Here is a 114,373-nt window from a genome sequence, read left to right on the forward strand (position 1 = left end):
CAGGGTGATACAACATCAATATATCTTATAAGGTATGACAGTAGATGTTTTTGTTATTAAGTATAATATTTTGTGATTTATTTGAAGAAAATTTAGGGATATAAGCATAGCCACTAATGGGATTTATAATAATGCATATATGCTCATTTTGATTATTAGATAATCTTATAATGCAATCATTATTAAAAGAAGCAAGTTTATCATAAACACGTGTAGCATTTTTTAAAGGTGTATATAAACGACCATAACCATCAAAAACTAAACGCGTACTTCCTTTACAAGCACCTTCAAACAAAACTTTAGATATGCCATAAGTTTTTTCTATATTATATTTTAAATTTGCTTTGAAATCATTTTGATTTATCACTCCACTTTGACCTGAGTTCATTAATATATCTGGATTGATAAGATCAACAGCTATTTCTCTGTCTTTATTGATCATATTTTTACCTATGTTTGCATTGCCATCGCCGTTTTTATCTAAAAAAATGGTATAGGTTTGTTCATTATTAGTGGCAGATTTTGAGCGTATAAAATACAGCTGCCATTTAGCCTTAAACCACTCTCGTTTAGCAATATTAAATTCTTTAACTCTAAAATCATTTTGCATTAAAGCTAAATGTCTTGTGTATTTAATATCATTTAAAACTTGCTCAGCCCCCAAGCGCAAATAATCAGGTTTATAATAAACATAAGCCATAGAAAATAATAAGGATAATACTATACAAACAAAAACCAGTTCTATTAAAGTAAAAGCTTGTTTCATTTTATAAAATAATATACTTTATGCTTACCTAAACTAACATAGATTTTACTAGCTTTTTTACTAGAATGAAGTTCTAGCTTACCTTTGGAAATACCATAAAATTTAAGTCTTAAGGCTAGTTCTTTATCTTGTGTAGCAATATGTGTGAGATTGTGTTGTTTTAAATTTAGAACTAATTCTTTAGCTATGTGATAATCATAGGCAAAATGTTTTTTAGGATCTTTTAATAAATAATAAAAACTTTGATTAAAAATAATACCAAGATAAAAAAATAATAAAAATATCAAAGAACATTCTATAAAAATTTTATGTTTTAGGCGCAATTGTGGCATTCTTGAGCGATAAGAAGACATTAAATAGCGAATCAACAAAGGCGTACAAACCACACAAAAAGGTAAAAAATCTTCTAAAAAAAGTCTTTGTCTTATAGAAAAAATTAAGCAAAAAACAAAAGTACTTGCACTAATAAACCATAAAAGTGGCTTATCATCTTGTAAAAGAATTCTGTAAACAACATAAAAAAAATAAAGAAAAATCAAAGGCGAAAAACAAGCTGCAAAAATACCCAAAGTATCCAAAAAATACCCCTTAGGCTTTCCACTTGCATCAAATCCATAAACACTCATTGCGATAGCAAATAAAATCAAAGAACATATAATAAGTAATTTATCTTTTTTATAAATAGCAAAAAAGAAAAAAGATAAGTATAAAATTGCAAAATTTCCATCTACAAAAAGAACTAAAACCAATAAAATATAAAATAAAAATATTTTCTTATATTCAAATAATACTAAAATCAAAAGTGTAAAAAATATCACAATACTTGATTCATTAATAAGTAAAGCACTAGCTACACTACCAGGGAGCAATATAAAAAGCACCACAGAAATAAAAGCATCAAAAGAAGTTTTGGTGTATCTTAAAGCTAAAATGTATAATAAAACACAGCTTAAAGAGTGCAATAAAACAAAAGGAAGTCTTAATCCAAAGTCATTTTGACCAAAAAGAGTGGTGCCTAATCTAGCGATCATAGCAATTAAGCTATGATCATAAAAATAAATTTGTGCTTCGTTATAGCTTATAGATAAAGTGCTTATGCCATACAATAAAGCACAAAAATCAAAAAATAAAACGGCTAGCAAATACCTTTTCATTTTTGATTAGTCAAGTTTTACAGGTCCATTACTTGCGTGAGATTGTAAAAATCTTAAAATTCTATCTTTTTCTACATCAGTAATTTTTGCAAACCCTTGCATAGCAGATAAGTATGCATCCCATTCTTCCATTAAATGTTCTTTTGGTTTATGTGCTGCATGACAACTTGTACAAGTATCATAATAAGTTAATTCTATCTCATCCCAAGCAAGAATTTCTTGATCGGTTAAATCTTTACTCTTAACTAAAAATTCCATTTCATTGCTTGCATTTTTAGCATTTAAAGTAAGCAAAAGATAAATTCCATCTTTAGTATAAGCAAGACTTTTTGGATTTGTCTCCACAACCTCGCCTTTAACTTTAATCAAAGAATATTCACCCTCTTCTTTTATAAGCTCTACTTTAGAGCCTTCATAAATTTGCCCTACCACTTTTTTACTAGCACTATCTAAAAGATCTACTTTTTCATTAAAAATAAACATATCTTTAGCAAATAAAGCACTAGCTAAAAAAGTCAATACTAATATAATCTTCTTCATTATTAAGCTCCTATAATTTCTGGTGGTGTAGTTGAGTTATAAGGTTTTATAACTTCTTTTAGCTTTTTAATACCCACTAGACAAGTATTAACACTAGTTGCTTGAGCCATAGTTGAAGTTGGTCTTGAACTTGTTAAAACATTTACATGACCTGCATTGCATCTTGGCTTGCTATCGCTTACATCTTCAGGGTCATACCAAGCACCCTCTTGGATACTAATAACCCCTTCCATAATATTATCTGTTACAAAAGCCCCTGCTAAAAGTGATCCACGATAGTTATATACTTCTACAACTTCTCCGTGTGTAATGCCAAGTTTTTTAGCATCATTTGTATTAATCATCACAGGCTCTCTACCTTGAATTTTATACAAATCTCTTACCCAAGTATTATCAAGCTGAGAATGCACTCTATATCTTGGGTGTGGGCTTAACAAATGGAAAGGATATTTTTTAACTAATTTTTCATTACCTAACCACTCAGCTGGTTCAAACCAAGTTGGATGTGCTTTAAAGTCTTCCAAGTTATATTTTTCAAATTTTGATGAATAAATTTGAATTTTTCCACTTTCTGTTGCAAGTTTATTTGCCACAGGATCAGCTCTAAATTCGGAGTGTCTTACAAAGTTATAAGCTTCTTTTGGAGCTTCAAAATGAATAAATCCTTGTTTCCAAAAATCAGCAAATTCCATATAATAAGGACAATCACTTCTGCCATAAAAACCTTCAAGCCATTGTTGTTTTGTTTTATTTCCGGTGAATTTTTTATGCTCTCTTTCACCTATTCTTTTTGCCAATTCTTCAAAAATATCATAATCATTTCTACTTTCAAAATAAGGCTCAATTACTTTTTTCATAGCATAAACATAATCTTGAGAATAAGAACCACCAAAACTAATATCATCTCTTTCTAAAGTTGTAGTTGAAGGCAATACAATATCAGCCATTTTTGCCATAGGCGTCCACCAAGGCTCATGTACGATTAGCGTATCAAGAGTTCTTAAAGCTTTGATAAGCTCATTTGTGTCCGGATGATGACCCAATACAGAAGCACCTACTACATACATAAGTTTGATTTTTGGATAGGTAATTTCTTTACCTTTAAACTTAACTGTTTTGCCTGGATTTAATATTGCTTCTGAAATTCTACTTGCAGGGATATTAGTATCAAGATTATTTTTACCTTGCGGTAAACCTACTGGCAATCTTACACCTGAAAATGCTTGTCCGCCACCTGAATAGTGCATTGAAAAACCAAATCCACCACCAGGTAAACCCACTTGACCTATCATTGAAGCTAAAACCATTAAAGTCCAATCAGCTTGTTCGCCATGGTGCGCTCTTTGCATAGCCCAGTTACCTGCTAAGAAAGTTCTATTTTTTACAAAAGTATCTGCTAATGCGGTAATAACTTTTTCTTCAACACCGGTAATATTTGCAGCCCAAGCTGGAGTTTTATCAATACCATCAGTTTTTCCAAGTAAATAAGGTAAGAATTTGTCAAAACCATCAGTGTATTTTTCAATAAATTTTTTATCATATTTTCCACTTTTATATAAATAATTCATCATACCAAGCATTAAAGCTACATCGGTATTTGGACGAATTTTAATCCACTGAGCATTTAAAATCTCTGCTGTTTGAGTGTATTGAGGATCAATACTAATAAATTTGATATTTGATTTGCTGTATTTTTTATAATACTCATCATTACCACGATTTGCAACTTTAAAGTCAATTTGATTACATTTATAAAGATCAGCTCCCCATAAAACATAAACTTGGGTATTTTCTAAAATAACCTCATGAGAAGTTTGTAAAGAATAAACTTCTAAATCCCCTACTATACTAGCATTAACCTTACCAGCAGCTCCATTACTATACTCTCCATCAGTGCCGATGTGACCACCTAAAGCTGTATTAAAAAATCTTCCTGCTACTGAGTTACAATTGTGCAATAAACCTACATGCCCCCAAGCACCATAACTTGCATTAAATAAATTTTCAATAGGAGTTTCTTTTAATTTTTGCAATACAAGCTCTAAAGCTTTTTCCCAGCTTACTCTTACAAAAGGTTCTTTACCTCTTAATTTAGGTCTTTTTTTACCTTCTAAGAAACTTTTTCTAACACAAGGATACTTTACCCTAGTATCTGAATAAGTTCTATCAATGATAGCATCAGTGATAATAGAAGGATGTTTGTCAGATTGTTGTGGTGTAACTTTTACAAGTTTTCCCTCTGAATTTACTTCAGCCCAAAAAGCACCAAAGTGAGTAGCGTGAGGAATTTTTTTAGTATCATAAAATTTAGTTCCCTCACTTGCAGCTACTAAAGGATTAACCGAAGCAATCGCTGAAGTAGCAGCAAGTCCTTTTAGAAATTTTCTTCTTGTTAAACTCATAAGACATCCTTTCTTAACAAAATAAAGTCAATATATATTATAGCATTTGTATTTGATTTAAAGCTAAATTTTAATACTCCAAAAAAAGTCAATCCACTCTTTAGCTTCTTTTATATAAAACTCAGGGATTAATAATGCTGAAGGTTTATAAAAAACACTTGCTACTTTGAGTTCTAAATGAGGATATTTTTTCATTAAAACTCTTTTGATTTCTATCATAGTTTCACCACTATCTATAATATCATCTATCAAAAGAACTTTTTTATATGAACTAAGATCAGGGATATTAAAAATTTTAATCGTATCTAGTTTTTGAGTGTCTTCATAATGAATGGAATTTAAAGAAAATAAATTTCTATTACCCATACCTTCTGCTAAAAAATGACCCAAAGTCATACCACCTCTTGCAATGGCAAGTAACACATCTGGATTAAATTCTTCCTTAATTTTACGCATAAAAGGGATAATTTCTTTTTGAAATTCTTCATAAGCATAATAATACATAATCACTTCCTATAAAAATTGTAATAAAAATACTAATAATGAAATCGCACTTAATACAATAATACCAAGATTAATTTTATCAAATTCTTTTTGCATAATACGCATAAATAAATATGCAATAAATCCAAAAGCAAAACCTGTGGTAATAGAATAAGTCAGTGGCATCATGATGATAATAAAAAACGCACTTACTGCTATAGCTTTATCTTTAAAATTAATATTTGCAACTTCCATAAACATTAAAACACCAACAAGTACCAAAATAGGATAAATAGAATTTGCAGGAATGGCTTTAAATACTGGCAGTAAAAATAAAGTAAAAACAAAACATATAGCAGTAACTAAAGCTGTAAGTCCTGTCCTACCTCCTGCTTCTACCCCTGCTGAGCTTTCTACAAAAGCAGTTACAGTAGAAGTTCCAACAACCGCCCCCATAGCCGAACTTGCTGCATCAGCGCCCAAGGTTTTACCTAATTTTTTCTCACCTTGCTTTGGATCATCAAATATTTTTCCTCTTGAGCCTACACCTGTGATTGTACCCACGCTATCAAAAAGCTGAGTAACAAAAAAAGTAAGTACTATAGGAATCATACTAAGCTCTAAAGCTCCTTTAATATCAAGCTTACCAAATATAGCACTTAAACCATTATCTCCACTAATAACTGGTAAAGATAAAAGTTGCTCAGGAAATTTAGCTCCATCAATACCAAAAATCCAAGCACACAAAGCACTTACAAAAACAGCTAAAATAAACGCAGCTTTAATCCTCCAAGCCCAAAAAACAAAAACCAAAAACAAACCAAACAATCCAAAAAGCACTTTAGTGCTTGAAAAATCGCCCAAACCCACTAAAGTTGCTTCGCTTTTGGTGATAATCCCCATTTGCACAAGCCCCATAAAAGCTATAAAGGTTCCAATACCTGCTGATATGGCTTTTCTTAAATCATTTGGTATGCTTTTTATCACCCAAATTCTAAAATTAGTAAAAGATAATAAAGTAAAAACAATACCCGATAAAAACACAGCTCCCAAAGCACTTTGCCAAGGAATTTGATAGGTATTACACACGCTAAAAGTAAAATACGCATTTAGCCCCATACCCACACTCATAGCCACAGGAGTATTAGAAAAAAAAGCACTAAAAGTAGTAGCTATAATAGTTACTAAAGCAGTTGCAACAATTAAAGCTTCTAGTGGCATACCTGAATTACTCATAATATTTGCATTAACTGGTATAATATAAATCATTGCTAAAAAAGTAGCAATACCTGCATAAATTTCAGTTTTTACATCACTATTATGTTCTTTAAGTTTAAAAAAATCCATTTTTATCCTTAATAAGTTTTTAATTCATTATACAAACTATCTCGTTCTATTGCTATATAGCCTGAGCTTTGAATCATTTCTATAAAAGTTTTTAAACTCAAGCCATTTGAACTTTTTGCCCCACCTGCACTTTGTATGCTTTCTTTTTCTATAGTACCATCTAAATCATTTGCACCAAAATCTTGAGCTACCATAGCTAAATTTATACCCATGGTTGCCCAATAAGCTTTAATATTTTTAATATTATCAAGCACTATCCTTGCTATAGCTAAGGTTTTTAAAATTTCTACTGAGCCAAGTGGTTTTTTACCTGTAATAAAACTATTATCTTGTTGCCAAACCAAAGGAATAAAAGCATTAAAACCACCAGTTTGATCTTGAAGATTTCTCAATCTTATCATATGATTAATTCTATTTTCTCTACTTTCTATATGCCCAAAAAGCATTGTGGCGTTACTTTGTCTGCCTTTTTCATGCCAAAGTTTGTGAATTTTCAACCAATTTTCACTACTTACTTTACCATGACAAATTTTTTTTCTAATTTCTTCATCAAAAATTTCAGCCCCACCACCTGGCATAGAATCAACACCGTATTCAAGCATTTTTTCTATCACTTCTTCATAGCTCATATTAAAAGCCCTGCTTAAAAAATCAATCTCAGCAGCAGTTAAGGCTTTAATATGTAAAAATGGATATTTTTCTTTAATCATTTTAAAAATTTCCAAATACCACTGCCATGAAGTGTTTTTATTATGTGCTGAAACGATATGAATTTCTTTTGTATCTCTTAAAACTGTTTCATCGACTATTTTCATTATCTCTTCGTGCGACATAGTATAAGGATTAGGATTTTTCCTGTGTGCTGAAAAAGCACAAAATTTACAAGTATCTGCACATATATTTGTAGGATTAATATGGCGATTGATATTAAAATAAACCTTTTTACCATGCAAATTAGTTCGAATTCTTTGTGCGTATTTGCCTAAAGTAAAAAGCTCTAAATCCCAAAGCTTGTTAGCTTCTTCTTCATTTAATCTTTCTTGATTTTCTAGTTTTTCTATAATTGTTTGCATATTCTTACCATTTTTTAAATTTAAATTACAATTATAATTTTAACTTACTTAAAATTTAATACAAAGTATTTTTGGTATGATACTAGTAAAATTAAATAAGGATTATTATCAAGTTATGGATATACAAAAAATTCAAAAATTAAAAAATTCTTTAAAAGATTATGAAGCTTATTGTTCTAGACTTTTTTTAAAACAAGGCTCGTTTAGTTTTTATCACTCTAAAGAAATTGATCGTTTTATAGAAGATGTTTACGAGCTTGTTTTGAATGATTTTTTTGATGATTATTTTCCGCATAATGATAAATTCCCTTTTTGTATTATCGCTATTAAACAATATGCTAAAATGAATTTAAGTATAAAAGAAAATGTTGATTTATTACTTATTTATAAAGATATAAAAGCTTACAATATCAAGCCTTTAATGAAAGCATTTATTACTTCATTAAATGATATTAATTTAAATATCAATTATCAAATTTGTGAAATAAATGGACTTTATAATATAGCTAAAAACGAGCTAAAACAAAATATTTTACAATATCGTTATATTTGCGGATCTAAAATTTTATTCAAACAAATCAAAGAAAAAATTTCTCAAGCTCAAGATGAATTAAAAGAAGAATTTGCTTTAAAAATCTTGCAAGAATTTAACCCTTATCATCAACCTTTAATCAAGCAAGAATTTGATATTAATAAAAATTTTGGTGGTTTAGATGAGCAACTTGATATAGAAAATTTAAGTATATTATTTAAAGATTCTCCTAAAAATTATATGCTTAATTTTATCAACGAAAAAGAATTAAGCGAATTTAAACTTGCAAGTGATTTTTTATTTTCACTTAAATGTGCAATGAATCTTTTAGAAGGTAAAAACACTAATTTATTTTTAATACAAAATTCACAAGAACTTGCTAACTTAATGCAAAAAAAAGAAAAGAAAAATTTAGATCTTAAATCCATACTTATTCAAAAAGCTATGCAATGTATGCAAACTTGTGGAATTTATACGCAATTTTTAGCAAGGTGTATCCAAGAAAAACACTATAAAGATAATGAACTTTATGAAACACAAAATAGCTTTTTTACTTATTCTAGTAAGAGTGAAAACCTAAACTCGATATTAAATCAACTTTTAAAATTAGATGATAAAGATTATAATTTTGATATCAAACTCATTTTTACACTAAGAAGAGCAGAAAATAAAGATGAAAATTTAGAATTATTCAAGAAAATTTTAGAAAGAAAGCATTCTTTTGCTCTTTTAAAACTTCTTGCTGATGCTAATATTTTAAAAGATTTTTGCAAACCTCTTACTCAAAGTAAATTTTTACTCGAAGAAGAAGGTGTTTATAGTGCATTAGATAGAGCATTACTTTGCTTAAAATACTTTGAAGAAAAAGATTATGACTTTGATGAAAATACACTTTTAATAATAAAACTCACCATACTTTTAAGTGCTATTCATGAAGAAAATGAAATTTCTTTAGCAAATATTTACAGAGCTTATGTAGGAAAATTCCAAGTTGATAGTGAGCTTTTAGATTTTGGCTTAAGATTATATAAAAATTTTAATGCTTTTAAAGACATTATAGAAAAAGAAGATATTTATAATTCTACTATTGTTTTAAATTTTATTTCCAAATTAAATGATATAAATACCTTAAAAACCTTACATCTTTTATCTTTTTGCAATGCTAAAGCTTTGGGTATAGAAAATCATTTTTATTATAAAAGTTTAGAAAGATTATTTCAAAATGCATTAGAAGGCTTTGAGGATGAGAATTTAATTGATGAGAGCCAAAGAAGAGTAAAAAAAGAACAAACCCTAAAAAGAAGTAAGGCTTTTTTAGATCTTGATGAACAAACTCAAAATAATATTACTCATATTAAATCCAATTTATTTTTTATAAAAAATAGTTTTGAAAAAATCATTAAAATAACGCAAATTACACAAAAAGAAAATTTTACTTTTTGGCTTGATAATCAAGATAATTTTACCCTAGAGCTTATAATGAATAGAAAAAACAATCTTGAAAATATACTCAATACTTTAAGTTCTTTGAATTTAATCTTTATGAGCTTCTTTGAATTATTTGATGAAAAAGTTTATTTGAAATTTGAATATTCAGATATAGTAAGCGATACTCAAAAACAAAGTTTAGAAAATTTACTAAATTCTAAATTACATTTAAAAGTACAAAAAAAGGCAAAAAAACCAAACATTAAAAAAGATGAATTAAAATTAGATATGAATTATTCCAAAAGCTATGCCAAAATAACCTTAAACACAAAAGATCAAAAAGGTTTAATGGCTTATGTGATGGATGTGCTTGCAAGATATGATATTATCTTAAGCGCAGCAAAAATTCAAACCATAAAAGAAAGAACGCGAAATGTTTTGATTTTGCATAAAAACGAAAGCTTGCAAGATCATAAAGATCAAATTCTTAAATCACTAATAAGCGAGTAAAAGATGTGTGGAATAGTAGGATATATAGGGACCAAAGAAAAGAAAAAAATCATATTAGAAGGCTTAAAAGAGCTTGAGTATAGAGGTTATGATAGCGCTGGCATAGCAGTAATGAAAGATGGAGAGTTAGACTTTTTTAAAGCGGTTGGAAAATTAGAAAATTTAGCTAATAAAACTGCTAATTTTAATAGTGATGGCTTTGGACTTGCTATAGGCCATACGCGTTGGGCAACCCATGGAAAACCAACTGAAATAAATGCTCATCCACATTTAGGACAATACTCTTGCGTAATACATAATGGAATCATAGAAAATTACCAAGAATTAAAAACAAAACTCACACAAGAAGGTATTAATTTTCTAAGTCAAACTGACACTGAAGTTATTGTACATTTATTTGAATACTATGCAAGCAATTTAGAACCATTTGAAGCTTTTAAAAAAACTATAGCTGAACTAAAAGGTGCTTTTGCAATCTTACTTGTGAGTAAAAAAGATCCTAATACAATTTATTTTGCTAAAAATGCTGTGCCACTCATCATCGGAAAAAATGGCGATGAAAATGAATATTATTTTGCATCAAGTGATGCGCCTTTAGTTTCTTTAGTGGATAAAGTAGCTTATCTTGAAGATGGGGATTATGGATATGTGAATTTAAACGAATGCAAAATTTGCCATGATCAAGCTTGCATACAACCTGCTTTTGTAGCTTTAAGTCAAGATAAAAGTTATGCTCAAAAAGATGGTTATAGATTTTTTATGGAAAAAGAAATTTATGAGCAAAGTAGAGTTTTAGGCGAAGTTTTAATGGGACGCTTACAAGGTGAGCAGATTGTTTTTGAAGATATAGATGAAACTCTTTTGCAAAACATAGATGAAATAACACTTTGTGCTTGCGGCACAAGCTATCATGCAGCATTAAGTGGGGCTTATTTGCTTGAAAGACTTGCAAAGATTAAAACTAAAGTTGAAGTAGCAAGTGAATTTAGATACAGAGAAGCCATTATAGGCAAAAATACTCTTTTTATAGTAATCTCTCAAAGCGGTGAAACGGCTGATACACTTGAAGCTTTAAAAATAGCAAAAGCACAAGGAGTTAAAACTTTAGCAATATGTAATGTGGATAATTCTAATATCGTGCGTTTAGCTGATATATCATTACTTACTAGAGCGGGCATTGAAAAAGGTGTGGCTTCAACTAAAGCTTTTGCCACTCAAGTAGCAACTTTATGGATGCTTGCAATCTATCTTGCACAAAAAGCAAATTTAGATATGGGTAAAGAAATCAAAGCTCTAAGAAGCTTGCCAAGTATAGTTAAAGTTGAACAAAACTTGCATGAAAAAGTACACAGAATTTCAAAAAGATACCTACATGGCCATGGCTTTTTCTTTATAGGAAGAGATGTATTTTATCCACTAGCATTAGAAGGGGCTTTAAAATTAAAAGAAATTTCATACTTGCATGCTGAAGGATATCCAGCAGGTGAAATGAAACATGGGCCTATTGCTCTAGCAGATAGCGAGCTTTTTACCGTTGCACTAATGCCGCAAAATTGCCTTTATGAAAAAACCAAATCAAATGTAGAAGAATTAGCTGCAAGGGATTCTACCCTACTTGCTATTTCTCCACTTGATTTTGATTTAAGCGATGATTTTATAAGAACTTCAAAACAAGAACACTATATGTGTGAATTTTTTGAAATGATGGTGATCTTACAGCTTCTTGCCTTAGAAGTTTCTATAAGACTTGGTAATGATGTAGATATGCCAAGAAATTTAGCAAAAAGTGTTACCGTAGAATAAATATTTTGTGTAGTTTTGAAAAAACTACACTTTTTTAAAAAATTTTATAAATACTTCTTAAATTATAAGCAAACTTTAGGGTTTATTTGGTTTAAATATCATATCTTATTTTATTACAAGGAAAAGCCATGGAATATAGAATCGAACACGATACTATGGGAGAGATTAAAGTTCCTAATGATAAATATTGGGGTGCACAAACTGAAAGAAGTTTTGAAAATTTTAAAATTGGTTGTGAAAAAATGCCAAAAGTTTTAATTTATGCTTTTGCAAATCTTAAAAAATCTTTGGCTTTAGTTAATAACAAACTTGGCAAATTAGACGATGCTAAAAAAGATGCTATTGTGCAAGCTTGCGATGAAATCGTAGCAGGAAAATTTGACGATAATTTCCCACTAGCAATATGGCAAACAGGTTCAGGCACTCAAAGTAATATGAATATGAACGAAGTTATAGCAAATCGTGCTACTGAAATTATGGGTGGTGATTTTAGAAAAGAAAAACTTGTTCATCCAAATGATCATGTAAATATGAGCCAAAGCTCAAACGATACCTTTCCAACTGCTATGAGCATAGTTTCAGTAGAACAAGTAGAAAAAAAACTTATCCCTGCTTTAGATGAGCTTATTGCGACTTTTGAAAAGAAAGTAAAAGAATTTGAAGGGATTATTAAAATAGGAAGAACTCACCTTCAAGATGCTACACCACTTACCCTAGCTCAAGAATTTAGTGGATACCTTTCTATGTTACTTCACTCAAAAGAGCAAATCATCGCTTCTTTACCTACATTAAGAGAGCTTGCAATAGGTGGGACAGCTGTTGGCACAGGATTAAATGCTCATCCAGAACTTAGTGAAAAAGTAAGCGAGGAATTAAGCAAGCTTTTAGGCACTAAATTTGTTTCAAGTCCAAATAAATTCCATGCACTAACAAGCCATGATGCAATTAATTTTACCCATGGAGCTATGAAAGGCTTAGCTGCAAATTTAATGAAAATAGCAAATGATATTAGATGGCTAGCAAGTGGCCCTAGATGTGGTCTTGGAGAGTTAAACATACCTGAGAATGAACCAGGAAGTTCCATCATGCCAGGTAAGGTTAATCCTACTCAGTGTGAAGCCTTAACTATGGTTGCAGTACAAGTTATGGGAAATGATGCAGCTATTGGTTTTGCAGCAAGCCAAGGAAATTTCGAGCTTAATGTTTTTAAACCTGTGATTATTTATAATTTTTTACAAAGCCTTGATTTATTAGCTGATGCTATGCATTCATTTAATATCCACTGTGCTGTTGGCATAGAGCCAAATAAAGAAAAAATAGATCATAATTTACATAATTCTTTAATGCTAGTGACTGCATTAAACCCACACATTGGTTATGAAAACGCAGCTAAAGTAGCTAAAAATGCTCACAAAAAAGGTATTTCTTTAAAAGAAAGTGCTATGGAGCTTGGCTTGGTAAGTGAAGAAGACTTTGCTAAATTTGTAGATCCTACAAAAATGATAGGACCAAAAAAATAATCAAAAGACTAGGAATAATCCTAGTCTTTTCTTAAGGGTTAGTATGATTTATGAAAATGATTATTTATTTATAGAAAAAGAAAATTCTCAAATTCCTTGGGTAAAAATTTTTACTAAAGAAAATTACAGAGAATTAAGTGATTGCCCAGCCTTTTTGCAAAATATGCTTTTTCAATATGTTTTAGCTTGTGAATTAAGCCTTAGAGAGCACTATAACCCAGAAAAAATCAACATAGCTTCCTTTGCAAACTATGTACCAAGAGTGCATTTTCATGTTATGGCACGTTTTAAAGAAGATGGGTTTTTTCCTGAATGCATGTGGGGAAAACAGCAAAGAGAAATTAAGGATTTAAATTTACCTGACTTTGAAGGATTTATATCAATTTTACTTGAAAAAATAAAAAATATTCATGTTTAAAAAATTTATTAATTCTAGCTATATAGCTTTATTACATCATCCACTTGGAGTTATTTTTTATTTATGTTTTTGGTTTTTTGTAGCATTTTTTTATAATTCATATCAAACTAGTATTTTTTTACTTTTAACCCTATTTATAATTTTTTGTGAAACATTCACTGAATCAAAAAGCAATTTAATACAAAATTATAAAAGTTTGAAAAATTTATGGGTTGGATTTTTTGGGCTAATTTTTTATATATTTTTAAATTTTATTTTTAAAGATGGTATAGAAAATTATTTAATATTTTTTACTAATAATTCTTTGTATATTTCCTTAACAACAGCTCTTATAGCTTTAGTATGTGCAAGAAAATTATATGATTTTAATTATTTTCATCATTTTTTAGCTGCCATTTCTTTTAGTATAAGCTTTTGGTTCATTTTTGGTATATTTTTGGCTATATTTTATGGTTCATTTGATTTTTTATTTGATATTTCTTCAAGCATGTTAGATTCTTGTGTTTTATCATTATGGCTTTGTAGTGCTGGAATTTTTTCTTTATTTTTACTTGGCAATTTTACTTCATACAATTTTCATAAAATTTTTGTTTTTATACTAAATACTTTTAGTATTTTATATATAATCATGCTTTTTACCTATGGTTTAGGAGCATTATTTAATCTTTTAGAAAATCTTAGTATAGTTCATTTATGTCTTTGGTTTGGTAGTTTTTTATTAATTAATCTTTGGATAAATTTATCTTTTTATAAAATCAAAAAATCATTACTTTATGCCTTTTTTATTGTGGTACTATCACTAAATATTTTCGTATTTTATGCTATTATAATTAGAATTACACAATATGGCTTTACGCCAGAACGCTTAGCAGTATTAGCTTTAAATTTATGGCTTTTGATTGCAAATTATCTAAGCGTGTTTAAACAAAAAATAGCATTAAAATTTTCTTTTTATCTACTTGCACTTATGGCGCTATTTTTAGGATTTTTTGCAAATTACATAAGCTTCTCTTCACAAAAATATCAATTGCAAAAATTAGAAATCTCTATACATTCTTTAAATCTTGACTATATTCAAAGCAGGCAATATTATAATCAAATTAAAAGTATCAAAAACACCTTGCATAATCTTAATAAAAATTATAACAACAATTATAGTTTTGATGATTTTTTAAAAACTTATAATTTAACTCATTTAAAACCACAAAAGATAGAATTTCACAATATGTCCAAAAAATTTCATCCAAAATACTCCAAATTAAAAGAAAATTATGATGAAGTATTATTTGATTTTGTTGCTAATTCAAGCGACTTTAAATATTTTATGAAGATTGATGATAATACCTTATATTTTTTACTTCAGGAAAAAGAACTTTTAAAGCTTGAAAATTTTGACAAAATCTTAAAAAATTATCAGAAAAATTCACAATTAAGCTACAAACTTAGCAATAACTCGTCTTTGATTTTTATCCCTTTGGAGTTTGACATTAATATAAAAGGTCAAATAACTTTTTTTAAAACTCATATTTTCATTAAAAACACCAAATAGACTTTATTTATGCAAATTTTCAAATCTACACAAATAATAAATCATACAAAGCTTAATTCCAAATTTGCCACCATTTTTTATTTTGCTGTTTTAATTTTTGCATTAAAATATTTTGATTTTTTAATGCAAATTCATTTTCTTCATCAAGCTTTAATAATTCTTTAGTACACTCTAAAGCTTGCTTGTATTCTTTTAGCTCTTCTAAACACTGAATTTTTCCCACCAAAGCATCAGTATTTTCTTTTGTTATCTTTAAGCAATCTTCATAACATTGCAATGCATCATGAAAATCACCTAAATTTCTTAAACACTCTGCCTTATAATAATGTGTCCAATTTTGACTTTCATCTAAATTTAAAGCCATATTAAGATATTTTATAGCTTCTTTAAAATCTTGCGAATACACTTTAACTGCACCCATAAAATGATAACACTCATATGATTTTGGTTCAAGCTCACTTGCTTTTTTTGCCGCTTCAAAGCTTTCATCATATTTTCCTAAAAAGCTTAAAATTTGTGCTTTTTCTATCCAATACTCCCCAATATCATCACTTATTTTTAAGCATTCATTGATATCTTTTAAGGCTTCATTATATTTTTCAAGATTTCTTTTACATTTTGCTCTATGAAAATATGATTCATCATCTTCTTCATTACTTAAAATCACACTATCGTAACATTTTATAGCTTCTTCAAACATATAAAGATCTTCATAACAAAGCCCCTTATAATACTTTGCTCCATTATGGTTTTTATCAATTTTTAAAGCCTTATTTAAATCTTCTATAGCTTCTTCTTCTAAGCTTAAATTATATTTAGCAATTCCTCGCCAAAAATAAAGTTTAAAATTATTTTTATCCACCTTATGCGCTGCATTACAATAAGCTATTAATTCTTCATAAGATTCAAGTTCTTTTGCACAATATGCTCTTTCAAACAATACATCTTTTAAATCAATATAATCTTTATATGTTTTTATAAGCTCATTGTATTCATCCATAGCTTCTTGAAATCTTTCAAGCTTGCTTTTGATCCAAGCTCTTTGAGAAAGAGAATTAACATAATCTTGAGTATTATTTTGCTTTTTATAATATTTAACAGCTAATTCGCTATCTTCTAAAGCTTCCTCATATTTTTCAAGATCAGATTTTAAATAAGCCCTATTAAAAAACACATCAGGATATTCTTTTTGATATTTCAAAGCTTTTTCATAACTTATCAAAGCTTCATCATATTTGTCTATTTCATATAAACTATTACCCAAATGATAAAAACCATAAGGAACTGCTTGTTCAAGTTCTGCCAATTCTGATGGAGTAAAATCATGCTTTCTTGCTCTTTCTTGATAATATTTAGCTGCTAAGTCAAAATCTTCTATAGCCTCTTCAATCATTTTTAGGTTAATTTTAGTATTGCCTCTATTAATATATGCTTGAGCGTATTCTTCATAAAGCTCAATTGTTTTATCATAATATTTCAAAGCTTGTTCATAATCTTTTAGATCATACAAAACTCTAGCTAATGCAAAACATGGATATTGTAAATTTTCATCTAATTCAATTGATTTTTTAAAAGCATCTATTGATAATTCTATCTTTTCTAGATCTTTATAAATATGTCCCAAAATCAAATATGCCATTGCGTTTTCATTGTCTAATTCAATAGATTTTAAACAATCTTGCAAAGCTCCTTCTAAATCATCAACCTTGCGTTTATTATTAGCCCTTTTATAATACGCATCAGCAAAACTCTCATCTTGCTCAATCGTCTTAGTAAAAAATTCTATAGCTTTTTGATAATCTTCCAAATTCTCACAAGCTACACCTTGATAATAAAAAATCTGCGAGGATTCAAATCCTAAATCTTGAGACTTTTTAAAATCAATCAAAGCTTGTTTTGGATCAACACTAAGCAAAGTAATGGCTCTAGTATAATAAGCCATATAATATTCTGGAGCCAAATCAATACAAGTTTGCAAATCTTTTAAAGCTTTTGTGTGCTCATCTAAAAGTATATAAACTCTAGCCCTATTAAAATATGCTAAATAATATGCATTATCCAGTGCTATAGTTTTATTAAAAGCCAAAAGTGCTTCTTGTAATAAATCTAATTTAAAATTACATAGACCCAAAAGATTAAATAAAAATACATTACTAGGATCAAATTCTACAGCTATGGTTGCATCTTTAAGTGCTTCTTGAAATTTCAAACAATTAAATCTACAAAGCGCTCTATTATGGTAAGCTTCTAAAAGCAAACGATGTTTGTCCTCATCATCTATAAAAATCATTTTACCATCTTGAGCAAGCGTAACTTCGCCTTTACAAAAAGCTATAAGCTCACTTAAAACCTCATCACATTTTTCAAATTCTGAATTTTCAAAATATTCTTTAGCTAAATCTGATAATTCAGTGATTAGATTATCCAAATCTTAATCCTAATTTTGATTTTCTTTGTTTAAACTTTTTAAAAATTCTTCTATATTATATTTTGCCCTATAAGTTTCACTCATTAAGTGAATCAAAATATCTCCCAAATCAAGTACAGTCCATTCTTCACTACTTTCTATATTTAAAAACTCTTCACCCTTACTTTTAAGATTAGTTTTTAAATCATCAATCAAAGAAAGCGCATGTCTTTCTCCCATAGTAGTAGCAATCACTACAAATTTAACAAAATAATCTTTATCTTGCATATCAAAAGTTTCTATTAAATCTGCTTTTTTATCATCTAAAATCTGTACTATATTATTAATTCTTTCTTGCATTATTTTCCTTTTGTTAAATATTTTTAAATTTAGAATAATAAAGCTTAACTTCTTCTTTGATTTGCTCACAAACTTGTGATGTTTGCAAGGTTTCTCTTATAAAAGAAGAAGAAATATCTACTTTAGTATCTAAGGTTTTAAAATGTTTTGGTATAAAAATACCATCTCTTTTAGCTACAACAAATTCTACCAAATTTTGTAATCTTTCAAATTCATGCCATTTTTCAAGACTTTGTAAATGATCAGCTCCCAAAATAAGATAAAATTTAGAAATTTCATATTGTTTATACAAAAAATCAACACTTTCTATACTAGGCACAGGTCTTTGCTTTTTTATTTCAAAATCACAAATTTCAACTTTTTCCAAACCTCCCCAAATCATCTCACACCATTTTAAGCGTCTTTGCTCATTTGCGGTAAATTCTTGCTTAAAAGGACTAATAAAAGTGGGCATAATAATGAGTTTATCAAGCTCTAAATTTGCTAGTGCATTAAAGACTATAGCATTATGCCCTAAATGAGGTGGATCAAAACTGCCACCAAAAAGTGCGATTTTCATTAAAATTTAACCTTTTTTTAGTAGAATTTTACCTACTTAATCATAAAAAGGAAATGAAAATGGCCGTAAAAGTTGCAATAAATGGTTTTGGACGCATTGGAAGATGCGTTGCAAGAATTATTATGAAACGCGATGATATCGAACTTGTAGCGATTAATGATACTACTGATATAGAGCTTACCAAATATCTTTTCAAATATGACACCGTTCATGGGGTATATGATGGTAGTGTTGAAAATGATGGTGATGATTTAATAATTGATAATAAAAAAATAAAAGTTTTAAAAAGTAGAAATGTAGCTGATTTAGACTTTGCAAAATATGGTGCACAAATTGTTTTAGAATGTACTGGTGCACACTTAACTATGGAAAAATGTCAAGGATTTTTAGATCATGGGGTGCAAAAAGTTATCATGAGTGCACCCGCAAAAGATAAAACTCCAACTTATGTTTTAGGGGTAAATGCTCACGAGTATAAAGGCGAAAACATCATCTCAAACGCAAGTTGTACTACTAACTGCTTGGGTCCAATTTGTAGAGTTTTACAAGATAATTTTGGCATAGAAAAAGGTTTAATGACAACTATTCATGCATATACAAACGGGCAAAGCATTATTGATGCAAAAGCAAGAGATAAAAGAAGATCACGTGCTGCTGCACAAAATATCATCCCTACTTCAACTGGTGCAGCAAAGGCTATGAAGCTTGTTATGCCTGAGCTTGATGGAAAATTACACGGTCAAAGCATGCGTGTACCTGTAGCTGATGTATCAACTGTGGATTTAACTGCAACTTTAAAGAAAAAAGTAAGTAAAGAAGAAATCAACGAAGCCTTTAGAAAAGCAGCTGCTAGCAATTTAAAAGGTATATTATTAGTAGATGATGAAGAAAGAGTTTCAAGTGATTTTATAACTTGCTCTTATGGTGCGATTGTAGCAAGTGATTTAACTCAAGTTATTTGTGATGATTTTGTTAAAGTGGTTGCTTGGTATGATAATGAATGGGGGTATTCTTCTCGTTTGGTAGATATGGCAGTATTTGTAGCAAAGGCTTAAGATGAGTAGTATTTTATCGATTAAAGATATTGATCTTGTAAAGAAAAAAGTATTTATTAGATGTGATTTTAATGTTCCTCAAGATGAGTTTTTAAATATCACTGATGATCGTCGTATTCGCTCGGCTATCCCTACTATAAGATATTGTTTAGACAATGGCTGTGCAGTTATTTTAGCTTCACATTTAGGACGTCCAAAAGAAATAGCTTCAAAATACTCTTTAGAGCCGGTTGCAAAAAGACTTGCACGCTTAATGTCTAAAGAAGTCATTATGGCTAAAGATGTTATAGGTGAAGATGCAAAGAAAAAAGCTAGCGAATTAAAATCAAGTGAAATTTTGCTTTTAGAAAATTTACGTTTTGAAAAGGGTGAAACTAAGAATGATGAAAACTTAGCCAAAGAACTTGCTTCTATGGCTGATGTTTATATTAATGATGCTTTTGGGGTTTGCCATAGAGCCCATGCTAGTGTTGAAGCTATTACAAAATACTTTGATAATGCAAACAAAGGTGCGGGATTTTTACTCCAAAAAGAAATCGAATTTGCAAGCAATCTTATCAAACACCCTGCACGTCCTTTTGTAGCTGTAGTAGGTGGCTCTAAAGTAAGTGGGAAATTGCAAGCTTTGACTAACTTACTTCCAAAAGTAGATAAGCTCATCATAGGTGGAGGTATGGCCTTTACTTTCTTAAAAGCTCAAGGTTATGATATAGGAAATTCTCTCTTGGAAGAAGATTTAATTGAAGAAGCGAATAAAATCTTGCTCAAAGGTAAAAATCTAGGGGTGAAAATTTATCTTCCTGTGGATGTTACAGCAGCACAAACTTGCTCTCAAGAAGCAGTGATGAAATACACTCCTGTGCAAGAAATTCCTGCGGGTTGGATGGGACTTGATATAGGTCCTGCTAGTGTAAGATTGTTTAAAGAAGCACTTTCTGATGCTCAAACTATATGGTGGAATGGGCCTATGGGAGTTTTTGAAATCGATAAATTCTCAAAAGGTAGCATTAAAATGAGCCATTATATTAGCGAATCTCACGCAACAACTGTAATAGGTGGTGGTGATACTGCTGATGTTGTAGCAAGAGCAGGTGATGCTGATGAGATGACTTTCATTTCAACCGGTGGTGGAGCATCATTAGAACTTATAGAAGGAAAAGAACTTCCTGGTGTAAAACCTTTGATCATAAAGGATAATGAATGATTTTTGCAGCAAATTTAAAGTGTAATCATACAAGATCAAGCTTTGAACTTTACGCTCAAAAATTAAACCAAAACTTAAACAAAGAAGATGAAATTTTCATCTTCCCTCCTAGCATAGCTTTCTTAAAAGACAATTTTTCATTTCAACAAGGCGCGCAAAATTTCTACCCTTGCGAAAATGGAGCATATACTGGAGAAATAGGTAAAATTCACTTAGAAGAATTTAATATCAAAAGCGTTTTAATAGGCCATTCTGAAAGAAGAGCTTTAAAGGAAGATGAAAGCTTTTTAAAGGCTAAATTTGACTTTGCAAAAAATCTTGATTTTAATATCATTTATTGCATAGGCGAAAGCTTAGAAACTAAAAAAGCTAACAAAAGCTTGGATTTTTTAAAAAAACAAATTGAAAATATTGATCTATCTTATAAAAAACTTATCATAGCTTATGAGCCTATTTATTCTATAGGTACAGGAGTTAGTGCTAATCTTGATGATATCAACACTATACTTAATTTCTTAAGAGAATTTACTAATGCTAAGCTTTTATATGGCGGAAGTGTTAATCAAAGCAATATTAAAGAAATTTGTGCTTTAAAAAATTGCGATGGAGTATTGATAGGTTCAGCTGCATTAAATGCAAATGATTTTTTAAATATGATACAAATAGCTAAAGGTTAAAAAATGTCTTTGGACAATGAAGAATTAAAAAGCATATTAGAGCATAAAATCGCTCTATTAGAAAACTCTCGCAAAGAAGAAAAAAATATCTCATTAGAGGCTGTAAATTCTATCATTAAAATTTTAGGCTTACCAAATGAATTTAGCCCTTTGGCGCATAGATATTTTCAACTTCACACCCCACCTAGTCTCATATGGCTTCATTTAAGTGAATGCACAGGGTGTAGCGAGAGCTTACTTAGAACTTCATTGCCAGATTTTTTGGATTTAATTTTTGATTTTATTTCCTTAGAGTATCATGAAACCTTTATGAGTGCTAGCGGACATCAAGCAGAATCACATTTAGAGGAAGTTTTAGAAAAAAAAGATTTTCTTTTAGCTGTTGAAGGTGGAGTTTGTGCTATAGATCCTTTTTATCTAACCATAGGAGCACATGGTGAAAATGGATATGAAATTTTACAAAAATGTGCTAAAAATGCTAAAACAATCTTTGCTATGGGAACTTGCTCAAGCTATGGAGGAATTCAAGCTGCACATCCAAATCCTACCAAAAGCATAGGAATTTCTAAAGTCTTAGAAGAAAAAGTAATCAATATACCAGGTTGTCCCCCAAGTGATGTAAATATCATCGCAGCACTTTGTTTTTACATATTATTTGAGCAAGATATGGCCTTAGATGAGCAAAATAGACCTTTAGCCTTTTATGGTAAATGCTTACATGATTTATGCGAAAGAAAAGCTAAATTTGAAGCAGGAAATTTTGCTCAAAGTTTTGATGATGAAAATATAAAACAAGGTTATTGTCTTTTTAAAGTAGGTTGCAAAGGACCTTATGCTTATAATAATTGTCCTAAGGTTAAATTTAACTCCAAAACCTCTTGGCCGGTAGCTGCAGGACATGGATGCATTGCTTGTAGTGAAGAAAATTTTTGGGATGATTTTGGTTTTTATGAAAAACCTATGAGTAATGAATTTGCTTATAATGATTTTTCTATTATATTAGATGATAAAATAGTCCATAATAGTTCTATCAATGAGCTTAATTCAAATAATATTTTACTAGATTTAGAAAGTGATACTAGTGGGATTTTTTATCAAAATGATACAAAGATTAATTTTTTAGATTTTAGTTTTGAAGCCAATCCTAAAGTTTTCTTAAATAATTTTGCAAAAACCAAAATGGCTATGACTTTAGTGCAAAATTATCAAGAGCAATTTAAAACATATTATGATTTTATACAAGAAAATTACGATAATGAAAGCAAAATTAGTAATAATATCTTAGATTTATTTTATTTTATATATCCATTTATTAGTGGAAAAAAATTAAACCATTTAGATGAGTTTTTAGATCTTGCTTTAGCTTATAAGTTTAAACATCCTAGCAAATTTGATTTTAAAATCACAATTAATGAACAAGCAAAACTTGATGTTTCTAAATCAATGCGCATGCCTTTAATTTATATTCTAGGTGGCTTAGATAAAGAAGCCATTGCCTTTGGATTGATTTTTTCTTTAAAAGAACATTTAAAACAAGCTCTAAAAGCATGCAAAAAGACACATAACAAAGAGCAAATTTTAATATGTGCAAAAAACGAAAAATTATTAAAATTATTTTGGGATTTAACGAGCATTTAAAGACTTAATGCTAAAATATTTATCTCCCTAAATATTTGAAATTTGCAAAGTGCAAAACTTTGCAAATTTATTCAAGATTTGGTTATTTTGACGATATAACCTTATCTTTACTTGAAAGGAAAAGCTATGCAAATTTCTAGCTACAATTCTCAAAATTTTTCTATGGATATTAAAACAAAAAATGGCAATCATCTTTCTTTTTCTATGTATGATAAAAAAGAAGCAAAATTAGATAAAGATGGAAATTCAGCATCTTTGAGTTTAAGAAATCAATTTGGTTTTTCATTTTCATATAGTGGAACTAAACTTTCACAAGAAGAAATTGAAGAAATAAAAGAAGCAGTAGCCAAAGTACAACCTCAAATCGATGAGTTTATGAAAAACTCAAGAGTTGGAACCTTAAAACCAAAAGAGCTCATTACCACTGCAATGAAAATTGGCGATGCCTTACCTGAATCAAAAAATGAAGAACATAAAAAGGCTACTTTACATGAGTTATTTAACACCATGGATAAGAGTTTAAACAAAGAAATAAATAAAACTGATCTTGAAGATATTAAAAAACAAATTTTCCAAGATAGCACTAAATTACTAGAAGAAATTTGGGAACAATATAACAAACAAAAAGAACAAAAAGAAGAAGACAATAAAGAATTTGGATTTTATGCTTAAAAAAGGAAATAACATGGAAGTAAAAGATATTTTAAAAAGCATGCTAGAACTCCAGCAAAAACTAAATGATGATACCAATGGTATAGGATGGGAAAATGGCTATACGAAAGAAGGTAAATTGATTAGTTTTAGAAGATGTATTTATATGGAGTGTGCTGAGCTTATTGATTCTTTTGCTTGGAAACATTGGAAAAGCATACACACTCCTGCAAACTGGGACAATGTGCGCATTGAAATAGTGGATATATGGCATTTTATTTTAAGTTTGATTTTAGAAGAATACAAAGAAAAACAAATAGATGATAAAAATTTCATAGCAGAGGAAGTTTCTTCTGTAACTTTTTTTGATGACTTTTGCAAAGAAACTTCTAATCCCAATGAAGCAGATATCTATGGAATTTTAAATGATATTGAGCTTATTATCCACAAATGCAGTGGTTTTGATTATGATTTAGGTGAACTTTTGAGTGCATATTTTGTTTTAGCTAGAAAATGTGGTTTAAATTTCTTTGAGCTTTATAAAACCTATATTGGAAAAAATATATTAAATCAATTTAGACAAGAAAACGGCTACAAAGAAGGCACTTATAAAAAAACTTGGAATAGCACAGAAGATAACGAAGTTTTAAATCAAATTTTAAAAGAAACACTAGATTATAAAGAAATCTATCAAAAACTTCAAGATGCTTATAAGCAAATTAAATGAATATACTATACCTAAGCTTGCAAGATTTTCTTAGCAAGCCTTTTTTAAAATTCTCAACTTTGCCTTTTTTAATCAGCTTGGTTATTTTTGCCCTGCTAGTATATTATAGTTATGATGTATTTTTTTCTTATATTGAAGATGTGGTTAGTGGCTCTTTTATGGCTTGGTTTTTTAGTTTTTCTATAGTGCAATTTTCACTTGCATTTTTAAGCGCTATAGGAGGATTTTTTATAGTAGTATTTGCCTCTGTATTTTTTACTATGTTTATAATTTCCTTTTTAACTCCTTATATAGTCAAAAAAATCAACCAAAAATACTATAACCATTTCAAACAAAGAGAAGTAAATTCTTTAGAAATTTTACTTAAAACATTCAAATTTTTACTCATCTCATGCGTATTATTTGTAGTAGCTACTTTCTTGTTAATTATACCTTTTGTTAGCGTTGTGATTTATTATGGAGTATTTTATTATTTATTTCACAAACTTTTATTGCTAGATGTATTAAGCAATGTCTTAGATAAAAACAATTTTGATGATTTTTATAAAAATTCATCACCATTATACTTTAAAATTATCACCTTAGTCTTTTTTGCTTTATCAAGCATACCTTTGCTTGGTTTATTTTTACAAGTATTTTATGTAATCTTCTTAACTCACTTAAGTTATCAAAAAATTTTAAAACTTAAAGCCAATAACAATGGATGAAAGAATTAAAAAATTTATCCATTCACAAAAACTTTTAAATTTAAGTATGCTTGATGAGGATGGTGGAGTATATTGCGCAAGCTGTTATTATGCTTTTGATGATAAAAATTTAGCTTTAATTTTTGCTAGTGAAGAACATACTAAACATATTCAACTTGCCTATAAATCCCCTAAAGTAGCAGTTAATATAGCGCTAGATACAGATATTATTAATCTTATTAAAGGAGTGCAAATCAAAGCTCTTTTTCAAAAAGCCACCAAAGAGCAAGAAAGAATATACTATAAAAAATTTCCCTTTGCAAAACTTGCACAAGCTTGTATTTTCGCTTTAAATATACAATGGGCAAAATACACTGATAATAAAATTTTACTTTCCAAAAAATTAGAATTTTCTCTTTAAAATACTTTTAAAATATATTGTATTTTTAATAAAACCTAATATTATTTATAAATTTTTAAATATTTTTTTAATAAAATCATATAATTTACCATAGTAGTAAAACTTTAAATTTTTAACTTTTCAAGGAGAAAAAAATGTTCTCATCTACCAAAAAATATTTACTAGGTAATTTTTCCAACAAAATTGCCTTTTTGGTTTGTATTTTTGTTATAGTTTTATTATGTGTTTTAGGTGTTTTTAATTATATTAAATCAAAATCTAATAGCCATACTTTGTTAGTTCAATTTCAACAAAAAGTTGCTTTTGATGTAAGCAAAAGATTTGATTTATATGCAAGTGATAGACGTAATATAATTAATTCTTTAACAAAATATATCAAAGAAAATAAGCATAATCTAAATTCAAAACAATACACTAGCTTGTTAAAATCCATAGGAGATTCTTTAGGTTTTGACTTAACTTATGTAGGATTTGAAGATGGCTCTATGTTTAGATCAAATGGTAACAACCAAACTCCAGAAAGCGGATATGATCCTAGAACTAGAGGATGGTATAAAGAAGCCAAAGAAAAAAAAGAGTTAATTGTCACAGAACCATACATATCTTCTAGCATGAAAAAACCTACTATTTCTTATGCCAATCCTATTATAGAAAATGGTGAAGTTATAGGTGTAGTTGCGGCTGATTATGATTTAAAAAAATTCTCAGAAGAAGTTTTAGCTATAGGTAAAACACCTTATTCGCATGCTGCTGTTTTAGCCCATGATGGAACCTATCTTTTTCACACTGATCCTTCTAAAATTTTAACCTCAACCAATACAAGTAAAGATATTGTTGCATATTATCTTAAAACACCAGAAGGTACAAATAGAAGTCTTTCAAAAGATATTTTTAAAATTCAAACAAAAGAAAATGAAACTAGAGCTTTAATTTGTAATGGTGGAATTAATCCAAAATATGTTATCTGTTCTATAGCTGATTATGATTTTTACAATGATGCAGCTAAACAAACACTAATGGAACAAATTATTATTTCCTTGATTGCTATTTTTTTCACTTTGATTTTTATTAGAATGATTATTTCTTACAATCTTAAACCAATTACAATCATTTCATCAGGATTACATAATTTCTTTAATTATTTAAATCACAAAGATTCTCACTCTCATCCTATTAAGCTTAAAACTCAAGATGAATTTGGAAAAATGGCAGATGAAATTAATGAAAATATCGAAATAATCAAAGAAGCCTTAAGCAAAGACGCAAAAGCTATTGATGAATCTGTAAATGTTGCTAGAAAAATAGAAACAGGTGAGCTTAATTTACATATTAGTTCTCATGCTAATAATCCTCAAATTCAAGAACTTATAGAAGTTTTAAACAAAATGCTTACTACCTTACAAGTAAAAATCGGTAGTGATTTAAATGAAATTCAAGCTGTGTTTGATAGCTACAAACATTTAGATTTTACAGCGGCTATCAACACACCAAAAGGTGATGTTGAAAAAGCAATCAATGCACTTGGAAATGAAATCAAAAACATGCTCTCACAATCACTTAATCAAGGTGAATTATTAAACCAAAAGGCTGAAGCACTCAAACAAAGTATGCAAGAACTTACCAATGATGCCACACATCAAACCTCATCACTACAAGAAAGTGCAAAAGCTTTAGAGCAAATGAACTCAGCCATGAGTGAAATCTCTATTAAAGCGCAAGATGTTGTAAAACAAAGCAATGATATTAAAAGTGTTACTACAGTAATTTCAGATATAGCTGAGCAAATCAACTTGCTTGCATTAAATGCAGCTATTGAAGCAGCGCGTGCAGGAGAACACGGACGTGGCTTTGCTGTTGTTGCTGATGAAGTTAGAAATCTAGCAGAAAGAACTCAAAAGTCTTTAGGTGAAATAGAAGCTAATACTAATATCTTAGTTCAATCTATAAGTGATATGGGTGAATCTATAAAAGAAGAAGCAAACGATATCAGTCAAATTAACGAATCGGTAGCTACTATAGAAAAGCTCACACAACAAAACTCTCAAACAGCCATACAAACTAATGCTATTGCAAATGAAGTAGATTCTTTAGCACAAGATATACTAAGTGAAACTAAAAAAAGAAAATTTTAAATATTAGATGCCTAAAAGGCATCTAATATTTAAGAAAAAGAAGGTTTAATTTGCTCTAACCAAGCATCAATTCTACTTTCAGTTAAATCCTCATGATTATCATTATCTAATGCAAGTCCTACAAATTTATCACCTTCCACTGCATCACTTGCTTCAAAAGTATAACCACCTGTAGAAACAGCACCAACTAAATTTGCGCCTGCTGCTTTTAAAGCTTGAGCAAGTTTGCCCATAGCACTACAATATGTATCTGAGTAGCTTTCACTATCTCCCATACCAAAAACCGCAACAGTTTTACCGCTAAGATTTAAAGCAGAAAAATCAAAACCATCCCAATCATCTTGAAAATCTCCACTTCCCCAAGTAGAAGTACCACAAATTAATTTATCATAAGAATTAATTTTTTCTGCATTAATATCTGCGATATTTAATACATCAGAAATTCCTAATTTTTGAGCAATCATATTTGCCGCACTTTCAGTATTACCCATAGAGCTACCATAAATTACTGCTATTGACATTTAACATCTCCTTAAAATTTGATTATTAATAGTATAGGGAACTAATTTTAGCAAAGTTTTGTTATTTTCACATAAATTATGTCTTATTTCTTCATGTTGAATGAAATTTTTATTTCTTGGATACACAATATAAAATCTTTCAAAAGGATTATTTTTTATAAATTGTAAAGCAAGCTCTATATCTTTATTATTATCTTTATAAAATAAAGGCATAACCGCCATTTTTTCATTGATAATAATAATATTTTTGTAAATTGTTACTTTGGATTTGGTATTGCTTTTGCAAATTTTATCATACACAAAAGCCTCAAAAGCTACTTGTAAAGGTAAAGTAAAACTAGATGATAAAAACACATTTTGTATTAATTTAGCTAAAGCATATTTTGGTTTCTTTGCTTCAAGCTGTATTTTACTTAAATTTCCTTCTTTATAAGCTTTGATGATTTTATGAGAATATGGGCAAAATTGCTTTACTTTATTAAACCTCAAAGCTCTTTCTGCACTCATATTTTGAATTTTTAACTCAAAAATATTTCTCAAACAGCCAGCTTTTTTTGCATAGACATAAGGTATTTTTAGATCATCTTCAACTAAAGAATTATATAAATTTAAAAAAATATGGTTAATACTTTTTTGTTCTAAATCTCTATATATTTTAGGTATAAAATCCTCTTTTTCGTTAAATCCAAACATATTAACCCTTCTTTGTGCACTCATATGTTTGATCAAGACCAAAAACCTTGCAATATTCACAATACACACAACTTACACTGCGTTTAGCACAAACTAAAGGTATATTGCGTTTTTTTGCCTCTGTTTTGATTTTTTTCATAGTATTATGATTTAAAAAACTAGTCAACATAACTATGCATTCAGTATTTTGTGGAATGGGTTTTCTATTTACCCTATTTTCATTTCTAGCATCCCAATGCTCTATATTTTTTGCACCTAGGTTTGTTAAAACTGCCTTAATTGGAGTTATTTCATCTGCTCCGATAACCAAAACTGACATTGAGCTTTCCTTTTTATAAAAATGATAATTGTTATTATAATTTATAAAAGATAAATTTTAACTGATACTCAATATCAATTTTAAAATTATATATTATGTGTTTGTTCAAAGATGTCTGTGTGTAAAATTTCCTCCAAAACCACCGTGGCATACGAGCCTTTTTGCAAGAAAAACTCCAAAGTAAAATGAGCTTTTTCTTCATCATAATAACTTTTACAATCTTGTAAATAAGACCACATAAAGCGCCTTGAACCTTGCATTTTATCTTTAAACTCATATGCAAAAGAAAAAATCTCATCTTCTAATTTTTTAGCTAGACCTTCGTTTGCTTCATAAGCTTTAGAGCCTATTAAAAGACCCATTGCGCTAATATCTTTTTGATTAAATCTTTCTACTTCACTTGATAAATCTTCACATATAAAACATTTACCAAAAGGATAATGTCCTAAAACTTCGCCCTTTAAAAGCTTAAAAAACTGTGTTTGATTTTTTAAACTTTTGACTTCTTCTTTTTCTAAACCATAAATTTGTTTTATTTCTTTTTCACTAAAGTCATTAATAAAATGTGATAATTCTACCCTTTTGCTCAAATATCTATTAAAAAGCTCGCTTTGAAAAGCAGAAATTAAAAATTCTTGCATTTTTTTATTTTTGATTTTTTTGCCTTTTAAAATTTCTAGTCCTTGTGAAAAATTATCTTGAAATTTGCCAAAACGTTGATATCCAAAATAATTAGCAAAACCTTGTTTTTGGATATTTTTAAAAGCTTGTTCTATTTTTAAAGCATCTACTTTTGAAACTTTTTTTAATCTTATAAAAAATGAATTTCCTTTTAAATGCCCTATTCTAAGTTTATTATCATGATAAAAAGTTTCTAAAATTTTCATCTTATCATGTTTAAAATTTCTTAAGCTCTCTTCAAATTTTTTAGGCATAGAAATATATTGAAAAGTTAAACCTTGTTTATCTTTTAAACCGCTATAGCCAAAATCTTTCATTTTAACACCGCTTTGCTCGCTTAAAATTCTCAAAGCCTCGCTAGTGCTAAGATCTTTTTTTTGTATATGCAAAATTAAATGTTCACCTTTGCCACTAAATTCATATAAAGGCTTTTCTCTTACTACAAAATCATTGCTATTTTTTGAAAAATACACATCTATCGGGCTATGTTTTAAAGTATATAAGGGTTTAAAAATGATGTTCTCTTCCATAAAATTTATACCTTCCTGTTGTTGTTTTTGCAAAAATATTTAGTTTAATTCTATGCTTTTTTGCCATATTTTGTATAAATGCTTTATGTTTTTTATCAAAAGCAAATAAAATTTCATATTCTTCTGCACTATTTAAGCTAAATTTATCTAATTTTTTAAAGAATTTTACACTAAGTTGGTTTTGAAACAACATTCTTGATAAGTCTTTATTTAAACCATCTGAAATATCCATACTCACTCTAACTTTTTTTGCTATATCATAAAAAAAATTTTGTCTCAAACTAGGTTTTATAAAACGATGTTTAGAATGCAATTTTCCACCGTGAAATAAAATATTTAAACCTTTTAAACTCTCGCCTAATTTCCCACTAAAAGCAAGCAAATCTCCTTTTTTCAAACCTTTTCTAAAAATAGCCCTTTTATTTACCTTAGAAATAATAGTTATGCTAATATTGATTTTATTATCCGCTATGGTATCTCCGCCTATAATTTGTACTCCAAATTCTTTTGCACTATCTAGCAAGCCTTTTTGCAAGGCTTTAACTTGTTTCATATCTAAACATTTTGGCAAAGAAAGTCCCAAAAGAGCGTATTTTGGTGTAGCATTCATAGCAATTGCATCAGAAATATTAACAAGCATAGCCTTTGCTCCAATTTGTTCTAAACTCATCCAAGAGCGCTTAAAATGCACGTCTTCACAAAATAAATCTTTAGAATAACAATATCCATCGATAATTGCCCCATCGTCTCCATTGATAGAATTAGCAAAGGCGTTGATAATAAATTTTTCTTTATCCATGTGAATATTTTATACAAAAAGCTTTTAATTTTATATAATAATCAAATTTTTATAAGTTTAAAATGTATATAATGAAAAATAATACCAAGGATAAAATATGCAAATAACTTTAAGAATTTTTCGTTTTGATAAAGATAGTGATTATTTAGCTTATTATAAACCTTATGTTTATGATAGTAAAAATTTTAAAAGTGTTTATGATGTTTTAAGTCAAATTAAAAAAGATGACATATATTTTGATTTTGAAGAAAATCCAGAAAGTTGCATTAAAGTCAATCAAGTTACAATCAGACAAAGAAGAGATTTAAATAATATCATAGAAAGATTTGGCAAAGAACTTACCATAGAACCACTTGATACCAAAAGAGCAACCAAAGATTTAATCATGGATAAAAGTGATTTTTTAGAAAAGCTCGAACTTTTTAAAGGACTTATTGATATACACGATATAGAACTTTATAAACAATATGATTTTTTATATTATACAAGTGAAGTTAGGGAATTTTTACCTGAATATCTTGGCGATAGCTTTTTTGTATTTGCTTATAAAATGCTACTTAAATACCCAGAAAAAGCACCCCAATTTTTAAAATTAGTCGCAGATGAAGAAAAAGGAATTTATTATCACACAAAATTTAAAAATTTTATTTCTTCAAATGAGCTTGATTATGAATCTTATATTAAAGAATTAAAAGTTATGCTTGTAAAATCAGGCCTTGCAAGAAGTATTTTTTAAGGAATGAGTAATGTATAAAATCTACACCAATAGCAATAATGATTTATTTTGTTATTTTGATATTATCAAAGGTGCTTTAGATAAAGTTGGAGTTCAAAGCACATTATGCGAAAAGCCTTTGGGTAAAAATTATTTTATTATTGATTATGATCCAAAAGATATCTTAGATGAATATTCTAGAATGATGGATGAGGATAATATTTTAGCTTGTGAATGTAGCTCTTATGAAATTATGAGTAAAATTGAAAAAATCCAATATGCTCCAAAGATTTTTTTAGATCATCTTAAACAAGAACACATTAAGCATTTTTTTGAACAATTTAATATAGGTGTATATCAGGGATTTTCGGATGCAAGCTGCTCTTTAGAACTTGCCAAAGTGCTTAAAGCAAATGTAATAGATTTTGAAAGAAAATACAAAAGTTGTGGCTATAGTTTTTTAAATTTAAACACCCAATTAGCATACAAATGTGCAGCTTCTGTCGTATTAGATGCTTATGATAATGGTTGTGATTTTTTAGTAGTTGAGGATTTTTATTCTTTTTATATGTTTGATAAATGTTATAAAGAATTACAAGTTATTTCAAATAGAAATTTTGAAGATTTTTATATTTTAACTTTTGCAGAGCTTGCAAATTTAGCTCTAGGTATAGTACCATACACTTTAAAAAAACACAAATTAAAAGTGAGTTTAGTCAATGAAAATCGCTCTTGAATGTAAGGATTTAATTTTAGAAAAAACTTTAGAAATCGCTTTGAGGGATTTTTTAGTTTTAAAAAAAGATTGTGATTTTTTAGTCTGTGATGAAAAAGTTAACACGCAAAAACCACAATTTATCATCAATAAAAAATCAAATTTTTTATCTCATCCTTTTAATATAGAGGAATTACTTAATGCTTTAAATGATTTCAATGCAAGTTTACAAAGTATTGCTTATAAAATAGCCATGCGTGAAAAAAAACTTATGAATCAAAAATGTGAAGCCATTTTAGAGCAATTACGTCAAGAAAGTCATGAAAAAATCGATGCAATATTTGATCTTTACAAAACAGAGTTAAAAAATCTTATCAAAGAAGAAAATAATAATGCATAAAATACAAGAATATCAAAGCGTAAAAGATTTTTTAAAAAATTACAAAGAAGATAAAAAAACAAACTCAAAAAAACAAACTCAAAAAATTTACACCACCATAGAAAGTGGAATCTATAAAGGTAAAAAAATTTTACTTCCTAGTCTAGACACCACAAGAAGCACCAAAAGCATAGTAAAATCTTGCGTTTTTAATGTTTTACGTTTTTCTTTACAAGATAAGGTTTTCATAGAAGCCTTTGGAGGAAGTGCTCTAATGGCATTAGAGGCAAGAAGTAATGGCTGCTTAAAAAGTTATGCTATAGAAAAAGATAAAAAAGCTTATGAAATCGCTTTAAAAAATGCTTCCAATATTGATCAAAATACCATTTGCTTTAATGATGATACTTTTAAAAAAACCCCTCAAATTATTCAAAATTCCAAAGAAGATATTATTTTATATCTTGATCCACCCTTTGATATTAGAGAAGGTTTTTTTGATATTTACGAAAAAACTTTAAAATTGATAGAAAATATAAAAAATTCAAATGTTAAAATCATCATCATAGAACATCACAGCACTTTTAAAACTCCAGCTAAAATACAAAATTACAAAAAAACAAAAGAAAAAAAATTCGGTTCAACCACTCTAAGTTTTTACTCCTTTATATAAATTTGGAACCTTTTTTGCTTTAATTTATGAAAATAGCATAGATTAAAGGAAGAATCGATGAGAATATTATTTTTGAGCTTAGTACTAAGTCTAAGCATTTTTGCAGCTACTATTAAAGAACTTACCAATGTAGTAGGTGTTAGAGATAACCAACTTATAGGATATGGTTTGGTTGTTGGTTTAAATGGAAGCGGAGATGGTACAAGTAGCGAATTTACTCTACAATCTATTTCAAATATGCTTCAGGGTATGAATGTAAAAGTTAGCCCAGGTGATATAAAGTCAAAAAATACAGCAGCAGTAATGGTTACAGCAAAACTTCCTGCTTTTGCAAGAAGTGGGGATAAGCTTGATGTAAGTGTGGCTTCTTTAGGTGATGCTAAATCTTTACAAGGTGGAACCTTGCTTATGACAGCTCTAAAAGGGGTTGATGGAGAAATTTATGCAGTAGCTCAAGGCTCTTTAGCTATAGGTGGACTTAGCCCAAGACCAGGTGCAGCAGGAACACACTCAACCTCAGCAAATGTTATTAATGGTGCAGTCGTAGAAAGAGAAATTCCACAAAACTTTAGCCAAAGTGAAGATTTGATTTTAAGTTTAAAAGAAGCGGATTTTAAAACAGCTAATAATATAGAAAGAGTTTTAAATACTATTTTTGATACAGACATAGCAAAAGCTTTAGATTCTAGAACTATAAAATTAACAAAACCTGAAGAATTTTCTCATGTTGAATTTATGGCAAGAGTATTAGAACAAGATATAGCTTACACTCCAGAAAGTAAAGTGATCATCGATGAAAGAACAGGAACTATAGTAGCGGGAGTAAATATAGAAGTTGAGCCTATATTAATTACCCATAAAGATATCACTATAAAAATCGATCCAAACAATACCGTAGCTTTAGGACAAAATGAAATCGATATGAAAGATGGTGGTATTTTAGATCCAGTATCTAATACTTTAAAAATCACAAACAATAAAACAACAGTAGCAAACATAGCTAGAATGCTAAATAAACTTGGAGCAGCGCCAAATGATATCATAGCTATTATGCAAAATTTAAAAAGAGCTGGTGCAATTAGTGCTGAATTAGAGGTGATATGATGAGAGTTGATAATTATTTAGCGAGCAAAAACTATAGTAGCGAACTTTATGAAAGTATTACTAAACACAACAATAGCTACAAGGCTGCTAAAAACTATGCAGATAGTGCTTTTAAAAATGATTTAACTCATATACAAGCATTAAATGATGAAGATAAAGCTTTAAAAGAACAAACTGATGCTTTTGAAGCTTTTTTAATCAAAAGTGTTTTAGATATTTCTTTAAAACAAGAAAATTCTTTATTTGGAAAAGATGCAAGTGATGAAATTTATTCATCTATGTATAATGATACTATGAGTAAAGCATTAAGCGGGGGGTTAGGTTTTTCAAAATTATTATTTGATTATTTAAAAGAAAGGGGTTAAGTTATTTTTTTAAGTGTCGATATAGTTCTTAGAGTTTTTCAATAGAACTGGAGGCTTAAAATGATAAACCCTATACATCAAAGTTATGTAGCTCAGGTTGCTACTAATGATATAAATAAAACAGAAAACAAAGAAAACAACAAGGCAAAAGAAACTCAAAAGGCAGAAGAAAGTAAAGCATCTTTAATTGCTTCTCAAATTAAAAATGGTGAGTACAAAATCAATCTACAAGCCACTTCTAAAGCAATAGCAGATTCTTTATTATAATTTTTATCCTTTTTTGGGTTGCTGCCTAAGAAAGGATAAAAAATGGTTAAACAATATTTAGATGAAACAAATTCTATTTTAGAAAAACTCATCAATCTTACTTTAGAAGATATAGCGCAAATTCAAGCTGCTAATCATAAACATGTAAGTAAAAGTGTTGAAGATAAAACTAAACTTGTAAATGACTTCCAAATTGCTAAAAAAAATCTTGACAAGGCTTTGGTAGAACTTAGTAACCAAGGAAACAATAAAGGCTTAGATGAGCTTTTGGATGACGAAGATAAAGAAAAACTTGCTCTTTTAAAGCAAAATTTAAATACCTTACACCAAAAAAATAAAGAATATGCCAAACTAGCTCTTATTATTAAAAATTTTTACGACAATCTTTTAAATGCAATGTTTGAACAAAATGGAACAAATAATGCTTATGGAGACAATAAAACAATTCCAGATTCATTATTTAAGATTAATGTTTAAAGGCTAAGTCATGGGAATTTTTGATAGCTTATATACCGGAGTTAGTGGCATAAGAGCTGCTGAGCTTCAAATTAACACAACAGGCAATAATATTGCCAATGCAGACGCGGTATTTTACACTAGACAAAGAGCTGTACAAAGCTCGGGTATGTCTCTTGATAGAGGTGGTTTACACTTAGGAACAGGTACACAAATTGACACCATAAAACGATTGCACGATGAGCACTCTTATTATGAGTTAAAAAATGCCACTACTCAACAAAATTATACAAATTATTTAGGACAAATTTTACAAGAAGCAAGCCAAAGATTTCCTGATATGCAAGGAACTGGTATTTTACAAGATTATAAAAATTATTATGATGCATGGAATAATTTTGCTTCTAATCCAAGTGATGGAGCAAGTAAAATAGATCTTGTTAATAGTGCAAATACATTAACTCAAAACATACAAAAAACCCTACAAGATCTTAGCAAAATGCAACAAACTGTCAACGAGCAAATCAGACAAACTGTAGATGAGATCAATAATATTGGTCAAGAAATTGCAAATATCAACAAACAACTTGAAAACGAAGAAGTTTTACCTACTGATAATGCTAATCAATTAAGAGATAGAAGAGATGAACTTGAACTTAGACTTTCAAAATTAGTTGATGCAGTAGCTTGGAAAGGGAAAAGCTCTCAAGATAGCACCCTAGAATCTACTATGACTGATTCTGGAAGATATTATGATTTAAGTATTCAAGGTTTTAGCATAGTCAATGGCTCTAGCTTTCATCCTTTAAAATTAGATGATAATAATCCTAATGGATTTTATCAAATTTATTATGAAGTAAATGATGAAAACCGCTATGATTTAACTAGTAAAATTTCAGGTGGACAACTTGGAGCTCAGCTTGACCTTAGAGGTAGAAACTATGATGGCAATCACGATACTTACAGCGATGGAAAATTGCAAGAGTATAAAGATATGCTCAATACCTTTACAAAAACACTTATAACTCAAACTAATAATGTCTATGCTCAAGCGGCAACTGATAAAGTAAATTCGGATGATTTAAAAGGCTTAAAACCTGATACTTCTTTAATGAGTTATGATAAAAATATCCAAGCAGGAAGCTTTGACATCACAATTTATGATGAAGAAGGCAATGCAGTAGCTACTAGAACTATAAAAATTGATGTTAATACCACCATAGAAGATGTTGTTAAGCAAATCAATGCGGATATAGATGACAACCATGATGGAAAACCTGGTAATGATTTAAATGATTATTTTCAAGCCTTTTATCATTATGATGGACAAAGTGATAGCGGAAATTTCCAAATCAATGGCTTAAAAAAGGGTTATAAAATAGCTTTTAAAGACAATGGTACAAATTTCCCAGGTGCTTTAAATGTATCTTCGTTTTTTAATGGTCAAGATGCAAGCAATATCAATGTAAATTCAAGCATTAGAAATGATCCAAATAGCTTAAAAGCAAGCTCAAATGGAGTTGATGGAAACAATGATGTAGCCAATGCTATGTTGCAACTTCAAAATCAAAAAGTAAATTTTTATAATAAAGATGGTACAGTTGATACTATGTCTTTAGATGGATATTATAGAAAATTTACAGGTCAAATTGCTTCAGATGCTGAAAGCAATGGTTTTGCGCATGCAACTAATATGACAGTATTTAATACAGCCTATGCAGAATATCAATCAAAAAGTGGCGTAAATACTAACGAAGAATTAGCAGCGCTTATACAATATCAAGCAAGTTATGGCGCTGCAGCTAAAATCGTAACTACTGTTGATCAAATGCTTGAAACCTTACTTGGTTTAAAATCTTAATGCAAATTAAAGCTCTTTTAGATGAGGCTATTTTAAGTAAAAATACTCAAAAAGAGCTTTTCTCTCATCCTGATCCTTTGCAAATTGCAAGTGTTTATAAAGATGAAACCATAGCTTTGCTTTGCGCTTTATTTGCTTATGGAAATGCTAAAAATATTGTAAATTTTTTAAAAAAACTTGATTTTTCCTTGCTTGAAAGAAATGATGAGATTATTAAAAAAGAATGCAAAGATCTAAAATACCGCTTTCAAAACTCTCAAGATATAGCTCAAATTTTTATCACACTTAAACGCTTAAAAAATGAAGATAGTATAGAAAATATTTTCACTAAAACTTATCAAAAAGAGCAAAACATCACACATGCAATAAAAGCTTTTATAGAAACAATTTATAAACTTAATCCTTATAAAAGCTATGGTTATGAGTTTTTCTTTTCAAAAGAATTTAAAACTCCAAAAGGTCCTTTAAAAAGATACAATATGTATCTTAGGTGGATGGTAAGAAAAGATGAGCTTGATTTGGGTTTGTTTAAAAATATCGATAAAAAAGATTTACTTATACCCTTAGACACCCATACTCATAAAGTTTCATTAAAACTTAAGCTTTTAAAGCGTAAGATTTATGATTTTAAAAGTGTTTTAGAGCTTACTCAAAGTCTTAAAAAATTTGATCCACAAGATCCTATAAAATATGATTTTGCTCTATATAGAATCGGACAAAACAAGGAAAGCTTATGGAGCTTGAATTAACTTATTATGTGATTTTATTTTTTGTTGCTGCTTTTGCAGGCTGTGTTGATGCGATTGTAGGTGGTGGTGGACTTATTACTATACCTGCTTTATTTGCTTGCGGGATCCCTCCTCATTTAGCCCTAGCTACCAATAAACTTCAAAGCACTTTTGGCTCACTTACTGCGGTTTTATCTTATAGAAAACATATGAATATAGAAAAAATTGCCTTAGGTATTTTATTTACCGCAATTGGAGCTGTTATTGGTACTTATGCAGTTTTACTAATAGATCAAAACGCTGTTAAAATCATTGTGCTAATATGCCTAGCTTTAGTTTTTCTTTATACTATTTTTAAACCTAATTTAGGAAATGTTCATAATGAAGCAAAAATGAGCGCCACAAGCTTTCAAGTCACTTTTGGTTTATTGCTTGGCTTTTATGATGGCTTTTTAGGGCCTGGAACTGGGTCTTTTTGGATTTTTGCTTGTGTAATATTTCTTGGTTTTAGTATGAAAAATGCAAGCATTAATACTAAAATCTTAAATTTCACTAGCAATGTAGTGGCTTTAGGGGTGTTTTTATACTCTTATGAAGTACTTTGGAAAGTTGGTATTTTAATGGGTATAGGCCAAGTCTTAGGTGCCTTTGTAGGCTCAAAACTAGTCTTAAAAACACAAGGAACTTTTATCAAAAAACTCTTTTTAACTATGGTTGCTTTAACTATAGCTAAGGTTGCTTATGATTATCTTGTTTAAATTCCTTGACTAATTTGCCACATAGGTAAAAATACACCCAAGGCTAAAACTAAAATCAAACTCGCCATAAAAATTGTCATCAAAGGCTCTAAAACACTTAAAAGTCTTTGAGTGTAATTTTCTTTTTTATGTTCATAAAATAAAGCAAGCTCATAAGTACTCTCATCTAGTTTAGAACTTTTTAAAGCTAAATTTAACATTCTTATCGCAAAAGATTCAAAAAGCTTTATTTTGAAAAAAGCTTGATCTAAATCAAGTCCTGATTCAAATGAAGTCTTTATAATAAACATTTTGTTTTTAAAAAATTGATTTTCTATACCTTCACAAGCAAGCTCAAAAGCTCTTTTTATATCCACCCCTGCTTTCAATAAATAAGAAAAAATCAAGAAAAAACAAAATTTATCTTGATAAAATATTATCTTTCCAAAAATGGGAGAATAAAAAAGAATTTTATGAAAAAACAAAGACTTTCTAAAAGAGTAAGCAAGCATTATAAAAAATCCCATACCTAATAAAATAAATACATAAAAATGTTTAAAAAAATCTCCTAAAACAAAAAGAATTTGAGTGATTTTTGGCAAATCTAGTTCAAGTTGCAAAAATAAAGTTTTAAATTCAGGCAAAACCAAAATCATCAGTACAAAAAAAGCTAAAATAATACATGTAAAAACAAAAAGTGGATAAGTTATAGACTTTTTAAACTGCTTAAAACTATGAAGGTTTTTCTCTTTTAGATTAATGATAATCTCAAAAGCCTTATATAAATCCTCCTTACCGTCACAAATTTTTAAAACAGCACATTCTCTAGAATTTAAAACACCTCTAAAAGCTTCATTATAAGAGCTTCCATTTTTGAGTTTATTATAAATCATACTAAATATTGTAGCTATATGCACATCATGATTTGATCTTGCAAATTCTAAAATAGCTTCTTGTAAGCTTAATCCTGCTTTTAAAATCATACTTAAATCTTTAAGGATAAAAATAAGCTCTTCTTCTTTAATTTTATGTTTTGTTGTCCCAAAGTATTCTTCAACACTAATTATATTTTCAAATGATTTTTGTGCAAGATTTCTGGCTTCATATAGATTTTTGGCTTTAATTATACTTTGCTTTTGCTCTTTGTTTAAAGCATAAAAAATAATAAATTTTTTCAAAAACCAATCTTTCTTAGCTCATCTACACTTGTTAAACCAAGCTTAACTTTTTCCAAAGCATCCATACCTAAAGTTAAAAAGCCTTTTTTTAAAGCATATGTTAAAATATTTTCATAATTTGCATTATTTTCTATCATACTTTTTAAATTATGGTCTAAAAACAAAAACTCAGCCACCATTAAGCGCCCTTTATATCCACTATACATACACTTAGCACAACCCTTTGCTTTATAAAATTTTCCTTCAAAAACTTGATTTTGAAAATGAAATTTTTCATCGCTAAGTTCTTTACATTTACATAATTTTCTTACCAAACGTTGGGCTATGATCAAATTAAGCGCATAAGCTATTAAATACTCTTTTGCACCCATGTGTTTCATTCTAAAAATAGCTTCTATAGCACCATTAGTATGCAAGGTGCTTAAAACTAAATGTCCACTTAAAGAAGCTTTTAAAACTATATCCAAACTCTCCTCATCTCTGATTTCACCCACCATAATCACATCAGGATCTTGCCTTAAAACCGCTCTTAAAGCTTTGTGAAAATCAAAACCAGTTTTAGAATTTAACAAAATTTGCTGAGCATGTTTAAGTTTATATTCTATAGGATCTTCTAGAGTAATGATTTTTTTATTTTGATCAAGCTCGTTTAAAATAGCATGCATAAAAGTGCTTTTACCACCCCCCGTTGGCCCGCAAAATAAAATCAAACCATAAGGTGCATTCATGTATTTTTTCAAATAGATTAAATTTTCTTCTTTAATAAAAAGTCTATCAAGTTTTAAAACATGCTCATCTTGTTTTAAAATCCTAACCACCACACTTTGCCCAAATAACAAAGGCATAATTGAAATTCTAAAGTCATACTTTTGCTCTAAGACTATCTTAGAAAAACTCCCATCTTGAGCTTGTCTTTGTTCGGCTACATTAAGCAAGGCAATGATTTTTATATGCATTAATAAAGCCTGATAAGAATCCACATCAAGACTATGGATATATTTTAATTCTCCATCTATTCTAAATCTTATCAAAACTTCATTTTCCAAAGGCTCTAAGTGAATATCACTTGCTCTTAAAAAACAAGCATAAGTTAAAATTAAATTCAAAAACTGCTCTAATAAAAACTCATCTTTATTTTCATCACTTTTTAAATTAAGCTCTAATTTATCAAGATAGTTTTGAAAGCAAATTAAAAATTTAATCCTTTCTAGTAAGAATTTAAATTGTGTAAAATCACAAAGAAAAATTTTAATAACCTTTAAGCGGTATAAATTTTGTATTTTTTCTAAAATACTCTCATCTAAAGGTTTTAAAGAAGCTATATGAATATTTTCACCATCTTCATAAAAACAAAAAATATTATATTGTTCTATTAAAGAAAAAGGCAGAACATGGAGATATTTTTCTATTTTAAGAGTTTGATTTAAGTCTAAAATTTCCAATTTATACTCTAAAGCCAATTCTTGCAAAGAAAGTTCATTTAAAGCTTTTATTGTTTTTGCGTCATTCAAAATAATTTCCTAAAAGTTTTTCATACTCTTCTTTAGCTCTTAAAGCATCTTCATGCTTTCCAAGTTTTAATTTAGCATTGATAAAAACTAGCCATGCTTCTTTTTCCAACAACTCAAATTCATTTGCCTCAATAGCCCAAAAGATAGCTTTTTGATAATCTTTTATTTGATAAAAATATTTAGCCAAATTTAAAGCATTTTCATAACTTGGGTGATTAATAAATTTTTCATAGAATGTATTTTGCTCAAAACTTTCATTTTGAATATTCATTGCATTTAAAAAAGACAAACAAATTAAAAAATTAAAACATATCATCTTCATGTTCAAAACCTAATTCTTTCAAACTTAATACTTTTTTATCAGCTCTTATTAAACTTGGCTTGATGATAAAAACTATTTCACTAATATCTTCTAAATTTTGCTTTCCTTGAAATAAAGCACCAAAAAGTGGTATTTTAGATAAAGCACTTATTTCATTATGGTTACTAATCGTATTTTTACTAATCAATCCACCCAAAATTAAAGTTTGTCCATCGTCAACTTCAACTACAGTAGAAAGCTTTTTTTGTATAGTATCTGGTGCTATATTTCTTGGTTTATTTTGTCTATGATTATCAACACTATATTTAAAATCACTCAAACTAGGATTAATCCTAAGCATGATTTTATGATCATCCGAAATTTCTGGCAAAATATTTAGTAAAATTCCTACAAAAATAGAATAATTATTATAAGTTTCACTAATAGTTGTACCATTTTCAGTACCCTTAGAGCTTTCTTTTACTTGATAATTAATCGTATCACCTATGGAAATAATAGCTTGCTGATTATTAAGTGCCATAAGTTTTGGGTTAGAAAGTACAGTAGTTTTGCCATTTTCTTGTAATAAATTTAAAATAGCCTTAGTTTCAACATTAGCTTTAAGATTAATATTTTTAACACCGCCTTTATTGATTATAAAATCATTATCATCTCCATTAAGTTTAAAAGCAAGCTCTTGCCAATTAATTCCACTTGAATGACTTTTATTTAAATGTACTGCAACTATACTTACATCAATTAAAACTTGTTTTTTAAGTCTTTTATTTAAATCTTTTAAATATTTTTCAACCCTTGTAAGCTCATACAAAGTAGCATTTAAAGTGATAATCCCTGCATTAGTATTAATAATAGGCTTAGTTGTATTTTCATCTAATAAAGCTTGTATTTCTTCTGAAATTTTTTCCCAAAAATCAAATTTATCCGTGCTAATGACCAAATTATCTGCTTCTTTAGCACTATCATAATCGCCCTGTTTAGGTCTTGAATCCACTGAAGCTTTGGTAATACTTTGCCCTTCTCTAATAGAGCTTATATAATGCACTTTAAAAGTTTTAACTTGTCTTCCATAAATTTTTAAAATATTTTTTTCATACTCATAAGCAAGATTATTTGTAAGGGGTATTTTAAAAAGAATATGTAACTATCTCTAAATAATTTTAGCAAAAATGCTAAATAATAGGCTTTTAAAGCTCATAGAAATACATTTTTATCTTTCTCAATTCAAAGCATAAAATATCCCAAATATCCCAAAATATCCGTTTTATCCCAAGAAAGCGATTAAATGCTGTTTAAAAGGCAGATAAAGGCGAAGTTTAGTTTTAAATTTTAAATCCTAAAAATGTTTTACTTTCTAAAGATAGTTACATTTTTACTTAAAATAAACTTATGTTTTATTTTTAATGTAACTATCTTTATGAAACGCTATATAATTATAGTTTAACCACTTTTTACACAAGAATAATATGTAACTATCTATAACTTTAAGGTTTGGAGGATAGTTACATATAAAACTTAAATATTTTTGTAAAATTATATAAATAATATTTTATAGGAATATATAATGAATAAGATTGATAATATTGCAAATTTTTTAGATAGCAACTCTAAAAAATGTTTAGCTATAAATGGATCTTGGGGCATAGGTAAAACTTATTTATGGAAACAAGTTGAAAAGAAACTTTCTAAAGATAAAAAAGTTGTTTATATAGATCTTTTTGGCAAAGAAAGTTATAAGCAAATATTAGAAGAAATAGTTGTAAGCCTACATGGAGATTATAATAAAATTACCAAAACAACTTTTAAAGGTTTAGAAGGTTTGGTTAAAAGTATAAGTGGCGGCTTAATAGATATAGATAGTGATGCTATTTTTTCCTTTTTAAAAAAGGAAGACTTTGATAATATTATTGTATGTTTCGATAATATAGAAAGAAGATCTGATAATCTTTCTTTGAAAGAAATTTTAGGACTTGTAAATTTACTTAAAGAAGAAAAAGAATGTAATGTTGTTGTGATTTTTCATGAGGAAGAATTAAAAGAACAAGATAACAATCTGGCTAAAAACAATAAAGAAAAACAGACTAAACAATACAATAGTAAAAACTGGTATCGAATATACAAAGAAAAGGTTATTGATTGTGAAATAACCATAAAAAACAATGATGAAGTAGCAAAAGCAATTATAAAAGATAAAGTAAATAAATATACTAAAATTACAGATGAGATAAGAAATATTATTGAAAATATTATTTTCGAAAGATATAAAGAACAATGCAATGGAAATCTAAGATTGTTATATCATGTGTTAGAGCATATAGATTATTTTAACAAGCATTGTTTTTTATTGTTTTGCAAGTATGACAATAAAAAAACATTTTCAGATGCTCTAAAATTAAGTTATAAATCATTAATATCTAAAACTAAAAAATATCTTTCTATTAAAATAGAAAAAAATGACTTATCTTCAGATTATCATCTTTATGAAAAATACCTAAAAAATATGTTTTATTTAAGTAAAGAAGAAAAATATCAACTAAGACGCGATTTTTATCAAACTTTAAAAATTGATCTTTATTATAAACTTCAAAACTGCAAGATAGAATATTTAGTAGGTAATTTAAGTGATGAACAATTTGTAAAAGATATTGAGAATTCACTCCTAAAAATAGACTTTTATTCAAAAAATGGAATGACACACTATCCTTATGGTTTTTATCAAATTTTACTTTCAACCTACACACAAATTACAAATAAAAAATTAAGCAACATAGAAGAAAAAATCAATCAGCACTATATAGAAGCTCTTGTTATGGAAGAATTAGAATTTGATTTTCGCGATGATTATAAATCAGATAAAGATTTTTTAAAATTATTAAAAGATGAAAAATGGAAGCGTTGTTATGAAGATACCAAAGAAAAATATAAAACAAGCAAGTATGAAAGTATTAATGCTTTTATTAATAGCTATGAGAATATAGAAAGTAGTTTTTATCCCGAAGCGATCAAGCAATATAATTTTTTTAAAAAAGAAGAATTAGTACAGATATTTAAAAATAATAACAATTTTTGTAGGAAATTTTTTAATTATTTTTCTATGAATATGGTTGCAAGTCATAAATTTGATGATGATTTAAATAATAATTTATTTCAAGCTTATTTAGATTTTTTAGATTTAGATGAAAATAAAATAAAAAAAAGTATTGTTTTAGAATATATAAATTCACAAAATAGTGTATTAAGAAAGTTACTAATAGAAAATAATCACTAGCTTTCAAAATAAAATCTTTTCATTGCTTTTTGCAATTTTTTGTTAAATTCTTTTAAATTAAAATAAAAGGATTGATCATGCAAATGCAAGAAGTAATTGAGAAGTTAAAAGACATACTTGCAAGTGAAGGTAAATGCGAATTAAAAACAAAAGATATAGCCAAAGAATTAGGTATCCATCCAGACACTTTTAATTCTATGAAATTTAGAAACTCCATTCCTTATGCGCATATTTTAAACTTCTTAGAAAAAAGAAATATCAGTATTAATTACTTCTTTTATGGAAGCTCTCCAAAAGATCAATTAGAATGTGAATACAAATATAAAATTTTAAAACTATATAAAACCAATGCTAGCTTAGGTGGAGGTGGTATTAATGATATTTTAGACTTTGAAAACATATTAATAGATCAAAAGATATTAGATTTTTTTAAAACAAAAGATTGTGAGTTTATTACTTGCTATGGTGAGAGTATGGAGCCAATTATCAAAGATAGAAGTATTTGCGTAATAGATAGAAATAAAACTTTTAAAAACAAAAGCATTTGTGTGGTCAATACTAAAGATGGACTTTTTATCAAACAAGTTTTAAAACAAGATAATGGAGTAATTTTACACTCTTTAAACCCTTTATATAAAGACATATTTTATAAAAATGGAGATTTTTTATTAGTTGGTGTTGTAGTTGGAGAGCTTTCTAAGATCTAACAGCACACAATAAGCTAAGCCAAGCTATTGTGCATTTAATCAACAAAAGGAGAAAAAATGAAAGAGATTAAAAACTATACTGATGAAGAATTAAAAGAAAAAATTATGCAGGATTTAGAAGATGAATTTAAATTTTTGTATAAAAGACTTTTAAAAGAAAAAGATTATCTAGCAAGAGATAATATCTTAGAGCTTATGACTATTTATAATATGGGTATAAACTCTTATTCTATTGCAAAAATACTTGAAATAAATGAAGATAAAACCATTATACAAGTGCCTTTATTTGAAAGATATATTATAGGTAGGAAATTTGTAGTTCAATACAATAGCAAAAAACAAAGATATGAATTAAAAAGCACTTTTTGTGAATTTTAAGGGGTTAAAAATGAGTATAAAATATCCAAATATAAAAGTTAAATTAATCGGAGAAGATGGTAATGCTTTTTCAATTTTAGCTAGAGTTGATAGTGCTTTAAAAAAAGCTAAAATACACAAAGATATTAGAGATGAGTTTTTTAAAGAAGCTACAAGTAAAGACTATAATCACTTATTAAATGTCGTATCAAGCTGGGTTAAAACAATATAATTTATAACAGCACACATTCAGCTAAGCCAAGCTAATGTTGTCTTATCAAAACAAAGGGAGATAAGATGAATAGAGCAATATTAGATATAAGACAAGGTATTGGCAAAAGATTTGTAAATGCAATTTGCAATCAAAACAATGAACTTGTTTTTGAATATCTTAAAAATGGCATGAGTGCTACTAAAGAATGTATGGGCGAACAACCTATGTTTTATGCTATTAATCATAATAATTTTGGAGCTATTTTACTCTTATTAAAATACGGAGCTATTTTAGAAAAAGATTATCTAGAAGAATGCAAAGAAAATTTTAGAAAAGAAGCTTTAGATTTTTTAGCTTCTTTGTTTAAATAAAAGAGAATATTAAAAAAATATTCTTTTAACTTTTTTTAAAAGTTCATTATTAAAACCTCCTTGCTCTCTTTTCTTTTTAAAACATTATTATTTAAAGAATATCTTACTTTTAACTCCTTAAAATTAAAATCTTTATAAAGTTCTCTTACAAGCTCACAATCATTATAAGAAAGCATAAATTTACCCTTGATGTTTTTTAATAACTCATTTAATAGTTTATGCTCTTTTATTCCAAAACCATTAGTGTTTTTATAATAATTTTCAGTCCCCACATAAGGCGGATCTAAATAGAACAAAGCTTCATTATAATCATATTCTTTTAAAATATATTCAAAGCTTTTATTCTCAATACTAGCATGTTTAAGCCTTTGTGTATGTAAGCTAAAATCTCTAAGCAATCTTTTTGGCGCTCTTTGTTTGCTCATAGCAAATTGACCCATGCTTGATCCAAAAGAAGTGCTAATAAGATAAAAATAAAAAGCAGCTCTTTCTATATCATTCCTTGGCTTTAATTCTTTATTTTTTATCATCGCAAATATCTTTCTACTTACAAATAAAGAATTTAATACATTATTTAAACTTTGCGGTTTGTTTCTTATGCAAAGGTGTAAATTGATAAGTTCGTTATTTATATCATTAATAACTTCTATTTTTGAAGGACTTTTTTGATAAAAAACACTCAAAGCTCCACCAAAAACTTCTATATAAGTTTTATGCTCTGGCATTAAAGCAATGATTTCTTTAGCTAAATAGTTTTTACCACCCACCCAAGCAAAGGCAGCTTTTAATTTAGTTTGTGTAGGTTTAGTTTGTGTGCTAGTTTTTAGAAATTTGTTTATAGTGTTCATGACAAATTCCTTTTAAAATAAAATTTAATTAGCTAGCTTCTAAAAAGAAGGTTATAATGCTTTTGCTAGTTTTTAGAAAGGAGAGCTTATGGCTTTCCTATTTTAGTTTTTGCTAATTTTTTTAATAAAATCTTTAGTATCTTCATAAATTGTTTCTCTTACGCTTTTATGTAAAACATTGTTATTATCTATTGGTAAAAAAGCTCTTGCTGGTATATTTTTCTTCTTGCTACCATATTGATGAGTAAGTCCATATTTAAAACCTTTCTTGTTTTGTATATTATTAAAAACTTCTACACTATTTTTACTAACTTTACTTTGCCAATTCGTTTCTTTGCTTAACTCACCATCTCTTTTTAAAATACCATTGTTTTTTCCTTCTTTAATTTTTTGTTTTATTGTTGCTGGTTTTAAACCTTGCCATTTTTGCCCAAAAATACTACGCTCGTTTTTAAAAGAATCTATGATAGCATTTCTCATACTTTCTCCAGCACCTGCTAAAATGCTTTGCCCATGTTTATCCATATCTATTAATTTATCACAAGCTTTGAAAAAGTTTTCAAGTCCTTTAATCTCTATATAATCGCTCATAAATTACCCATAAATTGTAGTATTGATTTTATTTTGCTCTTGTTTTCTTAAAGCATCAAATATGTTTTTTTGTATAGCAGTAGCAAACTCTTTCATATTAAAATTACCATCTTTTGTGGCTATATTAAAAGTACCATTGACCGTTACATTGATACTGCCATTGTTAAAGCTTGGAGTAGAATTAATTGGCATTTGTTTGATACTTTTTGTTTCTAAAATTTCATTTGTTTGTGGTAATTCATCCCTATAAGTATTAATAATCTTTTCTTCACTTTGTTTATTGGTACTTACTTTAACTTCATCATCATTTAAACCAAAAAATCCTAAAACATCATTTATGAAATTTCCTACAGAAGCTATTGCTTCACTAATCCAAGAAAGTTTATCTCCAAACCACTCAAACATGCCACCAAAAATAGCATAAAAGAAGTCGCTTATTCCCTGCCAAATAGAATTAAAAATATTTACTATTGGATTAAATATTGGCTTTAACCATTCTATAAAAGAGGCAAACCAAATCTTAACTTTGTCCCAGTTAGCTATAATAACTCCTGCAGCAATGCCAATTGCAGCTAATGCAATACCAAGTGGACTAGTAAGCATTGTTATGGTTAAAATTTTAATACATCTTGCTACATATATAAAAGCTTTAGAAAGATTTGCTAGTACAAGATTTAATCCTATAACAGCTTTTTTATAAATAATCGCTGCAATCACACTAGCCATTAATCTAATTCTTACTAGTTTTAATGCAAGAGCTTTACCGATAAGTGATATTTTTGAAATATTACAAGAATTGGCAAAAGCTAAAAGATGAATTCTTGCTGCTATTAAGACATTCTTAAATAAAAGAGTGGAATCTTTAACATAGTTTTTAGCAAATGCATATGCTAATATTGCTGGTTTTGCAAGTAAAAAAGTAACGGTAGCTGTAGCTATAATTGTACTAAGTACTGGGAAATTTGAAAGTAAGATATCTATGATATTAGTAACAAAGCTAAAGCCTAAAGCTACTGATTTAACTACAGGGAGCAAAGCATCTGAAAATTTAATTGCAATAGCAGTAATGTTATTGCCAAGTATTTTTAAAGCAGCAGCTGTTGTATCACACTTGTTAATTAATTCTTTATCCATAGACCCTTTTTTCTCTTCAGAATTTGCCATTTTTAAAAGTTCTTGATAGCGATCATAACCATTTACTAAAGTAGTCATAGCTCTGATTGTACCACTATCATTGCCAAAAATATTAGTTATTACTCCTATTTGGGATTCTTTGTTGAGTGTTTTTATGCGCGAAAGTAAAAGATTGATAGCTTCTTGAGAGTTTTCATTTAAAGCTTTTTTCATAAATTCACCACTAAGCCCTAATTGCATAAAAGCTTCTTCTGCTTTTTCTCCTAATGCATCTGCTGTAGAAAGTTTAGTAAGCATACTTGAAATTGCTGTTCCTGCAACTTCAGCAGGAATTTTCACTTCATCAAGGGTGGCCGCAAGTGCAGCCATATTTTCTCTTTGAAGTCCTACAAGATTGCCCATTCCACCAATTCTACTTATAATATCTACTATATTCTTAGCATCACTAGAACCTTTATCTGCTAAATAATTAATACTATCACCTAAATCTTTTATACCTTTTACATCAGTTTGCAAATTTGCCATAAGACCACCTATGGCCTCACCAGCCTCATCTGCCCCCATCTCGAAAGCAACTCCCATTGCAGTAGCTGTTTTTCCAAACTCAAGAGCTTCTTTACTAGCTAAACCTAACTTTCCTCCTTCGCTTACTATTTTTGCAATCTCTTCAGCACTCATTGGCAGTTTTTTGCTTAAATCTATAATATCTTGCTTGAAATCTTTTAAACTATGTCCCTCGCTAAGCTCTGTTACTTTTTTTACATCAGCCATTGCGCTTTCAAAATCAATTCCAACTTTTATACTTTTGCCAACAATCCCACTGCTTATTAAATTTCCTAAGGTAAAAATTTCATCTTGCAATCCTTTTCTTTGAGCTTTTAATTCTTCTCTTAGATTGCTATTTAATTTAAGGGTATCTAGTTGTTTTTGTAAGCCACTAATGCCGAGTTTGGTTTTTGCTGCTACTTTTTCTAAATTGCTAAAATCTTTAACTATTTTACCAACAGCACTTGCATTTTTAATCGCTAAACCTAAAACAACACCAATTCCAATACTTCCAGCATTTTCCATATTCAACCCTTTTTAAGTGTTTGTATTTTAAAATCTTTGCTATGAAAGTTTTAAAATTTATTAACGATGATATGATTTCACACATTGCTTTATTACTAACAACACTTATACCTGCTTTTTTAATAAGTTATCAAAGTGCAAATGATGGTTTTTTTAATACAATAGCTATTTTTATCTTTTCTTATTTTATAGGCATTATTATAACTGCTATTTTAATGATGATTGTGCCACCTATTACACTTTTAATTGTTTTACCAACTTGGTGTTTAATTGCAGTTTTAGACTTTGTTTTATATGTAGCTTTAAAATTTTGTTCTTTTAAAAATAAAACAATCAAAAACTCTTAGTTTTTAACAACTCTTTTGCTATTTCTAAAGCTTTTTCAAATTCTTCCAAATCTAAATCTAGCACCTCATTTAAACCCCAATTTAAACTATGGCTTATAAGAGCTACAGCTTCTAAGCTATAACTCCTGCTTCTTGCAAAAAATCTTTAAGAGCATTTTGCAAAACCATAAAATCTTTAAGATTTAATTCTTCTATGTCGCTTTCTTGTTTATTTGTAAGCGTAGCTATCATATAAATAGTTTGATCCATTTCTTTATCACTTTTATTGGTAGCATTTTTTAAAACACGCACATTAGGTGCTTTCATTTTTAACTCTTCGCCATTTTCAAGTTTAATTAGTTTTTCTTTCATCTTTTACTCCTTATTTTTTTATTTGATTACTGGTTAATTAGAGATTAAATAGTTAATTTACTTCTTACATTGCTCATAAGATCTACGCCATTTATCATTAAAATAGTATTTTTGTGATCATAGGTAATAATTGGTATATTGTTTCTTCTTTGCATATAAAAATGAACAGCCATTTTTACTTCAACTTCAACTTCTTTTCCGCTTTCATGATCACTTTCATTTAAACTTATAAACTCACCCATAATTTCAGCGCTAATTCCATGATTATCACCTCCTTGATGCACACTTTCTCTAAAAAGAATGGGTGCTTTAATAGTGCTATAAGTTGTATGAAAAAATGCAGCATAAAGTACTGGATCAACTACAGAAAGTTTAAAAGAGATTTCTAATGGTTTTAACACGCCACTACCATAATTTGCACTTAAAACTCCTTTTGTTTCTATCACTTCTTGCTCTATATCAGGAAGTTTTAGATTTCTAACTACTCCTAAGTAACCCTGACCATCTATATAAACATTACATTCTTGTATAACTTCCCCGATTCTTCTTTTCATTTTTACTCTCCTTGCATAGTTTTAATCAAATCATCACTCCACTCATCTGAGTATTTGAAGTTAATGGTTAGTTGTTTTACAATTGGGTTATTCATGATTTTTACTTTTAAGTAAAATTTACCAGCACTAACATTGCTTGGAGTGTTTTGCTCCTCATCCCACTCTACATCATAGCCAATTAAAACATTAGCACCTTTTAAATTTCTTAGCATTTCTTCAACACTAATCTTCACAAAATAAAGCTCACTAGCTTTTTTATCAATTGCTTTAAAAGAAGCCTTTTGGGCTGCTATGGCTATACGATCAAAAGTTCTTACTCTTGCTAAATCTTGCCATATGGTATCTTCATCACTGCTTTCACCACCCCAAGTTCTAAAGCCCTCATAAAGAATACAAGTTGAAATATGATTTTTTCTTAATCTATCTGCATCACAATCTTCACCCATAATAAATTCCACAAAATGCTCACTCCCAGTTACTCCATTCATAACTCTATTGGAGTAAGAATCACTAAAGCCATATTCTTTATCTCCATCAGTATGGGCTATCATTGCTGCTATGATTGGGCTTTGAGGAACATAGGTGTATTTTCCTTGTGTATTTAAAATTTGCACCCAAGGCCAAGTGGCAACCAATCTTTTTGAGCTAAAACTTTCCATAGCATTAATAGCTTCTCCAGTATTGTTTGCATATAAATCTACTATAGCTGTAATATTCATAGCCTCTGCTACGCTTTGAAGTTTAGCTTTTATGCCTGCTTCATGAGAATAATAAGGAGCAATGATTAAATCAGGAGCAAAGCCTGTGCGATGCTTTGCTTTTTTAAACATTTCTATCGCTTCACTTGCATTTGCTAAAGTGTTTTCATCCTCTGTATCTTTTTCAAAAAAACTAATGATAATCACATTAGAAACATTTTGTAAATTAATGCATTCTAAAGTATCTAAGAGTCTAAAATCTTGCAAATTATGCTCTTTAATCAAATCACTTACAAACTCTTTTGCCTTACTTACATTAGAAAAAGCAAAAATTGGCATAGTTTGAACACTCTCATATCCAGCCTTAGTATAAATCATATCTTTACTTGCACCCTCAATCACTCCAGCTATACCTATAGGCGTATCACTTTGTATAGCTATAGGACTTGCTGCACCATTTTCTATAGTAAAATTAACTCCATAATTAGCTGCCATTATTTAACTCCTTTTTTTAATTCTTTTGATTTTGTGCTTAAAGTGTTAGCTGTATTATTAAAATCATATAATTCTTGAAAATCTGAGTTTAAATCTTCTTGTAAGAATGTATAAGAAATAACGCATTTTGATATGACTTGCTCATTTTCATCAATTAAATCTAAAGTGATAAAAATCTTATCAATATATAAAGCTTGCTCAATAGAACTTAGAATGTTTTCTTTTAAAATTTTATAATCTAATTCTGCTTTAAACATTGCACTTTTTTCATTGATTAGCACAATACTTGCTTCTTTTGGATTTAATTTTCCAAGATACTCATAAGATCCTTGAGTATTAGCACTAATGCTAAAATTTTTTCCATTATCTGCAAAAATAGTAACTAAAGATATTTTTGCTTTTTTTGCATTATTTGGAAAGCTTTTAATTGTAAATTTTTCAAAATAAGCCAAAGAGCTTGCTTGAAACTCTATTTTTTCTTTAAAAGTAAAAATAGGATTTTCTTTCAAAGAATGTCTATAAAAAAGCTTTTTATCTTCTACTTTAAGCTCTATGTTTAAAGCATTTTTGCCATTTAAACCATCTTTAGTATGACTTAGTTTTTCATTTATAAGTTTTTCTATAAATTCTTTATCAATTACTTCTGGTTTTTGAGTTGGAGGTTTTATTAAGCCACCTTGCCCATCTTCTGGTATATAAGAAATGCCATAATCCATTTTAAACTCCTTTAAATACCTTTTAAAAAGCATTTAATTGCATGAAAGCTATTGCATGCATGATAAAAAATAAAAGTTTTAACACTAGAACATCCTAAGGCTTGCATAGCTTCTTTTAAAGCCAAATCTGCTAATTTATAATCATTTCTAGTATTAGCTCTTTCACATAAATAATCATGCACAACAACCGCACTTAAATATTCAGGTGAGTTTGGTGGAAAAATACTCCAAAAAATTCTAGGAATATTTGCTCCATTGCTTGTAAAATTAGCAGGGATTTTTCCTTTAAAGCTTTTTAAACTAAACTCATAATCTTGCACAAGTATAAATCTATCTTTGCTAAATGGTTTTAAAATTACTTTTTTCATCATTCCTCCCAAACAATAGCTTCTAGATCTTGCTCAGATTTAGCTTGCTCTATACTTTCCTTTAAAATATTTGCTTTAAAGGTAATTTCTTGGGTATGATAAGCCACCATTGAAGCAAATTTTAAAAAATCTTGTGGTGTAAAAGTCACTTTTTCATCATTGATATCAATCCAAATGATTTCAGAGATCGAGTTGGCTTTACTTTGTATATCAAGCATTAAATTAGTTACAGCTCCATTGATGTTGAGTTTATCTTTTTCTCTTGTTTGGAAAATATGCTCATTATAAACAAGTCCGCTTTCTAAAGCTTCATCTCTTTTAGTTTGAATTTCATGTTTTTTCTTTTCTTTTAAAGCATTTAATTTTTCATCTTCTTGTGAAATTGCTAGTAGGTACTCAAAATATAAATTCATATTATCATTTGCTAGACAGTGTTCTTTAACCGCTTTAGTACCATTTTCAATTTCTTGTGGTGTAATGTCATCGATAAACTCACCGTTTTCATCTTTGTTTAAATCATTTTCTCTAAACGCTAATTTGTGTCTTCTTTGTATATGAGAATTAATATTATCCATTGTTAAATCTTTATATCTTCCAAGCGTTTCTTTTGTTATATACATTATTAACTCCTTAATTATCTAAATTAGTCGTGGCGGACCCGTAGATAAATCCATCTAGCGAGCTTCTATCGTTTGGTGTTATATTTGATATTTTTGCAGAGTCAGACCCTCTTCTATATATACCTCTATCTACTTGTATTTTTCCATTATCAATAGCTCTTAACAAAGTTGCACTCGAAGGACAATCTCTCATTGTAGGACTTGATAATTGAACTATACTATCTATACCGCTATAAATACCATATTGAGTAGAACCACTAAAATCACAACCTTTCAAAGATACTCTACAGCCTACATTAGCTCCCAATCCTGTTTTGCAATTTTTAAAACCACCATTTTGCATATAGCATACAGAACCATTTACAAAAGCAAATCCTGTAGGGCATTTTTCTTTTCCAGCAATACTCATTTTAAAAATACAATTAAATTCAGCAGAGCTGGCACAATTTACAGTATAAATCATTGCTATACCTATACCAAAAGTGTTTTTAGCATTCTCTCCTTTTGCTTCAACTTCAGCATCTTCGGATTTAATTTGAATAAAACTATAATTTTTATCTTTCATAACAATCTGCTCTTCTAAAATAAAACCTCTTTTTAAAGTTATAATCACCCTAATATTACCTTTAGGTTTTAATGTAACTGCATAGTCTAATGCTTTTTGCAAAGAATTAAAATGCGTTGTAGTTTCAGGTCCAGTTCCAACTGTTAAATCTAATTGAGATGTTAAAATAGTAGATTTTTTACTTAATTGGTTTTGAATACCAGCAATATCACCTTCATTTTTTTCAAATTTATCCATCAATGCATTAGCTCTATTTATGACTTCTCCTATATTGTGAGCTAATTCATCTATTTTTGAACTCATATCAACACTCATTTATTCTCCTTTGATTTTGTCTATTTTTTCATTAAAAATTTTTAAGATAGCATTAGAGTTACTTGTTATAGGTAATAAGAGATTTATTTTCATATTATCAACATAATCTTTACTTGCCAAAGCCATGCTCTTATCAAGTTCTAAGATCACATCTTTAGTATTAGAAAGCTCCATTATGATTTTAAAGATAATCTCTTTAGCAGCACCTTCTTCTAAAAGTGGCTTATAGGTTCTTGGGACATTTCCTATAGCGATTAAATCATTTTCATCATCATATATACCTATAGCATTAATCTCAAATCCACCTTCTTTTGCACCTATAATGCATTCTAAAATCAAATGATGATCATTTTTTTCATCCACATATTTAGAATTAATATTTGCTTCATACACAATCTCTTCTAGACTTTGCATCTCTTCTTTAGGAATGATAACTTTTGAAGAGGCTTTAAATTTAGAAAGAACTATAGCTTTTCCACTAGCTCTTGCATCAATGATTTTTGCTATACCTATTTTTGTGAGTATGGTGTAAAATTCACTATTCATAAAACAACTCCACTTTGTATATTTTTCTCACTAATAAAAACAGCTATTGCATTAAAAGAAGAAAGCTTTGCTTGTCTTTGTCTTACTCTAAGCGGTAAAACACTTATATTTTCTATTGTAAAATTGGCACTAGCATTGTATTTATCACAATTACTTTGCACTTTTAACTCAATACTTTCTAAAACACTACGCACATTTTTATACTCATAAATAAGTTTTTCAAGCTGTTTAAAAGTGTTTTCATCAAAAGGTTTAGAAGAACTAGTTACTTTTACTTTAAAATGATAAGGCTTACCATCATAATTAAACCATTCTTCTACTAAAGCTGTATCAAATACTGCTTTTAAGCTTTCTTTTATGGCATAGGTAGTTCCTGCATGTCTTTTAAGCATTAAAGCTTTACTTAAAAGCACTCTTGCTTCTTTTTGGCTTAAACCATCAATACTTACATCATAAGCATTTGCTAAAATTGGCAACAATCTTTCATCACAATGCTGTGCTAAATTTGTGATACTAGCTAAATTTAAATCTTCAAATCTTGCCTTTGCACTTAAATCAATGGCTTTGCTTTGTTTTGGGTGGTGGTTTAAAACTAAGTTACTCATAATATAGCCTTTTCATAGCTAAGTTCAAAGCTAATTTTTGCAAACTCATCATCAGCTATTAATATATTTTCCAAAGGTAAGTCTTTTAATTCTTGCTCTTCTTCATTTGTAATTTTTTCTTTAATGCTTAAAATTTCACTCTTATAAACCCCATCTTGATGTAAGCATTTGTAAATAAATCCCAGTGCTAAATCTACACTTAAATCAAAATCACTTTGTAAGGCATTGATTTTTTCGCTAATTTCATTAGCACGACTTAATTCTAAAAGCAAAAGTTTAGCTTCTATAATAAACTCTCTTTTCTTAGCTAACTCCACGCTTACTTCATCAGTTAAAGGTCTTCTTTCATCTGCACTTAAATACTCTTTAACCACATCAACACTTGCTTTATCTTCACTTTTAATAATAACTCTTACTTTTCCTGCTCCATTATTTAAAGCTTTAATTGAAGCTACCTTAGCACTTGCACTTAGGGCATGATAGATATATCCTTTTTCACTTCCTGCTGTTGAAAATCTATGCACACTCATTACAGCTCTTTCTCTTAAGGCTTCATCACTTTCTTCACTTGCTCCACCACTAAAACTTTCAAGTTGTTTTATTTTAGTTACAAAAGGCAGTGGGGTTTGTAAAAACTCGGTTTTACTTTCTTTACTTTGCACAAACTCATCAAGTTCTAAAATACCTTGTGCTTTGTTTTGTCCTTTTTTGATTATCACTTCTTCTTTTAAGGTGGCAATATCAGCATTTTCATTGGAAAAAATCGCACCCTTTGGAATGATTACATCATAAGTAAGTAAAGTATTTAATTCAAACTCTACTTTGGCTGTTGGTTTAACTCCTTTAAGCCTTTGTATCAAATAGCCATTTGCTACTACATTATCCAAATCACTTCCACTAGCATAGTGCAAATATGTAGCTTTTATTGCCTCATTAATTCTTGCTCTAATTATCATTTCTCTATAAGCAAGTGCTTCTAATACAGCCTTAAAAGGATCTGATTCTAAAAGCTCTACATTTTCATTTAAAAAGCTTTTAAAAAGCTCTTCAAGATCTTTTAAAATATTTTCAAAATCAAGCTCTTCTATGATTTTTGGATAAGGAATATCTTTTAAAAAGCTTTGTTTAAAGTATGCATTATTAGCGTTTAAAATTTCACTCATTTACTAAGCTCCACTTTTAAATCCTGATAATTTTCAAAAAGCAAGGTAATGTTTAATTTATTATCTTTGCATTCATTCAAACGCACACCTTTTAACCTTACTCTTTTTTCCCACTTTGAAATAGCCTCTGCTGTATATCTAGTAAGTTTGATTTTAAAATCATCATCAATTTTTCTATCTATTAGTGTATAAAGCAAAGAACCATACTCAGGTCTCATTACTCTTGAACCCAAAGGAGTGATTAAAATGTCTTTAACACTTTCTTCAATGCTAACCATAAATTTCATTCTATACTCCACTTACCACCATCTGCTGTGTCAATTGCTTTGGCATTTTCTTTAATTTCTTCTACAATAGCTGCAGCTAAGGCTCTTAAAAACGGCATAGAATATCTTCTATATCCCCTGCCATTATCTTCATCTTCTACTCTTAAGTAACCTTGATCTTGTAAATGTTTTTCCATTTTTAAAACTAAAGAGCCTTGTGAAATTGCCATTAGATTTTACTCCTTGTATTGCTTGAGCCATGTGGATGTGGGCTTCCCGTAAAAGCACAAATGCATTCAGTAGTTACCACACCTTTACCACCAAGTCCTAAATCAATACTAGGACTATCAACTAAAACTTTTTCTGCTTTAATATGTGCATTAATACAAGTAATATTTATATCTTTAGTTACATCAAGCTTTAAAGTGCTACTCTTAGAGTTATATTCTAGGTGTGTTCCATCTTCAAAGTCTATATTAAAAGTATTAGTATCTGTGTTTTTTGCTTTGTGTTTTTCTTGATAAAGCCCACGCAAAATTACACCTGAATTTAAATCCCCGCGCACAGGCATTACTAAAACTTGTTCTCCTATTCTTAAAGGTGAAAAGCTCACTGCGTAAGAATTTGAAAAAGCTTGAAAAACACTTAAAAAATCAGTTACCATTTCTCCAATAGCAACTTTTGCTTTGTTGTCTTTAATGTCGCAAATGATGCCAAGCTCATTCATAGTTTTTCTACTTTCTTGCTTATTATTTTTTCTACAAGCTGTTCTATTTTAAGTAATGCATCTGTTCCCATATAAGCTGCAAATCCACCCATAGCAACGCTAAGTTTTATGCCAAAATTCAAATAACTTACAATTTCAAAAACCAAGTAAGCTACAAACATAGACCCAAGCATACCTTTTAAAAAGAGTATAAACTTGCCTTTTATGTTAAGCTCTTTGCTGAGCTTATTTTTTGTTACTATTCCTACAAGTCCTGCTATAAAGCTTACTATCATTAAAACTATATATACAAAAATATCTTCTAACTTCATGTGCTAGTTCCTTGTAAGAATTTCAATCAAATAAAATAAAGCTAAAGCAAAGCTAGAAAACAAAGAAGCAATGCTAAGTTCAATAACTAGTTTCATTTTCATCCCATCCTGTGCAAGTTTTAGCAATACTTTCAATTTCTAAATAATATTTACTAAGTTCTTTTGCACTAGCTAAATCACCTTTGTTTAAAGGTTTTAAAGGAAGCTTTAAAGGGCATTTAACAGGTATTTTAACCTCGCTAAATTCAGTTTTAATCAAAATATCCTTGTTAGCACAAGCACTTAAAACAAAAGGAAGGATTAATAGTTTTATATAAAGAATTCTCATTGCTTGCTACCTAAGATATTAAAAAGCTCCTTATAAGCATTAAGCTCACTTTGACAGCTTTCATCCTTGATAAAAACCTTATCAACCTTTAAAACTTCTTTTAAAACCTCTTCGGGTTTTAACTCTATTTTTAATTTTTCAATAGCATTATTTTGCTCTTTTAACTTATCTTTAAATACATTTATTTCACTACTTAAATGCAAAGACTTAAGCTTTAAATTTTCATTTTCTAAAGTTAGAGTATGGTTTTTAAAAAACAAAAAAGAACTTAAAACAACTAAGGTAAAAATAGCTATTTTTTCAAAGCCAAATAATTTAGATATATCAAACATTTTAAACCTTTAAGCATAAGTCCATCTTGCTTTTTTACCACGCGTATCAATATGGACAAAACCTGCATAAGGATTATCAAAATTATGTTTTATAGCAATCCCTAAACCTCTTTTGCTAAAATTATCTAAAACATATTGATGAACTTCCTCTGTTTTAACACCCTTAACTACAAAATCTACTGCACTCCCTAAGGTGTGTTGAGATTTAGGGGAACCGCCAACTTTAGCATTATGAGAAGCACATCTATAAGCACTATTTATAATTATAGATGAGTTAAAATGCTCCCTTATTTGACAAAGAATATCCACAAGCTCATCACTTGGTACACCTTTTGGCAATTCACATTTTCCACATCTGCATTTAAACTCATCAAGTTTAAAATAAGGGTTTGCTTTCATTTTCTTCTCCTTTGAATTGCTGCAAGTTTAATAAAAAAGGTTCTTTAAAAAATAGAAAAAAATTGTGCTAAAACCTTTGTGCAAAAATCATTATTTGAAAGTAAAAAACTCTCATTCTAAAATGCCATCAATTTTTTATAAGGAAACAAATGCTTAAAGAATTTGAAGTTGAGCTTTTAAAATTACTTGAAGATTTTAATATCAGAGCATATTTAGGGGAATTTGAAAATACTCAAAATATAGCAACTTGTATCAATGGTTTAGAAGCTTCGCTTTTGCTTGATTTTGAAGGAGAAAGCTATAAAGATTTAGAAAATAAAATAGGTACTTGGAAACTTTATATTTTAACTCACACCAAATCAAAAACACCTAAACATAGAATAGATGCAAAACACAAATTATTTGACACCATAGAAAGCGTTGATAAGGTGCTTTCAAATGCAGAGCTTAATAATGGCTTTAGGGTAGAGTTAAAAGATCTTAAAAAGATTTATGAAGGAGTTAGTGATCATGGTTATTTAAGTATTTATGCAAGAACTTTGCAAAGTGGTTTTTTGCCAAAAAATGATTTTTTAAGGATTTAAAATGTTTTTTATCAATAAAGAAAACCTAGTTGAAGCTAGCAATGATAAGCCAATAAAAGTAGCCATAAAAGGAGAATGGAAAGGTCATGCTAATGGTGTTTTTAAGATAGATGATAAAGATTTAGAGTCTATGATTGATAATTTTAATCAAAAAAAGATTGACATAGTTATAGATTATGAACATCAAACTCTTAAAAATGAAAAAGCTCCAGCTGCAGGTTGGATTAAAGAGCTTTTCTTAGAAAATGATGCACTAATGGCAAAAGCTGAGTTTAATGAGGAAGCTAAAAAATATATAGCAAATAAACAATACCGCTATTTATCTCCTGTCTTTGAATTTAATGCAAAAGACAATAAAAGTGGAAAATTAATAAGAGCAAAATTACACTCTGTTGCTCTAACAAACACACCGTTTATAGATGAGCTTGATGAGCTTATTGCTAATAAAAATAATCAAAATAAAGGAGAAAAAATGGATGAAAAAATTAAAGAGTTAGAATCTCAAATTATAGCTTTAAAAGATGAGAACGGATTGCTAAAAAAAGAAAATGAGGACTTAAAAAAACAAAACGAAGAAAGTACTAAAGATTTGGCTAATTCTTTAGTAGAGAATGCTTTAAGTAGTGGAAAAATTGCAAATTCTCAAAAAGAATGGGCATTAACTTATGCATGTAAAGACCTTGAAGGATTTACTGCTTTTATTAATAGTGCTCCAGAAATTAACAATATGCAAAATAATAAATTTGCAAACAAAAATACCCCAAGCAACAATGAAGAATTAGATGTTGTTAAAATGATGTTAGAGGCTTAAAATGGCAAGAAAAAACGAAAATCAAAACAAACCAAATACAAAAAATCTTGATGAAAATACACAAAATGAAGCTTTAAAATTGCAAGATGATGTAAAAGCAGTAGATGAAAATATTGAGTTAGTAAGCCAAAGCATTGAAGAAAAAACTACTCTCATAAAAGAACAAGGAGAACAAATGCCACCAAAAAATATACAAAAAAGTTTAAGCAATGAACCTTTAGTTGCTATGCCAAAAGGACTAGAAAGTCTTATTGTTAAAGATTTGTTTTCAATTAATGCAAAGGTTGATATGGAATTAAATCCAAGTTTAGCAAGAGGAACTTTGCTTATTAGTGAAGATTATGGGGAAAATTTTAAAAAATGCCCAAATGAAGATATTAGCGCTAAGGAAAATATCAAATTAGCAGTGCTTAAAGATGATGTATTTAATAATGGTTATTATGGAGTTTTGCTTATGGGCGAAGTAATTCTTTCAGATATTCATCAAAGTGCAATCAAAAAAGCTTTTTTGCAAAATTTAATTATTAATACTAAGGAGTAACAATGGATTTAGAAAAACTTTTAGAGATTTTTTCAAGCACAAAAGTTAGCGAAGTTATTAATCAAACCAAAGCTTCGCCACATTTTGTAAGTGATACTTTTTTTAAAGAAAAAGTTCCTTCTTTAGAAAGTACAGCAAGAGTTGAAATTATAAAAGGAGCTGGTGTTGTTTTAAATAGTGTGAGTGAAAACGGGGAACACCTTTTAGAAGAAACCAGAAATTCTTATATTTTAAATATTCCATTACCACGCTTTGCATTAGCTGAAAGAATTTCAGCTAGCGAAATCAATAATTTAAGATCACTAGCTTTAAGAGAAGCTCAAATTAAAACTTTAAGCGGGGCTATTGGTGTTTGTATTAAGAGAATGAGGGAAAGCTTTGCTACCACACTTGAATACATGGCAAATGGAGCTTTGTTTGGCAAGATTTTAGATGGTAAAGGAAATGTGCTTTTTGATTTTGGTAGTACAAATAAAACTACTATTGAAGTTAAAAAAGATGGAAGTGCAACACTAGCTAATATATGCGATAGTATAGATGCTGCAATAGTTGATGAATTTGGCACTAATATAGATTATGAAGTGCTTTGTGGAAATGAACTTTTTGCGAGCATTTCTAATCTTGCATTGAGTGAAGATCTTTATAAAAATAATCTTGCAAGTAGAGATGAAAAAGATAAATCTTTAATTCTTTATGGAATTAAATTCCGCCGTTATAGTGCAAAATATAAAAATACAAAAGGTAAAAATGTAGAATTTTTAGCAAGCAATGAAGGTATTGTTGTTCCAAAAGATAATTCTAATCGCATTTACTTCACAAGAGCTAATCATACAGAAGCTTTAGGAAAAGCACCAAGTTTAATGTTTGTTTCTAAGCCTGAGATTTTATCTCGTGGAGCTGGAATTGAAATTGTAGGTGAAATGAGAGCAATGCCAGTTTGTACTAGACCAAATGGACTTATTAAGCTTGTTTTAAAATAAACGCATAAATTTAGCTTTAAAAGTATTTTTTACCTTTAAAGCTAAAAAGATATTGGAAAATTATTTTAAACGATTTTAACCATATTTTAACCAGCTTAAAAGGCAAATAATGAAAGAAGTAAAATCATTTTTAATCAACGAGTATGATTTAACCAAAGAATTAAGTTTTGATGATATTGCACAACTTAGCGATTTAAATGCCAATGGCGTGTGCGATAAAGAAGTAATTGATGATGCCATTAATGATGCACAAAGTTATATTGCAAGTTTTATAAAGATACCTAATAAACCAACTCCTCTTTTAAAAGATATTTGTGTAAAGCTTACAATTATGGAGCTAAAACGCCGTAATGATTTTCCAAAGGAAAGTTTGAATGAAATTATAGAATGGGCAAATGATTTGCTTTTAAAAATGGCTAATAAAAAAATTCCAACTGAAATTGATGAAGATGATTTTATTCCACAAAACAAAGCTAGGGCGTTTAAACACAAAAGAAGAAGAATGGATTTAAGGAGTATAAATGGCTAGCAATGAGATTAAAGAACTTGCAAAAGAACTATACATTGCAGGTTTTGATATTTTCAAAATTGCAAAAATTTTAAACCGTAATGAAAAAACTATAAGAAATTACAAAGCAAAAGATGGAGATTGGGATAAGGTTAAAACTAGTCTTTTAACTTCAAAAATTAAAGATAAGGAAAGTGCATCTTTATATGAAAGCTTTACAGATCAAATGTTTCGCGCGATTGAAAATATCAATTCTGATGAAAAAATGAATGCTGAGAAAAAAACTGAAGCTATTGCAAGAATAGGAGATAGTTTTTCAAAAATGAGAAAAGTAGCAAGACTTGAAGATCCAAGTACTTATCGTTTAAATGTCGCTAAAAAGGTAGTTGAAATCATAATAAGCCATTTGAAAAATGATAAAGATTGTGTGAGCAAACTAGTATTGCTTTTAGAAAGTGGCGTGATAGAAAAAGAAATCTTAGCAATGGATGAATAATGCTTTTTACTAAAGAAGAATTAGATGAGTTTTTAATCTCGAATGAGCAAAAACATGAGAGCACCCCAAACGAGTTAAAAAGTGCTATGCAAAGAAAAGACTTTTTAGAATGGATGGATGAGTTAAAAAATGAATTAAAAACTCAATTTTTGCATGAAAGTCATTTAGATCCTGCCTTAAAAGAAGAAAGAATTAAAAGAGCAAGTGTGGATTTTGATTATTTTGCAAGAACTTACTTTCCGCATTATTTTACCATTAAAGGTGAGTGTGCTTTACATTTGCATTTAAATAAAGTTTTTGAAAAATTGGCACTTAAAAAAGAGAGTAAAGGAGAAAAACATGCTATAGCTGCCCCAAGAGCACATGGTAAATCAACTTATACCTCACAGCTTTTTCCTTTATGGTGTTTGGTTTTTAATTACAAAAGCTTTATAGTAGAAATCTCAGATGCAGTAGAGCTTATGGAAGGAATGCTTGAAGCTATAAAAGCAGAACTTGAAGATAATCCCCATTTAAAACTTGATTTTCCTGAAGTAGTAGGAATTGGCAAGACTTGGCGTGTTGGAGAATTTGTTAGTAATAACGGTGTTAAGGTTAAAGCTTTTGGAAGTGGAAAAAGATTGCGTGGTGTTAGATATGGGGTTAAAAGACCTGATTTGGTTATTTTGGATGATTTAGAAAATGACACCAATGTTAGAAGTAAAGATCAAAGAGATAAACTAGAAGATTGGGTAGATGAGGCTGTTTTAAACTTAGGAAGTGCTGATGGAAAGCTTGATGTGCTTTATATTGGTACAATTTTGCATAATGATAGCGTTCTAGCAAGAAAATTAAAACTTGGTTTTTGGAATCCAAAAGTATTTCGTTCTATTGAAGAATTTCCACAAAGACTTGATTTATGGGATGAGTATGCTACACTTTATAGAAATAGTGATTTTAAAAGCGCTCATAATTTTTACATAAAAAATAAAACCTTAATGGATAAGGGAGCTAAAGTTCTTTGGAGCGAGGCTAAAAGTTTAGAAGATTTAATGAAATTAAGAGCTGAAAACCTAAAAGCTTTCAATAAAGAGCAACTTAATAATCCAAGAAGTGAAAATCAAATATTTAATCTTGAAACAATTAATTTTTATAATCACTTACCACCCATTAGCCAATATTACATGTATATTGATCCAGCAGGAGAGAAAGCAAAAAGCGATTATACAGCAATTACAGTTATTGGTAAAGCTGCAAAGGGCTTTTATGTAATAGAAAGCATTGTTAAAATTTTAAAAGCACAAAGTATTATAAAAACTATTTTTAACCTACAAAAAATTTATAAGTGCCGTTTAATTGAAATTGAAACTAATGGCGGTCAATTTTTCTTAAAAAAATGGATACAAGAAAAAAGTTTAGAGAGCGGAGTGTTCTTACCATTAAGAGGTAAAAATAACAGTACTAGCAAGTTTGAACGTATTGAGAGTTTAAGTATTGCCTTTGAAAATGAAGAACTTTTTTTACATAAAAGCCAAACTATGCTCATAAATCAGCTTTTAGAATTTCCAGAGGGTAAAAATGATGATGCGCCTGATAGCTTAGCAGGTGCTTTTTTATTAGCAAGAACAAAATCAAGTATCAAAAGAAGAAGTCATAGTTTTACATCAAAGATAAGACATTTTTAAGGAAAATCTATGGAAAAAGTAAAAAAACCAAAAAGAGAAGTGTTGTTTAAAAATAATTCTTTGGTTGATATATTAATAAATTCAAATTATCTAAACATATCGCAAATTAATGAAAACGATCAAAGAGAGATATTTAAAGACCTAAGCTTTACTCAAGCTGTTCAAAGTAGAAAGGGTGTAATTCTTTCAAAACAAATTCAAATTATTTGCAAAAATGAAGCTATTAAAGAAACTTTTGAGTATTTATTCAACCCTGACTTAGTTGGTCAAATTTTAGAAACTCATCTTTATGGACTTAATGTTTTTGAAGTTAATTATAAACTTAAAAATGGTTTTTATTATCCTATTTTAAAGCAAAGAGATTTTAGAAATTTTACTCTTAATGAAAATGATGAGCTTATTTATAATGGCAATGGATATGATGAATTAGTTGAAGATAAAAAAGCAATTTATGGGCTTTTTGGATCTAATTTTTTATTTAAAAATGGTGATGCTTTACTCTCAAAGTTATATTTTCCTATAAAACTTAAAAATGCAAGTTTAAAATTTTGGATGGAGTTTCTAGAAAGGTTTGGCTCTCCTTGGGCTGTTGCGAAAACCGATAGTGATCCTGATGCACTTGCTAATGAAATACATCAAATGTTAAATGGGGATAGTGCTGTTATTGATAAAGAAGAAGAACTTAATTTAATTCAACCAAACACAAAAGCAAATTATGAAGAAATAATTAATTATTTAGATAATCAAATAAGAAGTGTTATTTTAGGTGCAAATTTAACATCACAAGTTAGTAGTGGTTCTTTGGCAGCTGCGCAATCTCACAATCAAATTAGAAACGAAATAGCTGAGCAGGATGGACAAATAGTACTTTTTGTACTAAATCGTGCGCTTAAATTTTTTAAGGAAATTAATCATTTTAATGATGAATTATATATGCAATTTTTTAATGAATTTGATCCGAAAAACGAACTTTGTGAAAGAGATTTGAAACTTTTTAACATGGGATTTAACTTTGATGAAACTTATATTAAAAACACTTATAATGTAGATGGAAAGCTTGTTAAAGAAATTTTAACAACTAACGCTAAAAATAAAGAAATTTTTGAAAATAAAGCAACTTTAAAAGAAGACTTTGAAGAAGATTTTATAGATAAGGCTTTAGAACAAAAAGAATATTTACAAGTTGATGAGGCTATGGCAAAATTTTTCAAAGAACAATTTGAAAAAACTATTAAAGAAAGCAAAAATTATGATGAAGTATTTGAAAAACTTCAAGGGAGTTTTTCTAGTCTCAAGCAAGCTGATTTTGAAAAATATCTTTATATGTCTTTAGTTAATTCTAATATCTTGGGATATTTGGAGGATTAAAATGCCAAACGTTAAAATAGGTTTTTTCCAAGAACCAAGTGAAGCTGTTTTATTTTTAAAAAATAAAAAGCCACAAGTTAGCTTTGATTATGATGAGCTTTCACATTCTTCTCATAAAAAAGTTTTTACTATTGCCAAGCTTATAGATGAAAGCTTATTGAAAGATATACAAGATTCTTTAGTAAATGCTATAAAAAATGGAGATAAATTTAGCACTTGGAGTAAGATTGCTGAAGAAAAATTAAAAGCTAAAGGTTGGTGGGGTTCAAAGGAAGTTATAAATACTAAAACAGGTGAAGTTAAAAAAACTCATTTTAATAGTGCAAGATTAAAAAAGATTTTTGAAGAAAACTCAAGAAAAGCTAAAGCAAAAGCTATCTATGAAAATCAAATGAAAAGCACTAAGCCTTATCTTAAATATTGCACAAAACAAGATTCGCATGTTAGAGATAAGCATAGAGCATTTGATGGCATAGTTTTACATAAAGATGACCCTTTTTGGGATACGCACTATCCACATGTAAACATGCATGATTATGGCTGTAGATGTAAAGTTATAAATCTAGGAGAAAGTGAAGTTAAAGGCTTAAAAACACCACCATCAAGTACTAAAGAAAGTAATTTTAATGGTTTAAATGATGAAGAGCTTTTAGATGAGCTTTATAAGCAAAAAAACACCGAAGTAATTCAAAATTTCATAAAACTTAACATGCTAAGTATTGCAGCCAAAAAAACAAAAGAAGCTAAGAGTTTTACTCACGAAAAAGAACTTTATACTTGGCAAAAAAGTTTAGATGAAATGATAGATGAAATTATTGTTAATGACAATCAAAAATATCCTATTAATTTCATTCAAGTGGGTAAAATGGATAAAAACACTAAGGAATTTTTAGAAAAGCTTAACAAAAAAGACTTAGAAGACTTATACTTTACACTTAGCAAAAACAATCTTTTATACGCAAGTCCTAAAAGAAAAGCAAACTACAATCAAGCCTTAAGTGTGGATGAAATCAAGCAAATTGTTAAGGTTTTAGATGAAGCAAAAGAGGTTTATTGGGACAAGAAAGAAGAAAGTTTAGTTTATTTTTTTGATGATATAAAAAATAGTAAAAAAGTGAATAAAATCATTATAAGACCTGATTACAAACTAAAAAAATTTGGAAAAACTAATGCGGTTATTACACTTGGGAAAGTGGATAAAGATAGAAAAGGTCTTAAGCACTTAGAAAAAATTAGATAGAGCGGTGGGACTTGCACCCACAATACGATGTGTTCTCGGACTGGTTACCGCACATCCTCAACTACTACATTGCAACCATCAACCCTATCTAACTAAGATAATTTTAGCTTTGCAAAACTAAAAAGGAGTTTAAATGGTTTTAGCTTTAGGAGAATTCGAGTTTAAAGCTTTAAATTTTGATAATTTAGAAAGAAGCTTAGAATATAACATACAAAGTCAAAATAGACTTAATAATCATAATGCTTTATTTGCAAGTTCTAAAGAAAGTGAAAAGATTAAAATACAAGGCAAAACCTTACCTTTAAAAGGGGATAGAAACACTTACTTAGATAAACTTGAGAATATGGCAAAAGAACAAAAATCTTACAACTTAACAGGAGCTAATGGAAGGTATTATGGAAAATTTGTCATTTTATCTTTAAATGAGAACCAAAATTCTTTTGTTGATGGGAGTGGTTTTGCAATGCAAGATTTTAGCTTAGAATTAGAAAGGGATTTTGATGAATAATATTTATATAGCTAAAAATAATGAAAGACTTGATAGTATAGTTTATAAACATTATAAAAATTTACAATGCTTTGAACAGGTATTAATAGCTAATCCAAAATTAGAACCTATTTTAAAAGTAGGAGATAAGATTATTCTACCACAACTTGAAATCAAAGAGGATAAGGAAAAAGCCTTATGGTAAGAAAACCAAGATTTAAACTTATTGCCAAAGGAAAAGATGTTACACAAAAGCTTTCTAAAAATATTATCAGTATTTCTTATGAAGATAAAGAAGGTAATGAAAGCGATGAGATTAGCTTAAGCTTTTTTGGACTTTATTCTAAGCCATTGTTTGGGGATAGTTTAGAACTTTGGCTTGGTTTTGAAAAGCTTTTTAAATGTGGAACTTTTAATGTAAATGTTGTGAGCAAAAACTACACTTTAAATACTACCGAAGTAAGAGCTAGTGCTGTTAATTTTAGTGGAAAAAATGACACAAATATAAAAGATAAAAAAACAAGAAGTTTTGAAAATACTACACTTTTTACTATAGCAAGTAAATTAGCGAGTGAAAATAGTTTAAAGATAAAAACAAGCGGAGATGATCAAAATATCGTAAGTGTATTACAAAACAATCAAAACAACTTAGAATTTTTATATAAGATTTGTTTTGAATATGGATTTATTTGCATGATTAAAGAAAATACCTTAATCATAACACCAAAAGATGGAAAAATAGGAGATAATGCTGCAAACATTACAAGTAAAAATGAAAAATTACCTTGTTTTGAGATAGCTTTATGTGAATGTAGCTCGTTAGAAATTTCAGAAAGTGGTAGAAATGAATACTCTGCTGTGATAGTAGAGTGGCAAGATATAGATGAAGCAAAGATAAAAAGTATAAAAGTAGGAAGTGGGGAAAATATTTATAAAATGCACATATCACAACCAAAAAGCGATAATGAAGCTTTTAAAAAGGCACAAAGCAAGCTAAATGAGCTTCAAAAAGGTGGAGTAAATGGAAGATGCGAGCTTATAGGAAGAGAAATAAGAGCTGGTGCCAAACTTAAGATAAAAGATATTAATATGGATCATTATGAATTTAGTATCAAAAGCGTGAGTCATAATTTTAATGACTCAGCTTATGTGGTTAGTGTTGAGTTTGAGAGCTGATTAGTAAATTCTCAAACTTATTTATTAAAAATATTTACGCCATAAATCTAAAAATTCAAAAGATACATTTCCGAAAGCATCATTATTTGTTTTAAGATAATGTTGAATTACATTATTGTATTTTTCGCTTTGTCCAAAAGCTATTATTATAGATTTTAGAACAACTCGATTGATATTTATTTCATTAAATGTTTTTTCTATATCAGCATAGGTAAAATTATAATCTCCAGAATTAATTTTTTCGGAATAAAAATTAAAAATACTATATATAGATTCTAGTGTTTGCAAATTGAATTGATTTTCTAATGCCATCCTACTTATAAAACAATTATGAATAACAATTTGTTCTAAATAATGAACTTTTTCTGCTAAAGATAACTCCATAATATCCTCCTTTTATGCTTTTTATGATTAGAATTAGGAATTATAAATTTTAAAATATAAAAATTTATTAAAATTAAAAAAATAAATTAATTTTTAAAACTAAAATAAACCTGGCTCTAAATTTTCTCTTAATTCTTTAGTGATTAAATATACAGCATTTAAGCTTAACTCATATTTTTTGGCACATTCTACACTTGCATTTTTGGTGGTTAAACCTTGTTTTATAAGTGTTTTAAAATCTTGTTTTAATTCTTCATCTCTCATTAAAGTCTTATAGCTTGGGATATAAATATTTCCACCACCAAATTCTTTTAAAATCTCACGCTTATCATTATTTTTCACAAAATCAATAAAATAATCAAAATATTCACTATTAGAGAGCATATTAAGCCTTAAATAAAGATTTTTAAAATTTTATCTAAAAAAATAAAATTTGGTAAATTGAGATTATAATTACATTTTTACATAAAGGAAAAACAATGAAAAAACTCTTATCTATTCTATTATTTTCATCTTTATCTTTATTAGCTAGTGATAATTTTAATGAAAGTAAGAAAGAATTAGTAAAACTTTATGAGAACTTAGGTAGTGCTTATCAATATGATTTTTATTGTAATGCTCCATTTAAAGCAAATAAAAAAGGAAAATACACTAAGTTTGAAGTAGTTAAAAGTGATTTATACACTCCACGTAAGGAATATACTAAAAAAGGTAAAATCAATCAAAGAGCAAAACGCATAGAATGGGAACATATTATGCCTGCACAAAACTTTGGAAAACATTTGCCTTGCTGGAGAGAAGGTGGTAGAAAAGCTTGTCAAAAAGATCCACTTTTTGCAAAAATGGAAGCTGATAAACAAAACCTAGTTCCTGCTATAGGCGAGGTTAATGGCGATAGAAGTAATTTTAGATATGCTGAGGCTCCTTTGAATTTAGAATATACTCAATATGGAAATTGCAAAGTATATACAGACTTTAAAGCAAAAAGATTTTATCCTGCTAATTATTCTAAAGGATATATTGCAAGAAGCTATTTATATATGAGTAAAACATATAATATTAGATTATCAGATCAAGAAAGAAAACTTATGGAATCTTGGGACAAACAATATCCTATGAGTGAAAAAGAAAAAAGAATTAGGAAATTAACTAGATAGCTCAAGCTAGATTCATTCTAAATCTAGCTTAATATCATGAATGAGAGAATCAAGGTTTATATGGCAGCAATCTTGTTTTTCACGCATTGCATCATTAGCTTCTTCTCTAATGCTACCCACAAGATTAATTAAAACATCAAACTTTTCATTAAATTTGATTTGAGTTTCAAAACCTTTATAAAATACGACAATATTTTCTTTGTCAACTTTTAAAACAAGCTCTGATTGCTTTTCTATTACCAAAGATAAAAAAGTTCCATTTTTAGTATAAAGCTCTAAAATCATTTTAATATCCTTTTGTTTTGATGAGACAACATTAGCTTCGCTTAGCTGAATGTGTGCTGTTGTTTTCTAAATTTTTAAGTCCTAAAATGACTTTATTAGCATCTTCTATACTTAAATACCAAAGATGTAAAGGTCGCTTTTTAATAATATTATTAATAAATTCTCTTAAAGCCCATTGTGTAGGATTTTTAGCATTTTTACTCCAAATAGCTTGTATCATATTAAGCTGTTTTTTTGTAGCCCTTCCACTTTTGGTATTTTCATTTTTAAAATATCTTGCTTTTTTAGTATTTTTTAAAAACTTTTCATCATACCCCAAAGCTATAGCAAAATCTCTAAGTTCCTCAATGCTTAAATCTTTGGATGAGCTTTTACCATATCTTTCGTTTAATACCCAGCGATAGCTTTCATCATCGCTTAAATGAGTGTCTTTTCTTAGTGTATGAATTATTTTTATAAGTTGTTTTTTAAGATTTTGCATTCAAATCCTTTTTAATATTGTTTTTTATAATAATTTGAAGTTCTAAAAATTTTTCTTTTAAAACATTATCGTGAATATGAAAGTTTCCCGTGCTTTTTTCAATAAAGATTTCTTTTTTAAAAACTTCTTTTTCTTGCGTGTTTTTTAAAATTATAAGCTCTGCTTTTATATCCTTAAAAATAAGCATATAATTCTTATAAAAAAGTTCAAAATTTTGTTTATAAATCACTCTTAATTCAGCCTTTATCCATTCTTTTTTGGCATTAAATTCCATTAAAGCAGTGGTATTTGTAAAATAAAAAACCAAAATTTTATTTTTTATCACAGCTTGTTTAAAGAATTTTTGTATTAAAAATTTTTCTAAACTTTGTCTAGACATATTTTGTAAGGCTTGATAAGCTCTTAATTTTACAAAAAACACACTTTCATCATTAAAAGACTTTGAAGTAAGAAATTTCACAAACCATCCTTTAAAAACTTAATCAAGCCCATTAAATCAATGGACTTTGTTAAATTTTTGGCTTTTTTAACATATTTCATTTTTATGTTAAAATTTTTAATATTTTTTAACATTTTAAAAGCTCAGGATTTTCGTGGATATTGCCGATTATTTCGGTATCATATCCTTCATCTTTAACTAAATAAATTAAAGAGCCTATGTAATCTCTACTTTTACTTTCAAGATAAAAAGTCCCTTCTTTATGAATGCTAACTTTTGCCAAAAAGCAATCGTATGGACTTTTAGTTTTAACAATATCCCCTTCATAAATCTTTTTGCCATTTTTATCATAAATCCCAGTCCATGGCTCGATTTCTAAATCATTGCCATTTCCTATAAACATATCTGTAATATCCGCAGTATTTGCGTAAAATCTTGAAATTCGCCCAGCAATCACTCTTTCGTTATCTATTTTAATTAAAGTCGGCTCTTTCTTTAGAAACTCTTCTTTAGTTTTATCCCAAATCCTAAAATCAAATTCACTTAATTTCATTTGCTATCCCCATTTATACTTTTTATAGTTTCTTGCCATTCTTTATCATTTTTAAACTCACTACGAAGCTCTTTTAAAATTTTTATTGCTTCATAGCTTGGTAAGCTTTGTAAAATATTTCTTATCCTTTGTAAAGGGTTTATATTTATATTTTCATCAAGCCTTCTTAAAAAATCTTCTTGTTCTACTTCATTTAATCGATCATTAAAAAGATATAAAACATCATTTACATCTACATAATCTAAATCACTTACATCTATATCTAAATTCATTCTCATCCTTTTGTTTTAAATTAAGTTTTAAAAACTTAATCAAGCCCATTAAATCAATGGACTTTGTTAAATTTTTCTTTTTTTAAATCTAATTTTTTGCTTTGCACTCATTCTCTTTTTTCTTTTAAATCTTTGTTTTTTTAGTTTGGGTTTGTTTTTAGAATTAATGGCTAAAAAGCCATTAAAATGAGCTGTTTTTGCTTTGAAAACACTATTTAAAAGTCCAAAAGCCACTAAAGAAAGTTTTCTCATTTTTCAATCTCCAAACTTTCAATACGAGGTTCTATTCTAAAATTATCTTTTACCACTCTTTTAAGACCAAGCTTTACTAAAGTACTATCTTCAAGCCCTACAATAGCATCTTTATTAAGCTCTTCTTTGTAGCTAATACAATCATTAAGCCCATAGCTTTTAAAAGCTTTTACAAGAGCTTCTAGCTTTTCTTTTACTCTTGGTAAAGGCACACTCTCGCTTATGCGATAGCCAATTTTTCCAAAGGTAAATTCTTTAGATCTTTTTTCAGCAAATTCATGCTTGTTGTTTTCACAAAAGGTGCTAATACATTGTTCCATATATTTAAGCTCATCGTTTAAAACTTTAATTTTACCTGCATGAGCTTCTTTAATCTCATTACAAGCTAAAGTTACATCACCATTAATCTTTTCTATCTTTACACTAAGTTCAGCTATTTTTTTAAGTGCTAAATTGACATCTTCAAAACTTTTTATTTCCATTTGTTCTCCTTTAAATTGTATTTTCTAATTTGGTAATCCCAAAGAACCACGCCATACCTTAAAAGTATCGCGTGTTTAATTCTTTTTCTAACTATTCTCAAACCCTTTTTATAAGGGCAAATCCAATGTTAATTCTTTAATGCCAAGCTTTTTAGCTAATGCTAATTCTTCTTGCATCCCTTGCGAATACTTAGCATCTTCATGAGTACTCATATAAATGTAATCACTTGCTTTTAAAAGATCTAATCCCATTTTTAAAGCTATTTCCCTGTGTTTTTCTTCATCTAAATAGCTAAATTGTAAAATAGGTGAAACAGGTGTAAAGCCTTCACATTCACGCATGATTTTTAAGCATTCTTGCGTTGCTATGCTAATAGCTTGTGCTTTTCTTTGACTTTCTCTTACAGCTAAAGCTTTATAAGGGGAAGCTATATAAACTATCGCCATGAATTTTCCTTTCTAATAAATTTAAGTTTTAAAAAACTTAATCAAAGTGCTTTAATTAAGCACCTTTGTTAAGCTTTTTGCTCTTTTCATGATTGATTATTTTTAAGGCAATATGATCAGGATAGATTCCTTTTAAAATATCTATAAATGCACCACTTTCTTTGTAAACAATACTTGCACCTTTTACCTCATATAAAGAAGCACTATAATCAGCTCTTTCGCCTCTAATCATTCTTCTCATTTTCTTTCTCCTTGCATTAAATTTTCTTTTTTTACTCTTTGCTCTTCTAAAGCTTCTAAGGTATCCATAATCTCTCTCCATTTTTCTTTGTTTTTTGGATGAGCTAGCTTTTTTAAGGCGGATTTATATATTTGCCCAACTCTAACTCTTGAGATATTTAATTCCCTAGCTATTTCTTCAAAATTCATTCTTAACCTAATAGCAAATATCCAGCTGCAGCTTCAATATGCTTTATTTCTATACTTTTACCATCAGCAAAATCACTAGCTCTTTTTAAAAGCTTTTCGCTTTTTCTAAAATTACCTCTAGCTAGATTAAAAACCAAATCTATTGCTTTTTTATCTACTAAGGAAAAATAATCACAAAGAGCTTTTAAATCATCATTTTTTAAACCCTCTTTGCTTTGATAGCAAAGTCCTTTTAATTCCCATTTTGCACCAATTCTAGAGCTAAGCTGTCCATATTCGTTATAATCATTTCTACCAACACCTGTAAGATTGTTTTTAAGTTTTTTAGTTCCTACTAAAATCAAAGCAGTGTTTGAAAAATCATATATACGTCTTAAGCACTCAAGTGCTCTAAAAGGTAAGTGTTCGCTCTCATCTATAATTAAAACTTTTGAAGTTCTTGATAACTCACTAGCTATGCCTCTAATCTTATCATCAAGTGAGCCTTTAAAACACACATTAAGTTTGTTTTCAAGACCGCTTAAAAGCATTCTTTTGCTAGTTTCAGTAGTAGCTTCAAACAAAACTACCCTTGTGCCATTTTTATTAGCATATTCTTTAATAGCTCGGCTTTTACCAGTTCCTGCTTCACCTATGATAACCCCCATTTCACGATTACACATAGCATTTTCTATAGTTACATTAATTGCTTTTACATCTTTTGTAACTATAAAAGGTGTTTGTAGTTCTTTAATGCTCTTTTCTTCTACGAAGCTTTTTATATACTTTTCAAGCAATGGTTCTACTTTAGTAGCATATTTATAAGCACTACCTTCTTTCATGTATCCAACCATATAACTTTTATTAATACCTAAGCGATCAGCTAAGTTGTTTTGAGAGATGTTTTGTGTATTTAAAAATCTCTTTGTTTGTTGGGCTAAATCCATTTTTCATCCTTTTGTTTTTTTGCTAAGTTTTTAGATTTTAAAAACTCTTTAAAACTTGAATTAATCAAGCTTTAAACAATTTTTAACCAGCAAAATACTTTCTATCCATAAAAGCTTCCATGTCAAATTCGCTTTCATTATTTGTAGTTTCTTTTTTAGAGTTTAAAATAAGCTCATCAGCACTGGTATCATTTTTAATTTTTTCAAGTTTTCTTTGTGTTGCTAAATTTTCTTTAGCAAGTGATTTTTGTTGTACTTCTTTAGCTTTTATAAGTGAGTTTTCAAAAGCAACTTGTAGATCTTGTAAGTCTTGTTTAATATTAAGTTTAGTAAAGGCCGCAATTTCATCTTTTTTAAGCACCTCTTTGATAGCTTTAACTTCGCTTTCATAGCCTTTTTTAAGTATTTTAAAGCTTTCTTTGCTAAGTTTAGCGATACTTTCATCAAGTGCTAAGCAAATAAAATTTCCCATCATATCATAGATAAAAAGCTCTTTGATATTATCGATATTTTGTACACATTTAACCTTTGTTCCAACACTTGGCATTAAGGCACTTTTATAAACTCTACCTTCAAAGTTAATACCTTTTTTGCCAACAACTCTAAGCTCCTTATTGCCTGCATTAAATAAAAATTCTTCATAAGATATTTTTACTATAGCTCTATCACATGAGTTCCAAAGTTCAAGTGGTGTTTTAACGCCTTTTTTACGACGTACTTTAGACATATTCCATTTAATTACTTCAGCTTCTAAAAATTCACAAGCCTCATTAAAGGTATGAAGTAGTTTTTGATTAGTCTTTTTAGTAAAACCGTATTCATCTTTAGCATGTCGTTCTTTTTTAGGAGTTTTTTGCTCAATAGCTTCTCTTTTAGCTAAATTTGATCCTATTGCTCCATGAAATAAAGAAATACCAGCATGTTGAAGTGTTCCAAATCTTCTTTCAACTAAAGCCTTTTGTTCTCCCGCATAAGCAATAGCTGCATCATAAGTTATATTAAGACCATCAAGTAAGCTTTGAAAATCTTTTGAAAGATAATCTTTACCATTATCCCCTTTAATCATATCAGGCTTACCAAACTTATCTATAGCTTTCCATAAAAGGCGTATTAAGCTTAATGAATTAGATTTTTTTACTAAAGTAGCTACTCCCATACCACTAAAGACATCAACGACACTTAAAATATGAGGGCGGAAAGGCTCTAAAGTTTCATCATCTCTAACTATAAAATCAGCTGGAGAGCTATCGATTTGCCAACACATATTTTTCATATCATAAAGCTCTCTTTGATTGCCAAGTGCAGGTAAAAACTTACTTTTTGCTTTATCTAAGCCCTGAGTGATAATACAATGTTCTAATGGTTTATCTTTATAGTAGTTTTTAATAAAGTTTTGCAAGGTTTTTACGCTAAAAAGCGGTTTTACCTCTCCTAAATCAAAACCTATAAAATCATAGTTTTCTTTTTGTGCTGCCTCTTTGTGAATTTGCCACCAAAGCTCAGTGAAATTAAATCCACCCGCTGCAAAGGAGCGATACTCTCTTAAAGCATACTCTTGTATCCAAGTGCTAAGTTTTGTTTTATCTTTGCGGTGAAGTCCGCGAGTGTCAACTAATGATTTAATGCAATTTGTTTTGTATTTAGCTCTCCAGCGACTATAGGTTCGCCAAGGTATATTGCAAAGTACTAAAGCTCTTTTTACACTTAATCCACCTTCAACATATTTTTCAACTTGTTTTAGAATTTTAAGCTTTTCTCTGGCGTTGTTTTTTATTTCATCACTTAAATTTTCAAACTTTATATTTAAAACAGCCAAATCACTATTTTTTGGCTCTGTTAAACACAAACTATTTTCTTTAATAATGTTGTTTTCAGTATTATTACTTATAACATTATTTAAGTCTACCTTTTGCATTTTTTCATTAAAAATCAAAATGTCATTAGTGATTAATTCTTGATTAAAAGCGGTTAAAAGCTGTTCTTTGCTTATTTTAAATAGTAATTTTTTGCCACCTCTGCCACCATTAGTATTATCTACTTTCAACCACTCATATTTATTTGATTTTCTAGTTACTGCAAGTCTTAAGGCACCTTCACTTACATTAAAAATTTGCGAAGCTTCTTTGGTTTCTAAAAAATACATTTTACTTTAAACCTTGCGGAAGCTCGTTAATAATACCAAGCTCTAATAGTTTTTCAAATACAACTTTTGTGCTACCTTTGGTATTTCTTTGACCTGTAATTTCGCCTTTAATAACTCTATGTAAAATATCATAACTGATATTATGTGTTCTAGCAAAGGCTTTTACATTAATAGCGTTGTTTTCAAAATATGCTTTAATCATATTTTTCCTTTAATACTTCAATTTTAATTGAAGTTTATTTTTGATTGTGATAAAATTTCAATTTTAATTGAAGTATTATAGTAAAAAATTTTACATTAGTCAATAAACTATGTTAAATATTTTACTTTTTATAAGGGTAATATATGACCGCAAATGATTTTAAACAAATAAGAGAAAAATTAGGACTTACACAAGAGCAATTAGGTAGTGAGCTTAATTTAACAAGACAGCAAATTATTAATATAGAAAAAGGCAAAACACCTATTAGCAAAAAGTATTTTGATAATATAAGCAAATTAAGTAAAAAATTTTACATTGATAAAGAGAAAAATACACAAACTAAAGATATAAATAAACAAGAAATTAATTTTTATTCTATACCAAAACTCGATATTTCAGCTTCTGCTGGCGGTGGCAATGAATTAATAGGATTAGAAGAATATGAAACTGGTGAAATGCTTGAGCTTAGTAAAGCTTTTTTTAAAACAATACCAAAGAATTTAAAAGCTATTAAAGTTGATGGATATTCTATGGTTCCGATGCTTCTACCTGATAGCTGGGTAGTATTTGAAGAAACACATGAGTATCAAGGAGATGGATTATATATTTTAAATTTTGATAATCAACTTATGGTCAAGCTTTTGCAATTAAATCCAATAAGTAAAATTTTGGATATCATTAGTGTTAATAAGGATTACAAAAGCTACAGCATAGACCTAAAAGACTCACAAATTGAGTTAATTATACAAGGAAAGGTTCTGCGTTCTATTATATAGTTTAAGGATTTAAAATGAATGTTGTATTATTAATATTAATAATTATTTTTATTATTCTTTTATGTAATTATTTATATAGAAGAATAAAAGGAATGCCAGATAAATCACTGAAAGAAACTTGGAGCGATCTTAAACTTGAATGGTGTAAATACAAGCAAGAAAGTAAAGAAGATTGGGATAAGTATGAGCAAAAATGTAAAAAAATTGATGAAGAATATAGACAGAAAATACAAAAAATAAATGAAAAATTTAAAAAAGAAAAAAAGAGCAAAAAAATGGAGTTTAAAAAATTCCAAGCGACTTCAAAAGAAACTTTTATCATAGAAACTCCTGACAACAAAGATGTTGAGGTTGAATTAACTTGTACGGCTGGATTAATTCAAACTAGCCAAATTAATTATGAAGAAATTGTTAGGAAAGAATTTTTATATCAATGTTTTCCAGTAACTTGGGATGATTTTTTAAAACTCAACAAATATGAAAAAATATTAGCCTATGCAGTTAAAGATTGCAATGATATAGGATTGTTAAAAGAAGTTCATATGCAAATGTTCAAATACTTAAAATGGCAAAGTGAACTTCCAGAAGAACTTAAAAAAGATATACGATCTAGAAAAAGATATCTGTATGAATTTTCAGAACCTGTTAATGTAAAAAATAAATTAAGTTTAGCAACTTATTACTATTATAGAGATTTCTTTTTAAATGAAATACCAAAAGGAAGCTGTTTTATTATAAAAACAATGCATCGAGGTGATGAATTAAGCGAAGCTTTGTATAATGCTTATTTTTTAAAAGATGATGAAAGTATAGATATATATTATCCGCCAAATTTTTATGGAGATACATCAGGTTTTAGTATAGTAGAGCCTAGATTTTTTTATAATAGAGAGTATTATAAAAACTGCAAACCTTTCAATCGTTTTGATTTAAAACCACATCCTGATTATGATTTTAATATTCCAAAATATATAGTAAAGCATTATTTAGATATGAAAACTATTGTTAAAGAAGATGAATATCATAAACGAATTTTTTGTTAATTTTATTAAATAAGATCATATTTTAAGTTTAAGGTTTGTAGAAAAATAAAATGGCCACTTTTATGGACTTTTTATTTTTCCGTATGGACTTTTTATTTTTCCGCCGACATTATTTTCCATCAATAAAAGTTTAAAAATTTCTCTTAAAGACATTTTTCTTATGTGCAAATAATTTTGAGTATGATTTAACTTTTCTCTGGCTAATGAATCTTTTATTATAATACTAAAACCACATTCTCTACCAAGTTCATTTAAAATTTCAATCAAAGAAGTTTTATTTTCTACACTTATATCAAAAAAGCGTTGATGACACTGTGAAGCAAAAACATTTGTAAAAGTTAAGATGCTAATAAATAAAAATATTATTTTTTTCATACAATTTTAAAACCATGATTTTTTCTTCCTTTATCAATACAACTTGAGAATTTTTAATCTCAACAATCTTAAAACCTTCAATATCATCATTTAAAGCATACCATTTATCATTAATCTTAACTTTATTAGAAATGATAGCTTGCAAAGAAAAATCAGATTTTATATTTGTAGTCTTTTGAAAAAAAGGATCTTGAATCAAAGAAAAATCAATATTACTGCAATCTTGATTCAAAAATGGGTACTTAGCACCAAAAGCACTAAGCACCCATAAACTCACAAGTAAAAATCGAAGCAAATTTTAATTTTCATTACTAAAATCAGCACTTGCTAGACGTTTAAGTTGTCTATAACGGCGTTGTGCTTCTGCTTTATTTTTTTCAAATAATTCTTTTGCTTGCTCAGGATTTGATTTTTTCAAAGAATTATAACGCACTTCATTCATTAAAAAGCTTTCATACAAATCCCAATCAGGCTCTTTAGAAGAAATTGTTAAAGGATTTTTACCTTCAGCTTCTAAACGTGGATCATAAATATAAGTTGGCCAATATCCACATTTTGTGGCAAGTTCTGCTTGATTTCCTGAATTTCCAAGCCCACCTTTAATACCGTGAGCTATACAAGGAGAATAAGCAATAATCAAAGAAGGTCCATCATAAGCTTCTGCTGCTATTATTGCTTTTAACAATTGCGCATAATTTGCATTAGAATTTACTTGAGCTACAAAAATATAACCATAAGTCATAGCAATTTGACCTAGATCTTTTTTCTGCACTGGCTTACCTGCTGCAGCAAATTGAGCTACTGAACCTGTTCTTGAAGATTTTGAGCTTTGGCCTCCAGTATTAGAATACACTTCAGTATCAAGCACTAAAATATTTACATTTTCACCACTTGCTAAAACATGATCAAGCCCACCATAACCTATATCATAAGCCCAACCATCACCACCAAAAATCCAATGTGATTTTTTACTTAAATAGCTTTTCAGTTCTAAAATATCATTTACAGTTTTAATCTGTTTATTTTCTTCTAGCAATGGCACTAACTTATCTCTTAGCTCTAAAGAAGCTTTAGAATCTTCTTTATTTGCAATCCATTCTTTATACAATGCAGAAAGCGCATTAGGAACTTCTTGCATACTTTCATTCATGATTTGCTCAATTTTATGTCTTGTTGTTTCAGTTGCTATTTTCATACCAAGACCAAATTCAGCATTATCTTCAAATAAAGAATTACCCCAAGCTGGTCCATGACCATTTTTATTACTTTTTCTATATGGAGTTGAAGGAGCTGAACCACCATAAATAGAACTACAACCTGTTGCATTAGCAATAATCATTCTTTCACCAAACAATCTAGTGATTAAAGTGATATAAGGAGTTTCTCCACACCCTGGACATGCTCCATGGAATTCAAATAAAGGTTGAGCAAATTGAATACCTTTTGCATTTTCTCTATTTAAGATATTATCTTTATAGCTTACTTTTTTGAATAAATAATCTGCATTTTCTTGCTCACCATGATCAAGCTCTTCACCTAGTGGAACCATTACTAAAGATTTTTCTTTAGTTGGACACTCATGCACACAAAGCTCACAACCTGTACAATCAAGTGGCGAAACTTGAATTTTGAAATTTAATTTTTGCTCTTTTACGCCTTTTGCATTTAAGCTATGTTCTTTTACACCTGCTGGAGCATTGTTTAATTCTTCTTCATCAATCAAGAAAGGTCTAATAACCGCATGCGGACACACTGAAGCACATTGATTACACTGAATACAATTAGTTTCTATCCATCTTGGCACCATAACACCAACGCCTCTTTTTTCATACTCAGTAGTACCATGCTCAAAACTACCATCTTCATAACCCAAAAATGCTGAAACTGGTAAATCATCTCCCTTAGCTGCATTCATAGGTTTTGCGATTTTTTCAACAAACTCAGTACCTTTATAGGCTATAGTTTCTTCTTTAACTTCATCAGCTAAATTTGCCCAAGAAGGATCAATATCAACTTTTACAAGTCCATCTGCACCCACATCAATAGCTTTGTAATTCATCTCAACTATAGCATCACCTTTTTTACTATATGATTTATAAGCTAATTCTTTCATATATTTTTGCGCATCTTCAAAAGGAATGATATTAGCAAGCTTGAAAAACGCTGATTGCATAATTGTATTTGTTCTACTACCTAGTCCTATTTCTCTAGCAAGTTTTGTAGCATTAATAATATAAAAATTAATTTCTTTTTGCGCTAAAACCCTTTTTACTGCATTTGGAATCTTCTTAATAGTCTCTTGCGCACTCCAAATACTATTTAAAAGGAAAGTTCCGCCTTTTCTAATGCCTGCTAAAACATCATAAATTTCTAAATAAGCAGCCACTGAACACGCTACAAAATGCGGTGTAGAAACTAGATAAGTTGAAGTGATAGGTTTTTTAGAAAATCTTAAATGGCTTCTTGTATAACCACCTGATTTTTTAGAATCATAAGCAAAATAAGCTTGTGCATAAAAGTCTGTTTTATCCCCTATAATTTTAATAGAGTTTTTATTCGCCCCTACAGTACCATCAGCACCAAGTCCATAGAATAGGCACTCTATAGTACTCTCATCACCCAAAGAAATTTTTTCTCCCACAGGCAATGAAGTAAAGGTCACATCATCATTAATTCCTATGGTAAAACCATCTTTTGGATTTGCTTGATTTAAATTTTCAAAAACCGCTAGAAGTTGAGCAGGATCAACATCTTTTGAAGAAAGCCCATATCTACCACCAACGATTAAAGGTGCTTTTTCTTTTCCATAATATGCACTTTTCAAATCTAAATAAAGTGGCTCACCTAAACTACCTGGCTCTTTAGTTCTATCTAATACAGCAATTTTTTCAACACTTTGAGGCATTACATCAAATAAATATTTTAAACTAAATGGTCTATATAAATGAACTTTTAAAACCCCTACTTTTTCGCCTTTACTATTTAGATGATCTACAACTTCTTTTAAAGCTTCAGTCACTGAACCCATTGCTACTACAATGCGTGTTGCGTTTTTATCCCCATAATATACAAAAGGTTTGTATTCTCTTCCTGTAATTTTTGAAATTTCTTGCATATATTCATTAACAATGTCAGAAATAGCTTCATAATATTTATTTGCTAACTCTCTTGTTTGAAAATAAATATCATCATTTTGAGCTGTACCTCTTGTTTTTGGATTTTCTGGATTTAGACAGGAATTTCTAAATTCTAATAAAGCTTCACGGTCAAGCAAACGATCAAAATGTGCATAATCCATCACTTCGATTTTTTGAATTTCATGGCTTGTTCTAAAACCATCAAAAAAATGCATAAAAGGCACTCTACCTTTAATAGCTGCTAGGTGCGCAACACCTGCTAAATCCATACTTTCTTGCACAGAATGCGAGCAAAGCATAGCAAAGCCTGTTTGTCTTGCTGCATAAATATCTTGATGATCGCCAAAGATAGATAGTGCTTGAGAAGCCAAAGCTCTAGCTGCCACATGAATAACCCCAGGTAAAAGCTGACCTGCGATTTTATACATATTTGGTATTTTTAGCAAAAGTCCTTGAGAGGCAGTATAAGTAGTAGTTAAAGCGCCAGCTTGCAAAGAACCATGAACCGTCCCTGCCGCTCCTGCTTCACTTTGCATCTCTACAACTTTAACCGGTACTCCAAAAAGGTTTTTTTTACCTTGAGAAGCCCATATATCAGTATAATCTGCCATTGGTGAACTTGGGGTAATAGGATAAATTCCAGCAACTTCTGTAAATGCATAAGCTGCATAAGCTGCTGCTTCATTACCATCCATTGTTTTCATTATTTTACTCATCTAATTATCCTTATAATTAAAATAATTACTTAAAATCAATAGCTACTTTATCTTGAATTGTCTTAAACAATGATAAAAAATTTTTATTATTTATAAGTATGGAGTTTGAGTGTGAAATTATCGGATATTTTTTATATACTCTATTGCCTCATAAGTATTTTTAAAAAGTGGAATTTTAAATTTAGCTAAACTTTCCTTGCTTTCATAACCACTACTTACTGCTATGGGTTTAACGCCAGCATTACAAGCTGCTTGGATATCTAAATGAGTATCTCCGATCATAAATGCATTTTCTTTACCTTTAGATAATTTTTCTAAAGCTAATAAAATAGGCTCAGCATTTGGTTTTGGGTGAGTTACATCATCTCTACCTATAATAACTTTAAAGTATTTTCCTATCCCTAAATAATCTAGCAAAGGTTTGGAAAATTTAGAACTTTTAGTCGTTACAACAGCTAAATCAGCAAACAAACTAGCCTCATATACACTTTCTTTTGCCAAAGAGAGCAAAGAAGTTTGCTCTATATAGATTTTTTGATATACGCTTCTATAAGCATTAATATACTCACTTGTTTTTTCCTTTGGCACTCCAAGTTTTTCAAAAGCTACATCTAAAGGAAAGCCTATTAAAGCTTTAATGGCCTCATGATCTCTTAAAGGCTCGCCAAAAGCTTTAAAAGCAGCATCAAATCCATCTAAAATGGCACTTGTAGAGTCTATCAAAGTGCCATCTAAGTCAAACAAAATTGTCTTTTTTAACAAAGTTTATTCTTTAATGAAAAATTTTGCTTCCACGCGTCTATTTTGCGCGCGACCTTCTTTAGTATCATTGCTTACTTTTGGCTTATCAAAACCATAGCCTTTAGTTGCAATTTTTTCTTTAGCAACACCTGATTTTTCAAGTTCTTTCGCAACTGCCTTAGCACGCTCTAATGATAATTTTTGATTATAAGCTTTAGTTCCTGTACTATCTGTGTGACCTTCTAAAATAGTATAATATTGTGGGTTTTCTTCTAAAACCTTACCTACTTCTTGGATTTTTTGTGCAAATTCAGGGTTTATAGTGATTTGATCAAAACCAAAATGACCTTCAAGCGCTATTGTTTTTTCACAACCTATATGATCAAGTAAAGCACCTTTTCTTGGTTCTGGACATGATTTATCAATTTGTTTTGTTTGCGGTTTTTCTTCGATTTGTTTAGTTGCAGTTTGAGGAGTTTTTGGAGCTTTATTACCAAAATAAAAACTCAAGCCAACACTAGAAATCAAATTATGTTCACCATTATTGAATTTAATTTGATCTCTTGCTTCAAGTCTTAAAGCCAAATCTTCGCCAAGTGCAAATTTAAAACCTGCACCATATTGAGCAAACATACCACTTTTATTTTCATAAGCTCCATGGCTTAAATACTCATAACCCGTTCCTAACAAACCATATAAATATACATGATTAGCTAGATCAATTCCTTTAATAGCATTTACATAAAATCTTGAAACACTAGTATCTGTATGTGTATTATCGTTTGGATTGTTATATTTTGCATTATCATAATACTCTAAGCCAAGCTCAGCTTGATCTATCCATAAATCATCATAATGATAACCAAATCTTAAACCCACTCCGCCATAATTTTTAAGATCTAAATTTCCTTCTGGGGTTGTATAATTAAAGGTTGGAGTGATTTCTATTTTACTAGCATCAAAAGCAAACAAAACACTAGCTAAACTAACTAATCCTATAATTTTTTTCATAAACTATCCTTAAATAATGAAAATAAATGAGATATTATATAAAAAGAAGATTAAAATAAAATAAGCCCCTTTTTGGGAAAGGGGCTTAAATTTACTACAAAAAGGAGGTTTCCCTGATCGGACCTTGAAATTATAAAAGTTTATTCTAAACAAAAAATCCTTTGATTTTAAACAAAACAAAAATATATGAAAAAATGTGATTTTAAAAATAAAAGAGAGAGTGGATCCAAAAAAATGGATCCAAAAAAAGATTAACGTTTAGAGAACTGTGGACTTCTTCTTGCTTTTCTGCGACCGTACTTTTTACGCTCAACAGTTCTACTATCTCTAGTAAGAAGTCCTTTTGGTTTTAATAATGCTCTAAAATCTGCATCCATAGCAGCTAAAGCTCTTGAAATACCATGTCTTAAAGCTTCAGCTTGAGCGCTGTATCCACCGCCTAAAGTTGTTGCTTTAATATCCATAGAAGTTTCTTGCTTAGTTACTAATAAAGGCTGAACTACTTTTAACTTTATAGCTTCATGTCCGCCAAGCCAAGTGTTTAAATCCATACCATTAACGATGATTTTACCACTACCAGCTTTTACCCAAACTTTAGCTACAGCGGTTTTTCTTTTACCTGTTGCGTATGTTGTTGCCATGATTATTTTCCTTTATTAGCAATTTGAGCAGTATGAGGATGTTCGCTACCTGCATAAATTTTTAATTTTTTTAGCATAGCTCTACCTAGGTTTGTTTTAGGTAGCATACCACGAACTGCTAATTTATATAATTTAACTGGATTTTTTTCTAATAAATCACCAAATTTTTCACTTTTTACACTTCCAAAATACCCTGAATGTCTGTGGTATAGTTTATCTTCTGCTTTATTTGCGCCTGTGAAAACTGCTTTAGAAGCATTGATAATGATTACATAATCTCCACAATCAACATTTGGAGTATAGCAAGGTTTATTCTTACCTCTTAAAATAGTCGCTACTTCTGTTAAAAGACGACCAAAACGCTTTCCTTCAGCGTCTAAAACGATCCATTCGCGTTTTACTTCGTTTGGCTTTGTTATCTTTGTCATCATCTTACCTTTGCCAAAAATTTTTTTAAAAATGAGATTATAATTATTTTAGCTTAATTAATACTTAATTTAAGAATATTTAAAGCTTAAATATTCTTACCACTATATAAAAAATACATAACTTGATAAAAATAAATTTCACAAATAAAACAATACAAATAACAAAATTTATTTTTAATACAATGTTAAACCTCCACTATCTCCACTTTATCCTTTAAAACATATATCAAAAAAGCCTTAGTAGAAGTCTTGGCCAAGATTTTTTCTATAGCTTCTTTGTAAAGTAAAACTTGCTTTTTATGCTCGTTTAAATTTAAACCCGTTTTATAGTCTATAATGATAGCTTCATTATCATCAAATGCAAGCATATCAAGTTGTTTTTGCTCACCTTTATAAGTGATGATTTGCTCTTTTAGTAGCTTTTTACCCACCAAAAGTGCGTTAAAGCTCTCATCTTTTAAAAGCATAGTAAGTCTTTTAAAAAGCTCATTAAAACCTTCATCATCTAAGTAAAAACGATATTTTTTATACACCATTTGCTTGCAAAATTCAAAATTACTCTTGGTATTAAAATCAAAATATTGCAAATACTCATGCAAAGCCAAACCAAAATGTATTTGTGCGCTTGAAAGATGACTTTTTACTTTAACTTCTTGCAAATTTACTTTTTGAAATTCTTCAAAGCTTTCTATTTGCTCTAAATTTTCTAAAGGCTCTTTTGTTTTAACAAGCTGTTCTTCTATAATGCCTATTTGTTTTTCTTTATAGTCTTGAAAATAGCTCTTAAAGGTTTTGAAACTCTCATCATTTTTTATGATAAAAAGAGAATTTTTAGCTCTAGTAAGGGCTACATATAGACAATTTATCTCATCTTCTGCTTGAAGTTTTTCTCTTTTAGCTAAAAAGGCATTGTAATTTTGATCTTCAAGATATTTTCTAGCACTGTGTCGGTATTTTACTTCCCAACCCTGCTCTAAATCATACTCAAACATTAAAGTTTCATTATCCGGAGCTTTTTTACTAAGTCTATCAAGTACGATTAAATTTTCAAATTCAAGCCCCTTAGATTTATGCACGGTCATAATACTTACTCCATCATCTTGAGCTTGCAAAGACTTTAGCTCACATGGAGCAAATAAAAAATCAAAGAAATTATCAAAAGCACTTGCATACTCTAAATATGCGATGAGATTCACATCACTTAAGTCAAGTTTTAAAACATGTACCAAGTATTTTAAAATCTCACCTACACTACGGTTTAAATCAAGCGTTGCAAACTCAAGTTCTTTTTCTAAAATACTACTTGCAAAGTACAAACTAAACTCATCTTTAAGCACACAAGCCTTTGCATACTCAAAAAGCACTCTTACACTAATACAATCCATCAAAGCTACATTGCTTTGCGTATAAGCTTTAATGTCATTTTCTTCAAGAAATTCTTTCATTAAAGTAGCGTCTTTGTTAATCCATACCAAAATGCAAATTTCACTGAGCTTTACGCCTTTTTCTAAAAGCTTTTGGATGATCTTTAAAACTTCTTTGCCACTTGCTTCATGCAAAGAACTTTTTGGCGGGATATGATTTTGCAAAACTTCCACATATCCACCTTCTTTAATGCTTTTTTGCAAAGTAAAGCTAGGATTTAAAAAGCTATCAAAAAATTTATCTTTAAAGACTTCATTTACATAATCAACAATGATCTTTTTACTACGATAATTAGTATCTAAATGCTCTAATTTAATTTGTGGAAAGTCTTTTAAAAGCTTATCAAAAAGCTCTTTTTTACCCCCTCTAAAACCATATATGCTTTGCTTTTTATCCCCCACATAAAAAAAGCTTCTATTTTTTTTCACTCCCTCGCCTGAAACAAGCTCAGCAATGATGGGTTTTAAAATTTGATACTGCAAAACATTAGTATCTTGAAATTCATCGATTAATAAATGCGAAATATAACCATCAAGCCTAAAATAAATCAAATCTTTATTAGTTTCATCACTAATTAACTCATGAGTTTTTAAAGCTATATCTGAAAAAGTTAATGCATTTTGCTTGGCATTATTTTCATTTCTTGCTTCTTTAAAATGCTTCAAAAGCTTTGCAAGCATACTAATGCGATAATTTTCCATTTGAGTAAAATACTCTTTTGCGCTTTGTAAAAACTCCGCTCTTTTTTGTAAAAATTCACTATCAATGACTTTTATAAAATATTTTTTATCTAAATCACAAATAATAGGTTTAGTAAAGAAATCTTCTATGTTTTCAAATTCGAAATTTTTTTGATAGTTTTTATCTGTGCTTAAATTTCTTGCATAAGTTATAAACTCACTTAAGCTTTTTTCTAAAAAAGTTTTATTTGGAAAATGTGCATTTTGTATAGATTTTATCTCACAAGATCTTTCATACAAGCTTTCAAGATTTTGCAAAAAATCACTTTTACTTTTTGTTTGGACAATATAATAAGCTAAAGCTCTTAATTCTTCTTCGTCTAATTTAGAAATGAAATTTTTATAACTATCTTGACTTTCTATAATGTCAAAATCACCCATAAGACCTAAATTTAAAGCAAAAGAACGAATGATTTGTGAAAAAAAGCTGTCAAAAGTGTAGATATTAAGCTTAGATCTTAAAAACTCATCTTTGTATTTTTCTCTTAAAGCTATAAGCTCATCCTTGCTTTTACCTAGCATTTTCATAAGCTCATTACACTCTGCTTTATTCTCTCCATTTTCAAGCACATCAAATTCTAAAAAGGTTTTAAAAACTCTTTCTTTCATTTCACTTGTAGCTTTATTAGTAAAAGTAAGGGCTAAAATTTCATTAATCTTAGCTCCCATTAAAACCAAAGCTACAAAACGCACACTTAATGCAAAAGTTTTTCCACTTCCTGCACTAGCTTCTAAAGCTAAAAAAGGCTCAAAATGATAACTCAAAGTTTAAACTCCTTTTTATAAAGCATGGTATAAGGGCTGTAAGTATTGTCGTTTTTTTGATTAAAAAATTCTTTTTCCAAAGGTTCTTTAGCAAGCTCATTAAGTAAATCTTTCAGTTCTTGTACGCTCTTACTTTTAGCATTTTCATGTATGATTTTGATATTTTTTAGATCATAAAAACAAGCTTTTGTATTTAATAAGGCATTTTGACTTTCTAATAAAAACTTATAAAAAGCAAGTTGATAAGACTTTTCATCAGCCTTGCCACTTTTATAATCTATAATCAATCTTTCATTGCCATTATTATCTACTCTATCTAAAAAGCCTATGACGTGAATTTTCACTCCATTTTCTGCAATAAATTCTTTTCTTGGTGGATTAAATTCGCATTTTTCTACCACATAACCTTGCTTAAAATGCTCATTTTCAAGTGTTTGAAATTCTTTAAATATAGTTTGTATTAAAGCTAAATTTAGTACATCAACTCGGTATTGCTTAATGCTTTTTACCACTTGCATAAAAACTTCATAATCAAAATGATTTTTAGATTTTTGTGTATAATAAAGCTCTAAAGCCTTATGGATAAAACTCCCCAACTCATTTGCTCTAAGTGTATCATCTAAAGTCTTTGGCTCTTTTAATTTTAAAACATACTTATAATAATAATCCAAACCATAATGCACAAGAAGATGAAATCTTGAAAAAGAAAGATCGCTTTGAAAATAATCGTGTTTTGCTTTAATACTTACAATAGGTTCAAGATTAAAAGTACAAGGATAAGTTTGAAAATATTTCACATAAGCATTATTACTATAAGTTTTATCTTCATAAAGTGGAAGTTCAAGTTCATTTAAAAATCTTGATTTGATTTTTTCTTCATTTTCCACATAAGAAATTCCAACTAATTTTGCCTTGGCTATTAAAGTATTATAATAATGTCTTTGTAAATTTTCTCTTTGAGCATGAGTGATAAGTCCTGCTTTTTTACGAATTTCATTATTTAAAAATAACTCGCTTGAAACTCTTTTTGGAATAAACTCATCATTAAAATCAACTATAATTACCCCATCATATCTAAGTCCCCTACTTTCTAAAAGTCCCATTACAGTAACTTCACCACCACCAACACTGCTTAATTTTATACCATCAATTTGCATAAAAAATAATTCTAAAATTTGCACAAAGCTTAACTTGTGTGTTTTTATAAGCTCTTTGATAAAAATAAGCTCTTGATGTATACAATTTTTTAATTCCTCTTCACTATCTTCTAGCAAATTAAAAATAAAATTCTCAAAAAAATCATAAGAAATATTTTCATCAAAAAGCTTTTTAAACTCTGCAAAATCAACGTTAGAAGAAAAAAAATGTAAATTGCACAAATGTTTATTTAAATTACACCTTTCATAAAAATCTTCATTTTCTTCATACTCAAACTCATCATCTTTAGCACTTTCATACAAAGACTTTAGTCTATGATAAAAAAGTGTGTTTTTAATACTCTCTCCACTTGCATAGTTTAAAACATTGTTTTTATCATAAAGTCTTAAAATATCTACAAAATTCTCATCGGGAGTAATCACTACAATATCTTTTGCACAAATACCCGCTTTTAAAAAAGAATTAATTTTTTCAAAAACAAAAGCAGCTTGTAAAGATCTTAAGTGAAAACTTTTATAACTAATCTTACTTTCTTTAAAAAAGCACTCTTCTTTTAAAATTGTTTTTTGATTTACATCAAACAAATAAGCATGATTTTCTTTAAGAGAAAGTCCTTGTAAAAAGCTAAGAGTATTTAAAAAATCTTTATTAAATTTAGTGCAATTAAACTGTACTTTAAGAGGAAGTATTTCCTTAACTTTTAACAAAAGCTCTACTTCAAAAGCATTTAAAAAACCTTGAAAATCAAAAATAATCTCATCATAATTTTTTAAAAAATCATTATTAATTTCATAATCTAGTGGCAAAGAAATATCATCATATAGATTTTGCTCTTTTAATAAAGCAAGATAATTTTTAAAAAGCTCTTCTAAAATTTGCAAATGCTCATCATACTGAGCATAAGCATCATGAAATTTTAGCGAGTTGATATCTTTTTTTTCTAAACTAAGCTCTTTAAAGAAACTAAATAAATAAGCATTATTCTTTAAGAAAGCAAAAAAATTACTCGGTATTTTTAAACTTTGCTCTAAATTTTTAGTTTGCTCGCAAGCCTTTTTCATCAAAAGCAAGCATTCATAATGAGTTGCTTGAAAATGTGGAGAAAAAACTAATTTTTGCATAAATTCAGCTATACCCATAGCCGGTTCTACTAAACTATCATTCTGTAGTTTTTTCTCATAATACTTTCTTAAAGCTCTTAGTGAGCTAAATACAAAAAGTTTCATTATTTAGTTTGTAAAAAGAATTTAAAAAATCCTACACTATTTTCATCTTGAGTGATTTTTAAAAGTATTTGCCAAACACCTTTTTCTTTGATATTGAAATCAAATACCAAATCACTTCCTTCTAATCTTGCTTGTAAATTTTCATCATTTTCATTTGTATGTGGGCGTGAAAGTAAAGTTTGAATTTGAAGCTTACTTAAGTCATAATCTTTTAAATTTTCAATAGCAATTCTCAGTTCATTTTGCCCTTCATTGATATAATAAACTTTATTTTTCTTATGCACAAAGCTTTCTTTATCTTTAATGCTTAGCTTAAAATTTTCATCAAAAGTCTTTTGTCTGTTTTGAATTTCATTATAATTTAACTCAACATTTTGATAAGAATCAAAATAAAAATTATCTTCATACACAGGGGCTTTGCTTGCAATAAAAATCGTAACAATACAAGCTGTAACAATAAGCCCCAAAGAAATCAAAATACCATAAGGCCAAAATGTTTTCTTATTTTGCATTTATCTTCTCCTTTTGATTTTTCTTTGAACTAGCATTAAAATTGCAACACATAAAAAACCATAAATTAAAATTCTCATGATATTTAAAGTATCACGGTTTGAGTTTCCATAAAAAGGTTTTATATTAAAATGATTTGCCACTTGATCAGCAATATCTGCATAACCATTTAAAATAGCAGCGTTGTAAATATCTTTTTGTTTAGGATTTGCAAGTATAGGTAAAATCGTTCCTTTTTCAGGATAAGGACTTAAAACACCTTCTTTATCAAAATACTTCATAGCATCATCACTTGCAAGTATATCTACCTTATGCGAAGCTTTAGAAAAAACAAGTAAAATATATGGTTTACTCAAATTAGCTTCATAGCTTTTTAAACTTTCAAAATCTTTCTTATCACTTAAGGCTAAAGCAATATTCACACCAGTTAACTCATGAATTTGTTTCGAACTTAAAGTGATGTTTTGTTCTATTGCAGTGTTTAAGATGTTATCATTTAATAATATTTCAGCATGCAAGAAATTAGTAAAACAAATAAAGATGGCGGTTAAAAAACCGCCTTTAAATATATTTTTCATCCTATAAAAAGATGATTTACAGTTAAAACCGACCAAGCAGTAATTCCTGCTGCTACAACTAAGCCAGCTATGATTAAGTATTCAAGAACTTTTGCCATAATCATTCCTTTATGATGATATGTTCTTCTCTTTTAGAGTCAAACATTTTAATTTGCTCTGCATTTTCTATTTTATAAGGTTTTTGCATAACATCTTGCTGAGTTTTAAGACCCCAAACAGTAAGTCCAGCTAAAATCGATAACAATAAAACAGTTGCTATTAACATTCCACTAACGCCTGAAAGTGAAAATACACATCTATTTGAATTTTCCATTATTCACCCCTTGAAAGAGAAATCACATATTCACTAACTGCTTCTTTTTGAAGCTCATTTAACAACCCATTGTTAAAATGAGGCATTACCCCTATACTTCCTGCTTTACCACGATTTAAAACATCTACTACAAATTCAGCACTGCCATATTTTGTTAAATCTGGAGCTACTAACTGACCATCAATAGTTCCTTTTCCATCTTCACCATGACATACTGTACAAGTTACAAAAAGTTCTTTTCCTTTTGCTATAAGTTGAGGATTTTCAGTTTTTTTAATCGCTGAAATTTCAGAAGCAACATAAGCTGCAATTGCAGGAATATCAGCTTCATCTATACCATTATCCGCTGCGCTTAACATCTCGCCCATAGGATAATTCATACCTTTAGAACCTTTAGTAATTACTTCTATAAGTCCTTCTTCTGAGCCCCAAATATTAAGATTTTGTGCTTTTCCATTAATACCATCACCGGTAATTCCATGACAAGAAGAACATTGAACCAAGAAAATATTTTTACCCATTTCTTGTTTATCTTGTGCACTTAAATTTGCAAATTTCTGCGCAAATTTCTCATTATGTGCTTGCACTTCTTTGTTATACTCACCAATTTGAGAATAGCTATTTAAAGGATATCCCCAAAGAAAATACCATATACACCACACTATAGCCAAGAAAAATACAACAGCCCAGCCAAGTGGTATAGGATTTTTAAACTCGCCTATACCATCCCAACTATGCTCACTTAGTTCGCCTTGGCTTTTTTCTTCTTTCATACTTTTAAACAATTTTCCTACCACAACAAGCGTAATTAGTATGATAAGAATTGCTCCGATAAAAGATAATAAATTAACATTATCTTGTAAATTCAACCATTGCATTAAGCACTCCTTTTATTTTGCTCTAAAACACGATCGCTGATTTCATCATGCAATGCCAAATCAGCGTATTTTTCATAGTTTCTTCTACCTGTTTTTTCAGATCTATACAAATGAAACCAATAAGAATACAAAACTACCACTAAAAATACTACAAGAGCAAAAAAACCATAAGCTTGTAGCTCTCTTATTAGTTCTAAATCCATAGTTTTTCCTATTTTAAGCTGTTAAGATACGCAATCAAAGCTACAATCTCTCTAATTTCACCTCTAGCAAACGCATCTTTAACATCTTGATTTTTCATTTGATCTACTATAGCTTGAGCTTCTGCTTTAACTTCTGCTTGAGCCTCTTCCCAAGTACCTAGTTTTGTACCATTTTCAGTATCATAAGGCACATTGAAAACTTTTTTTACAGTTAGTGCTTCTGCATAAGCTGTTTCTATATTTGCATTATTGCTAAACATATGTTTATAAGCTGGCATAATAGAACCAGGGACAACTGAAACTGGATCCCACATGTGATTTTCATGCCAATCTGTTGTTCTAAAATTACCTATACGCAATAAATCAGGTCCTGTTCTTTTTGAACCCCATAAAAATGGTCTATCATAAGCATATTCACCACTAACTGAGTACATACCATAACGATCTGTTTCTGATTTAAAAGGACGAATAAGTTGTGAATGACATGCATTACAACTTTCTTTAATATAAGCATGACGTCCTGCAAGTTGTAAAACTGTATAAGGTTTTTTACCTTCAATTGGTCTTGCATTCTGAGCAAAATCAGGTAAAACTTCTACAATACCTGCATATGCAATCACTATAAATACTGCCACAGCAAAAAAGAATGGATTTTTTTCTAACCAACTAAACATATTTTTCCTCCTTATGCTGCCATAGGTGAAGCACTTTTTGGCTCTTTATCAAGCACTCTACCCACTGAAATTGATTTATAAATATTATAAACAAACATGAAAAATCCTACTAAGTATAACAAGCCACCCACAGCTCTAATCCAATAATAAGGAACAATAGCTTCAACAGTATCAATAAAAGTATAAAGTAAGTTACCATACTCATCAGTAGCTCTCCACATCATACCTTGAGTAATACCTGCTATCCACATAGAACTAAAGTACAATACTATACCTGTAGTTTGAATCCAAAATTGAGCTTCCATTAATGATTTGCTATATAGTTCTCTTTTAAACATTCTAGGCACCATATGATAAAGTGCAGCCATAGTCATAAAGCCAACCCAACCTAAAGTACCATCATGAACATGTCCTGGAATCCAATCTGTAAAGTGTGCTAATGCATTAACTGATTTAATAGAAAGAATAGGACCTTCTAAAGTTGAGAACATATAGAAAGTTGAAGCTAAAATCATAAATTTAATCAACGGACTTTCTCTTAATTGACTCCACTCACCTTTCATAGTAAGTAAGATATTAATTGCTGAACCCCAAGAAGGTAAAATAAGTACAATTGAAAAAACTGAACCCATAGTTTGCATCCAATCAGGCACAGTAGAATAAATCAAGTGGTGTCCACCCGCCCATAGATAAACAAACATTAAGCCCCAAAACGCAAATAAAGATAACTTATATGAGAAAATTGGCTGACCACTTTCTTTTGGTAAGAAATAATAAATTTGAGCAATAATACCAACAGTAAATACAAATGCAACAGCATTATGTCCATACCACCATTGAACTAATGCATCATTAGTTCCTGCATACATAGAAACACTATGCCACCAATCGCCCATTCCACTTACAAAATAAGTTGGAACTGCCATATTATTAAACAAATAAAGCATTGCTATACCTAAGAAGGTAGCTATATAATACCAAAGTGAAACGTATAAAGTTTTTTCACGGCGAATTCCAATAAGCCCAAAAATACTTACACCCCATAAAACCCAAACTAAAACTACCAATATATCAAGTGGCCATTCAAGCTCTGCGTATTCTTTTGAAGTACTAATACCTGCAAACAAAGTAATAACAGCTATAATCATAGTGATCATATAAAGCCAAAAATGTAGTTTACCAACAAACATTAAAAAGCTTGATTCTGCCATACTAACTTTTAGCACACGCTGACCAATATAATACCAAGTAGCCCAAATTCCTGAGAGCATAAAACCAAAAATTACACCTGAAGTGTGCAATGGTCTAAGTCTTGAAAAAGTGCCATACTCACCAGCTAAATAGTTTAAATCCGGATAAGCCATTTGAAAGGCAATAAGCGTTCCAATAGCCATACCAATAACACCAAACAATAAGGTAGCAAACATAAAATATTTAGCAACCGTATAGTCATAGTTTAATGCATTTCCTGGGTGCATTTCCTCTCCTTAAGTTTTTTTCTGCAATATGCAATCGCTATATTATATGATAATTATCATCTTTTTTAGCTTAAAATCACAATGATTAATCATCTATTAAGAATTATAAGTAAATAATAAAATTTATCGAGTTAAAGAAAAACCTATATAAGAAAAATACAAGCCATAAAAAAATATTAAAATATAAGAAATCAAACTAGCTGTTTTTTGAAATTTTTCACTCAGTGTTTTAGAAAAATAAGCAAAAAATACCAAAGCAGGCAGTGTTGAAAGTCCAAAAACAAGCATAATTAACGCTGACAAGTATACATTTTGTACACTCATTCCAAAAGCTATATAAAAATACACCAAGCCACAAGGTACAAAACCATTTAAAAAGCCTAAAAAAATAGTACTTTTTAAAGACTTATTTTGAATTAATCTTGAAATGTTTTTTTTAATGACACAGTCAAAAATTAAAGAGCTTTCAAAAAAAGCTAATAATTTTCCTTTAAAAATTAAAGCAAAAGCTAAAACCACCATAAAAATCCCGATAATAAAAAGCATTATACCTTTTGCAAATTCGCTAAAAGAAAATAAATTTCCAAAAAATCCAAAAAATATGCCCAAACAGACATAGGCAAAAATTCTAGATAAATGATAAGAGAAAATCAAAAGAGAAAAAGGGAGTTTGATCTGCTTTGAAAGCTGAGTATAAGCTAAAATAAAACCTCCGCACATTCCATAACAATGTCCAAAGCTAGAAAGAAAAGCTATACTCGCTAAAGCAATAAAATCTAAATTCACAAAAGCTCTAAAAATTCTTTAAAGATGTATTTGCTCTCATGTGGTCCTGAGGAACTTTCTGGGTGATGTTGCACTGAAATGATAGGATAATTTTTGTATTTTACACCCTCTACATTATCACCAAATAAATTTCTATGAGTAATTATTGCAACCTCTGCTATTTCTTCAGGAACATTATAGTTGTGATTTTGCGCTGTGATTTCTACTGTATTATTTATAAGATTAATTACTGGATGATTTGCTCCATGTTGACCAAATTTCATCTTATAAGTTTCATAACCAAATGCATTACTTAAAAGCTGGTGTCCTAAACAAATACCTAGCATAGGAATTTTTGCTTCTGCTAATTTTTTAATCTCTGCAATTTCATCTTTTAAAATTTTTGGCTCACCTGGTCCATTGGATAAAAATACCCCATGAATTACACCTTTTTGGTATAAATCAATCAAATCTTTTGCCTTGGTATTATAAGGAAAAACCTCTACTTCAAGTCCTACACTCACAAGTTCATTTAAAATATTTTCTTTTACACCATAATCAATCACAGCTACTTTTTTACCATTTGCTTTTACATTCTCATAAGTTTTGTTGCTATGATCCCAAGCACCTTTATTATGCTTATAAGAGCTTTTAGTGCTAACTTGTGCTACATAATTTACCTCATCAATTTTAGCACTAGAAAGAAGCATTTTCTTAAGCTCTTCTTTGTCTTTAATTTCAGTAGATATTACAGCTCTTAAATTTCCTTGATCTCTAATCATTTTAACTAAAAATCTAGTATCAATTTCGCAAAGTCCTATTTTGCCATGGTTTTTCAAATAAGCACTCAAAGAATCATTGGCTCTAAAATTAGAATAATCTTCATTTAATTCCCTTATGATCATACCGCTAGCAAAAACTTCTTTGCTTTCATTATCTTCATCATTAACGCCAACTATACCAATTTCTGGCATTGAAAAAACCACAAATTGACCCGCATATGAAGGATCAGAAATAATCTCTTGATAGCCCGTTAAAGAAGTATTAAAAACAAGCTCACCAAAAAAAGTTCCACTTTCTCCAAAAGCCTTTGCACTTAAAAAAACATCATTTTCTACATAAATATATGCTTTCATAAAAGTCCCTTTTTTCTAAGCTCTTCTTGGTAAAGCTTTTCAAACACCAATTCATATTCTTCAGAACCTGGGATAAGCTTTCTTTTATAATTTGAAATTTTTTCATAAACCAAATCTTCTAAATTTTCATACTCTTTTAAATAAGACATAATACTTGAGAAAATGAGATTTTTCACACGATTTTCTGATACATTATAGTTTATCAAATCCTCTTCTACTAAATTTTCTAAAATTTTGTGAGAAAGGTTATTGTATCTATCTTCACTATCAAGCATAAATTTAAACTCATTTGCCAATTTTTTCTTAATCATCCAAAACATACTTTTTCTATCTATTTGCATAAACTCAATTTCATCTTCTTGACTTTCTAAAAGCTCTTTTGCCTTTTCATCAAGCTTACGTTCATTTAAAACATCTATTTCTATAATTTCTTTTGCTATTTTTAAAAGCTTTTGACTATCATCTTTAATTTTTACAAAAGAAGAGTGCATTAAATCAAGTATTATTTTATTTGCTATATAAGGTATGTGAGCTGGTTTGATACGCATTTATTCACCTTTTTATTTTTATTGAAATAATACTAAAAAAAAGGTAAAAACTGCTTAAAACTTACTGCGAACTTGCATTTTGATCTAAATTTTTCAAAAGTAGTGTTAAATCCGAAGCTTTTTTAGGTTCCATTTTTGCCATAATAGATGAAATTTTTCTAGGATCTAATGAAAGTAGAATTTTTGAAGCTTCATCAGGTTCCATTTCACTTAATATACCTGCAACAGCCACATCTTTCATTTTTGCATAGATTTCTGTAATACGCCCCATAGTTTTATCATTAATCGCTTGAAGATTTTGCCTAGTCGCTTCTAATATACGCTCATTTTGTTCTTTTAGGCTTTTAATTTGTTCTAAACTTGCATTAACATCAGCTTCTTTTTGCACCAGTGCTTGCATTTTTTCTTTTTGTAAAGCTTCAAAAGAAGCTCTATATGCCTCTAAACTTTGCCTTGCCTCATCATATTCTCTAATTTGTTCTTGCATTTGCTCTTTTCTTGCTTCAAAATATTGTTCACAATTTTGCTGTGCATTTACAAAATTTAAAAAAATTAATAAAAATATTATTTTTTTCATTATTTATCCTTATTAAAATGCCTTGTTATAGCAAGCTCGTCTATAAATTTTTCCTCTTCTTTTTGTAAAGCCTTTTGAATCTTTTTTAATTCTTCATTTTCTAAAACTTTGATTTTTTCAAATTCCAAATGAGCTTTTTTATATAAATGCTGATGGTGCGCTAATTCTTTTTTGGTTAAATCTAATTTTTGTTTAACTCTTTGCTTGCCCTCTCTTGCGATTTCTTGCATTTTTAAAGACGATCTTAACAAAGCTATCGAACCCTTTTCGGCCAAAGCTAAGCTTTCGCAAGTTTTTGAGGCTTCTTTAAGCTCTTCTTCACACTGCAAAAGCTTTTGTCTTGTTTTGGTTAAATTTGCTTCCGCTTTATCAAGCTGTTGTTTTCTAAGCTTAATCACAGAAGAATATTTGCTTTTCATAAAATGATAGTATCTTCTCTTTCAGGGCTTGTAGAGATATAGCCCACTTTAACACCACTTAATTCTTCTAAACGTTTAATGTATTTTTTGGCATTTTCAGGTAACAAATCATAATCCCTAATCCCTGCAACTTTGTCCCAACCCTCCATTACTTCATAAATAGGTTTAGCATTTTCTAAATCACAAGGTACATAATCTATTTCTTGTCCCTTATACTCATAAGCTTTACAAATTTTAACACTTTCAAAACCATCTAATACATCAAGTTTCATTAATGATAAAGTATCTAAGCCATTTAACCTTGCGGTATATCTTACCGCAATCGCATCAAACCAACCACATCTTCTTTTTCTACCTGTACTTACACCGATTTCTTTACCAATAAGCCCTATTTTTTCACCATCTTCGCCTAAATCTTCACTTGGAAAAGCTCCATTTCCCACTCTTGTTGTATAAGCTTTTACTATACCTATAACTTTTCCAATTTCTTTTGGATTTAACCCCAAACCACTTAAAGCTCCAGCTGAGATAGTTGTTGAACTAGTAACATAAGGATAAGTTCCATGGTCAATATCAAGCATTGATCCTTGCGCGCCTTCTAATAATACTTTTTTATCCTCATCTAAAGCTTTCCAAAGCATTCTTGTAGTATCTGTAATATATGGCGCCAATACTTCTTTAAAGCGTTTTAAATCTTTTAAGATTTCATCATAACTAGGCATTGCGATACCTAAAGCATCAAAATAAGTTTTTTTAAGTTCAAAATCTTTCATTAAATTTTCACAAAGTTTTTCAGGCTCTAGCAACTCCCCTACTCTATGTCCATTACGACTTATTTTATCTTCATAACTTGGTCCTATACCTTTGCCTGTTGTACCTATAGCTTTATCGCCTTTAAGTCTTTCTCTTGCTTGATCAATCAAAGCATGGTGGTTTAAATTTAAATGAGCCCTATCACTTATAAATAATCTTCCTTCTAAATTTTCAAATTGAGCCATTTCACTAATTAATACATCAGGATTAACTACAACCCCATTTCCTATAACATTAATACATTGCTTATTTAAAACACCTGATGGCATTAAATGTAAAGCATATCTTATACCATCAACCCATATAGTGTGACCTGCATTATGTCCACCTGCACTCCTGCAAACATAATCATAATTTTCGCATAGTTTATCAACTATCTTACCTTTACCCTCATCACCCCATTGGATACCAACGACAATATCTGCTTTACTCATAAAAACTCCATTTTGACTTAAATTTGGCGAGAAGGTGAGAGAATCGAACTCCCCAAAAAGTAGTCAACTACCCTTTCATCTGATTTGAAGTCAGTGGCCATCACCAGATAAGCTAACCTTCCAAAAAATATATTATATCTTAATATTTTTAATTAAAACAAAAATTAAATACTTAAAGTTATAAGTGGTTTTGTTTTATTTTATTATCAAAATTCTTAGTTATAATAGTAGTTTTTATTTTAGTGTCAAGTTTTGACAATCACAATTTTTGGATACAACAATGCATTCTTTCAAACAATCTTTTTTTATAAATTTTTGGGATAATTCCAAAGGCATGATTATGCTTGGAATTTTAAGTGCTATTTATTTTGGAATTTTTGGTAGTGTTTGGGCAGTCACTGGCGAAATGACACGCTGGGGTGGAGAGTTTTTAGAATTTTTTGGTATGGACTTAAGCTCTTATTCTTATTATCAAAAGCAAAATTTAAACGGTACTCCCTTAACAAGAATTGATGGTATTATGCTTATAGGTATGTTTATAGGGTGTTTAAGCGCTGTATTTTTAGCAAATAAATTCAAATGGCGCTTACCTGCTAGCAAAATTCGAATTTTTCAAGCTATTATAGGTGGAATTTTATCTGGTTTTGGCGCAAGACTTGCCTTTGGATGTAACTTGGCAAATTTTTTTACAGGCTTGCCTTATTTTTCTTTACATACTTGGGTTTTTACTTTATTTATGATTTTAGGGATTTATTTAGCTGTTAAAGTTTGCAATCTATCACCTTTTAAACCAAAAGCCAAATTACAACGTGTTTGTAAAGAAAACCAGCCATTAAAAACGCACAATAAAACCGCAAAGATATATTTTTATATAGGACTTGGTGTATTTATAATTTTTATAACTTATGTTGTACTTATACTACAAAAACAACCTTTAAATATTAACAACAAAGAAAGCATTCTTCCTTTAGCGTTAATATTTGGCTTTGTTTTTGGTTTTATCATATCTAGAGCTCAAATTTGCTTTACTTCTTGCTTTAGAGATTTATTTTTATTTGGTAGAGATAATGCCATAAAGGGAGCTTTAATAGGTATGATTATAGCTTGTTTAATAGCTTTTGCATTTATCTTACAAGGACACACTAGCAAAATAATAGAAATATCACCAAATATTGCTTTAGGTGCTTTTTTATTTGGCTTTGGGATAGTTTTTGCCGGAGGATGCGAGTGTGGCTGGATGTATCGAGCTTGTGAAGGACAAAGTCATTTTATTATAGTGGGTATTGCAAATATTATTGGCACTATGATATTAGCTTTAAGCTACGATTATTTTCCAAATTTCTTAACAGATGGAGTAAAGATTCATCTTTTAAATGAATTTGGTTATTTTAATGGTTTAGTAATCAATTTAACTTTATTTGCAATTTTATTTTTATTTATATTAAAGTTTAAAAAATCATTCTTTTTCAAACAAAATAAAAAAGGGAAAATATGATTATTCATTATAGTTTAAATTTAGAAGGTGAAGCTTGTCCATACCCTGCTATAGCTACTATTGATGCCTTAAAAGAACTAAAATCAGGTGAAGTTTTAGAAATTTTATGCGACTGTCCGCAAAGTATAAATTCTATACCTCAAGATGCTAAAAATCGTGGTTTTGAAATTCTAGAAATAAATCAAGATGGCCCAACGCTTAGATTTTTAATTCAAAAGCCTTAGAATGCTAGAAACAAATAGACTAATAATAAGAAAATTTACTATTGAAGATACTGAACATTTATTTTCTATATTAAGTGATGAGGAAGTTAATAAATATTTACCCTGGTTTCCTTTTACAAGTATAGAACAAACTAAAAAACATTTAGATGAATTTTATATAAGAACAAATAACCAGAATAATTTTTATAGATATGCTGTTTGTTTAAAAGAAAATAATATTCCTATAGGCTATATTCATTTTGAAAACAATAATACCTCTAATGATTTCGGGTACGGATTAAAAAAAGAATATTGGTCTAAAGGCATTATAACAGAAGCTTGTAAAAAAGTTATAGAAAAATTAAAAAACGATAACATAAAATATATTACAGCTACACATGATATTAGTAATATTGCAAGCGGCAAAGTAATGAAAAAATTAAGTATGACTTATAAATATAGTTATGAAGAATTATGGCAGCCTAAAAATATAAAAGTAATATTTAGAATGTATCAATTAAATTTAGATGGAAATAACGATAGAGTTTATAAAGAATATTGGAATAAATACTCTAATCATTTCATAGAATTTAATACCTCTTCTATACCATAAAATATAGAAGAGATGTGTTAGTTTTATAGATGTTTTAACATTGTTTCATAAGCTGCTTTAGTTCCTGGGCGCACTTTTGTAACCAAGCTTACTAAAACAATCACAACAGAAGCAGCTAAAAATCCTGGAATGATTTCATAAATAGGAAAATTAAGCCACTCGGCTAAGAAATTTTTATATGCTACAACCACAACTGCACCGGTAATCATACCTGCAATAGCAGCGTATCTTGTCATTTTTGACCAAAATAACGAAAAGAGCATTACAGAACCAAAACTTGCTCCAAATCCCGCCCAAGCATAAGCTACTATACTTAATACACTTGAGTTTTTATCAGTAGAAATAACAAAAGCTATCACAGCTACTGCTAAAACACCAAATCTACCTAAAGTCATCACTGTTTTATTAGATGCTTCTTTATTAAAAATTCTTTTATAAAAATCTTCTGCTATAGTTGAACTTGAAACAAGTAATTGCGAACTTGCTGTACTCATAATAGCTGCTAAAATAGCACTAAGTAAAATGCCTGCTATCCAAGGATTAAAAAGTAATTGCGACATTACGATAAAAATCTTTTCAGGATCTTGCAAACTAAGCTCAAATTTACTCACATAAGCTATACCTAAAATACCTATCAAACAAGCACCTATTAAAGATATAACCATCCAAGAAATTCCTACAAAAGTAGCAGTTGGAATATCTTTAGTTGATCTTATAGACATAAAACGCACCAAAATATGTGGCTGACCAAAATATCCAAGTCCCCATGAAAGCGCTGAAACTATACCTAAAAAGCTTAATCCTTCTCCCATAGAAAAAGTATTTGGCTTAATTTCTTTGACTATATTAACAGCTTCACTAAAGCCACCTAAATGATAAATCATCACTATAGGCACAACAATCAAAGCACTCATCATTAATAAACCTTGAATCAAATCCGTCCAACAAACTGCCTTATATCCACCTAAAAATGTATAAGCAACTATAATAACAGTTCCTGTAGTTAAAGCATAATCATATTGAATTCCAAAAGTTGCTTCAAAAAGTTTTGCTCCACCTACAAGCCCCGATGAAACATAAAAAGTAAAGAAAATTAAAATAACAATAGCACAAACCACTCTTAATATATGCTTATCATCATCAAACCTTGTTTCAAAATAATCTGGAATTGTAATAGAATTTGCAATCACACTAGTATAAATTCTAAGTCTTTTTGCTACAAAAGCCCAGTTTAAAAACGCTCCTATACTAAGACCTATTGCAATATAACTTTCAGCCAAACCACTTACATATAACGCTCCTGGTAAACCCATTAAAAGCCAACCGCTCATATCAGAAGCTCCAGCACTAAGTGCTGAAACCACTGGTCCCATAGAACGACCACCTAAAAAATAGTCCTCTGAATTTTTATTTTGTTTATAAAAATAAAATCCGATAAAAAGCATTAATGCTGAATATGCGACAAACATTATCGCAATTTGAGTATTAATTTGAACAACCTCCATTTTATCTCCTTTATATTATTTTAAAGCACGAATGCCTAGATTTCCATAACGATGGAAAGATATACTTAAAGCTTTTTCATTATGATATAAAAGCAACTCAAAACGCCCATTTATTAAAGGCTTAGCATTAGCGATGATTTTTGCACAACTTGCTGCTTTTATGAAAATTTCATCATTAACATCTAATGGAGCAAAATAACGAATTCTCTCATAATCAGCTATTTTGCTAATGAAATTTTCTTTACTTTCTTTAAGGAATAAAGTTTTTGAACTAATTTTTTGATTAATCTTTTGCACAAGATCTATTTTCTCATGCTCATCATAACTTAAAACAAGATCAATATTTAATACACTAGCTGCTAAAATAACTCCTAAAATATCTTTTAAACTATCATCTTTATGCACTCTATAAGCGATATTTTTAACCTTTGTATAAGAAAAAAGATTATCCTCGCCTCTTATATTGACATAATCTTTCGCACTTGCAAATTCATGTTTTGCATGGTAAGCATAGCTTCTTGCCATAGCTTTAATGACTTCAAAATCGGCTTTATCTTTTTCATTTAAATCTAAGCTTAAAGCATTTAAATTTGATACCAATTCATTGTCCAAAACATTTTGATCAGCTTGACTTTGCTCTATATCTAAAAATTGGGTAATGTAATTATAAATTCCAACTTTTCTACCAAAACCAATGGCTGATTTTTTAATACCACCAAAAGGCTGTCTAAGAACTATAGCTCCTGTTGTTGGTTTATTAATATAAATATTTCCTGCCTCTATGTGAGTGTGAAAATACTCCCATTCTCTCTCATCTAAACTTTCAAATCCTGCTGTAAGTCCATAGCCTGTTGAATTTACTATATCAATAGCTTCTTTTAAATCTTTTGCTTTCATTACAGTTAAGATTGGTGCAAAAAGCTCATTCATGTGCGTAAAGTCACCTTTTTTAGTACCATACTTAATCCCTGGAGTTAAAAGATAAGGATTATCATCTACAAATTTAGGTTTTAAAGCCCAACTTTCATACGGAGCTAGCTCATCTAAAGCTTTTTGTAATTTCACATCTGGTTTATCTGCTAAAGCTCCAAGTTTATTTTTAAACACAAATGGATTTCCAACCGCCATAGAACTAGCAGCATCTACCAAAGTCTTTTTAAACTCTTCATCATTATAAACTTCTTCTTCTAAAACTAGTAAAGAAGTAGCAGAGCATTTTTGACCTGAATTTGAAAAAGCTGAATGAATGATATTTTTAATCGCACTATCACGATCAGCAAATTTAGAAACAATAGTTGCGTTTTTACCGCCTGTTTCAGCGCTTAAAAGTAAGGTTGGATTAGCTTTGAGCATTGCATAAGCAGTTTCTTCCCCACCGGTTAATACTGAAAATTTCACACTTTGATCAACAAGTAAGTATTTTGATATATCACTACCTTTAGCAGGTAAGAAAATCAAAGCATCTTTAGGAATTCCTGCATCCCAAAAACATTTACAAAGCATATAACCTGTTAACATCGATAAAGATGAAGGTTTATATATCACTTTATTTCCTGCGGCCAAAGGTGCTGCTATAGTTCCTACTGAAATACCCACTGGGAAATTCCATGGCGCAATCACCACGCCTATACCTTTTGCTTTAAAAGTAGTATTTGGATTTTGCTCTTTTAGTTTTTCCAAAGAATGTGGGTAAAATTCTAAAAAGTCTATAGCCTCACTAACTTCAGGATCAATTTCTAAGAAAGTTTTTCCTACTTCTAAAGCTGCTATACCTATTAAATCTCCTCTACGATCTCTAACAAGTTGAGCAGTTTTTGCTAAAATTTTATAAATTTCATCATGACTTAAATCACTAAAATTTGAGCTCTTAGCTACATCTAAAGCGTATTTGATCTCTGCTTGGCCTGCTAAGTGTGCTTTACCTATAGTGCGATTTTTGATTTTATCTTTAACTTCTACTACTTGTAAATTTTCGTTTTTAATTTCTTCTTTTGCAACCGGATAGACATCATAATTTTCTAAATTTTCATACTTAGCTCTTATACCCTTAGCCCATTCTCTATTTGCTTTTAAGATAAAGTCTGTGTCAGGTTCGTTTTTAAATTCTTTACTCTCATAAGAACTAATAGCCTTTGTTTCATTATTTCTATCTTGAGTTCTATGGGTAGAATTATCCAAACTAGCAACACCTTCTAAAGATTTTAGAAATAATTCTTTTTGTATTTGCCAATTTTTATCATTAATTTTAAGATTGAAAAAATATCTCATGAAATTATCTTCACTAGTATTTTCATCAAGTCTTCTTACTAAGTATGCAATAGCATTGTTAAAATGTGCTTCATCACAAACTGGTGCATAAAGTATAAGATCATGCATTTTAGAAAGCTCATAAGAGCATTGTAAACTCATACCCTCAAGCATTTCAAAAGTAAAAGATGATAAAGCTCCAGCTTGTGAAATTCTAGTATAAGCATAAGCAATTTCAAATAAATTATGACTTGCAATACCTACATTAATATATTTATGATTATCTCCCTCTAAGACAAAATCAAGCATTTTTTTATAGTTACTATCAGTGTCAATTTTTTTATAAAAAGTAGGTAGAGCCCAACCTCTTTGTGAAGCTATAGTTTCTTCACTTTCCATATTCGCTCCTTTAACAAAGCGAATTTTTATAGGCTTCATACCTTTTAAAACTCTTTCTTTAGAAAAGGCAAAAAGTTTTTTCAAATACTCATAAGAATCAGGCAAATAAGCTTGCAAAACAATACCTGCTTTAATATCGTATTTTGCAACACTTTCCATAAAAGCTTCAACGGTTAATTCTAAATCTCTAAATTCTTCCATGTCAAGATTGATAAATTTAGACACACCTTGCTTTTTTTCTTCCTCTAAAGCAAGAGCATATAATTTATCCAATCTTTTTACCACCTCATCTTTAGAGTATTCAAAATCAATGATATTGATTTGGGAAAAAATGGTAGTAATTTTAATAGAAATATAAGTAATATAGCTTGTTTTTAATGCTTCTTCGTATTTTTTCATCCTATAAGCACTCTCAGCTTCACCCAAAACCTCTTCACCAATTAAATTTACATTTAAAGTGATTTTATCTTCATCTTTTCTTTTACACATATGAGGCTCTAAAACACTAGGATTTGCATCTAAAACCATAGCTTTAGTATCTTCTCTTAAATGCTTAATGAAAAATGGCACACTAAGAGTTGGTGCAAATTTTCCAAAATTTAAAAATGAAAAAAGTAAAAATTTTTCAAAAGCACTAAAAAAATCAGCTATACCATATTTGTTTAAAGTATGTTCTATAAGCTCAAAACTCGCACTTTTATCTTTACATCTAAAAGAGCGATCTAAAAGCTCAATTAACATTACTTTATTTTTAGGATTGTTTAAAAGTTTTTGCATTTTGGCATGAAATTCTTTTTCGCTTTGAGAGATATTACTTTCTATCTTTCTTTGTAATTCTTCAGCTAATTGCAAAGCTTTTTGTATCATTTTTTCCTCCACTTTAATAGTTAATATGTATTTATGATACAAAAATTGCAACGAAAATCAACATATATTTATTTGTAATTTATTTTTTTATGTAAAAAAGTAACAAATATAAACATATATTTTTGATTGTAAATAAAATATTAGCGCAATAATAAATAATTATGAGTATTTCTTACACATCTAGCAATAATCTTTGCCTCTATATTGTGATCTTTCAAAATTTTTAAAGCTTCATTTGCTTCATTTTCACTCATACTAGCTAAAAGTCCACCTGAAGTTTGAGGATCAAAATACACTATATCCTCATCTTTTTCATTTAAATTTTCAACCCAAATTTTTAGACTATCTTTGTTTTTATAAGCTCCGGCTGGGATAATCCCTATATTAGCCATTGACAAAACTCCATCCATTAAAGGAATTTCATTTTTATATACTTCTATCATAATTTCTTTATTTAGCATTTCTTTTAAATGCCCCAAAAGACCAAAACCGGTAACATCACTTAAAGCACTAAGACTTTTAAACCTCTTTAAAATACGACTTGCATAAAGATTTAAAAAACTCATTTGTTCTACTGCTTTTAAAATCTTTGCTTTTTCTAGCAAACCAGCCTTGATAGCAGTACTAATAATACCACTACCTATAGGTTTAGTAAGTAAAATCACATCACCATCTTTTGCGCTATTATTAGCTATAAATTTCTTAGGATGAACTACACCTGTTACACTAAGACCAAAAATAAATTCATCATTTTCTATAGTATGCCCACCTACTAGCACAGCACCAGCTTCTTCAACCTTAACTCTAGCACCTTCTAACACTTCAAGTAAAATTTCATTATTAAAATGACAAGTATCAAAGCCTACAATATTTAAAGCATTAATCGCCTCAGCACCCATAGCAAATACATCACTTAAAGCATTTGCAGCAGCTATAGCGCCAAAATGATACGCGCTATCAACCACAGGTGTAATAAAATCAAGAGTTTGCACTAAAGCTAAATCTTCATTTAGCTTATAAACACTTGCATCTTCATTATTATCAATACCACTTAAAATGTTTTCATGCGGTTTTAAAATGCCAAGAATTTTGTCAAGACCCACCGAGTCTAATTTGGCAGCTCAACCCGCAGCTTTTACATATTGGGTTAGTTTTTGATCTTTATATATCATAAAGAGATAATCTTTGCCTTTCCAAAAAGTTCATTTAAAATTTCATAAGCATTACCTATTTTACCTATTTTAAGCTCTTTGCTTTTGCCAAAAAATTCCAAACACGCCCCGCAACTATAAATTTCAACTCCTAAATTTTCAAGTTCTTTCATGGCTTCAAATGCCATATGAGAGCAATCAGTATTCATCAAAACACTATCATTAACACAAAGGATTTTTGCAGGTTTATTAGGTAAATCTTTTAAAGTTTTTAAAAAACCTAGCATTAGATTTTTTCCAAGTTCTCCCTCGCCTACTCTATCACTTTTTAAAAATAACACATTGTATTCTTGTAATTTTTTTTCTTGAGTTTGAGCTATATTGCTATCTTTTACAATGCTAATAATACTCTCATCATCTAAATCTTTAACATTAAATTCCAAATTTAAAGATTTTAAAAATCTCATTACATTTTCTTTAGAAGCTTGAGAATTTAAAAGAATTTCTAAATTTTCATTTTCTTTTAGCTCTTCTAAAGCTTTTTTTGTTTCTATCACAGGACGTGGACAAGCTAAATCTCTACAATCAACTTTCATCTTTTACCTTTTTTATTTAATGATATATTGTTATAACTTGTATTCAAATTAAGTTTTATCTTTTTCTTGATTTTTCTTAAAAAATAATTCTTTAAAGCGTTTATTGGTGTATTCTTCTACATCTTGTTGTAAAATTTTAAAATTTTGAATTAACTCATAAGCTCTTGGAGTAAGTTTGCTACCTGACTCACTTCCTCTTCCTTTTTTAGCAATAAGTAATTCTTCTTTCATATTTTTTTCTAAATCTTGTATATAAAGCCATGCTTTTTTATAATTAATCCCTAGTTGTTTAGCCGCTTGGGAAATACTTCCACATTCTCCTACTAATTCTAAAATATCTGTTTTACCTTTACCAAAAAGCAATTCTCCTTCAGAATTTTCTATCCAAATTTTACTTTTTACATGAAATTTTTTACCTTTTTTTTCTTCAAAACAACCAAGTTCACAGTATTTAACATCAATTTTATAAGTTTTAAGTGTAGCTCTCATATCAGCCATGTTAAAGTCTTTAGCACATTCTAAAGCATCTTTACATGTTATACGACGCTTAGAATCTAATTTTGTTTCTAATTTTTCTAAAATTTCACTTTTTGCTATATTTTTATTTAACTTGCCAAATTGACCTAGCTCACAATCTGAAATTTTTACGCCTAATTCTTCTATAGCAATTTGAAAATCTTCTTTAGAATATTGTTTTAAAAGTTCTAGTGCTTTTTTACAAGTAAGTTTATTATTTTCATCAAGATTTTTTTGAATTTGTAAAATTAGCTCTTCCATGAATTAACCTTGGATTATAAGTAGTAAAAAAGGGTGCTTGTAAACACCCTTTGAATTATTTTACATCAAGTCCTAAATTTTGACCCTTGAGTAAAACTCTTTTTCTATACATTGCACTAACTTCAGCTGCATCGCCAACCAAAAGTGCATTTGTAGAACAAACCGCAGCACACATAGGCACTTTACCTTCTGCGATACGATTTTGTCCATAAAGTTCTCTTTCTTCATGAGAGTTAGTAGGCTCAGGACCACCTGCGCACATAGTACATTTATCCATTTCGCCCTTAATGCCAAAAGCACCATCTCTTGGAAATTGTGGAGCGCCAAAAGGACATGCATAAAGACAATATCCACAACCTATACAAGTTTTTTTATCATGTAAAACAATACCATCAGCTCTAATATAAAAGCATTTTACAGGACAAACTTGCTCACACGGAGCATCTGTGCAGTGTTGGCAAGCAAGAGTTGTTGAAAACTCTTTGCCTTCTATACCTTCATTTAGAGTGATTACTTTTCTCCTATTAATTCCCACTGGCACTTCATGCGCACTTGAACAAGCTACTTGACAAGCAAAGCAAGAAATACAGCGATTATTATCTACATAAAATTTCATTCTAGCCATAACTTACCCCTTAAGCCTTTTCAAGTCTGCAAAGTCCTGCGTTAAACTCAGAAATTTGCGTATTTATATCAAAACCATAGTTAGTAACCGTGTTAGAACTTTCCCCTATAGTATAAGGTTTAGTACCTTCAGGATAATTATAACTTAAATCCACTCCTTGCATAATACCTGCAAAATTATAAGGCAAGCAAATTCTATCTGGTGTAACTGAATGATTATGTACACATTTTACTTTAATCTTAGTACCTTGTGGCGAGTGAATCCACATCATATCACCATCATTTATACCATATTTTAAAGCAAGTTCAGGGTGTACATTAGCAAACATCTCAGGTGTGATTGCAGCAAGATATTTACTAGTTCTCTCAAGCATACCTGCACCACTTAAATTTACTAAGCGCATACTTGAAATAATAGTTGGAAACTCTTTACTCCAATCTGTTTTTTGTTGCTCGCTAATAAATTTACTCTCAACCCTAAAGTTTTTCTCTTGATCACCCCAAGTAGGATATTTTTTAACCAAATCCCAACGAGGTGAGTGAATAGGCTCTCTATGTAGTGGAATAGGATCTGCAAATTCCCAAACTTTCATTCTCGCTCTTGCATTACCTAAACAACAAGCACTTTTTTCTCTACATTTTTCTAAGATTATACCTGAAATATCTGTGCTCCAGCTAGCACCCATTAATTCTTTTTCTTTATCGCTTAGTTTGATATTAAATACTTTTTCGATATTTTCTTTAGTAATTTGTGGGTAGCCACCTTTAACTTTACATCCTTTTGGAGTAAAGGCTTCATCTGCTAATTGAGAATGCCCATCATGCTCTAAACCAAAGCGATTTCTAAAGCCCATACCACCTTCTTCATAAGGAATATCTGTGTTCCACATGATAGAAGTGCCTGGGTGTTGTTTATCCCAACAAGGCCAAGGTAAGCCATAATATTCACCTTTAACTTCACCACCAATACCCCTTTGAGTATCAGGATCAAAATGTTCCCAATTTTGCTGGTGTTTTCTTAGACGTTCAGCTGAAATACCTCTTAAACCTATACTTAAAAGACCATTACTCATTTCTCTTGTGGCATCATCAGGCCATATGAAATTATCATCATTGTCATCTCTTGTTTGTACAAGTTTATGGTCTTTTAATTCCATTTTCATGCCACGAGTGTACTCTTTATAAAAACCAAATTTTTTAGCAAAAGCAAACATAATCTCTTGG

General features: G+C 29.2%; 130 protein-coding genes, 1 tRNA gene and 4 pseudogenes (1 of these 135 cut by a window edge). 50 read left to right on the forward strand and 85 right to left on the reverse strand.

Annotated elements, in window-relative coordinates; all coding sequences use genetic code 11:
• Positions 1-25 precede the first annotated feature (25 nt).
• From CAMP5082_RS00965 to mqnE, 7 genes are all read right to left on the reverse strand, one after another.
• A complete protein-coding gene (locus CAMP5082_RS00965; RefSeq protein ID WP_337205653.1) occupies positions 26-766 on the reverse strand; it encodes a pilus assembly FimT family protein in 741 nt (246 codons plus the stop codon).
• The gene (locus tag CAMP5082_RS00970) at positions 763-1,920 is read right to left on the reverse strand and encodes a hypothetical protein (protein ID WP_337205654.1); all 1,158 of its coding nucleotides are present in this window, start codon (positions 1,918-1,920) and stop codon (positions 763-765) included. Before CAMP5082_RS00970 ends, CAMP5082_RS00965 begins: the two co-directional genes overlap by 4 nt.
• A gap of 6 nt (positions 1,921-1,926) precedes the next feature.
• Positions 1,927-2,460, reverse strand: coding sequence for a hypothetical protein (locus CAMP5082_RS00975; RefSeq protein ID WP_337205655.1), 534 nt, complete (start codon positions 2,458-2,460; stop codon positions 1,927-1,929).
• A gap of 2 nt (positions 2,461-2,462) precedes the next feature.
• Complete coding sequence (locus CAMP5082_RS00980) at positions 2,463-4,862, reverse strand: molybdopterin guanine dinucleotide-containing S/N-oxide reductase (protein ID WP_337205656.1); 2,400 nt, start codon at positions 4,860-4,862, stop codon at positions 2,463-2,465.
• A gap of 63 nt (positions 4,863-4,925) precedes the next feature.
• A complete protein-coding gene (locus CAMP5082_RS00985; protein ID WP_337205657.1) occupies positions 4,926-5,366 on the reverse strand; it encodes a phosphoribosyltransferase in 441 nt (146 codons plus the stop codon).
• A 9-nt stretch (positions 5,367-5,375) separates the two neighbouring features.
• Positions 5,376-6,692 (reverse strand): NCS2 family permease, encoded by a 1,317-nt coding sequence (locus CAMP5082_RS00990; protein WP_263678593.1) that lies wholly within the window; start codon positions 6,690-6,692, stop codon positions 5,376-5,378.
• A gap of 8 nt (positions 6,693-6,700) precedes the next feature.
• Positions 6,701-7,765 carry an aminofutalosine synthase MqnE gene (gene mqnE, locus CAMP5082_RS00995; RefSeq protein WP_337205658.1) on the reverse strand — a complete coding sequence of 355 codons (1,065 nt, stop codon included), beginning with the start codon at positions 7,763-7,765 and terminating at the stop codon, positions 6,701-6,703.
• A 115-nt stretch (positions 7,766-7,880) separates the two neighbouring features.
• On the opposite strand from mqnE, the gene CAMP5082_RS01000 reads away from it, so the two are divergent.
• The 5 genes from CAMP5082_RS01000 to CAMP5082_RS01020 all read left to right on the forward strand — a co-directional run bounded on the left by CAMP5082_RS01000 (position 7,881) and on the right by CAMP5082_RS01020 (position 15,525).
• A complete protein-coding gene (locus CAMP5082_RS01000) occupies positions 7,881-10,235 on the forward strand; it encodes a nucleotidyltransferase (protein ID WP_337205746.1) in 2,355 nt (784 codons plus the stop codon).
• 3 nt (positions 10,236-10,238) lie between these two features.
• Entirely contained in the window at positions 10,239-12,038 is a 1,800-nt protein-coding gene (gene glmS, locus CAMP5082_RS01005; protein ID WP_263702465.1) for a glutamine--fructose-6-phosphate transaminase (isomerizing), read from the forward strand.
• Positions 12,039-12,166: 128 nt separating this feature from the next.
• Positions 12,167-13,558 (forward strand): class II fumarate hydratase, encoded by a 1,392-nt coding sequence (gene fumC, locus CAMP5082_RS01010; protein ID WP_139453887.1) that lies wholly within the window; start codon positions 12,167-12,169, stop codon positions 13,556-13,558.
• 43 nt (positions 13,559-13,601) lie between these two features.
• A complete protein-coding gene (locus CAMP5082_RS01015; RefSeq protein ID WP_337205659.1) occupies positions 13,602-13,976 on the forward strand; it encodes an HIT family protein in 375 nt (124 codons plus the stop codon).
• 196 nt (positions 13,977-14,172) lie between these two features.
• A complete protein-coding gene (locus tag CAMP5082_RS01020; protein WP_337205660.1) occupies positions 14,173-15,525 on the forward strand; it encodes a hypothetical protein in 1,353 nt (450 codons plus the stop codon).
• A 52-nt stretch (positions 15,526-15,577) separates the two neighbouring features.
• On the opposite strand, the gene CAMP5082_RS01025 is transcribed toward CAMP5082_RS01020, so the two are convergent.
• From CAMP5082_RS01025 to nadD, 3 genes are read right to left on the reverse strand one after another with little or no spacing between them, the layout of a single operon-like run.
• Positions 15,578-17,953, reverse strand: a complete 2,376-nt coding sequence (locus tag CAMP5082_RS01025; RefSeq protein ID WP_337205661.1) for a tetratricopeptide repeat protein — start codon at positions 17,951-17,953, stop codon at positions 15,578-15,580.
• Positions 17,954-17,962: 9 nt separating this feature from the next.
• The gene (rsfS, locus tag CAMP5082_RS01030) at positions 17,963-18,292 is read right to left on the reverse strand and encodes a ribosome silencing factor (RefSeq protein WP_012661160.1); all 330 of its coding nucleotides are present in this window, start codon (positions 18,290-18,292) and stop codon (positions 17,963-17,965) included.
• 13 nt (positions 18,293-18,305) lie between these two features.
• Positions 18,306-18,851, reverse strand: coding sequence for a nicotinate (nicotinamide) nucleotide adenylyltransferase (nadD, locus tag CAMP5082_RS01035; protein ID WP_039628047.1), 546 nt, complete (start codon positions 18,849-18,851; stop codon positions 18,306-18,308).
• A 59-nt stretch (positions 18,852-18,910) separates the two neighbouring features.
• Here nadD and gap point away from each other — a divergent pair, with 59 nt between their 5' ends.
• The 10 genes and pseudogenes from gap (at position 18,911) to CAMP5082_RS08460 (ending at position 28,042) form a co-directional block, all read left to right on the forward strand.
• A complete protein-coding gene (gap, locus tag CAMP5082_RS01040) occupies positions 18,911-19,906 on the forward strand; it encodes a type I glyceraldehyde-3-phosphate dehydrogenase (RefSeq protein ID WP_039628046.1) in 996 nt (331 codons plus the stop codon).
• Between the two features lies 1 nt (position 19,907).
• On the forward strand, positions 19,908-21,110 hold the full coding sequence (locus CAMP5082_RS01045; RefSeq protein WP_337205662.1) for a phosphoglycerate kinase: 1,203 nt from the start codon (positions 19,908-19,910) through the stop codon (positions 21,108-21,110).
• Entirely contained in the window at positions 21,107-21,787 is a 681-nt protein-coding gene (locus tag CAMP5082_RS01050) for a triose-phosphate isomerase (protein ID WP_263663837.1), read from the forward strand. Before CAMP5082_RS01045 ends, CAMP5082_RS01050 begins: the two co-directional genes overlap by 4 nt.
• Positions 21,788-21,790: 3 nt before the next feature.
• Positions 21,791-23,425: a hydrogenase small subunit gene (locus tag CAMP5082_RS01055; RefSeq protein WP_337205663.1), complete on the forward strand. Its 1,635-nt coding sequence runs from the start codon at positions 21,791-21,793 to the stop codon at positions 23,423-23,425.
• Between the two features lie 126 nt (positions 23,426-23,551).
• Positions 23,552-24,097: an ATP-binding protein gene (locus tag CAMP5082_RS01060; RefSeq protein WP_337205664.1), complete on the forward strand. Its 546-nt coding sequence runs from the start codon at positions 23,552-23,554 to the stop codon at positions 24,095-24,097.
• 13 nt (positions 24,098-24,110) lie between these two features.
• A complete protein-coding gene (gene dut / locus CAMP5082_RS01065; protein ID WP_337205665.1) occupies positions 24,111-24,803 on the forward strand; it encodes a dUTPase in 693 nt (230 codons plus the stop codon).
• Positions 24,800-25,510, forward strand: coding sequence for an EI24 domain-containing protein (locus tag CAMP5082_RS01070; RefSeq protein ID WP_337205666.1), 711 nt, complete (start codon positions 24,800-24,802; stop codon positions 25,508-25,510). The genes dut and CAMP5082_RS01070 overlap by 4 nt, the downstream gene beginning before the upstream one ends.
• Positions 25,503-25,910 (forward strand): pyridoxamine 5'-phosphate oxidase family protein, encoded by a 408-nt coding sequence (locus CAMP5082_RS01075; protein ID WP_263663833.1) that lies wholly within the window; start codon positions 25,503-25,505, stop codon positions 25,908-25,910. The genes CAMP5082_RS01070 and CAMP5082_RS01075 overlap by 8 nt, the downstream gene beginning before the upstream one ends.
• 134 nt (positions 25,911-26,044) lie before the next feature.
• Positions 26,045-26,695, forward strand: a pseudogene (locus CAMP5082_RS08455) (cache domain-containing protein); the annotation flags it as partial.
• Between the two features lie 822 nt (positions 26,696-27,517).
• Entirely contained in the window at positions 27,518-28,042 is a 525-nt protein-coding gene (locus CAMP5082_RS08460; RefSeq protein ID WP_442863316.1) for a methyl-accepting chemotaxis protein, read from the forward strand.
• A 29-nt stretch (positions 28,043-28,071) separates the two neighbouring features.
• On the opposite strand, the gene fldA is transcribed toward CAMP5082_RS08460, so the two are convergent.
• The 5 genes from fldA to CAMP5082_RS01105 form a co-directional block, all read right to left on the reverse strand.
• Entirely contained in the window at positions 28,072-28,563 is a 492-nt protein-coding gene (fldA, locus tag CAMP5082_RS01085; protein ID WP_337205668.1) for a flavodoxin FldA, read from the reverse strand.
• Positions 28,564-29,256 (reverse strand): hypothetical protein, encoded by a 693-nt coding sequence (locus CAMP5082_RS01090; protein WP_337205669.1) that lies wholly within the window; start codon positions 29,254-29,256, stop codon positions 28,564-28,566. It lies immediately after the preceding gene.
• A gap of 1 nt (position 29,257) precedes the next feature.
• Positions 29,258-29,575 carry a DUF2325 domain-containing protein gene (locus CAMP5082_RS01095; RefSeq protein ID WP_337205670.1) on the reverse strand — a complete coding sequence of 106 codons (318 nt, stop codon included), beginning with the start codon at positions 29,573-29,575 and terminating at the stop codon, positions 29,258-29,260.
• Between the two features lie 86 nt (positions 29,576-29,661).
• Positions 29,662-30,795, reverse strand: a complete 1,134-nt coding sequence (gene truD, locus CAMP5082_RS01100; protein ID WP_337205747.1) for a tRNA pseudouridine(13) synthase TruD — start codon at positions 30,793-30,795, stop codon at positions 29,662-29,664.
• Positions 30,764-31,585 (reverse strand): thiamine-phosphate kinase, encoded by an 822-nt coding sequence (locus tag CAMP5082_RS01105; protein ID WP_337205671.1) that lies wholly within the window; start codon positions 31,583-31,585, stop codon positions 30,764-30,766. The genes truD and CAMP5082_RS01105 overlap by 32 nt, the downstream gene beginning before the upstream one ends.
• A 97-nt stretch (positions 31,586-31,682) precedes the next feature.
• Here CAMP5082_RS01105 and CAMP5082_RS01110 point away from each other — a divergent pair, with 97 nt between their 5' ends.
• The 11 genes from CAMP5082_RS01110 to CAMP5082_RS01160 are packed head-to-tail and all read left to right on the forward strand — an operon-like array spanning position 31,683 to position 39,603.
• Complete coding sequence (locus CAMP5082_RS01110; RefSeq protein ID WP_257396275.1) at positions 31,683-32,321, forward strand: DUF5644 domain-containing protein; 639 nt, start codon at positions 31,683-31,685, stop codon at positions 32,319-32,321.
• 10 nt (positions 32,322-32,331) lie between these two features.
• Entirely contained in the window at positions 32,332-33,036 is a 705-nt protein-coding gene (locus tag CAMP5082_RS01115) for an HdrB C-terminal domain-containing protein (protein WP_337205672.1), read from the forward strand.
• Entirely contained in the window at positions 33,020-33,415 is a 396-nt protein-coding gene (locus tag CAMP5082_RS01120) for a hypothetical protein (RefSeq protein WP_263663828.1), read from the forward strand. The genes CAMP5082_RS01115 and CAMP5082_RS01120 overlap by 17 nt, the downstream gene beginning before the upstream one ends.
• Positions 33,408-34,064: an RsmD family RNA methyltransferase gene (locus CAMP5082_RS01125; protein WP_263702479.1), complete on the forward strand. Its 657-nt coding sequence runs from the start codon at positions 33,408-33,410 to the stop codon at positions 34,062-34,064. The genes CAMP5082_RS01120 and CAMP5082_RS01125 overlap by 8 nt, the downstream gene beginning before the upstream one ends.
• Before the next feature lie 57 nt (positions 34,065-34,121).
• On the forward strand, positions 34,122-35,168 hold the full coding sequence (locus CAMP5082_RS01130; protein ID WP_337205673.1) for a flagellar basal body P-ring protein FlgI: 1,047 nt from the start codon (positions 34,122-34,124) through the stop codon (positions 35,166-35,168).
• Complete coding sequence (locus tag CAMP5082_RS01135; RefSeq protein ID WP_039617679.1) at positions 35,168-35,533, forward strand: rod-binding protein; 366 nt, start codon at positions 35,168-35,170, stop codon at positions 35,531-35,533. The genes CAMP5082_RS01130 and CAMP5082_RS01135 overlap by 1 nt, the downstream gene beginning before the upstream one ends.
• Positions 35,534-35,593: 60 nt before the next feature.
• The gene (locus tag CAMP5082_RS01140; protein WP_012661139.1) at positions 35,594-35,800 is read left to right on the forward strand and encodes a hypothetical protein; all 207 of its coding nucleotides are present in this window, start codon (positions 35,594-35,596) and stop codon (positions 35,798-35,800) included.
• Positions 35,801-35,842: 42 nt separating this feature from the next.
• Positions 35,843-36,277, forward strand: a complete 435-nt coding sequence (locus CAMP5082_RS01145) for a flagellar protein FlgN (protein WP_263663826.1) — start codon at positions 35,843-35,845, stop codon at positions 36,275-36,277.
• Positions 36,278-36,287: 10 nt separating this feature from the next.
• Positions 36,288-38,117: a flagellar hook-associated protein FlgK gene (gene flgK / locus CAMP5082_RS01150; protein WP_337205674.1), complete on the forward strand. Its 1,830-nt coding sequence runs from the start codon at positions 36,288-36,290 to the stop codon at positions 38,115-38,117.
• Entirely contained in the window at positions 38,117-38,866 is a 750-nt protein-coding gene (locus CAMP5082_RS01155) for a TIGR02757 family protein (RefSeq protein ID WP_257403646.1), read from the forward strand. The genes flgK and CAMP5082_RS01155 overlap by 1 nt, the downstream gene beginning before the upstream one ends.
• Positions 38,851-39,603 (forward strand): TSUP family transporter, encoded by a 753-nt coding sequence (locus tag CAMP5082_RS01160; protein WP_263702484.1) that lies wholly within the window; start codon positions 38,851-38,853, stop codon positions 39,601-39,603. Before CAMP5082_RS01155 ends, CAMP5082_RS01160 begins: the two co-directional genes overlap by 16 nt.
• Here CAMP5082_RS01160 and CAMP5082_RS01165 read toward each other — a convergent pair.
• The 4 genes and pseudogenes from CAMP5082_RS01165 to mshL form a co-directional block, all read right to left on the reverse strand.
• Positions 39,600-40,760 carry a type II secretion system F family protein gene (locus tag CAMP5082_RS01165; RefSeq protein WP_263663822.1) on the reverse strand — a complete coding sequence of 387 codons (1,161 nt, stop codon included), beginning with the start codon at positions 40,758-40,760 and terminating at the stop codon, positions 39,600-39,602. The genes CAMP5082_RS01160 and CAMP5082_RS01165 overlap by 4 nt on opposite strands.
• Positions 40,757-42,271: a GspE/PulE family protein gene (locus tag CAMP5082_RS01170; protein ID WP_337205675.1), complete on the reverse strand. Its 1,515-nt coding sequence runs from the start codon at positions 42,269-42,271 to the stop codon at positions 40,757-40,759. Before CAMP5082_RS01170 ends, CAMP5082_RS01165 begins: the two co-directional genes overlap by 4 nt.
• Positions 42,264-42,593, reverse strand: coding sequence for a hypothetical protein (locus tag CAMP5082_RS01175; RefSeq protein WP_337205676.1), 330 nt, complete (start codon positions 42,591-42,593; stop codon positions 42,264-42,266). The genes CAMP5082_RS01170 and CAMP5082_RS01175 overlap by 8 nt, the downstream gene beginning before the upstream one ends.
• A pseudogene (gene mshL / locus CAMP5082_RS01180) lies at positions 42,574-43,704 on the reverse strand (pilus (MSHA type) biogenesis protein MshL); the annotation flags it as partial. The gene CAMP5082_RS01175 and the pseudogene mshL, both read right to left, overlap by 20 nt.
• Positions 43,705-44,154: 450 nt before the next feature.
• Between mshL and CAMP5082_RS01185 the strand changes: the two are divergent.
• The 5 genes from CAMP5082_RS01185 (at position 44,155) to CAMP5082_RS01205 (ending at position 47,507) form a co-directional block, all read left to right on the forward strand.
• On the forward strand, positions 44,155-45,858 hold the full coding sequence (locus CAMP5082_RS01185) for a P-loop NTPase fold protein (RefSeq protein WP_337205677.1): 1,704 nt from the start codon (positions 44,155-44,157) through the stop codon (positions 45,856-45,858).
• A gap of 77 nt (positions 45,859-45,935) precedes the next feature.
• Positions 45,936-46,565: a S24 family peptidase gene (locus CAMP5082_RS01190; protein WP_263726941.1), complete on the forward strand. Its 630-nt coding sequence runs from the start codon at positions 45,936-45,938 to the stop codon at positions 46,563-46,565.
• 57 nt (positions 46,566-46,622) lie between these two features.
• Positions 46,623-46,943 carry a hypothetical protein gene (locus tag CAMP5082_RS01195; RefSeq protein ID WP_263663253.1) on the forward strand — a complete coding sequence of 107 codons (321 nt, stop codon included), beginning with the start codon at positions 46,623-46,625 and terminating at the stop codon, positions 46,941-46,943.
• 16 nt (positions 46,944-46,959) lie between these two features.
• A complete protein-coding gene (locus CAMP5082_RS01200; protein WP_318529555.1) occupies positions 46,960-47,154 on the forward strand; it encodes a hypothetical protein in 195 nt (64 codons plus the stop codon).
• A 65-nt stretch (positions 47,155-47,219) separates the two neighbouring features.
• A complete protein-coding gene (locus CAMP5082_RS01205) occupies positions 47,220-47,507 on the forward strand; it encodes a hypothetical protein (protein ID WP_337205678.1) in 288 nt (95 codons plus the stop codon).
• Positions 47,508-47,542: 35 nt separating this feature from the next.
• Here CAMP5082_RS01205 and CAMP5082_RS01210 read toward each other — a convergent pair whose 3' ends face one another.
• From CAMP5082_RS01210 to CAMP5082_RS01220, 3 genes are all read right to left on the reverse strand, one after another.
• Complete coding sequence (locus CAMP5082_RS01210; protein WP_337205679.1) at positions 47,543-48,355, reverse strand: DNA adenine methylase; 813 nt, start codon at positions 48,353-48,355, stop codon at positions 47,543-47,545.
• A gap of 102 nt (positions 48,356-48,457) precedes the next feature.
• Positions 48,458-48,946 carry a phage virion morphogenesis protein gene (locus CAMP5082_RS01215; protein ID WP_257905941.1) on the reverse strand — a complete coding sequence of 163 codons (489 nt, stop codon included), beginning with the start codon at positions 48,944-48,946 and terminating at the stop codon, positions 48,458-48,460.
• A 3-nt stretch (positions 48,947-48,949) separates the two neighbouring features.
• Entirely contained in the window at positions 48,950-51,151 is a 2,202-nt protein-coding gene (locus CAMP5082_RS01220; RefSeq protein WP_337205680.1) for a phage tail tape measure protein, read from the reverse strand.
• A 41-nt stretch (positions 51,152-51,192) separates the two neighbouring features.
• Here CAMP5082_RS01220 and CAMP5082_RS01225 point away from each other — a divergent pair, with 41 nt between their 5' ends.
• On the forward strand, positions 51,193-51,498 hold the full coding sequence (locus CAMP5082_RS01225) for a hypothetical protein (protein WP_043019805.1): 306 nt from the start codon (positions 51,193-51,195) through the stop codon (positions 51,496-51,498).
• Positions 51,499-51,609: 111 nt separating this feature from the next.
• On the opposite strand, the gene CAMP5082_RS01230 is transcribed toward CAMP5082_RS01225, so the two are convergent.
• The 17 genes and pseudogenes from CAMP5082_RS01230 to CAMP5082_RS01310 form a co-directional block, all read right to left on the reverse strand.
• On the reverse strand, positions 51,610-51,849 hold the full coding sequence (locus tag CAMP5082_RS01230) for a phage tail assembly protein (RefSeq protein ID WP_337205681.1): 240 nt from the start codon (positions 51,847-51,849) through the stop codon (positions 51,610-51,612).
• 44 nt (positions 51,850-51,893) lie between these two features.
• A complete protein-coding gene (locus tag CAMP5082_RS01235; RefSeq protein ID WP_337205682.1) occupies positions 51,894-52,403 on the reverse strand; it encodes a phage major tail tube protein in 510 nt (169 codons plus the stop codon).
• A gap of 2 nt (positions 52,404-52,405) precedes the next feature.
• On the reverse strand, positions 52,406-53,596 hold the full coding sequence (locus CAMP5082_RS01240) for a phage tail sheath family protein (protein ID WP_337205683.1): 1,191 nt from the start codon (positions 53,594-53,596) through the stop codon (positions 52,406-52,408).
• Complete coding sequence (locus CAMP5082_RS01245; RefSeq protein ID WP_337205684.1) at positions 53,596-54,312, reverse strand: hypothetical protein; 717 nt, start codon at positions 54,310-54,312, stop codon at positions 53,596-53,598. The genes CAMP5082_RS01240 and CAMP5082_RS01245 overlap by 1 nt, the downstream gene beginning before the upstream one ends.
• An 11-nt stretch (positions 54,313-54,323) precedes the next feature.
• The gene (locus CAMP5082_RS01250; protein WP_337205685.1) at positions 54,324-54,680 is read right to left on the reverse strand and encodes a DUF1353 domain-containing protein; all 357 of its coding nucleotides are present in this window, start codon (positions 54,678-54,680) and stop codon (positions 54,324-54,326) included.
• On the reverse strand, positions 54,680-55,300 hold the full coding sequence (locus tag CAMP5082_RS01255; protein WP_337205686.1) for a DUF4376 domain-containing protein: 621 nt from the start codon (positions 55,298-55,300) through the stop codon (positions 54,680-54,682). The genes CAMP5082_RS01250 and CAMP5082_RS01255 overlap by 1 nt, the downstream gene beginning before the upstream one ends.
• A gap of 10 nt (positions 55,301-55,310) precedes the next feature.
• On the reverse strand, positions 55,311-56,180 hold the full coding sequence (locus CAMP5082_RS01260) for a hypothetical protein (protein ID WP_337205687.1): 870 nt from the start codon (positions 56,178-56,180) through the stop codon (positions 55,311-55,313).
• A gap of 15 nt (positions 56,181-56,195) precedes the next feature.
• Positions 56,196-56,726: pseudogene (locus CAMP5082_RS01265) on the reverse strand (phage tail protein); the annotation flags it as partial.
• The gene (locus CAMP5082_RS01270) at positions 56,723-57,331 is read right to left on the reverse strand and encodes a phage tail protein I (RefSeq protein ID WP_214114817.1); all 609 of its coding nucleotides are present in this window, start codon (positions 57,329-57,331) and stop codon (positions 56,723-56,725) included. The gene CAMP5082_RS01270 and the pseudogene CAMP5082_RS01265, both read right to left, overlap by 4 nt.
• Entirely contained in the window at positions 57,328-58,494 is a 1,167-nt protein-coding gene (locus tag CAMP5082_RS01275; protein WP_337205688.1) for a baseplate J/gp47 family protein, read from the reverse strand. The genes CAMP5082_RS01270 and CAMP5082_RS01275 overlap by 4 nt, the downstream gene beginning before the upstream one ends.
• Positions 58,491-58,781 (reverse strand): baseplate assembly protein W, encoded by a 291-nt coding sequence (locus CAMP5082_RS01280; protein ID WP_039663898.1) that lies wholly within the window; start codon positions 58,779-58,781, stop codon positions 58,491-58,493. Before CAMP5082_RS01280 ends, CAMP5082_RS01275 begins: the two co-directional genes overlap by 4 nt.
• Positions 58,778-58,990, reverse strand: a complete 213-nt coding sequence (locus CAMP5082_RS01285; protein WP_240386814.1) for a hypothetical protein — start codon at positions 58,988-58,990, stop codon at positions 58,778-58,780. The genes CAMP5082_RS01280 and CAMP5082_RS01285 overlap by 4 nt, the downstream gene beginning before the upstream one ends.
• Positions 58,991-59,088: 98 nt before the next feature.
• Positions 59,089-59,487, reverse strand: a pseudogene (locus tag CAMP5082_RS01290) (phage baseplate assembly protein V); the annotation flags it as partial.
• Positions 59,484-59,798, reverse strand: a complete 315-nt coding sequence (locus CAMP5082_RS01295) for a phage holin family protein (protein WP_039663905.1) — start codon at positions 59,796-59,798, stop codon at positions 59,484-59,486. The gene CAMP5082_RS01295 and the pseudogene CAMP5082_RS01290, both read right to left, overlap by 4 nt.
• A gap of 79 nt (positions 59,799-59,877) precedes the next feature.
• Positions 59,878-60,126 (reverse strand): hypothetical protein, encoded by a 249-nt coding sequence (locus CAMP5082_RS01300; RefSeq protein ID WP_039663907.1) that lies wholly within the window; start codon positions 60,124-60,126, stop codon positions 59,878-59,880.
• Positions 60,123-60,458: a hypothetical protein gene (locus CAMP5082_RS01305; protein ID WP_337205690.1), complete on the reverse strand. Its 336-nt coding sequence runs from the start codon at positions 60,456-60,458 to the stop codon at positions 60,123-60,125. Before CAMP5082_RS01305 ends, CAMP5082_RS01300 begins: the two co-directional genes overlap by 4 nt.
• 9 nt (positions 60,459-60,467) lie before the next feature.
• Positions 60,468-60,857 carry a YcbK family protein gene (locus CAMP5082_RS01310; RefSeq protein WP_337205691.1) on the reverse strand — a complete coding sequence of 130 codons (390 nt, stop codon included), beginning with the start codon at positions 60,855-60,857 and terminating at the stop codon, positions 60,468-60,470.
• A 149-nt stretch (positions 60,858-61,006) separates the two neighbouring features.
• Here CAMP5082_RS01310 and CAMP5082_RS01315 point away from each other — a divergent pair, with 149 nt between their 5' ends.
• The 12 genes from CAMP5082_RS01315 to CAMP5082_RS01370 all read left to right on the forward strand — a co-directional run bounded on the left by CAMP5082_RS01315 (position 61,007) and on the right by CAMP5082_RS01370 (position 70,712).
• Complete coding sequence (locus CAMP5082_RS01315; RefSeq protein ID WP_039663912.1) at positions 61,007-61,441, forward strand: hypothetical protein; 435 nt, start codon at positions 61,007-61,009, stop codon at positions 61,439-61,441.
• A gap of 1 nt (position 61,442) precedes the next feature.
• On the forward strand, positions 61,443-62,252 hold the full coding sequence (locus CAMP5082_RS01320; RefSeq protein WP_337205692.1) for a phage protease: 810 nt from the start codon (positions 61,443-61,445) through the stop codon (positions 62,250-62,252).
• 1 nt (position 62,253) lies between these two features.
• Positions 62,254-62,793 (forward strand): hypothetical protein, encoded by a 540-nt coding sequence (locus tag CAMP5082_RS01325; protein ID WP_214136119.1) that lies wholly within the window; start codon positions 62,254-62,256, stop codon positions 62,791-62,793.
• A 2-nt stretch (positions 62,794-62,795) separates the two neighbouring features.
• The gene (locus tag CAMP5082_RS01330) at positions 62,796-63,773 is read left to right on the forward strand and encodes a major capsid protein (protein WP_214136118.1); all 978 of its coding nucleotides are present in this window, start codon (positions 62,796-62,798) and stop codon (positions 63,771-63,773) included.
• A gap of 109 nt (positions 63,774-63,882) precedes the next feature.
• Positions 63,883-64,302 (forward strand): phage protein Gp36 family protein, encoded by a 420-nt coding sequence (locus tag CAMP5082_RS01335; RefSeq protein WP_214136116.1) that lies wholly within the window; start codon positions 63,883-63,885, stop codon positions 64,300-64,302.
• The gene (locus tag CAMP5082_RS01340) at positions 64,295-64,777 is read left to right on the forward strand and encodes a DUF1804 family protein (protein WP_039663924.1); all 483 of its coding nucleotides are present in this window, start codon (positions 64,295-64,297) and stop codon (positions 64,775-64,777) included. Before CAMP5082_RS01335 ends, CAMP5082_RS01340 begins: the two co-directional genes overlap by 8 nt.
• Positions 64,777-66,441: a phage terminase large subunit gene (gene terL / locus CAMP5082_RS01345; RefSeq protein WP_337205693.1), complete on the forward strand. Its 1,665-nt coding sequence runs from the start codon at positions 64,777-64,779 to the stop codon at positions 66,439-66,441. The genes CAMP5082_RS01340 and terL overlap by 1 nt, the downstream gene beginning before the upstream one ends.
• Before the next feature lie 9 nt (positions 66,442-66,450).
• The gene (locus CAMP5082_RS01350; protein ID WP_337205694.1) at positions 66,451-67,809 is read left to right on the forward strand and encodes a phage portal protein family protein; all 1,359 of its coding nucleotides are present in this window, start codon (positions 66,451-66,453) and stop codon (positions 67,807-67,809) included.
• A gap of 1 nt (position 67,810) precedes the next feature.
• A complete protein-coding gene (locus CAMP5082_RS01355; protein ID WP_337205695.1) occupies positions 67,811-69,049 on the forward strand; it encodes a phage head morphogenesis protein in 1,239 nt (412 codons plus the stop codon).
• Between the two features lie 133 nt (positions 69,050-69,182).
• The gene (locus tag CAMP5082_RS01360) at positions 69,183-69,557 is read left to right on the forward strand and encodes a phage tail protein (RefSeq protein ID WP_337205696.1); all 375 of its coding nucleotides are present in this window, start codon (positions 69,183-69,185) and stop codon (positions 69,555-69,557) included.
• Complete coding sequence (locus tag CAMP5082_RS01365) at positions 69,550-69,741, forward strand: tail protein X (RefSeq protein WP_337205697.1); 192 nt, start codon at positions 69,550-69,552, stop codon at positions 69,739-69,741. The genes CAMP5082_RS01360 and CAMP5082_RS01365 overlap by 8 nt, the downstream gene beginning before the upstream one ends.
• On the forward strand, positions 69,735-70,712 hold the full coding sequence (locus CAMP5082_RS01370; protein WP_337205698.1) for a phage late control D family protein: 978 nt from the start codon (positions 69,735-69,737) through the stop codon (positions 70,710-70,712). Before CAMP5082_RS01365 ends, CAMP5082_RS01370 begins: the two co-directional genes overlap by 7 nt.
• Before the next feature lie 24 nt (positions 70,713-70,736).
• On the opposite strand, the gene CAMP5082_RS01375 is transcribed toward CAMP5082_RS01370, so the two are convergent.
• Together CAMP5082_RS01375 and CAMP5082_RS01380 are read right to left on the reverse strand one after the other, a co-directional pair.
• Positions 70,737-71,096 (reverse strand): hypothetical protein, encoded by a 360-nt coding sequence (locus tag CAMP5082_RS01375; protein WP_337205699.1) that lies wholly within the window; start codon positions 71,094-71,096, stop codon positions 70,737-70,739.
• Positions 71,097-71,195: 99 nt separating this feature from the next.
• On the reverse strand, positions 71,196-71,480 hold the full coding sequence (locus CAMP5082_RS01380) for a Mor transcription activator family protein (RefSeq protein WP_337205700.1): 285 nt from the start codon (positions 71,478-71,480) through the stop codon (positions 71,196-71,198).
• Between the two features lie 95 nt (positions 71,481-71,575).
• On the opposite strand from CAMP5082_RS01380, the gene CAMP5082_RS01385 reads away from it, so the two are divergent.
• Entirely contained in the window at positions 71,576-72,253 is a 678-nt protein-coding gene (locus tag CAMP5082_RS01385; RefSeq protein ID WP_337205701.1) for an endonuclease, read from the forward strand.
• A gap of 12 nt (positions 72,254-72,265) precedes the next feature.
• On the opposite strand, the gene CAMP5082_RS01390 is transcribed toward CAMP5082_RS01385, so the two are convergent.
• From CAMP5082_RS01390 to CAMP5082_RS01450, 13 genes are all read right to left on the reverse strand, one after another.
• The gene (locus tag CAMP5082_RS01390) at positions 72,266-72,538 is read right to left on the reverse strand and encodes a hypothetical protein (protein WP_263682204.1); all 273 of its coding nucleotides are present in this window, start codon (positions 72,536-72,538) and stop codon (positions 72,266-72,268) included.
• A gap of 31 nt (positions 72,539-72,569) precedes the next feature.
• Positions 72,570-73,019, reverse strand: coding sequence for a phage protein GemA/Gp16 family protein (locus CAMP5082_RS01395; protein ID WP_214136104.1), 450 nt, complete (start codon positions 73,017-73,019; stop codon positions 72,570-72,572).
• Complete coding sequence (locus CAMP5082_RS01400) at positions 73,006-73,479, reverse strand: hypothetical protein (protein ID WP_257398787.1); 474 nt, start codon at positions 73,477-73,479, stop codon at positions 73,006-73,008. Before CAMP5082_RS01400 ends, CAMP5082_RS01395 begins: the two co-directional genes overlap by 14 nt.
• Positions 73,480-73,585: 106 nt before the next feature.
• Positions 73,586-74,011, reverse strand: coding sequence for a YopX family protein (locus tag CAMP5082_RS01405; protein ID WP_337205702.1), 426 nt, complete (start codon positions 74,009-74,011; stop codon positions 73,586-73,588).
• The gene (locus CAMP5082_RS01410) at positions 74,008-74,283 is read right to left on the reverse strand and encodes a hypothetical protein (RefSeq protein ID WP_337205703.1); all 276 of its coding nucleotides are present in this window, start codon (positions 74,281-74,283) and stop codon (positions 74,008-74,010) included. The genes CAMP5082_RS01405 and CAMP5082_RS01410 overlap by 4 nt, the downstream gene beginning before the upstream one ends.
• Before the next feature lie 66 nt (positions 74,284-74,349).
• Complete coding sequence (locus CAMP5082_RS01415) at positions 74,350-74,535, reverse strand: hypothetical protein (RefSeq protein WP_263692883.1); 186 nt, start codon at positions 74,533-74,535, stop codon at positions 74,350-74,352.
• Entirely contained in the window at positions 74,532-75,017 is a 486-nt protein-coding gene (locus CAMP5082_RS01420; RefSeq protein ID WP_257398790.1) for a host-nuclease inhibitor Gam family protein, read from the reverse strand. The genes CAMP5082_RS01415 and CAMP5082_RS01420 overlap by 4 nt, the downstream gene beginning before the upstream one ends.
• Positions 75,018-75,125: 108 nt before the next feature.
• Complete coding sequence (locus tag CAMP5082_RS01425; protein ID WP_337205704.1) at positions 75,126-75,464, reverse strand: DUF7768 domain-containing protein; 339 nt, start codon at positions 75,462-75,464, stop codon at positions 75,126-75,128.
• 55 nt (positions 75,465-75,519) lie between these two features.
• Positions 75,520-75,705: a hypothetical protein gene (locus CAMP5082_RS01430; RefSeq protein WP_126340881.1), complete on the reverse strand. Its 186-nt coding sequence runs from the start codon at positions 75,703-75,705 to the stop codon at positions 75,520-75,522.
• Complete coding sequence (locus CAMP5082_RS01435; protein ID WP_039663969.1) at positions 75,702-75,893, reverse strand: sigma factor-like helix-turn-helix DNA-binding protein; 192 nt, start codon at positions 75,891-75,893, stop codon at positions 75,702-75,704. The genes CAMP5082_RS01430 and CAMP5082_RS01435 overlap by 4 nt, the downstream gene beginning before the upstream one ends.
• A 2-nt stretch (positions 75,894-75,895) precedes the next feature.
• Positions 75,896-76,819, reverse strand: a complete 924-nt coding sequence (locus CAMP5082_RS01440; RefSeq protein ID WP_337205705.1) for an AAA family ATPase — start codon at positions 76,817-76,819, stop codon at positions 75,896-75,898.
• An 82-nt stretch (positions 76,820-76,901) separates the two neighbouring features.
• Complete coding sequence (locus CAMP5082_RS01445) at positions 76,902-78,962, reverse strand: DDE-type integrase/transposase/recombinase (protein WP_337205706.1); 2,061 nt, start codon at positions 78,960-78,962, stop codon at positions 76,902-76,904.
• 1 nt (position 78,963) lies between these two features.
• Positions 78,964-79,164 (reverse strand): Mu phage-associated protein, encoded by a 201-nt coding sequence (locus CAMP5082_RS01450; RefSeq protein WP_039663976.1) that lies wholly within the window; start codon positions 79,162-79,164, stop codon positions 78,964-78,966.
• Positions 79,165-79,307: 143 nt separating this feature from the next.
• Between CAMP5082_RS01450 and CAMP5082_RS01455 the strand changes: the two genes are divergently transcribed.
• Positions 79,308-79,940 carry a LexA family transcriptional regulator gene (locus CAMP5082_RS01455; protein ID WP_337205707.1) on the forward strand — a complete coding sequence of 211 codons (633 nt, stop codon included), beginning with the start codon at positions 79,308-79,310 and terminating at the stop codon, positions 79,938-79,940.
• A 92-nt stretch (positions 79,941-80,032) separates the two neighbouring features.
• Positions 80,033-80,983, forward strand: coding sequence for a hypothetical protein (locus CAMP5082_RS01460; RefSeq protein WP_337205708.1), 951 nt, complete (start codon positions 80,033-80,035; stop codon positions 80,981-80,983).
• A 60-nt stretch (positions 80,984-81,043) separates the two neighbouring features.
• Here CAMP5082_RS01460 and CAMP5082_RS01465 read toward each other — a convergent pair whose 3' ends face one another.
• The 24 genes from CAMP5082_RS01465 to CAMP5082_RS01580 all read right to left on the reverse strand — a co-directional run bounded on the left by CAMP5082_RS01465 (position 81,044) and on the right by CAMP5082_RS01580 (position 102,794).
• A complete protein-coding gene (locus CAMP5082_RS01465) occupies positions 81,044-81,358 on the reverse strand; it encodes a hypothetical protein (protein WP_337205709.1) in 315 nt (104 codons plus the stop codon).
• Positions 81,330-81,653: a hypothetical protein gene (locus CAMP5082_RS01470; protein WP_263678564.1), complete on the reverse strand. Its 324-nt coding sequence runs from the start codon at positions 81,651-81,653 to the stop codon at positions 81,330-81,332. Before CAMP5082_RS01470 ends, CAMP5082_RS01465 begins: the two co-directional genes overlap by 29 nt.
• A gap of 3 nt (positions 81,654-81,656) precedes the next feature.
• Complete coding sequence (gene nifJ / locus CAMP5082_RS01475) at positions 81,657-85,211, reverse strand: pyruvate:ferredoxin (flavodoxin) oxidoreductase (protein ID WP_337205710.1); 3,555 nt, start codon at positions 85,209-85,211, stop codon at positions 81,657-81,659.
• A gap of 117 nt (positions 85,212-85,328) precedes the next feature.
• Positions 85,329-85,973, reverse strand: coding sequence for an HAD family hydrolase (locus CAMP5082_RS01480; protein ID WP_337205711.1), 645 nt, complete (start codon positions 85,971-85,973; stop codon positions 85,329-85,331).
• Positions 85,974-85,976: 3 nt separating this feature from the next.
• Complete coding sequence (locus CAMP5082_RS01485; RefSeq protein ID WP_337205712.1) at positions 85,977-86,963, reverse strand: OmpA family protein; 987 nt, start codon at positions 86,961-86,963, stop codon at positions 85,977-85,979.
• A gap of 251 nt (positions 86,964-87,214) precedes the next feature.
• Complete coding sequence (rpsI, locus tag CAMP5082_RS01490; protein WP_039617655.1) at positions 87,215-87,604, reverse strand: 30S ribosomal protein S9; 390 nt, start codon at positions 87,602-87,604, stop codon at positions 87,215-87,217.
• A gap of 2 nt (positions 87,605-87,606) precedes the next feature.
• Positions 87,607-88,032, reverse strand: a complete 426-nt coding sequence (rplM, locus tag CAMP5082_RS01495) for a 50S ribosomal protein L13 (RefSeq protein WP_039617653.1) — start codon at positions 88,030-88,032, stop codon at positions 87,607-87,609.
• Positions 88,033-88,217: 185 nt separating this feature from the next.
• Positions 88,218-90,962, reverse strand: coding sequence for a RecB-like helicase (locus CAMP5082_RS01500; protein ID WP_337205713.1), 2,745 nt, complete (start codon positions 90,960-90,962; stop codon positions 88,218-88,220).
• Positions 90,959-93,346 (reverse strand): PD-(D/E)XK nuclease family protein, encoded by a 2,388-nt coding sequence (locus tag CAMP5082_RS01505; protein ID WP_337205714.1) that lies wholly within the window; start codon positions 93,344-93,346, stop codon positions 90,959-90,961. The genes CAMP5082_RS01500 and CAMP5082_RS01505 overlap by 4 nt, the downstream gene beginning before the upstream one ends.
• Positions 93,346-93,858 (reverse strand): FixH family protein, encoded by a 513-nt coding sequence (locus CAMP5082_RS01510; protein ID WP_337205715.1) that lies wholly within the window; start codon positions 93,856-93,858, stop codon positions 93,346-93,348. Before CAMP5082_RS01510 ends, CAMP5082_RS01505 begins: the two co-directional genes overlap by 1 nt.
• Complete coding sequence (locus CAMP5082_RS01515) at positions 93,859-94,434, reverse strand: hypothetical protein (RefSeq protein ID WP_257906101.1); 576 nt, start codon at positions 94,432-94,434, stop codon at positions 93,859-93,861.
• Positions 94,431-94,532 (reverse strand): hypothetical protein, encoded by a 102-nt coding sequence (locus tag CAMP5082_RS01520; RefSeq protein WP_087685197.1) that lies wholly within the window; start codon positions 94,530-94,532, stop codon positions 94,431-94,433. Before CAMP5082_RS01520 ends, CAMP5082_RS01515 begins: the two co-directional genes overlap by 4 nt.
• Positions 94,533-94,534: 2 nt before the next feature.
• The gene (locus CAMP5082_RS01525; protein ID WP_039617641.1) at positions 94,535-94,747 is read right to left on the reverse strand and encodes a DUF4006 family protein; all 213 of its coding nucleotides are present in this window, start codon (positions 94,745-94,747) and stop codon (positions 94,535-94,537) included.
• Positions 94,747-95,625: a cytochrome-c oxidase, cbb3-type subunit III gene (gene ccoP, locus CAMP5082_RS01530; protein ID WP_039628013.1), complete on the reverse strand. Its 879-nt coding sequence runs from the start codon at positions 95,623-95,625 to the stop codon at positions 94,747-94,749. The genes CAMP5082_RS01525 and ccoP overlap by 1 nt, the downstream gene beginning before the upstream one ends.
• Positions 95,625-95,828 carry a cytochrome c oxidase, cbb3-type, CcoQ subunit gene (locus tag CAMP5082_RS01535; protein WP_039617636.1) on the reverse strand — a complete coding sequence of 68 codons (204 nt, stop codon included), beginning with the start codon at positions 95,826-95,828 and terminating at the stop codon, positions 95,625-95,627. The genes ccoP and CAMP5082_RS01535 overlap by 1 nt, the downstream gene beginning before the upstream one ends.
• An 8-nt stretch (positions 95,829-95,836) precedes the next feature.
• Positions 95,837-96,502: a cytochrome-c oxidase, cbb3-type subunit II gene (gene ccoO / locus CAMP5082_RS01540; RefSeq protein WP_149062087.1), complete on the reverse strand. Its 666-nt coding sequence runs from the start codon at positions 96,500-96,502 to the stop codon at positions 95,837-95,839.
• Positions 96,503-96,513: 11 nt separating this feature from the next.
• Positions 96,514-97,980 (reverse strand): cytochrome-c oxidase, cbb3-type subunit I, encoded by a 1,467-nt coding sequence (gene ccoN / locus CAMP5082_RS01545; RefSeq protein ID WP_263663810.1) that lies wholly within the window; start codon positions 97,978-97,980, stop codon positions 96,514-96,516.
• A 123-nt stretch (positions 97,981-98,103) separates the two neighbouring features.
• Positions 98,104-98,766, reverse strand: coding sequence for a sulfite exporter TauE/SafE family protein (locus tag CAMP5082_RS01550; RefSeq protein WP_337205716.1), 663 nt, complete (start codon positions 98,764-98,766; stop codon positions 98,104-98,106).
• Complete coding sequence (gene carA, locus CAMP5082_RS01555; protein WP_337205717.1) at positions 98,763-99,881, reverse strand: glutamine-hydrolyzing carbamoyl-phosphate synthase small subunit; 1,119 nt, start codon at positions 99,879-99,881, stop codon at positions 98,763-98,765. Before carA ends, CAMP5082_RS01550 begins: the two co-directional genes overlap by 4 nt.
• Entirely contained in the window at positions 99,878-100,429 is a 552-nt protein-coding gene (locus CAMP5082_RS01560) for a DUF507 family protein (protein WP_039617626.1), read from the reverse strand. Before CAMP5082_RS01560 ends, carA begins: the two co-directional genes overlap by 4 nt.
• 61 nt (positions 100,430-100,490) lie before the next feature.
• On the reverse strand, positions 100,491-101,006 hold the full coding sequence (locus tag CAMP5082_RS01565; protein ID WP_115645129.1) for a MotE family protein: 516 nt from the start codon (positions 101,004-101,006) through the stop codon (positions 100,491-100,493).
• Positions 101,006-101,425, reverse strand: a complete 420-nt coding sequence (locus tag CAMP5082_RS01570; protein ID WP_257914005.1) for a flagellar FliJ family protein — start codon at positions 101,423-101,425, stop codon at positions 101,006-101,008. The genes CAMP5082_RS01565 and CAMP5082_RS01570 overlap by 1 nt, the downstream gene beginning before the upstream one ends.
• The gene (locus CAMP5082_RS01575; protein WP_257914006.1) at positions 101,422-102,672 is read right to left on the reverse strand and encodes an adenylosuccinate synthase; all 1,251 of its coding nucleotides are present in this window, start codon (positions 102,670-102,672) and stop codon (positions 101,422-101,424) included. Before CAMP5082_RS01575 ends, CAMP5082_RS01570 begins: the two co-directional genes overlap by 4 nt.
• A 24-nt stretch (positions 102,673-102,696) precedes the next feature.
• Positions 102,697-102,794: transfer RNA gene (locus tag CAMP5082_RS01580), tRNA-Sec, on the reverse strand.
• A gap of 158 nt (positions 102,795-102,952) precedes the next feature.
• On the opposite strand from CAMP5082_RS01580, the gene yedE reads away from it, so the two are divergent.
• Genes yedE through CAMP5082_RS01595 form a run of 3 tightly spaced genes read left to right on the forward strand, consistent with a single transcriptional unit; the run spans position 102,953 to position 104,983 of the window.
• Positions 102,953-104,167 (forward strand): selenium metabolism membrane protein YedE/FdhT, encoded by a 1,215-nt coding sequence (gene yedE / locus CAMP5082_RS01585; protein ID WP_257914007.1) that lies wholly within the window; start codon positions 102,953-102,955, stop codon positions 104,165-104,167.
• Complete coding sequence (gene yedF / locus CAMP5082_RS01590; protein WP_012661107.1) at positions 104,164-104,391, forward strand: sulfurtransferase-like selenium metabolism protein YedF; 228 nt, start codon at positions 104,164-104,166, stop codon at positions 104,389-104,391. Before yedE ends, yedF (CAMP5082_RS01590) begins: the two co-directional genes overlap by 4 nt.
• 1 nt (position 104,392) lies before the next feature.
• Positions 104,393-104,983, forward strand: coding sequence for a GNAT family N-acetyltransferase (locus CAMP5082_RS01595; protein WP_115645124.1), 591 nt, complete (start codon positions 104,393-104,395; stop codon positions 104,981-104,983).
• A gap of 23 nt (positions 104,984-105,006) precedes the next feature.
• Here CAMP5082_RS01595 and putP read toward each other — a convergent pair whose 3' ends face one another.
• The 7 genes from putP to CAMP5082_RS01630 all read right to left on the reverse strand — a co-directional run.
• Positions 105,007-106,488 carry a sodium/proline symporter PutP gene (gene putP / locus CAMP5082_RS01600; RefSeq protein WP_337205718.1) on the reverse strand — a complete coding sequence of 494 codons (1,482 nt, stop codon included), beginning with the start codon at positions 106,486-106,488 and terminating at the stop codon, positions 105,007-105,009.
• A gap of 15 nt (positions 106,489-106,503) precedes the next feature.
• Positions 106,504-110,001, reverse strand: a complete 3,498-nt coding sequence (locus CAMP5082_RS01605) for a bifunctional proline dehydrogenase/L-glutamate gamma-semialdehyde dehydrogenase (RefSeq protein WP_337205719.1) — start codon at positions 109,999-110,001, stop codon at positions 106,504-106,506.
• 140 nt (positions 110,002-110,141) lie between these two features.
• Positions 110,142-111,173, reverse strand: a complete 1,032-nt coding sequence (selD, locus tag CAMP5082_RS01610; RefSeq protein ID WP_337205720.1) for a selenide, water dikinase SelD — start codon at positions 111,171-111,173, stop codon at positions 110,142-110,144.
• Entirely contained in the window at positions 111,170-111,748 is a 579-nt protein-coding gene (gene yedF, locus CAMP5082_RS01615) for a sulfurtransferase-like selenium metabolism protein YedF (RefSeq protein WP_337205721.1), read from the reverse strand. Before yedF (CAMP5082_RS01615) ends, selD begins: the two co-directional genes overlap by 4 nt.
• Positions 111,749-111,796: 48 nt before the next feature.
• Positions 111,797-112,525 carry a winged helix-turn-helix domain-containing protein gene (locus tag CAMP5082_RS01620; protein WP_337205722.1) on the reverse strand — a complete coding sequence of 243 codons (729 nt, stop codon included), beginning with the start codon at positions 112,523-112,525 and terminating at the stop codon, positions 111,797-111,799.
• Between the two features lie 55 nt (positions 112,526-112,580).
• On the reverse strand, positions 112,581-113,150 hold the full coding sequence (fdh3B, locus tag CAMP5082_RS01625; protein ID WP_039617607.1) for a formate dehydrogenase FDH3 subunit beta: 570 nt from the start codon (positions 113,148-113,150) through the stop codon (positions 112,581-112,583).
• Positions 113,151-113,160: 10 nt separating this feature from the next.
• A protein-coding gene (locus CAMP5082_RS01630) for a formate dehydrogenase subunit alpha (protein WP_214097741.1) crosses the window boundary here: on the reverse strand, positions 113,161-114,373 show its 3' portion. 1,610 nt of this gene lie beyond the right edge of the window; 1,213 of the gene's 2,823 nt are visible here — the last part of the coding sequence; the start codon falls outside the window, past its right edge — the gene reads right to left on this strand; the stop codon is at positions 113,161-113,163.

The organism is Campylobacter sp. LMG 17559, from assembly GCF_024723605.1.
In the GTDB taxonomy this organism is placed as follows: domain Bacteria; phylum Campylobacterota; class Campylobacteria; order Campylobacterales; family Campylobacteraceae; genus Campylobacter_D.

Bases quoted from the DNA above. Each gene is read 5' to 3' on its own strand.
- CAMP5082_RS01110 (WP_257396275.1), top strand. From the start codon at position 31,683: ATGCAAATAACTTTAAGAATTTTTCGTTTTGATAAAGATAGTGATTAT.
- CAMP5082_RS01105 (WP_337205671.1), bottom strand. From the start codon at position 31,585: ATGGATAAAGAAAAATTTATTATCAACGCCTTTGCTAATTCTATCAAT.
- CAMP5082_RS01505 (WP_337205714.1), bottom strand. From the start codon at position 93,346: ATGAAACTTTTTGTATTTAGCTCACTAAGAGCTTTAAGAAAGTATTAT.
- CAMP5082_RS01255 (WP_337205686.1), bottom strand. From the start codon at position 55,300: ATGTATATAACAAAAGAAACGCTTGGAAGATATAAAGATTTAACAATG.
- CAMP5082_RS01220 (WP_337205680.1), bottom strand. From the start codon at position 51,151: ATGGAAAATGCTGGAAGTATTGGAATTGGTGTTGTTTTAGGTTTAGCG.
- CAMP5082_RS01195 (WP_263663253.1), top strand. From the start codon at position 46,623: ATGAAAGAGATTAAAAACTATACTGATGAAGAATTAAAAGAAAAAATT.
- CAMP5082_RS01160 (WP_263702484.1), top strand. From the start codon at position 38,851: ATGGAGCTTGAATTAACTTATTATGTGATTTTATTTTTTGTTGCTGCT.
- CAMP5082_RS01050 (WP_263663837.1), top strand. From the start codon at position 21,107: ATGATTTTTGCAGCAAATTTAAAGTGTAATCATACAAGATCAAGCTTT.
- CAMP5082_RS01140 (WP_012661139.1), top strand. From the start codon at position 35,594: ATGATAAACCCTATACATCAAAGTTATGTAGCTCAGGTTGCTACTAAT.
- CAMP5082_RS01295 (WP_039663905.1), bottom strand. From the start codon at position 59,798: ATGAAGTTAGAAGATATTTTTGTATATATAGTTTTAATGATAGTAAGC.
- CAMP5082_RS01380 (WP_337205700.1), bottom strand. From the start codon at position 71,480: ATGCTCTCTAATAGTGAATATTTTGATTATTTTATTGATTTTGTGAAA.
- CAMP5082_RS01570 (WP_257914005.1), bottom strand. From the start codon at position 101,425: ATGAAAAGCAAATATTCTTCTGTGATTAAGCTTAGAAAACAACAGCTT.
- CAMP5082_RS00970 (WP_337205654.1), bottom strand. From the start codon at position 1,920: ATGAAAAGGTATTTGCTAGCCGTTTTATTTTTTGATTTTTGTGCTTTA.
- CAMP5082_RS01120 (WP_263663828.1), top strand. From the start codon at position 33,020: ATGAAAATCGCTCTTGAATGTAAGGATTTAATTTTAGAAAAAACTTTA.
- CAMP5082_RS01095 (WP_337205670.1), bottom strand. From the start codon at position 29,575: ATGTCAGTTTTGGTTATCGGAGCAGATGAAATAACTCCAATTAAGGCA.
- CAMP5082_RS01125 (WP_263702479.1), top strand. From the start codon at position 33,408: ATGCATAAAATACAAGAATATCAAAGCGTAAAAGATTTTTTAAAAAAT.
- CAMP5082_RS01310 (WP_337205691.1), bottom strand. From the start codon at position 60,857: ATGAAAGCAAACCCTTATTTTAAACTTGATGAGTTTAAATGCAGATGT.
- CAMP5082_RS01485 (WP_337205712.1), bottom strand. From the start codon at position 86,963: ATGAAAAAAATTATAGGATTAGTTAGTTTAGCTAGTGTTTTGTTTGCT.
- CAMP5082_RS01060 (WP_337205664.1), top strand. From the start codon at position 23,552: ATGCAAATTTCTAGCTACAATTCTCAAAATTTTTCTATGGATATTAAA.
- CAMP5082_RS01280 (WP_039663898.1), bottom strand. From the start codon at position 58,781: ATGAAATTTATGGTTAGCATTGAAGAAAGTGTTAAAGACATTTTAATC.
- CAMP5082_RS01430 (WP_126340881.1), bottom strand. From the start codon at position 75,705: ATGAGAAGAATGATTAGAGGCGAAAGAGCTGATTATAGTGCTTCTTTA.
- CAMP5082_RS01520 (WP_087685197.1), bottom strand. From the start codon at position 94,532: ATGGCAAAAGTTCTTGAATACTTAATCATAGCTGGCTTAGTTGTAGCA.
- CAMP5082_RS01425 (WP_337205704.1), bottom strand. From the start codon at position 75,464: ATGGCGATAGTTTATATAGCTTCCCCTTATAAAGCTTTAGCTGTAAGA.
- CAMP5082_RS01215 (WP_257905941.1), bottom strand. From the start codon at position 48,946: ATGAGCGATTATATAGAGATTAAAGGACTTGAAAACTTTTTCAAAGCT.
- CAMP5082_RS01000 (WP_337205746.1), top strand. From the start codon at position 7,881: ATGGATATACAAAAAATTCAAAAATTAAAAAATTCTTTAAAAGATTAT.
- CAMP5082_RS01300 (WP_039663907.1), bottom strand. From the start codon at position 60,126: ATGAGAATTCTTTATATAAAACTATTAATCCTTCCTTTTGTTTTAAGT.
- fdh3B (WP_039617607.1), bottom strand. From the start codon at position 113,150: ATGGCTAGAATGAAATTTTATGTAGATAATAATCGCTGTATTTCTTGC.
- CAMP5082_RS01445 (WP_337205706.1), bottom strand. From the start codon at position 78,962: ATGTATTTTTTAGAAACCAAAGAAGCTTCGCAAATTTTTAATGTAAGT.
- CAMP5082_RS01285 (WP_240386814.1), bottom strand. From the start codon at position 58,990: ATGGCAATTTCACAAGGCTCTTTAGTTTTAAAAATGGAAAAACATTTA.
- CAMP5082_RS01155 (WP_257403646.1), top strand. From the start codon at position 38,117: ATGCAAATTAAAGCTCTTTTAGATGAGGCTATTTTAAGTAAAAATACT.
- yedF (WP_012661107.1), top strand. From the start codon at position 104,164: ATGATTATTCATTATAGTTTAAATTTAGAAGGTGAAGCTTGTCCATAC.
- CAMP5082_RS00985 (WP_337205657.1), bottom strand. From the start codon at position 5,366: ATGTATTATTATGCTTATGAAGAATTTCAAAAAGAAATTATCCCTTTT.
- CAMP5082_RS01325 (WP_214136119.1), top strand. From the start codon at position 62,254: ATGGCAAGAAAAAACGAAAATCAAAACAAACCAAATACAAAAAATCTT.
- CAMP5082_RS01315 (WP_039663912.1), top strand. From the start codon at position 61,007: ATGCTTAAAGAATTTGAAGTTGAGCTTTTAAAATTACTTGAAGATTTT.
- yedF (WP_337205721.1), bottom strand. From the start codon at position 111,748: ATGAAAGTTGATTGTAGAGATTTAGCTTGTCCACGTCCTGTGATAGAA.
- CAMP5082_RS01075 (WP_263663833.1), top strand. From the start codon at position 25,503: ATGGATGAAAGAATTAAAAAATTTATCCATTCACAAAAACTTTTAAAT.
- CAMP5082_RS01435 (WP_039663969.1), bottom strand. From the start codon at position 75,893: ATGAATTTTGAAGAAATAGCTAGGGAATTAAATATCTCAAGAGTTAGA.
- CAMP5082_RS01575 (WP_257914006.1), bottom strand. From the start codon at position 102,672: ATGAGTAAAGCAGATATTGTCGTTGGTATCCAATGGGGTGATGAGGGT.
- CAMP5082_RS01070 (WP_337205666.1), top strand. From the start codon at position 24,800: ATGAATATACTATACCTAAGCTTGCAAGATTTTCTTAGCAAGCCTTTT.
- fldA (WP_337205668.1), bottom strand. From the start codon at position 28,563: ATGTCAATAGCAGTAATTTATGGTAGCTCTATGGGTAATACTGAAAGT.
- terL (WP_337205693.1), top strand. From the start codon at position 64,777: ATGCTTTTTACTAAAGAAGAATTAGATGAGTTTTTAATCTCGAATGAG.
- CAMP5082_RS01535 (WP_039617636.1), bottom strand. From the start codon at position 95,828: ATGGATTTAGAACTAATAAGAGAGCTACAAGCTTATGGTTTTTTTGCT.
- CAMP5082_RS01410 (WP_337205703.1), bottom strand. From the start codon at position 74,283: ATGAATTTAGATATAGATGTAAGTGATTTAGATTATGTAGATGTAAAT.
- CAMP5082_RS00965 (WP_337205653.1), bottom strand. From the start codon at position 766: ATGAAACAAGCTTTTACTTTAATAGAACTGGTTTTTGTTTGTATAGTA.
- carA (WP_337205717.1), bottom strand. From the start codon at position 99,881: ATGAAAGCATATATTTATGTAGAAAATGATGTTTTTTTAAGTGCAAAG.
- CAMP5082_RS01510 (WP_337205715.1), bottom strand. From the start codon at position 93,858: ATGCAAAATAAGAAAACATTTTGGCCTTATGGTATTTTGATTTCTTTG.
- CAMP5082_RS01015 (WP_337205659.1), top strand. From the start codon at position 13,602: ATGATTTATGAAAATGATTATTTATTTATAGAAAAAGAAAATTCTCAA.
- CAMP5082_RS01235 (WP_337205682.1), bottom strand. From the start codon at position 52,403: ATGAAAAGAAGAATCGGGGAAGTTATACAAGAATGTAATGTTTATATA.
- ccoP (WP_039628013.1), bottom strand. From the start codon at position 95,625: ATGCAATGGTTGAATTTACAAGATAATGTTAATTTATTATCTTTTATC.
- CAMP5082_RS01605 (WP_337205719.1), bottom strand. From the start codon at position 110,001: ATGATACAAAAAGCTTTGCAATTAGCTGAAGAATTACAAAGAAAGATA.
- ccoN (WP_263663810.1), bottom strand. From the start codon at position 97,980: ATGCACCCAGGAAATGCATTAAACTATGACTATACGGTTGCTAAATAT.
- CAMP5082_RS01560 (WP_039617626.1), bottom strand. From the start codon at position 100,429: ATGCGTATCAAACCAGCTCACATACCTTATATAGCAAATAAAATAATA.
- CAMP5082_RS01450 (WP_039663976.1), bottom strand. From the start codon at position 79,164: ATGATTAAAGCATATTTTGAAAACAACGCTATTAATGTAAAAGCCTTT.
- CAMP5082_RS01595 (WP_115645124.1), top strand. From the start codon at position 104,393: ATGCTAGAAACAAATAGACTAATAATAAGAAAATTTACTATTGAAGAT.
- CAMP5082_RS01135 (WP_039617679.1), top strand. From the start codon at position 35,168: ATGAGAGTTGATAATTATTTAGCGAGCAAAAACTATAGTAGCGAACTT.
- CAMP5082_RS01245 (WP_337205684.1), bottom strand. From the start codon at position 54,312: ATGGATTATGGCATTTCTTATATACCAGAAGATGGGCAAGGTGGCTTA.
- CAMP5082_RS01405 (WP_337205702.1), bottom strand. From the start codon at position 74,011: ATGAAATTAAGTGAATTTGATTTTAGGATTTGGGATAAAACTAAAGAA.
- fumC (WP_139453887.1), top strand. From the start codon at position 12,167: ATGGAATATAGAATCGAACACGATACTATGGGAGAGATTAAAGTTCCT.
- rplM (WP_039617653.1), bottom strand. From the start codon at position 88,032: ATGACAAAGATAACAAAGCCAAACGAAGTAAAACGCGAATGGATCGTT.
- rpsI (WP_039617655.1), bottom strand. From the start codon at position 87,604: ATGGCAACAACATACGCAACAGGTAAAAGAAAAACCGCTGTAGCTAAA.
- CAMP5082_RS01455 (WP_337205707.1), top strand. From the start codon at position 79,308: ATGACCGCAAATGATTTTAAACAAATAAGAGAAAAATTAGGACTTACA.
- CAMP5082_RS01250 (WP_337205685.1), bottom strand. From the start codon at position 54,680: ATGAAAAAAGTAATTTTAAAACCATTTAGCAAAGATAGATTTATACTT.
- dut (WP_337205665.1), top strand. From the start codon at position 24,111: ATGGAAGTAAAAGATATTTTAAAAAGCATGCTAGAACTCCAGCAAAAA.
- ccoO (WP_149062087.1), bottom strand. From the start codon at position 96,502: ATGTTTAGTTGGTTAGAAAAAAATCCATTCTTTTTTGCTGTGGCAGTA.
- mqnE (WP_337205658.1), bottom strand. From the start codon at position 7,765: ATGCAAACAATTATAGAAAAACTAGAAAATCAAGAAAGATTAAATGAA.
- rsfS (WP_012661160.1), bottom strand. From the start codon at position 18,292: ATGCAAGAAAGAATTAATAATATAGTACAGATTTTAGATGATAAAAAA.
- CAMP5082_RS01365 (WP_337205697.1), top strand. From the start codon at position 69,550: ATGAATAATATTTATATAGCTAAAAATAATGAAAGACTTGATAGTATA.
- CAMP5082_RS01145 (WP_263663826.1), top strand. From the start codon at position 35,843: ATGGTTAAACAATATTTAGATGAAACAAATTCTATTTTAGAAAAACTC.
- CAMP5082_RS01355 (WP_337205695.1), top strand. From the start codon at position 67,811: ATGCCAAACGTTAAAATAGGTTTTTTCCAAGAACCAAGTGAAGCTGTT.
- CAMP5082_RS01525 (WP_039617641.1), bottom strand. From the start codon at position 94,747: ATGGAAAATTCAAATAGATGTGTATTTTCACTTTCAGGCGTTAGTGGA.
- CAMP5082_RS01240 (WP_337205683.1), bottom strand. From the start codon at position 53,596: ATGGCAGCTAATTATGGAGTTAATTTTACTATAGAAAATGGTGCAGCA.
- CAMP5082_RS01465 (WP_337205709.1), bottom strand. From the start codon at position 81,358: ATGAAAAAAATAATATTTTTATTTATTAGCATCTTAACTTTTACAAAT.
- glmS (WP_263702465.1), top strand. From the start codon at position 10,239: ATGTGTGGAATAGTAGGATATATAGGGACCAAAGAAAAGAAAAAAATC.
- CAMP5082_RS01275 (WP_337205688.1), bottom strand. From the start codon at position 58,494: ATGAGTGAAATTTTAAACGCTAATAATGCATACTTTAAACAAAGCTTT.
- CAMP5082_RS01185 (WP_337205677.1), top strand. From the start codon at position 44,155: ATGAATAAGATTGATAATATTGCAAATTTTTTAGATAGCAACTCTAAA.
- nifJ (WP_337205710.1), bottom strand. From the start codon at position 85,211: ATGAGTAAAATAATGAAAACAATGGATGGTAATGAAGCAGCAGCTTAT.
- CAMP5082_RS00975 (WP_337205655.1), bottom strand. From the start codon at position 2,460: ATGAAGAAGATTATATTAGTATTGACTTTTTTAGCTAGTGCTTTATTT.
- CAMP5082_RS01225 (WP_043019805.1), top strand. From the start codon at position 51,193: ATGAAAGTTTTAAAATTTATTAACGATGATATGATTTCACACATTGCT.
- CAMP5082_RS01305 (WP_337205690.1), bottom strand. From the start codon at position 60,458: ATGTTTGATATATCTAAATTATTTGGCTTTGAAAAAATAGCTATTTTT.
- CAMP5082_RS01350 (WP_337205694.1), top strand. From the start codon at position 66,451: ATGGAAAAAGTAAAAAAACCAAAAAGAGAAGTGTTGTTTAAAAATAAT.
- CAMP5082_RS01045 (WP_337205662.1), top strand. From the start codon at position 19,908: ATGAGTAGTATTTTATCGATTAAAGATATTGATCTTGTAAAGAAAAAA.
- CAMP5082_RS01440 (WP_337205705.1), bottom strand. From the start codon at position 76,819: ATGGATTTAGCCCAACAAACAAAGAGATTTTTAAATACACAAAACATC.
- CAMP5082_RS01320 (WP_337205692.1), top strand. From the start codon at position 61,443: ATGTTTTTTATCAATAAAGAAAACCTAGTTGAAGCTAGCAATGATAAG.
- flgK (WP_337205674.1), top strand. From the start codon at position 36,288: ATGGGAATTTTTGATAGCTTATATACCGGAGTTAGTGGCATAAGAGCT.
- CAMP5082_RS01390 (WP_263682204.1), bottom strand. From the start codon at position 72,538: ATGATTTTAGAGCTTTATACTAAAAATGGAACTTTTTTATCTTTGGTA.
- CAMP5082_RS01375 (WP_337205699.1), bottom strand. From the start codon at position 71,096: ATGGAGTTATCTTTAGCAGAAAAAGTTCATTATTTAGAACAAATTGTT.
- CAMP5082_RS01175 (WP_337205676.1), bottom strand. From the start codon at position 42,593: ATGAAGATGATATGTTTTAATTTTTTAATTTGTTTGTCTTTTTTAAAT.
- CAMP5082_RS01335 (WP_214136116.1), top strand. From the start codon at position 63,883: ATGAAAGAAGTAAAATCATTTTTAATCAACGAGTATGATTTAACCAAA.
- CAMP5082_RS01115 (WP_337205672.1), top strand. From the start codon at position 32,332: ATGTATAAAATCTACACCAATAGCAATAATGATTTATTTTGTTATTTT.
- CAMP5082_RS00980 (WP_337205656.1), bottom strand. From the start codon at position 4,862: ATGAGTTTAACAAGAAGAAAATTTCTAAAAGGACTTGCTGCTACTTCA.
- CAMP5082_RS01210 (WP_337205679.1), bottom strand. From the start codon at position 48,355: ATGAACACTATAAACAAATTTCTAAAAACTAGCACACAAACTAAACCT.
- putP (WP_337205718.1), bottom strand. From the start codon at position 106,488: ATGGAGGTTGTTCAAATTAATACTCAAATTGCGATAATGTTTGTCGCA.
- CAMP5082_RS01260 (WP_337205687.1), bottom strand. From the start codon at position 56,180: ATGAGTGTTGATATGAGTTCAAAAATAGATGAATTAGCTCACAATATA.
- CAMP5082_RS01515 (WP_257906101.1), bottom strand. From the start codon at position 94,434: ATGAAAAATATATTTAAAGGCGGTTTTTTAACCGCCATCTTTATTTGT.
- CAMP5082_RS01230 (WP_337205681.1), bottom strand. From the start codon at position 51,849: ATGAAAGAAAAACTAATTAAACTTGAAAATGGCGAAGAGTTAAAAATG.
- CAMP5082_RS01620 (WP_337205722.1), bottom strand. From the start codon at position 112,525: ATGGAAGAGCTAATTTTACAAATTCAAAAAAATCTTGATGAAAATAAT.
- CAMP5082_RS01330 (WP_214136118.1), top strand. From the start codon at position 62,796: ATGGATTTAGAAAAACTTTTAGAGATTTTTTCAAGCACAAAAGTTAGC.
- CAMP5082_RS01090 (WP_337205669.1), bottom strand. From the start codon at position 29,256: ATGTTTGGATTTAACGAAAAAGAGGATTTTATACCTAAAATATATAGA.
- CAMP5082_RS00990 (WP_263678593.1), bottom strand. From the start codon at position 6,692: ATGGATTTTTTTAAACTTAAAGAACATAATAGTGATGTAAAAACTGAA.
- CAMP5082_RS01415 (WP_263692883.1), bottom strand. From the start codon at position 74,535: ATGAGAAAACTTTCTTTAGTGGCTTTTGGACTTTTAAATAGTGTTTTC.
- gap (WP_039628046.1), top strand. From the start codon at position 18,911: ATGGCCGTAAAAGTTGCAATAAATGGTTTTGGACGCATTGGAAGATGC.
- CAMP5082_RS01370 (WP_337205698.1), top strand. From the start codon at position 69,735: ATGGTAAGAAAACCAAGATTTAAACTTATTGCCAAAGGAAAAGATGTT.
- yedE (WP_257914007.1), top strand. From the start codon at position 102,953: ATGCATTCTTTCAAACAATCTTTTTTTATAAATTTTTGGGATAATTCC.
- CAMP5082_RS01420 (WP_257398790.1), bottom strand. From the start codon at position 75,017: ATGGAAATAAAAAGTTTTGAAGATGTCAATTTAGCACTTAAAAAAATA.
- CAMP5082_RS01340 (WP_039663924.1), top strand. From the start codon at position 64,295: ATGGCTAGCAATGAGATTAAAGAACTTGCAAAAGAACTATACATTGCA.
- CAMP5082_RS01360 (WP_337205696.1), top strand. From the start codon at position 69,183: ATGGTTTTAGCTTTAGGAGAATTCGAGTTTAAAGCTTTAAATTTTGAT.
- CAMP5082_RS01270 (WP_214114817.1), bottom strand. From the start codon at position 57,331: ATGAGTAACTTAGTTTTAAACCACCACCCAAAACAAAGCAAAGCCATT.
- nadD (WP_039628047.1), bottom strand. From the start codon at position 18,851: ATGAAAATCGCACTTTTTGGTGGCAGTTTTGATCCACCTCATTTAGGG.
- CAMP5082_RS01385 (WP_337205701.1), top strand. From the start codon at position 71,576: ATGAAAAAACTCTTATCTATTCTATTATTTTCATCTTTATCTTTATTA.
- CAMP5082_RS01460 (WP_337205708.1), top strand. From the start codon at position 80,033: ATGCCAGATAAATCACTGAAAGAAACTTGGAGCGATCTTAAACTTGAA.
- CAMP5082_RS01205 (WP_337205678.1), top strand. From the start codon at position 47,220: ATGAATAGAGCAATATTAGATATAAGACAAGGTATTGGCAAAAGATTT.
- CAMP5082_RS08460 (WP_442863316.1), top strand. From the start codon at position 27,518: ATGCAAGAACTTACCAATGATGCCACACATCAAACCTCATCACTACAA.
- CAMP5082_RS01190 (WP_263726941.1), top strand. From the start codon at position 45,936: ATGCAAATGCAAGAAGTAATTGAGAAGTTAAAAGACATACTTGCAAGT.
- CAMP5082_RS01565 (WP_115645129.1), bottom strand. From the start codon at position 101,006: ATGAAAAAAATAATATTTTTATTAATTTTTTTAAATTTTGTAAATGCA.
- CAMP5082_RS01130 (WP_337205673.1), top strand. From the start codon at position 34,122: ATGAGAATATTATTTTTGAGCTTAGTACTAAGTCTAAGCATTTTTGCA.
- CAMP5082_RS01055 (WP_337205663.1), top strand. From the start codon at position 21,791: ATGTCTTTGGACAATGAAGAATTAAAAAGCATATTAGAGCATAAAATC.
- CAMP5082_RS01395 (WP_214136104.1), bottom strand. From the start codon at position 73,019: ATGCAAAATCTTAAAAAACAACTTATAAAAATAATTCATACACTAAGA.